Consider the following 114,837-nt stretch of genomic DNA (forward strand, 5'->3'; position numbering starts at 1 on the left):
TGTTCCTGCGACGGCAGACCGGCAAGGCCGAAAGCGCCGTCTCGCTGCGCAGTGCGCAAGTGGCGATTTTGCCGGGCGATACGATCCGTATTGGTGAGCGGTACTTCTAGGCGGCTGCCGCCCCGTCGGCCCGATCGAGCGCATGGGCGGCGAACAGCAGCAGCGCCGCCCCAAGCGCCACCGCCCCGGCATAGACGGGCATCGTCGCAGCTGTGAAAAGCGGGATCGCCGCATTCGCCGCGGCTGGCGGATGATAGCAGCGCATCGCCCACATCAGTGTCACGCCGACCGCGACCGCAGGTGCGGCGAGCCACAGCGCCCAGGGATGCGCAGCCGGACCGGCAAGATAAAACGCCGCCACACCTGTCGCCCCGCACACTACATGGCCGAGGCTTGCGGCGCGGGGCCTTGCTGCGGGCACATCGCGGCAGCCCACGATCAGCGCCGTGCTCGAAGCCCATGACGGCAGCATCAACGCAAGTCCCGCCGCCCATGAGGCGAGCACCAGCGCCTGCAGGATCAGCAAGGTCATCGCACAGATCCCCGCCGCCCGGCTCCACCCGCTGCCGATTTCCTTGCGCATACCTGGTCTCCCCGCATATCGAGCCCGCCTACCGAGCTTGCCGCGCTCTGCCCAGCCCCCCTTGTGCCAAGTGTTGTGGCCCGTGAGGATACCCGGCCCCGTTCGCGCCCTCGGAATGACGACCCCGCATCACCCATTGGTCTCCTTTTTCCGAGAACCGCCAGAACGTCGTTCCCATGGGCCACGGTCCTTTCATGCCGCTGCGCTGATCCGCCGCCGGTTGTGCATCGCCGCTCGCTCAGGCACTCTCGTCCGCAGCGGGGGAACACCCGGAGCAGGAGAGCGCACATGGATCGTTTCCGGATCGGGCACGTCACCGTCCATCGCATCGAGGAATGGCAGGGCACTTTTGCGCCGCCCTCCTACCTGTTTCAGGGCTACACCCCCGAAGGCTGGGACCCGCATGCCGAGGAGTTTGCCCCCGAATACTTCGATCCGCAAACCGGCCACCTCTATGCCTTCCTGCAGAGCTGGGTGCTCGATACCGGGCATCAGCGCATCCTGTTCGATACCGGAGCGGGGAATGACAAGGACCGCCCGAACATCCCCATCTTCAGCAACCTGCAGACCGATTTCCTCGGCAACCTCGCCCGCGCCGGTTTCCAGCCGGAGGACATCGACGTTGTCGTCTGTTCGCACATTCACATCGATCACGTCGGCTGGAACACCCGCCTCGTGGAAGGACGCTGGGAGCCGACTTTCCGCAACGCCCGCTATGTGCTCCCGCTGGCGGACCGCGCCTATTGGGACCCGGAAGACGGCGCCGCCGGGCCGGACGGCGTAGGCGCTGCCGTCAACGCCGGGATGTACGAGGACAGTGTGGCGCCGATCATTGCCGCCGGCCGCGCCGAATGGGCCGAGCCGGGCTTCGAGGTTGCCGAAGGCCTCACGCTTCACGCCTGCCCTGGCCACACCCCCGGCAGCATGATGCTCGAAGTGGCGGGAAAGGACGACAACGCGCTGTTCGTCGGCGATGTCGTCCACCATCCCGCCCAGATCTACCGCCCCGAATGGAACAGCGTTTTCTGCGAGGCACCCGATCAGGCGCGCGAGACTCGCCGCCAGGTGCTCGAACTTGCCGCCAGCCGGCAGGCACTGCTTGTGCCTGCGCACTTCGGCGGCAGCCATGTGGCACGCGTGCTGCGCGAAGGCACCGGTTTTCGCCCGGTGCTCGGCGCAGTGGGGCTCTCCTAACTAAAGTTGCGTGAAGGCTTCCCCTCCTGCAGGGGCCGCCTTATGGGGCGGCATACCACGAAGCTGAGCGGATCAACCTCTTGCGCCTGTTCCACCCTCTCCTGTCCGGCGCGCATGCCCCAGATCGGCTGTTCGCCTGTCTGGGTGCGGTGCTGGGCATTGCCTTCGCGGCCTTCGTGTCGGCGCGCCTGCCGTTGCAGCCGGGTGATCTCCCGCTGCTCGTCGCGCCGCTCGGGGCTTCGGCCGTGCTCGTCTTCGCGGTGCCGGCGAGCCCGCTTGCCCAGCCTTGGCCCGTCGTGGGCGGCAACACCATTTCCGCGCTGGTCGGCGTCGCGGTCTATCGCCTGATCCCCGATACCGGCCTCGCCGCGAGCGTGGCGGTTGGCGCGGCGATCCTTGTCATGTCGGCGCTGCGCTGCCTCCACCCGCCCGGCGGCGCCTCGGCGCTTACGGCGGTGATCGGCTCGGGCGCGGTCCACGCCGCCGGATATGGTTTTGCCTTCCTGCCGGTGGCGCTCAATTCCCTGTCGCTCGTGGCGATCGGCCTGCTGTTCCATCGCCTCTCACGCCACTCCTATCCTCACCGGCCCGCGCCTGCCCCCGATGCGGGGCTGCACATGGCGGATATCGATGCCGCGCTGGAAGACATGCACGAAAGCTTCGACATTTCCCGGGCAGACCTCGACGCGCTCCTCTCGCGCGCCGAAGTGCACGCGGCGCGGCGCAAGGGGCGCTGAAGCGCCGCGGGCGCACACTTGGCGCTTGTCAGGCCCGGTAGTGGGCAGGGATTTGGCAATCTGTCACCGTGCCCCTCCTTCAAACAATGATCAGAATATCGCTGTAGATCAGCGTCGGGTGGTTGACTGCTCCCATCAGGGCGATCTGCACCGCAGCAACGCCGCCCTGGCCATCGGCATCGTAGTAGAGAATACCGGTAGCCGTGTTGTAGATCACCCGATCCGTCGCATCGTGTGCGGAAGTCGCGCCTGCTGCTGCGTAGAACTCGTCTGCGATCAGCGCACCGGTGTGGGTGAAGCCGCTGTAAACCGACTTGCCGAGCTGGATCTTGTCGTTCTCGCTGCCGTTGAAATCGGTAATGGTGTCCACGTTGGCGGTTGCAGCGGCAGTATTGAACACGAAGAAGTCTCGGCCCGTGCCGCCGGTCAGAACGTCCTTCCCAAGCCCGCCGACGAGCGTGTCGCTCCCGGAACCGCCATTCATGGTGTCGTTGCCCCCGAGCCCTGTGAGGAGGTTGTCTCCATCGTTGCCGATCAGCGTATTGACGAGATCGTTGCCCGTGCCAGACAGATATGCGGAGCCTGTGAGGGTCAGATTCTCGACAGCGGCGCCAAGCGTATAGCTGATGCTCGCTTTGACGGTGTCACTACCGTTTCCTGCGGTTTCAATGACTTGATCGCCAGCAACGTCAACGAAGTACGTGTCGTGGCCAGCGCCGCCGTCCATTATGTCCGCCCCGGTTCCTCCGTTGAGCCCGTCGTTGCCCCCGTTCCCGGTCAGCCGGTCGTTGCCAGCGCCGCCCCAGAGCGTATCGTCACCGCCTGCGCCTGTCAGTGTGTCTGCATTTGATGTGCCGGTCAGCACTTCGTTGACGACGTTGGTGACGGTGATCGCCAGCGCCTGGGTATCGGTGAGCTGGCCATCCGAAACCTTGACGATGACATCATAGACATTGTTCAGGCCCACATCCTTCGGCACCTCGAAGTCGGGCGCTGCCGCAAAGGTGAGCGCGCCCGTCTGTGCGTTGATCCGGAAAAGCGCCGCATCGTTGCCGCCGCCGATCGAGTAGAGCAGAGCGGTGCCCGCATCGACATCGGTCGTCGTGACTGTGGTGACAGCCGTGCCATTCTCGGCCACCGAGATGGCTGCCGACGCGCCGCCGCCGTTGGACGTGATCACCGGCGCTTCATTGACGTTGGTGACGGTGACGGAAATCTCTTGCCAGTCAGCCAGCGATCCGTCCGATGCCCTAACCTTCACTAAATAGACGTTGTTGCCATCGGCATCGCCTGGGTTGTCGAAGTTTACCGGGCTTTTGAAAGATAGATCACCCGTTGTGGGATCAATCTTGAACAGAACTCCATCAGCTCCGCCGGCGATGGAGTAGGTCAGCTGGGTGTTTTGATCGATATCGGTCGCTGTAACCTTGGTTACGGCAGTGGTGTTCTCCTTGATCGATACGTACCCGAGATAGCCGCCACCGTTTGAGGTGATGACAGGGTAGGAGCCCCAGCCGAATATCTGGGACTTGACGTTTCCATTATTTCCATCATTTGAATCTGTCCAAGATACTACGAACCCATCGTTCTTGAAGGATGCCACTTGGGAATCATACTGGTAGCCAGCGACGTTGGTATTTACCAGGAATTCCCCGCCAAACTTGGTGCCATCGGCATGAAAAGCCTGGGCCTTGATGCTGGTTATGCTTGAATCGCCCAAGGTTTGGCTTTCGTCGGTCCAAGAGATGACGAACCCGCCGTTTGCAGTACCGGTAACCGTTGGCAACCTTTGGTCAAGAAATGTCTCGGTGTTGGCTAATGCCTCATTTCCTATTTTTGTCCCATCGGCGCTGAAGAGCTGATACTTTATGCTATTGCTCGATGTATCTCCCAAAGTCTTGCTGGCATCTTGCCATGAAATCACAAAATTTCCATTAGATAGACCAGTTACAACTGGTACCGACTGATTGTTGGCGGTCTGCGTATTTACAAGGAACTCGGTGCCTATCTTGGCGCCTGATGCTGTGAAAATCTGCGCCTTAATGCTGCTGCCGCTGGAATCGCCTTGCGTCCCGCTATAGTCTTGCCAGACAACTACAAATCCTCCGTTGGACAGATCAGCAGCTTGGGGCGCAAATGGTTTGTAGTTCGCTTCGGTATGTAACATGATTTCGCTGCCGACTTTGGCGCCGGTTGCGTCGAATACCTGTACGATAACGGCCGGGCGAACATCCTGCCAAGTCATCACGAAGCCGCCGTTTGACAACCCGGTAATGTTCGGAAAAGAACCGCGGCCCCCGCCGCCTACCAGAAACTCTTGCCCCAGTTTACTGCCGTCTGCATTAAACAATTGGGCAAATATGCCGACGCCGCCCCAAGAGGTTATGATAAATCTGCCGTCGGCAAGACTTGTAACGTCGGGATCATATTGAGAGCCTGCGGATGAAGGGAAAACACTGAACTCGTCTCCGATTCTGGCGCCATCTGGGCCAAATAACTGCGCTTTGGTCTCCCAAACTGTGCTGGTGCTTGGCGCTCGCCAGGTGACCACGTAGCCGCCAGTCGACAGGTCCGTGATGGCCGATCTGGATTTCTCGCCCGAGTTGCCCGCGCTCACGGCGATTTCGGGCCCAATCTTGATTACGCCCAGCATATAAATCTCCGGAGAACTTGGATTCGCCGCGGAGATTTAGGATATATCTCCAAATTGGTGGAGTCTATGTTCCGGAAAAGCTTCAGGTATTGCTGGAGAGTCAGCTGCTTCATCGCGATGAGGGAGCAAGAATTTCGCTTAGGGCGCTGATTTATCTCCATAATGGAGAAGGTCTGGAGGCCGTTGCAAATCCACCACAGGGGATTGCGGATCAGGTCTCATGGTGTGGGTTGCGGGGAACAGCGACACTCCATCACTGACCATGCCGCGCAATTGCCTCAAATCCACCCGTTCTCGCGGATATGGCGAAACTACGAAAACCTACCTGACGCTAGAGTTGCGACACTTTCAGGCGTTGACTTGGCATCGGCGCTCGCCGAGACCGCCGATAACTCCAGAATGGAGTGATCTTGGGGGGGTATCCAATGATTCGCTATACTTTCACGGCTTTAGCCGCCGTTTTGTCCACCTCTGCTCTTGCACAGCAATCGCAATCGGCTCCGGTTACGCCGCAGGTTCCAGTCGTGGCAGTGCCGGCGCCAGCCCAAAGTGCGGCGATAACGGCGCGAGCGGTTACGTCGCCTACCGGCAACTTCACAACCCTGCCTGCGAATACAGAGTTGTTGTTGCGTTTGTCTCAGGAAGTAAATTCGAAGCGAATGAAGGAAGGTGACACGTTTCGAGTGGCACTCGCGCAAGACGTGATGATCGGCAATTTCATTGTTTTGCCAAAGGGAACCCCTGGCACGGGTTACATCTCCTACCGGACCGGCAAGGGTGCGTTTGGCAAGTCGGCAAAAATGGAGATCACGATGCGGTCGCTTGATCTGCCCAATGGTCGAACGATCACACTGACCGGCATGACGCGCCAAGAAGGAACAGGAAATACTGGCGCCACTGTGGGAACAGCAGTTGCGGTGGGCGTATTCTCTGCTTTTGTAACGGGGCGGAGTGCAATTTTTGCCGAAGGTCGCGAGGTGCGCGGCTTTACTCGCGAGGCGCTCGAAGTGGCGCTTCCTCAATAAACGACGGACAAGACCGAGTGGATGGGCGTCGCCGGACGACCGCCACTCGATCCCGCGTTGCCGACAGGAACTGCGGGGACCCTTTACCGAATTCCCAAATATAGCCGCCATCCAGCCCATGGTGGCCCCTCCCGCGTGGTCATTCCCACTTTACCCAGCGCGGGCGAAGGTCGAGATCTGGTCTTCTTTTGCCTGCTGCCCAAGCGTGCTTTTGCCATCGGATCAGGACGGGCTGGCTCGCACTTTCGGCGATTTGCCGCCGCGCGCTTCAGGCGGGTCACGAAGATCTGGCCGTCACCGACGTAACTGCATTCGAGCGGGATGGTCGCTCCCGCTTGGCTCAGCCCCAGTCCGCCAGCAGCCGCGTCAGCGCTGCGCCCTTGGGCAGGCAGCGCGCGGGATTTGCACGGGGGAGGGCGGCGCAATCCCACCAGGCGCCTTCCGCACCCGTCTGCCGATCGCGCAAATAGACGAAGCCAGGGTCCTGACCGGGAGCCGCGCCGAGCAGTTCGCCGACCACCGCGCAGCGCTCGCGCTCTCCGCAGGCGGCAAGCGCGCGCATGGCATATGTGCCGGGGAATGCCGCCGGATCGAGCATGAGGGCGATGCGCCCGCCGGCAGATGGCCCTCTCGCCGGTGCAGCGGACAACTGGGCGCTGCGGCTGTCGGAGCGGGAAGGCCCGTCCGTTTCGTCAAGCGGGAGGTACGCCAGCGCCGCGCCGGCATTCGCGGTAGCATCGGCTTGCCCTGCCTGTGCCGCGTCCGCGCCGCCATGCGCGGGCGAAAGCGTGGCCATCGCGGCAATCCTCGGCTCCTCGCCGCTCGCGCTGCCGCGCAGCACGGTGGGCGAACCCCAGTCCCCCGGCCAGCGGTAGAACAAGTGCAGCCCCACTTGCGCGAGCTTGACGAGGCCGCTGCGCCACACCGGCACCACATAGTCGGCATGATAATGCGTCGCGAGCCCCAAACGCGGATCGACCGCCCCGGCCAGCGCCGCAGCCGCGACCGCCCGCGCGCGAGCCCACGCAGCGGGGGCGGGATGGCGCGAGCGCATCGAGCCATCGCAAGTAAAGCTGAACTGGCAGCCGGTGGTGCGCTCCGATCCCTGAAACACCACGCCGCACACACTGGCGGGAAAGGCGGGATGTCGCGCCCGGTTGAGCACGACCTGTACAACCGCGCGTTCGCCCGAGGGATCATCGCCCGCTTCGTACCAGGCAGCAGCGGCGAGGCAATCGAGCGCGCGCGTCTGCGCAAGCGCGTCCGCCGCACCGAGCCGGAAGGCCGGCGCGGGCGCTGCGGGAGGATTGATCACCATGGCCGCATTGGCCGCCCGCGCCGTTTCGGGCAGGTAGGGGAGCAACGCAGCCGGGTCTGGCAGCGGCGGCGGGAACGCAAAGCGCACCTGAGGCCCGGCGGGCGGGGGCGCAAGCAGCGTAAGTGCAGCGCCAAGCCCGGCGAGGAACAGTGCCGCAAACACCAGCCGCACCGTCATATGGCGCGGCCGCACACCCCATTCAGGAAGCGGCGGCGGCCGGTCTGTATCAACCCGGGTATCGCGCGGCAGGCTGGCCATCGCAGCTACAGCCGCCAGCGCAGCGACACGGCCACGCGGTTCCTGTCATAGGCCCGGCCCGGATCGACTGCGCCTGAATTGCGGCCGAGGCTGTGGGTATAGTCGCCGGCGAGCTCAAAATGCTGGGTGAGCCGCCAGCTCACGCCGAATGTGCCGGTGAAAAAGCGCTCCTGCCGCTTGGCCGCGCCGTTCGGCACCTGGAAATCGGCCACCACATAGCGCAGCGCGGGCCGCAGGATCAGCGTCCGCAGTAGTTCGTGTTCGGCCGAGAGCATCACTTCGTGCTGCTGGATCCCGGCAATGCCGATGATCGGCGAACGCTGGAACGTGCGCGCGCCCGAAAGGCGCACGGTGGTCAGCCGTGTCGGGCTCCACTTCAGCTGCACGTTATAGGCGAGGCCGCTGATGCGCGGGAAAATCGGCGCGCTGAAATCCTGCTGCACCCAGCCAACCCCGACCTCACCCTGCAAGAGCCGGTTGAGCCCGAAGGCCAGGCCCGTCAGGCCGGTAAACCCGTGCGAATTGCGGCTCGGCCCGACCGGCGGTGTTGGGTAGCGGTTGCGATTGTAGGCAAGGCTGGCGAAGGCAGCGACGCCCGGCCCGATGCCGATCGCCGCGCGCAGCGAGCCCGACAGCGCCTCGTAATCACGCGGGGAAAGATCGATCACCGTGCCGCCCAGTTCGCGGGCCTGATAGGTATAGCGTTCGTAGCGCCCGCCCAGCGTGATCCGCGCGCGTGCGAAAGTCTGTTCGAGTTCGCCCCCGCCGGTGACCACGGTGTAGGCAATCGGCGCCGCGCCGAACAGCGTATCGCCGGTGGTACCGCGTGCCTCGATCCGCCGCGCCGCGCCGAAATCGCCCGACAGGCGGGTGTCACCCGAAATGTCGAGCCGCCCATCGAGCTTGACGGCATAAGTCTCGATATTCTCGGTCGTGCGCTTGGCATAGCGCTTGATCGACCCTTCCGCCGCGATCCCCAGCGCATGGTGCGACCACTGCGAACGCACCGCGAGCGCGGGGAGGATCGCCACTGCGACATCACCGCGTTTCACATCGCCGCGCGCATAGATGTTGTCCGTCGCGTCTGCCTCGATCCCGAAGCTGGGCGAGATCAGCAGCGCACCAACCCGCGCGCCGGACGTTTCCACCTCCGGCCGCGAGCGAGCACCCACGGTATCGCGCTCCATCCGCGGATCCACCGTGGTCTGCGCGCGCGCATCGGCAAGCGGAGCGAGCAGGCCCAGCAGGCAGACCGAGAGCGCGCGCGGGTGCACCGTCATCGCGGAGCGTCCGCGCGAATTGCGCTGCTGCATGCTGATCATCGCCCGATCCCTGATCCTGCGCCGTTTCCATCCCACGCCGCAGCGGGTACCATCCTTTCCCGCCGCCCAGTCGCGCAATTAGCCCCGTATCTGAGCAATCTCACTTATAGCCCGGCCCGATGCGGAGCCTTTCGTTGGTCCGGCGTTAACCAATGGGGGAAAGTGTTCCTTGAAAAGCACGGATGCATATCCTGCTCCATGGAAGCATTGTTCGCTCGTATCACGCCCGGCCATATCATCCGATCCGCCCGGATCGGCGCGCTGCTGATCGCCTTTGTGCTGACTTCAGGCTACGTTACCGACCGCCTTTCGCTCGAGCTTGCGGGGGTCGGATCGTTCTTCCTTGCCGTACTGACGCTGCTCGCGCTGCCGAACCAGCGCAGCTCCGAACTGCTCGGCGCGCTGGCGATCTGGCTGACTTATGCGGAGTTCATGGCCGCAATCCAAAGTGGACATTTCAACCTCTGGCGCTGGGCCATCGTGCTTGCGACGCTCAGCCTCGTGATCGTGCCGATCAAGGTGCAGCATTTGCGCCAACTGGCCCGCAGCAATCCCTACCGACCGATTGGCGAGCTTGATCGCCGCGGCTGGTCTGCGACCAACCCTGCGGCAGCGCCCGCGCCCTATGCACCGGCGGGCTTCGCCGCGATCAGCTTCGATCCGGACGCACAACTCGCATTTGACGGCGCCTGAAGCGCCTCCAGGCGCGTGCCATAGTGCGCAAGCAGGCGGTCGAGCCATTCGTCCGGCGACAGGGCGAGGTGGCGCGTGGCGGTGAAGGCCGCGCGGCTCATGGCCTCAACCCGCGCATCGTCTGCCGCGAGCGCGCCAAGCGCAGCCGCGAACGCTGCCGTATCGCGCGGATCGACCGAGAAACCCGCCCCCGCCGCCACCAGATCCGGCGCGAGCAGGGCGCTGGGCGGCAGGATCACGGGCAGTCCAGCCAGCGCGGCTTCCATCGCAACGAGGCCATAGGGTTCCGGATAGCGGCTCGGCATCACCAGCACGCGTGCTGACGCGGCCAGCGCACCGATGGCCTCTGGCGGCAGGCGCCCGGCAAAGCGCGCCTCCGGATACTCGGCGGCGAGCCGCGCGCGGTCTGCCCCGTCGCCGACCAGGCGGATCGGCATGCCCGCCCGCCGCGCCGCTGCCAGCGCAAGGTCTGCGCCCTTGGTCGCCTCGATCCGGCCGACGAACAGCACTTCACGGTTGCACTCGGCAGCAATCCGCGTGGCACTGAAGGGGACGACCGGATTGGGCAGCGGATGGATCGCTGCGGGCGGAATCCCCGCGCGCGCCAGCATCGGGCGCATGGCGGCGTGGATCGCCAGCACCGGTGGTGAGCTCTCCGGCCGGTAGACGAAGCGCTGCACCGCATGACGCGCCACGCGCCACAGCTTGTGCGCCTGGCCCCGCCGGTCGCAGGCCTCGGCAAGGCATGCGCGGGAGAGCGCCGCGTGCGGGCAGGGTGCCCCGGTCGCGAAGTTCGTGAAGGCGCCGTTGGGGCAGGCGAGGAAGAAATCGTGCGCCGAGATCACCAGTCGGCCGCGCACCGGGGCCAGCGCGGCAAACACCGAAGGCGAGAGGATCTGTGACCAGCCGTGAAGGTGATAGACCGTGCGCGGCGTATCGTGTTCGGCGATCCAGCGCCGCACCATCCGCGCCGCCGCGCGGTTCCAAAGGCCATCGAGCAGCCCGCCCGCGCGCCCCAGCAGCCGGGCCTGCCCCAGCCCCGTCACCGCGATCCCAGCCTCGGCCAGCGCCGGATCGGGCATGTCGCCCGCAAGCATAGCCACGCGGAAGCCCCGCTCGGCAAAGCGGTGCGCGGAGCCCACAGCCAGCGCGCTCGCCCCTCCCATCGCATGCGAGAGATCGTTGATCACCACGATGCGGTCGATTGCCGCGCTCATGCCGCAGCCTTTGCCGGCTGCATCGCCCGCGCCAGTGCCGCCGCCATGCGCGCGATATCGCTGCGCGTGCCGGCAATGAGGTCTTCCAGTGCGGCGCGGTCCACACCATCGGCCACCGCCTGCCGCGCGAGTGCGGTCAGCGCCGGGCCATCGAGCGAGGCCGTATCGGCAATATAGGTCCCGCGCCCCGCCAGCGCGAAGAAACTGTCGAGCTTCACGTCCCAGCGCAGCCCGATCGTGGGGATGGCAAAGGAATGGGCGGCGATGCAGGCATGCATGCGGTGCGCCACGATCAGCTGGCAACCGGCGATGAAGCGGATCATCTCGGCAGGATCGGCGAAGGGATTGGTCATCGTCACCGGTCCCTTGGCGGCAAGGATCCATGCCGGACCCATCGTTGCGAGATAGTCGCGGTCCTCCGGGCTGCCATTGGTGAACAGCGCGACGCGAAATCCCGCATCGACGAGCGCGCGCGCTGCCACCCCGTACCAAGCATCGAGCGCGGCGCGTTCATCGGTGCCATGCGCGGCAGCCGGTCCGGTGGCATGGTAGCGCAGCGCCATCGGCGCGGTCACGCACAGGCCCGCCAGCGGTGCATCGAACGGCAGCGGAGGGCGCGGGAAGTGGCAACTTGCCAGCAGCCCCGGATCGCCGCTCAGCACTGCCGGGCGCACGCCCTGCGGCACGAGCAGATCGCGCCACGCAGACTGGCTGCGCGCATCGCGCACCGCCGCATGAGCCAGTTTCGCTGCGCCAAGCGCACGGCCGAACAAGCGGCGCCCGGCCTCCGACCATTGCCGGTTGGCCCCCACGCCATAGACCGCCACCGGCAGCCGCAGCCGTGCCGCCTGGCCAAGCGCGCCCGCGATCTTCATCGGAAAATTGAGATCGGCGTCCGTCAGCAGGTTACCGCCACCGAGCACCACCGCATCACACCTCGCGAGCCGCACCCGCACGTGCCGGCGCAGCCGCAGCTGCACCAGCGCGGCGAGCGCGATCCGCGTTGCCAGCCGCCGGAAAGCAGCCGGCAGCGCCTCCAGCACCGCGATCAGCACGGCACGGCGGCTGGGGGCGATGGCGGGATAGGCGCGCCGCCCCGCCAGATCGATCGAGAACACCTGCGTCCCCGGCGCGATCGTCTGGAAGGTGCGCGCCAGCTCCGCCTCAAGGCATTCGGACAGCAGCCCATCGCCCAGATTGGGGCTGTATTTCACGTTGAGCAGCGCGATCCGGCGCGGCGGTGCGGGGGCATCGGGAGGAGGGGCAGCGAAGCTCATACCCTGTCGGTGTCACGCCGCTGCCCGCCACCGCAAGCCGGGATAGACCCGGAATCGAGCGGATCAGTCCCGCTCCGCCAGAACTTCGCCCAACACTGCACGCAGCCCGCTTGCCGCAATCAACTCTTCCTGCCCGCCCGCCAAGACCAGCCCGATCCGGCGGCGATAGTCGTAGCCATGCAAGGGAACCGCCACCGTCCCCGGCGCGGCGAGCGAGACCGGCGCAGTCGTCACCCCCGCGCCCGCTGCCACCAATGCAAGGCAGCGATCATCATTCCCTCCGCGAAAGGCGAAGTGCGGCCGCACCCCGCGCGCGGTGAAGAAGCGGCTGGTTTCGGCCAGAATCTCGCACGAACGACGCGCGATCATCGTTTCGCCTGCTAGTTCCTCAGGCTGCAGGATATCCCGCGCGGCAAAGCGGTGGGCGGTGGGCAGGATCATCGCATAGCCTTCCTCCAGCAGCACCTCAGCCCCCGCTTCCGCGCCGTGGAGCGTGGTCAGCACGGCATCGAGCCGGTGCTCCGCCAGCCGCCGCCTGAGGTCAGCGTCCGGCGCTTCGGTCAGCGTCAGCCGTCCCGGCGCAAACCGGCCTGCAATCGCCGCCACCGTGCGCGTGGAAAGCGATGCGATCACCCCCAGCCGAAGTGGCGGGGCAGGGGCGGGCGCGGCCAGCACCCCACGTTCGGCAAGGCCGAACTCCCGCTCGATCGCGCGGGCGTGGACCAGCAGGCGGTTGCCCGCCTCGGTCAGCCGCAGCGCCCGCCGCTCGCGCACGATCACCGGCGTGCCCAGCGCGCGCTCCAGCTCTGCAATTCCCGCCGAAAGCGTGGGCTGCGCAACGTGGAGCTGGTTCGCTGCCGCAGTGAACGAGCCAGTATCGACAAGCGCGAGGAACTGGCGGAGATGGCGACGGTTCAGCATAGGTTTTTCCTATACCAAGCCGGGTGAAAATTCAATTTTTCCGAAGCTGGCAAATCCCATAGACTGACTGCCGGATTGAGGAGTCTGAACCAAAATGCGCGCCACGCCCGAGCTTGATTTCGCCCTGCCCGAAAGCGCCATGATGATCCGCGAGGCGGCGGGCCGCTTTGCCGACGAGCAGATCGCCCCGCTCGCTGCGAAAGTGGATGCGGAAGACTGGTTCCCGCGCGATCTCTGGCCAGCGATGGGCGCGCTGGGCCTGCATGGCATCACGGTGGAGGAAGAGTGGGGCGGCCTCGGCCTCGGCTATCTCGATCACGTGATCGCGGTTGAGGAAGTGAGCCGCGCTTCGGCGTCGGTCGGCCTCAGCTATGGCGCGCATTCCAACCTCTGCGTCAACCAGATCCGCCGCTGGGGCTCTGACGAACAGAAGGCGAAGTACCTGCCCAAGCTGATTTCGGGCGAACACGTCGGCAGCCTTGCCATGTCCGAAGCCGGGGCTGGTTCGGACGTCGTCTCGATGAAGCTCAAGGCCGATGCTGTGCCGGGCGGCTTCGTTCTGAACGGCACCAAGTTCTGGATCACCAACGCGACTTATGCCGATACGCTGGTGGTCTATGCCAAGACTGCGCCCGAAGCGGCGAGCCGGGGCATCACCGCGTTCCTGATCGAAAAGGATATGCCCGGCTTCAGCATCGGCCAGAAGATCGACAAGATGGGCATGCGCGGCTCGCCCACGGCAGAGCTCGTCTTCAACGATTGCTTCGTGCCGGAAGAGAACGTGATGGGCCCGCTCCACGGCGGTGTCGGCGTGCTGATGTCGGGCCTTGATTACGAGCGCGTGGTGCTCGCGGGCATCCAGCTTGGCCTGATGCAGGCCTGCCTCGATTGCGTGATCCCCTACGTCCGCGAGCGCAAGCAGTTCGGCAAACCCATCGGCGCGTTCCAACTGATGCAGGCCAAAGTGGCGGACATGTATGTCGCGCTGCAATCGGCGCGGGCTTACACCTACGCCGTCGCGCGCGCGGCGGATGCCGGGCAGACGACGCGCTTCGATGCGGCGGGCGTCATTCTCCTCGGTAGTGAAGCCGCCTTCCGTGTTGCAGGCGAGGCGGTGCAGGCGCTGGGAGGCGCGGGCTACACCAAGGACTGGCCGGTCGAGCGTTATCTGCGCGATGCCAAGTTGCTCGATATCGGCGCGGGGACGAACGAAATCCGGCGCATGCTGATCGGGCGCGAACTGATCGGGGCTGCGTGAGAGTGAATATGACCCCTCCGTCAGCCCTGCGGGCTGCCACCTCCCCGTTTGGGCTTCGCCAAAACAGGGAGGATCTGGTCCTCCCCATTTTCGCAAGGCGCAAATGGGGAGGTGGCAGCCGCGAAGCGGCTGACGGAGGGGTTTGCAGCGAGAGCGAACAAGTTACATGACTGGCCCAGTCCTCCCCACCAACCTCGATCCCACCAGCCCGGAGGCGCAGGCCCGCGCCGCGCACAACCGCGCGCTCGCCGCAGAACTGCGCGCCCGCGTCGCCAAGGCCGCGCTGGGCGGCGATGAAAAATCCCGCGCCCGTCACGTCGCGCGCGGAAAGCTGCTGCCGCGTGACCGCGTGGAGCGTCTGCTCGATCCGGGCTCGCCCTTCCTCGAACTCGGCCAGCTTGCCGCAAATGGCATGTACGGCGATGAAGTCCCCGGCGCGGGGATCATCACCGGCATTGGCCGCGTCTCGGGCCGCCAGTGCATGATCTTCGCCAACGACGCGACGGTGAAGGGCGGTACCTACTTCCCGATGACGGTGAAGAAGCACATCCGCGCGCAGGAAGTCGCGGCGGCGAACCGGTTGCCGTGCATCTATCTCGTCGACAGCGGCGGGGCGAACCTGCCAAACCAGGCCGAAGTCTTCCCCGATCGCGACCATTTCGGGCGGTTCTTCTTCAATCAGGCCAATATGAGCGCGCAGGGCATCCCGCAGATCGCCAGCGTCATGGGCAGCTGCACCGCAGGCGGGGCTTACGTTCCCGCCATGAGCGACGAGAGCGTGATCGTGCGCGAACAAGGCACGATCTTCCTCGCCGGCCCGCCGCTGGTGAAAGCCGCTACGGGCGAGGAAATCAGCGCCGAAGCGCTCGGCGGCGGCGATCTCCATGCGCGCAAGTCTGGCGTGGTCGATCACTTGGCGGACAACGACGAACATGCGCTGACGATCGTGCGCGATATCGTATCTCATCTCGGCGAGAAAATAGGGACAGTCCCCAATTTCCAGCCGCCGCGCCCGCCCAAATATGACGCCGAAGACCTCTACTCGATCATCCCCGATGACGTGCGCGCGCCTTATGATGTGCACGAGGTCATCGCCCGCATCGTGGACGGCAGCGAGTTCCACGAATTCAAGGCGCTCTACGGCACCACGCTCGTCTGCGGCTTTGCGCATATCTGGGGCATGCCGGTGGCGATCCTCGCCAACAACGGTGTGCTGTTCAGCGAAAGCGCCCAGAAAGGCGCGCATTTCATCGAACTCGCCTGCCAGCGCCGCATTCCGCTGCTGTTCCTGCAGAACATCTCGGGCTTCATGGTCGGCGGCAAGTATGAGGCGGAAGGCATTGCCAAACATGGCGCCAAGCTCGTCACCGCCGTCGCCACCGCGCAAGTGCCCAAGCTGACGGTGCTCATCGGCGGCAGCTTCGGCGCCGGCAACTATGGCATGTGCGGCCGCGCCTACGATCCGCGCTTCCTCTTCACCTGGCCCAACGCGCGCATCAGCGTGATGGGCGGCGAGCAGGCGGCTTCGGTGCTGGCAACGGTCCACCGCGATGCGGACAAGTGGACGCCGGAGGAAGCGGAGGCGTTCAAGGCGCCGATCCGCAATAAGTACGAGGACGAGGGCAACCCCTATTACGCCACTGCGCGGCTGTGGGATGACGGCGTGATCGACCCGGTGCAGACTCGCGATGTGGTGGGGCTGGCGCTGGGCGTCTGCCTCGAAACCCCGATTGCGGAGGCGCCCCGCTTCGGGGTGTTCAGGATGTGATGCCCATGATGACCCTCCTCTCCGCCCTCGCCCTCGCCGCCGCGCCGCTTCCGCAGGGGGAGCGCCTGCCGCCACCCGATTTCGCTGACAAGGAAGTGATCGCTGTCGTCGATGCGCTGTTTGCGACGCTCGAGGCGGGCGATGGGCCCGCGCTGCTGAAGCTGGTCTATCCGCAGGGGCATGTCACCGCGCGCGGCACCTTGCGCAGCGGGTTTACCGGCCTGCGCACCCAGAGCTTTGCCGAATACGCCGCGAACATGAAGCTGGGCTCGGGCTTTCACGAGCAGATCAGCGACATGATCGTCGAGCGGGACGGCGATGTCGCGATGGTCTGGGCGCCGTTCACCGTTTCGATGGGGGGCAAGGTGGTGAGCTGCGGCTATGACCACTTCGATTTCGTCCGCGAGGACGGCCAGTGGAAGGTGATGAACCTCACCTTCTCCTCGCGCACGGAAGGGTGCGGCTCATGATCGGGTCGCTCCTGATTGCCAATCGCGGCGAGATTGCCTGCCGGATCATCCGCACGGCACGCAGCATGGGCATCCGCACGGTTGCGGTCTATTCGGATGCCGACGCCAAGGCGCTGCATGTCCGTTCGGCGGACGAGGCGGTGCATATCGGCCCGAGCCCGGCGCGCGAGAGCTATCTGGTGGGCGAGAAGATCATCGCCGCTGCGAAGGCGACGGGCGCAGAGGCCATCCATCCCGGCTACGGCTTTCTCTCCGAAAACGCCGCTTTCGCGCAGGCGGTGATCGACGCAGGGCTGATCTGGGTCGGCCCGAAACCCGCCTCGATCACCGCGATGGGCCTCAAGGACGCGGCCAAGCAGTTGATGGCGGCGGCGGGCGTGCCTGTCACGCCGGGATATATGGGCGAGAACCAGGACCCGGCCTTCCTTGCCGGGCAGGCCGCCGAAATCGGCTATCCGGTGCTGATCAAGGCCGTTGCGGGCGGGGGCGGCAAGGGGATGCGCAAGGTGGAAGCGGCGGCGGACTTCGCCGATGCGCTCGCTTCCTGCCAGCGCGAGGCGGCCGCCTCGTTCGGCAACGCGCATGTGCTGATCGAGAAGTACATCCAGCGCCCGCGCCATATCGAGGTGCAGGTCTTCGGCGATACGCACGGCAATGTGGTGCACTTGTTCGAGCGCGATTGCTCGCTCCAGCGCCGCCACCAGAAAGTGATCGAGGAAGCCCCCGCACCGGGGATGGACGAAGCGACGCGCGAGGCGCTCTGCGCGGCGGCGGTGAAGGCGGCGAAAGCGGTCGACTATGTCGGCGCAGGCACGATCGAGTTCATCGCAGACGCCAGCGAGGGCCTGCGCGCGGACCGCATCTGGTTCATGGAAATGAACACGCGGCTGCAGGTGGAGCATCCCGTCACCGAGGAAATCACCGGCGTCGATCTGGTGGAATGGCAACTGCGTGTGGCGAGCGGAGAGCCGCTGCCGAAGCGGCAGGATGAGCTGAGCATCAACGGCTGGGCGATGGAAGCGCGGATTTATGCGGAAGATCCGGCGAAGGGGTTCTTGCCGAGCATTGGCGAGGTTTCCACCTTCGAGATTGCTGCGCCCGCTCGCATTGATGCTGCGATTGAGGGAGGCGACAGCATATCGCCGTTCTACGATCCGATGATCGCCAAGATCATTGTGCACGGCGACAATCGGGCTAATGCGCTCAGGAAGCTCTTGAAGGCCTGCCGCATGACGCAGGTCTCGTCAGTCAAGACAAACGCAGCCTTTCTGAAGCGTCTGGTAGGCCATCCGCTGTTCGCCAGTGCAGAAATCGATACCGGGTTTATCACGCAGCATGCGGCCGATTTGGAAATGCCCAAAGCGTTGCGCGAAGCTCTGCTTGATGATGCTGCAACCTTGTTGCTTGGTAAGACGCTGAGTAGGGGGCGCTGGCAGGGTCCATCCATCGATCACAGCTATTATGATCGCTTTGAGAGCGAACCTTGGCGGCAAAACTTCGGGTTCCGGCTGAATGCCGATTGGGACCATAAGATTGCGTTTGGTGCCGATGGCCAGACTGTTCGCCGGGAGCTGCCGGATGACTATTTCAGCCGCCGCGTGGAGGCACGTGTGCGCAGCGATGGCGGTGTAGTCTTTCGGGAAGGCGCGGCACTGGTGGTCCAGACGCGCTGGGACGGCTCCGGCCGAGGAGCGCACTCCGGAGACGGCGCCATCCTCGCCCCCATGCCCGGCAAGGTCATCGCGGTCGAAGTCACCGCAGGCGACACCGTCACGAAAGGCCAGAAGCTCCTCGTCCTCGAAGCGATGAAGATGGAACACGCGCTCACCGCGCCGTTCGATGGGACGGTGGCGGAGCTCACCGTGGCGGTCGGCGCGCAAGTGCAGGTCGAGGCGCTCCTGGTGCGGGTCAAGAAGGCGGAATAGCCCACATCCGTTCGTGTCGAGCGAAGTCGAGACACAGTGCGCGGGGTCTCGACTTCCGGCCTGTCAGGCCGGAAGTTTATCCCGAGCGAAGACGAGGGGCTCGACACGAACGGGTTAGGGTTTTGGGAGGATTTTATGGCAGGCCGGTACTTCGATGAATGGCAGGTGGGCGACAAGCTCACGCACGAAATCCGCCGCACCGTGACCGAGACCGACAACCTCCTGTTCTCGGTGATGACGCACAACCCGCAGCCGCTGCATATCGATGCGGAAGCCGCGCGGGCGAGCGAGTTCGGGCAGATCCTCGTCAACGGCACTTTCACTTTCGCGCTGATGGTCGGGCTATCTGTGGGCGATACCACTGTCGGCACGCTCGTAGCCAATCTGGGCTACGACAAGCTTGTGATGCCCAAACCCGTGTTCCTCGGTGACACCTTGCGTGCCACCAGCGAAGTGGTGGAACTGCGCGCGAGCAAGTCGCGCCCCGATGCGGGGATCGTCACCTTCGCGCACGAAGCGCTCAACCAGCGCGACGAAGTCGTCTGCCGGTGCCTGCGGATGGCCTTGCTGCACAAGAAGCTCAACTGAGACCTACACCCAACCCCGCTCATGCTGAGCTTGTCGAAGCATTAGGCGCAAGGGTCGCGCAAGCACCCTTCGACAAGCTCAGGGTGAGCGGGCTTGGAATTTTTACCCGCTTAGCTTGCCGCGAAAAGCAGGCGGCCCGGCCCGAGCGTTTCGAGCACCTGATTGATCTCGCGCGGGTTTACCGCGAAGCATCCCTGGCTGCGTCCGATGCGGCCCTGAATCGCGACCAGCGCGGGATCGACGTAGCGGGCGGCATGGATCACGATGCCGCGCTCCATCGCCCGGTCATTATCCGGATCGAGCCCGACCAACCGGCGCGAACGGCCATGCTTGCCGTAGTAGAGCTCGCCCGTCACATAGCTGCCGCGCGAAGACGCCTCCGAGTCCATCAGATTCGAGAAGTGTTCGGCAATGCCGCGATTCGCTGGGTCCGAGCCCTTGCCATGCGCGACCAGCAGCGGCGCGGAGACCGTGCCGCTCGCCAGATCGACGATATGAAAGCGCGCCTCGCGCGAGGGCTGGGAGAAATCGACGATGCCGATGCGGTCGCGCACCGCGATCGCCGCGCTGTGCTTGTCGAGCGCGGCGAGGGCGCGCGGCACGAGCGGAAGAATGCCGGAGCGGGCGATTGCGACCGATTCGCCCTGGACCAAGGGCGCGTCGGCGTCCGGCACAGGCACGGTGCCCCAGAAGGTACCGCCCGGAAGGTCGGCATCCTGGGCACGCAGCGGGTCCCGCGGTAGTGCGAGCGAAGCAGCGGTTCCGGCGATGGCGCCGATGAACTGGCGCCGCTTGATGATCATTGTCCCGGCAAATCCCGAATGCGGTTGCGATCCCCGGATCATCTAAGGCAGGCAAAGGTTGATGATCCAACCCCCAAGGCCGCTGGCTTGCGACGAAGCGTGGCATCCGCGCCACTGGCCGTTTAAAACGGGACTTTTACCTTCGTGAGACCCGCGCACGATCATCTATGCGGTCTAGGTTCATTTCCCTAGTTTCACTACCTAACTAAAGGATAAGTCTGAACCCAAGCTGACTGGATTGCGCTGTCCGGCAAATGTATCAAAGGAATTTATACTGCGTAGTCTCACTGCAACACTTTGTCAGGAATCCCGGTTTTTCGCCAATTCCGCGTTACATCTTGCGTAAGAATGTCAAAAAAGTGTCATGCAAGCCTCCTAGAGGCCGCCTCAGACAGAACCAGTTCTCCCCCACCTGAGGTTAATTATGACACTCGCTCATACCCTCCGTACCGGCCTGCTGGCCGGCGCGGGCGTCCTTGCACTTGCTTCGACCCCCGCCTTTGCAGCCGCCGAAGCTGCCGCTACCGAAGCCGCGCCAGCGCCTGCTGCCGGTCTGCCTGACGGCGTGCCGATTGAGGAAATCGTCGTCACCGCGACGAAGCGCGAAACCAGCCTGCAGAAGACACCGATCTCGATCTCGGTGGTGAATGCGGAAACCATCCGCGAGCGCCGCGTGCAGAGCCTGCTCGATCTCGCCGACGGCGGCGTGCCCAGCCTTCGCGTCGCGACCTTCGAAGCGCGCCAGTCGGCACTGACCATCGGCATCCGCGGCATCGTTCCGCTCGATGCGAACCAGCCCGCGCGCGAACAGGGCGTCGGCATCTACATCGACGGCGTCTACCTTGGCCGCCAGCATGGCCTCAACACCGGCCTGTTCGATATCGAGCGCGTCGAAGTGCTCAAGGGTCCGCAGGGCACCCTGTTCGGCCGCAACACCGAAGGCGGCGCGCTCTCGCTCATCTCGAAGGCGCCCACCGGCGAATTCGGCGGCAGCATCGATGGCAGCATCGGCAACATCGGCTCGCGCAGCGGTGCGATCCACCTCAACCTGCCCGAAGTGAAGGGCTTTTCGATCAAGCTCGACGGTGTCTACCAGCACCAGGATCCCGTCACCAAGAACCCGCTGCAGGGCCAGGAAGGCTGGGGCCTGTTCGATCGCAAGGGTTTCCGCGCTGCCGTGCGCTGGAAGCCGGTCGATGGCATTACCAACGATTTCACCTACGACGTTGCGCGCGACGAGAACACGCCGTTCTACAGCCAGCTGCTCAACTACAACCCCAACAACTGCCTCAGCGGCGGCACGAACGCCTCCCCGCTGGCGATCCCCGCCGGCAGCGCCTGCACCACCCCCGGCACTGCCTTTGTCGGCACGCAGGGCACCGTTCGCCCGCTGCTTCCGGGCGTCGTGGTCAACGGCGACACCCTGATGCGCACGGCCGACATCGGCGTTCCGCAGCGCCGCAGCTTCGATGAGACGCACGGTTTCACCAACGTCCTCAAGTGGAAGATCTCGCCGGAAGTCGAACTGCGCTCGATCACCGCATGGCGCGGCGTGGACGTGCAGCAGTGGGACAACTCCGGCGGCGCGCACCGCGTGCCGGTCGTCAACTACACGCCGGCGTGCACCGTGAATGGCCCGGCGAGCTGCACCTTCAGCCGCTACAGCCTCGCCGACCTGCGCCAGCGCCAGTTCAGCCAGGAACTGCAGGCTGTCGGCACGATCGGTTCGGTCGACTACGTTGCCGGCCTCTACTACTTCACCGAAGCCGTGAGCGACACCGCCGCTACGCCGAACTCGATGCGCGTGATCTACAACACGCCCACCCAGGCAACCTACGTGCCCAACACGTTCTGCACGGCCGATACGCCGGAATTCGTCGGCCGGGCGGTAAACGGTTGCTCGATCGACCGTGCCTCGCAGGTGCGCTCCAAGAGCTATGCGGCCTTTGGCCAGGCCACCTGGAATGCGTCCGAGAAGCTCCACATCACGGTTGGCGGTCGCTATACCTGGGATGAAAAGCAGGGTCAGCTGACCTTCTCGCGCAACGTCGACTACCGCACCAACCCGGTTATCGCGGCGCAGAACGGCTACCAGCCGCTCGACAAGAAGTGGCGGCGCTTCAACCCGCTGGTCACGGTTGCCTATGATTTCGACAGCGATATCCATGGCTATGTGAAGTACGCGACCGGGTATCGCGCTGGCGGCGCCAGCTCGCGCACGTCCGATTACCGGGCGTTCAATCCGGAAGACGTCAAGAGCTACGAAGTCGGTCTGAAGGCTGACCTGTTCAACCGCCATGCCCGCCTCAACCTCGCAGGCTACGTCATGAATCGGACGAACAGCCAGGTCGATCTTTCGACGGTCCAGCCCACGGCGACCGGCAACTTCAACAACCTCGTGACCTTTAACGCGCCGGGCACCACCAAGATCCGCGGCGTGGAAGCCGACCTCACGGTGAAGCCGGTCGATCGCCTGACGCTGAACCTCTCCTATGCCTATACCTACACCGACATTCCTCTCGTGCCGGTGACGTACACGCAGTTCAGCAGCACGGGCGTCGCGGTCAACAGCACGACCGTGCTGCAGAAGTTCTACATCGTCTACACCCCGCGCAACGCGGCAAGTGCCTCGGTTGATTACGACCTGCCTGAAATTCTTGGCGGCGCCCGCCCCAAGCTGCACGTCGATGCCAACTATGCGCAGGCGACGCAGGCCTTCGACCAGTTTGCCACGAAGGCTGACTCGAGCTTCATCGTCAACGCCCGCCTGTCGCTGCTCGACATCGGGCTTGGCGGCGGTGCTGCCAACAAGCTCAACATCGGCCTGTGGAGCCGCAACGTGTTCAATCACCAGTACGTCTACCGGCGTGATCCGTCGAACAGCCTTCCCGCTGTCCAGACGACCGGTCCGGCGAACACGAACGTTGTCGTGATCGGCAACAATGGCAGCGTCCTGGGTGACTACGGCAACTTCAACATGCCGCGCACCTTCGGCTTCGACGCCTCGATCAAGTTCTGATCGTAGCGCGGGATCGCACACACAAGGACGGCGGCCGGGGCGATCCGGCCGCCGTTTTTCTTTGCGCGGATGGCGCGAACGGGTTCAGCGCTTGTCGAGGCCGATCCGGCCCGAGCCGAAGGCTGCGACCTGCAGCAGGCCGCCCGCCATGGCGAGGTTCTTCAGGAAGTGGATGAACTGGTTCTGGTCGGCGAAGTGCGCGTGAAAGGCGAGCGCGGCTACTACGCTGAAGCCGGCCAGAACCAGCGCCACGAACCGCGTGCGAAAGCCCGCGATCAGCGCGAGGCCGCCGCCGACCTCGATCAGGGCCGCAGCGATCAGCGCGGCAGGCGCGAAGGGCAGGCCGGCGCTGGCGATATAGCCGATCGTGGCGTCGGGGTTGGCGATCTTGCCGATGCCGCTCAAAATGAAGATCGCGGCGATCAGGACGCGGCCGGCGGCGGCGAGAATGTGGCCGGTGGCCGGGAAGGCGACTTCGGCGGCGGGGACGGTAGCTGTGGTGGAAGTCATGGCATGATCCTTTGCAAATCAGGCCGGGCGAGGGGCCGTCCGGTCTTGTTGCAATCGGGATAAGCCTGTTTGATCATCCGGAAAATCCGGATAATATCGTTCCATTTGTTCTATGAAATGGAAAAGTGGTGCGCGCCGCTTACGCTGCTGGCGCGTTGCGAAAATCCGCCGGGATCGGGCAATCGCTGCAGACACTGTCATCGCACAGGCGGCACAAGGTACAGCGCTCGATGTCGGTTGCCGGCAGGGCGGCCAGCAGCTTGTGGAGCAGCGCCGCGAGCGTCTCCTCCTCGTCCGTGGTGAGCGGCTCCAGCACCGGACGGATCGTCGCCAGCCGGTCCTTGAGCAGCGCCTCGCGCAGCACATGGCCTTCAGGGGTGAGATGGAGCGCAATGGCGCGCCGGTCACGTCCTTCGCGGCGCTCGACCAGTCCGTCAGCCACGAGGCGGTCGACCAGCCGGACCGAGCCCGGATGCGAAAGGCCCAGGATGCGGCGCAGCTGGTCGTTCGAGGGGCCAAGGCCATAGCCGATCACCACCAGCGCCGCCGGGGTTTCCCCTGCATGGCCCAGGGTTAGCCGCGCCGCCTCGCCAATGCGGTCGGCGACCGCAATGCCCAGCGCGCCTAGGAGATTGGCGGTCCGGTCGCTCATGTCCACAGTGATATGTGCGTTCGGCACGAATATCAACTTGATCAATAAGTGCGCTCCGCACATAAATTACGCAAGGCGGCCCGGTGGCTTCGGGAATCGCCCGGGAGACCGCCATGACTGCTGCCCTCAGCACCGCGCTCAGCGCCGAACACGCCGATTTCTACGCCCGCTTCCAGTCGTTCTGGGCAGCGCCCACCGGGCCCCGTGTCGCAGAGCTCATTGCGCCGAGTGCGGTCATTCATTTCAGCGCGATCGGCAGCTTTTCGGGCACCGAATACATCGGAGTCATGGCCGGCATCCTCGGCTCGATGGATGCGTTCGAGGTGACCCCGCTGGACTGCGCCGGTTCAGGCGATTTGCTTTACATCTTCTGGCAGGCTTCGGCCCGCATCGGCGGCGAAACGCGCACATGGCCCGGCATCGATCGGATGCGCATCGCCGATGGCATGGCGGTGGAGGAGCATGTGGTGTTCGATTCCGCCGTGCTCCAGCCCGGCGACTGATCTTTGATCAGGCTGCGCGGCGGGGGCCGGGCTTGCTGCGGCTGTCCCGTACCAGCCGCTCATAGCTGGCGAATAGCTCGGCAAAGTGATGGTCCATCACGCGCGGGCTCGGGATTTCGGCGCGGGGGCCGTCGAGCCCGGTTTCGCGCGCGATGCAGTATTCGACGATTGTTTCCGCCGCCGCCGCTGCATTGGCGGATTCATAAATCCATCCGCCAGACGCACGCGCCTGGTCAGCCGCGCCGCCTTCATCAGGGGCGATCAGCGGCAGCCCGCTGGCGCGCGCCTCAGCCGCGACCATGCAGAACGTCTCGGCTTCGCAGCCATGGACCAGCGCATCGGCGCTCGCCATCACGCGGGCAAGCTCGGCACGGTCGGTGATCGGCTCGAGAATGCGGATATGCGGATTGCCGCCGATGCGCTTCTCGATCGCCTTGAGATCGCGCCCTTGTCCCGCCAGCACCATGCCGACCGGACGGCGCGTACCCGCAGCGGTGACGGCATCGACCAGCATCGGCCAGCGCTTTTCAGGCGCGAACCGGCCTACGCCGATCAGCAGTGTCGCGTCCTCGGGCAATTCGCACAGTTCGAGCAGGCCCTTGCGCAGCCGCGCATCGCGGTGGCCGGGCGCAAATACGCCGGGATCGACGCCCATCGGATTGGTCACAACGCCGGTGAGGCCGCCTTTGGTGAGCCGGTCAGACAGGCCCTGGCTCGCGCTCACGATCATGTCGAACTGCGTGTCGAGCTTGCGCAAGTGGCGCCAGTAGCGGTCAAACGCCTTGTCGATCACCGGGCGCGGGGCCACGCCATCGAACCAGCGGTAGGCATAGGCCGAAAGCGGATCGGCATGCATGATCAGCGCGCGCGGCGCCGTGCCCGGCCATTCGCCGACAAGGCTCGCGCTGCGCCAGGGCGAGGAAGCCTCCACCATGTCCGGCGCTTCGCGGTTGAGCGCGGCATAGAGCCCGGGCACGTCGCTGAAATAGCGGTAGTTGAAATCGAGCGGGAACACGGTGCTCTTCAGCCAGACGATGCGCGCGTTCGGTCCGCGTTCCTCGACGCGGTTCTCCTCGCCCGGTGCGATCACGACCACTTCGTGGCCCATCGCCGCGCCGGCCTTCAGCTTGCGATCAACATACGTGCGCACGCCGCCACCCTTGGGCGCGTAGAAAGCGCATACATCCACGAGCTTCATGCGAATACCTATGATCGTTTGAGCGGCCCGAACGAGAACAGGCCGGTACGGTAATTCATCACGATGCGCAATGTGGTCAGCCCGCCACCCGCATTGACAGAGACAGTGCTGGCCTTTGGCTTCGACCAGCCCAGCTTCGGATTGGCCGAAAAGCCGATGCCATCGTGGCTGAGGCTGAACTTGCGATCGGCATTGCGGTCATGCAGCACCGTCACCGCGTACGTGCCGGGTCCGGGCAGGCGAATGCACACGCGCGGCGTCGGCTCGGCCGAAACGCCCACTTCCACGCGGCGGAAGGTCTTGCCGGCCATGACCAGAATGTTGTCGTCGGCCAGGAAGTCGTTGTCGTTCGCCGGATAGACCTCGACCTTCACGCGCCCGGCGCGGTCCTTGAGGCCGATCAGATCGACAAGAAAGGCCGGCCCGTTTTCACCGGGGCGGCATTGCCCTTCGGCTTTGCCCAGATCCGGCGTCGAAGGGATCGGGCCCGCGCCGCAGAGCAACGCAAGTGCCGCTCCAAGGAAGATGGCCCGTTTCAAGCATTCTTCTCCTTCTGCACCAGATCAAGCAGCATCAAGCCAATGAACAACACCACATGCGTTGCCACGATCAGAAGCGATATCATGGCAATCATGTCGCTTGTCTGAACCTGACTGCCCACGAGGAGTGTCGAGATTCCGGCAAACGCGATGTCTTTATTGGGAATGAGCGGCAGGCGGGACAAGAGCAGCCGAACCGTTGCGAACAAGAGCCACGAACCCATGCCCACGCCGGGGAGGATAAGGTGCCAGGCAAGCGCGGAGAGGCCGGTATTGGCCACGATGCGCAGAGTGTGGACGACAAAGACAAAACCAAGGTCGGCGCGTGGCAGGCTGAGCAGGCCATTGCGGAAGAACATGATGACGAGGCTGGTGACGAGCACCACGCCGATCGAGGTGGTGAGCACATGCCCGTCGGTCGTGCCTGCGCCGTCGAGCCCCAGTTGGCTGATGATCGGCCACGTGAAGATCAGCAGCAGCACGGTCATGATATTGCCCGCGAGCGCTGAAAGGATCGCCACGTCCTTCACCGCGCCGAAGGGTGAGCCGGCCATCTTCACATGGCGCCGCGCCCAATCGTAGAAATAGACTTCACCGACATAGCCCAGCAGCAATTCGTTGCCGATCAGCTTCTTGAGCAGCGGGAAAATGCCCGAAACCGGAATGCCCCACAGCTTGCGGAAGATCACCCAGTCCGCCACCGGCCCTGCGAAGTAGCTCGCCGCCAGCACCAGCCAGATCCAAGGGGATGTCGGCACGATCGACCAGACCTGACCCCAATCGATCTTGCGCAGCTGCCACAGCACGGCAACCAGAATGGCGAGCGAGATCACCGGGCCGACCCAGCCGCTCCACTTGCGCAGGCTGCGTTCGAGCGGCGCGGTGGAAGGCAGCGCGGTAGGCAGCACCGGCGGCAGGGTTTCGGTCAGGGCTTCGGGTGGAACCATGGGGGAAAAATCCTTCGAGGAGCCCGCCTCGCCATCGGGGTTAAGCACGGGCGAGGCCCTCCATCAGCGCGAGATAGCCATGCGAAGCTATCTCTACGGTGAACCGCCGTGATTGATCGCGCGCAACGGCTTCGTCAAATTTCAACTTGGCAATGTCTTCCATCGCCTGTGCCAGCGCCGATGCATCGCCCACCGGCACGAGGAGCCCGAACCGGCCGCCGCCCAGCATGTCCTCCATGCTCACGCTGCACCGGGTCGAAACCACCGGCAGACCGGCTGCCAGCGCCTCTGCAACCACGGCAGGAACGCCTTCATATTCCGAGGAAAGTACCAGCGCATCGGCCGCAGCCAGTTCGGCATCGAGCGGGCTGACGTGGCCTGGCATGCGCACCTTTCCGCTCAGCCCCAGGCGGGCGATCTGCGCCTCCAGCGCCCGGCGTGCAGAGCCTTCGCCAATGATGGCCAATCGGTCATCCGGCCCCGCCATGCGCGCAAAGGCATCGATCAGCAGGGCGAAATTTTTCTGTGCGGCAAGCCTGCCGATGGCCAGGAAGCGCCGTCCGGGCGCGCGCGGCGCCGCTTTGGCGGCTTCGCGCGCAGCCGCCAGCCGCTGGATGTCCGCTTCGGCAAGCGAGGGGTCATCGATCACCGCGATCCGCGCATCCTCCGCGCGCATCAGGGTGCCGATCTCCTCGCGCATCGGCGGCGCCATGCCCACCAGCCGGTTCAGCATCCGGCCCTGTATCCGCAGCCATAGCCGGTAGAACGGGCGGGCCGGGGCGGGCAGGTCGCTCCGGGTTAGGTCATTGCTGATCTTGGCGACGATGGGCGGGCAGGCCTTGCCCAGCAGCAGCCGCATTGCCACCGCCACCACGGTGTAGGAATTGCCTGCGCAGAACAGCACGTCGGGCCGGATCCGCCGGATCGCGCGGGGCAGCCGGGCGATCATCCACAGCGTTTCCCAGGCCGCGCTCGGGATCGCCTCGGGACCGAGCACATCGTACTCCAGCCCCGGCCACTCGCGCTTCATTACGCCCGCCGTGCGCCCCAATACCAGCCGCGCGTCGTGCCCCTGCGCGCGCCATGCCTCATGCAAGCGCAGCGCCACGCGCTCGACGCCGCCCGGCTCGAAGCTGTGAAGGAACGTCAGAATGCGCAGCGGCTGCGCGCCGGCGGGTGCTCCGCGGGTCAGCGCGGCCGACAGCGCGTTCATGCGCCGCCGCCGAGCGCGGCATAGCGCGAAGGCGCATGCGTGCGCACGAAGCGCGCCAGCGTGCGGTCGATGCTGTCCAGCAACGCGGGCACCGTCGTATCGCCCGGATGCACTGCCACGCGGATCGTGCGGGTGAAGGGGAGGGCCGCCCGGCCCAGCGCTGCGGCCAGCAGCGAACTGGCGATGCGGGCCTTGCTGCGGCTCGCCCAGGTGATCACCGGGCCTTTCGCCAGCACTTCGCCGCTCGCGGGCCGCCACACCTTCATGTGGTCCTCGGCCAGCGCAAAACCCAGTTCGCGCATCGCCGCATGCGCGCCATCGCCATAAAGCCACGCCGGCGCGATGAAGCCTGCCACCGGGCGGCCGATCACGTCTTCCACCAGCGCGCGCCCATCGCGCATGCGGGCGAGCGCCTCGGCCTGCGGCAGGTTCAGGAACTCGCCTTCGCCCGCGGTCATGTGCTTGCCCTTGATCGCGGCAAGGCCCTCGGTCGCCGGCATCTCGTCCTTGTGGGACCAGCCGTGAAGGAACATCTCGATGCCCTGATCGGCCCAGCCGCGCAGCCTTGCCGCGAACGCAGCGTTGCCCGCAATCGGCGCGCCGCGCCAATGGTCGGGGATCACCAGCATGGCGAATTTCGCCTCGCCCACGTGCCGCGCCAGCCGCTCCGCCAGCGCATCGACCTCAGCCTCGAACCGCGGCGAGACATCGTGGATCGAAACGACCAGCCGGTTTTCTGGCCGCCGCCGCGCGGAAACAGGGGAGGAGGGCGCGGGGGCGTTCATGCGCGCGCCGGTATCACCACATGCTGCACTGCCGCAAGGCGCAGTCGCATCCCGCCATCGTTTGTCGTCATCGGTGTGGCCCCTGCGCGTGAACTGGTTTGGCCCATTTGCCCGCTTAGTGCACGCCAACTGCGGCGAGGACATGGCAATCGTGTGACCAATCCGCAAGACGGCGCAGGTCCCGCCGCAGATCGGCGAAATCCCCGCGCGCTTCGTCGCGGCGCTATTGTCTATCGAAAAAGTTGAGTTAACGTCAGGCCTGTCGGGACGTGCACCGAGTCGACCGGCCATTTCCTCTCCTGGAGACGTTTTATGGCCAATTTCATCACTGTTCAGAACGATGCGGCCCAGCCGGTGATCCTTACCGTGCCGGGCCTTGGCAATTCCGGCCCCGGCCACTGGCAGACGACATGGGAAGCCCGCCTGCCGCGCTGCCGCCGGGTCGATCTGGGGCTGTGGGAAGATCCCCATCGCAACACCTGGGTGAACAAGCTCAACCTCGCGATCCAGCGCGCCGAAGGGCCGGTGGTGCTCGCCGCGCACAGCCTCGGCTGCCTCGCGGTTGCCTGGTGGGCCGAGTACGAGCAGCCCGGTGGACCCGTGGATGGCGGGAAGGTGATCGGTGCGCTGCTGGTGGCCCCGCCCGATGTGGAGGAGCGCCCGCTCGACCGGCGGCTCACTCGTTTCGCGCCGGTGCCGGAAAGCGCGCTGCCGTTCCCTTCGGTGCTCGTTGCCAGCCGCAACGACCCTTACCTGACGATGGCGCAGGCACGCGGGCTTGCCCGCCGCTGGGGCGCACGCCTCGCCGATGCGGGGGAGGCGGGACACATCAACGCCGCGTCCGAACTGGGCGATTGGGCATTTGGCCGCCTGCTGCTCAACACGCTCCTGCCGCAGCCGCTGCCGGTTGTGCAGGATACGCCGCGTGCGCAGCCGGCGGCGCGGGACGAGTTTGATCCCGCGCTAGTCTGGCAGCGCGCCTGAGCGGATTCCGGGGCCGTCCACCCCGGGTCCGGCATAGGAGGCGGCGCGATCGATCCTCAATCCCGTCGATCGCGCCGCCTCGCTTTTTGATTGCCATGTGAAGCCCGCCGCCTGTGGGTCCTCCCAGCGCGCGGCGTCCATCGCCGCCTCATCGAGCGCGCGCCATTCGCCGCCTTGGGGAAACTGCGCAAGGCTGCGCGCCGCCCGCCACGCCGCCAGCGCCGCGACATGGTCTTCCAGCGCGCGGTCGCGGTGCTCCCAATCGATCCATGTCAACGCGTTGTCCTGCGCATAGGCATTGTTGTTGCCCTGCTGGCTGCGGCCGAACTCGTCGCCCGCCGTCAGCATGATCGTGCCGGTGGAGACGAACAGCGTGCCCAGCATCGCCCGCGCCAGCGCGGCGCGGCGGGCGAGCACCTGCGGATCGTCCGTCGGCCCTTCCACGCCGTTGTTCCAGCTGAAGTTCTCGCCATGCCCATCGCGATTGTCCTCGCCGTTGGCGTGGTTGTGCCGGTGTTCGTAGGCGAGCGTATCGGCCAGCGTGAAGCCATCGTGCGCGGCAAGATAGTTTACCGCGCGGCAGTCCTTGCCGAAGATGTCGGACGAGCCTGCCAGCCGCGTCGCCAGCAGGCCGATGCCCGCATCGCCCCGCCAGAACCGCCGCACATCATCGCGGTAGCGGTCGTTCCACTCCAGCCAGTGCGCCGGGAAGCGCCCGAGCTGATAGCCGCCGGGGCCGATATCCCACGGCTCGGCGATCATGATCCGGTCTGCGAGCCATGGATCGGCGGCGATTTCGGCAAAGATCGGTGCGTCCGCCGCAAAGCCGGGGCCGCGCGCCATGACCGTGGCGAGATCGAAGCGGAAGCCGTCGATGCCGCAATGCTGCACGAAATGCCTGAGGCTCTCGATCACCAGCCTGCGCACAGCAGGATTGGCGAAATCGAGCGTGTTGCCGCAGCCGGTATCGTTGATCAGCGAGCCATCGGCGTTGTGCGCATAGGCCGCGTTGTCGAGCCCGCGAAACGACAGCAGCGGCCCCAGCACATCGCTTTCACCAGTATGGTTGAACACGAGATCGAGGATCACCCCGATCCCGCGCGCGAGCAGCGCCGCCACCGTCTCGCGCAGTTCCGCCACGCCCCCCGGGCACAGCCGCGGATCGAGCGCCATCGGTACGACCGGATTATAGCCCCAGGCATTGCTGAGCCCGAGTGGCGGCAGATGCCGCTCGTCGATCCACGCCGTGATCGGCATGAGCTCCACTGCGCTGACATGCAGCTTTTCGAGATGCGCCAGCACCGCCGGATGCGCCAGCGCCGCCACCGTGCCGCGCTGCGCTTCGGGCACGTCAGGGTGCAGCATGGTCAGCCCGCGCACGTTGACTTCGTAGATAAGCCCACCGCGCTTGAAGACGGGTGCTTGCAACGGCATCTGCGGCGGCGCGCCGGGCATGATGGCGCGTGGCACCAGCGCGGCGGTATCCACGCCGTATGCGGATAGCGCCGGACTGTACATGAACGCCCGGTCCAGCTCGACTGCGCGCGGATCGACCAGCAGCTTGGCGCGATCGAACCACAGTCCGCGCTCGGGAGCCCATTCGCCTTCCGCGCGCAGGCCATAGCGAGTGCCGGGAGCAGGGGCCTCGAGCACCCAATCGTCCCCTTGCCGCACCATCGGCACGCGGGTCTCGTTATCCCCGTCGAACAGGCAGAGCATCACCGCCTCGGCGCGCGGCGCGCGCACCGAAACGTGGGTCATGTGATCACGTCAGGCGCCGTCCGGCCGGTGCGCGCGGCGATCCCGGCAATCGCTTCAGCCGCCGCGATCAGATCGCCCAGCATGGCGTCGGTATCGGCATCGAGCGTGCCGCCTGCCGGCTCGTAGCGCTCCAGATAGAGCCGCAAGGTCGCGCCCTCGGTGCCCGTGCCCGAAAGCCGCAGCACGATGCGCGATCCGCCCACAAACAGTACGCGCAGGCCTTGGTTGGCGCTGTGCGAGCCGTCCACCGGATCGTCATAGGCAAAGCTGTCCGCCTTCTCGACCGTCAGAGGCCCGAAGACCTTGCCCGGCAGCGTCGGGAACGAAGCCTCCAGCGCCGCCATCAGCGCTTCGGCCACATCCTTGGGCAGCGCCTCGTAGTCGTGCCGCGCATAGTAATTGCGGCCGAACTTCGCCCAGTGCTGGCGGGCGATCGCCTCCACGCTCTCGCCCCGCACGGCCAGAATGTTGAGCCAGAGCAGCACGGCCCAGAGCCCGTCCTTCTCGCGCACGTGGTCAGAGCCGGTGCCTGCGCTTTCCTCGCCGCAGATCGTCGCCTTGCCTGCATCGAGCAGGGTGCCGAAGAACTTCCACCCCGTCGGCGTTTCGTAGCAGGGAATGCCCAGCGCCTGCGCCACACAGTCCGCCGCCGCGCTGGTCGGCATGGAGCGGGCGATCCCGGCGAGGCCCTCGGCATAGCCGGGTGCCAGATGCGCATTGGCCGCCAGCATCGCGAGGCTGTCTGATGGCGTGATGAAGATGCCCTTGCCCACGATCAGGTTGCGGTCTCCGTCCCCGTCCGAAGCCGCGCCGAATGCGGGCGCATCGGGCGAAAACATCAGGTCGAACAGCACCTTGGCATGGACGCGGTTGGGATCGGGATGGTGCCCGCCGAAATCTTCCAGCGGCACGCCGTTGTGGACGGTGCCGGGGCGGAACCCCAGCCGCTTTTCCAGCACTTCTATGGCGTAGGGGCCGGTCACGGCATGCATCGCATCGAACGCCATGGTGAGGTCATTCGCCACCGCCGCGCGGATCGCGGGGAAATCGAACAGCGTCTCCATCAGATCGGCCCAGTCGGCCACAGAATCGATCACCACGACCGTCATGCCCGCCACGGTCTGCACGCCCAGCGTATCGAGATCGACGTCCGCCGCTTCCACCGTCAGCCAGCGGTCGATCACCTTGGTCCGCGCGAAGATCGCGTCGGTAATCGCTTCGGGCGCGGGGCCGCCATTGGCGATGTTGTACTTGATGCCGAAGTCCTCGTCCGGCCCGCCGGGGTTGTGGCTGGCCGAAAGGATCAGCCCGCCGCTCGCGCCATATTTGCGGATCACATGGCTGGCGGCAGGCGTCGAGAGGATGCCGCCTTGCCCCACCAGCACCCGGCCGTAGCTATTCGCCGCTGCGATGCGGATCGCGGCCTGAATGACCGTCCGGTTGTGATAGCGCCCGTCCCCGCCGATCACGAGCGTCGAACCCGGCTCTGGCGAGACGGCATCGAACACCGACTGGATGAAGTTCTCGGCGTAATTCGGCTGCGCGAACACGCGGACCTTCTTGCGCAGGCCCGAAGTGCCGGGCTTCTGGTCGGCGAAGGGCGTCGAGGGAATCGTCTGGATCATGGCGTTACCGTAAGGCTCTTGTAGAGGTCGGCATAGGCCCCGCCGCTGCCTGTCCATGAGAAATCGGCGCTCATCCCCGCGCGCTGCAGGCTGCGCCAGGCGGCGGGATCGCGGAACAGTTGCACCGTGCGGGTGAGGGCGTCGGCGAGCGTCTGATACCGCACCCCGTCAAACTGGACGCCCGTCGCCACCCCGGCCTGCCGCGCCGCGAGATTGGCGTCGATCACCGTGTCCGCAAGGCCGCCGGTGCGGCTCACCACCGGCACGCAGCCATAGGCAAGGCCGTAGAGCTGGGTTAGCCCGCAAGGCTCGAACCGGCTCGGCACGAGAATCGCATCGCCCCCGCCGAGCATGCGGTGCGAAAGCGCCTCATCATAGCCGATGCGCACGCCGATCCGCCCGGGATGCCGCGCGGCGGCCGCATGGAAGCCGCTCTCAAGCGCCGCATCGCCGGAACCCAGCAGCGCCAGACGCCCGCCGATGCCGACAAGGTGGTCTGCCGCTTCGAGCAGCACGTCCATGCCCTTTTGCCAGGTCAGCCGGCTGATGACGATAAAAAGGGGACTGTCCCCATTTTCGAGCCCAAATTCGGCCTCCAGCGCGCGCTTGTTCGCCGCCCGCTTGCCCAGCGCTTTGGCGCTGTAAGGGGCTTTCAGCGCGGGATCGCTCGCCGGGTTCCACACCGCCGGATCGATCCCGTTGACGATCCCGCTCACGTCGCTTTCCCGCGCGCGGACCAGCCCTTCGAGTCCCATGCCGAAGCCGGGCTCGCGGATTTCGCGGGCATAAGTCGGGCTAACCGTGGTGACACGGCTGGCGGAAGCGAGGCCGGCTTTCAGGAAGCTGATCCCGCCGTGATATTCGATCCCGTCGATCGCCATGGCCTGCGGCGGAAGGCCCAGCGCCGGAAACAGGTCCGCGCCGTAATGCCCCTGAAACGCCATGTTGTGGATCGTGATCACCGAAGGCAACTGCGGCCCCGCAGGCGCAAAACGCTGATAGGCCAGCGTCATCCCCGCCTGCCAATCGTGCGCATGAACGAGATCGAACGAAAGCCCTTTGACCACGCCCCCCGCCACATCCGCCGCCGCGCGCCCGAAGGCGGCGAAGCGCTTCCAGTTGTCCGCCCAGTCGCGCCCGGTGGCATCGCCATAAGGCCCGCCCTCACGCGCATAGAGCCCCGGCGCATCGAGCACGAGCAGCGCATGCTCGCCAAGCTTGCCCGCCAGCAGCCGTGCGGGTTCGCCCAGCAGGCTCTCCCACTTGTGCACCGCCTTGGGCTTCTTGCCGAGCGTGGCGATCACCGCGGGATAGCCCGGCAGCAGGGTCGTCATGGCCACATCGTGCGCCGCCAGCGCCTCGGGCAGTGCGCCCACCACATCGGCAAGGCCGCCGGTCTTGACCAGCGGCACGGCCTCTGAAGCGACGGAGAGGACGTTGAGCGTCATGCGAGCACTCCAGCGCTGCTCCCCTCCCCGGTGGGGAGGGGTTGGGGGAGGGGGGTCGGCCTTTCCTGCAAGCGCCACTCACCCCCACCCGGCCTCCCCCGAACGGGGGAGGGGCAGAACCGGCAGTCAAGGGTGGGCTTTTTCACGCCAGCCGCTCGATCATCGCCTTGTTGATCAGGCACACCCCGCTCTCGGTGCGGCGGAAGCGCTTGGCATCGAGGATCGGGTCCTCGCCCACCACAAGGCCCTCGGGAATGCGCACGCCGGAATCGAGGATCACGCGGCTGAGTCGCGCCCCGCGCCCGATGTTGCAATAAGGCAGGATCACGCCCTCATCGACGCTGGAGAACGAGCCCATTTTCACGCCGGTAAACAGCAGCGACCGCCGCGCGATCGCGCCCGAGACGATGCAGTCCTGCGAGATCAGCGAGGAAATCGCCATGCCGCGCCGTCCTTCAAGATCGTGGACGAACTTGGCTGGCGCCGCCACGACCTGGTCCGTCCAGATCGGCCAGTCGCGGTCATACATGTTGAGCTTGGGCACCACATCGGTGAGGTCGAGGTTCGCCTCGAAATAGGCGTCCACCGTGCCGACATCGCGCCAGTATTCGCCGATTTCCTCGGCTGCGCGAATGCAGCTGTCGGTGAAGCGGTGGGCGACAGCCTTCCCGTTCTTGACGATATCGGGGATGATGTCCTTGCCGAAGTCGCGGGTCGAATTGGGATCGGCCGCATCGCGGCGCAGCGCCTCGAACAGGAACTTCGTCTCGAACACGTAGATGCCCATCGAGGCGAGCGAGTGCTCCGGATCGCCGGGGATCGCGGGCGGATCTTCCGGCTTCTCGACAAAATCGGTGATCACCGAAGCGCCATCGACCGCCATCACGCCAAAGCCCTTGGCTTCCTCGCGCTTCACCACGAGGCAGCCGATCGTCACGTCCGCGCCGGTCGCGACATGCTGCTGCAGCATGATCTCGTAGTCCATCTTGTAGATGTGATCGCCCGCAAGGATGACCATGTACTTGGGCGCGTGGCTCGCGATGATGTCGAGGTTCTGGTAGACCGCGTCCGCCGTCCCTTCATACCACGCATGCTCGGAAATGCGCTGCGAGGCGGGCAGGATGTCAAAGCTCTCGTTGCGCTCTGGCCGCATGAAGTTCCACGCGCGCTGCATGTGGCGGATCAGCGAATGCGCCTTGTATTGCGTCGCCACACCGATGCGCCGGATGCCCGAATTGATCGCGTTCGAAAGCGCGAAGTCGATGATCCGGCTGACCCCGCCGAAATAGACCGCGGGCTTGGCGCGGTTGTCGGTCAGCTCCCACAGGCGGCTGCCGCGCCCGCCTGCCAGCACATAGGCCATGGCGTCACGCGCCAGCGGCTGTCCATAAGTATCGCGCATGGTCCTTCTCCCTCCTTGCCCCAATTCTTGTCTCGTGAAGCGCTTATCCCTCGAACACGAACATCACCGTCGACAGCGGCGGCAGCACGACAAGTGCCGCGCCATCTTGCGCCGTCACGCCGCCCAGATTGCCCTGACCCGATCCGCCATAGATGCCCGCATCGCTGTTGAGCGCCTCGCGCCACGTGCCGTCCTGCGGGAACGGCAGGCGGTAGTGCCCGTGCAGCGTCGGTGTCATGTTGCTGACGACAACCACCGTCGGCGCGCCAGGCGCCAGCCTCGCCCAGGCGAAGACCGACGCGGCGGCGTCATCGACCACCAACCATTCAAAGCCATCACCCTCGCAATCGCGCGCGTGGAGCGCGGGCAGGGTGCGATAGGCGTGGTTGAGGTCCTTCACCCAGCGCTGCACCCCGGCATGTTCAGCGAGATCACGCTGATACCAATCGAGCTCGCGCGCTTCGCTCCATTCGCGCCCCTGCGCAAACTCCTGCCCCATGAACAGCAGCTTCTTGCCCGGATAGCCCCACATCAGCCCGTAATAGGCGCGCAGGTTGGCAAACTTCTGCCAGGCATCCACGCCGCTCATCTTGCCCAGCAGCGATCCCTTGCCGTGGACCACTTCGTCATGGCTCAGCGGCAGCACGAAGTTCTCGCTGAAGGCATACATGAGGCCGAAGGTGATCTCGTCGTGGTGATAGCGCCGGTGCACCGCATCGCGCGCCATGTAGGCGAGCGTGTCGTGCATGAAGCCCATGTTCCACTTGAACCCGAAGCCCAGCCCCCCGCGCGGCGGCCCCGCCGCATCTGTGGGCAGCGTCACCCCCGGCCAGCTCGTCGATTCCTCTGCAACGGTCAGAAACCCGGCGTGGCTGGCATCGACCGCACGGTTCATCGCCTGCAGGAACGCCACCGCTTCCCAGTTCTCGCGGCCCCCCTCGGCATTGGGGATCCACTCGCCATCCTTGCGGCTGTAATCGCGGTAGAGCATCGAGGCGACAGCATCCACGCGCAGGCCATCGACGTGATAGCGCTCAGCCCAATAGAGCGCATTGTTCACCAGGAAGCTCAGGACTTCCCGCCGCCCGAAATTGTAGATCGCGGTCTGCCAATCGGGATGGAAGCCCAGCCGCGGATCGGCGTGCTCATAGAGATACGTGCCGTCGAACTGCGCAAGGCCATGCGCATCGACCGGGAAGTGTGCCGGGACCCAATCGATCAGCACGCCGATCCCCGCCCGGTGCGCCCCATCAACGAACCGTGCAAAGCCCTCTGGCTCGCCGAAGCGGGCGGACGGCGCAAACAGGCCGGTCGTCTGGTAGCCCCAGCTCGGATCGAACGGATGCTCGGAGACGGGCAGGAACTCGATATGGGTGAAGCCCATCTCGACGACATAGGGGATCAGCCGGTCGGCCAATTCGTCCCACGAATAGAATTCGCGCCCATCGCCGGGCTTCTGCCACGATCCGGGGTGCACCTCATAAATCGAGATCGGCACCCGGCGCGGATCGGTCTTCGCCCAGCTCGCGCGGTGGTCGGCATCGCCCCACGCATGCGCATCGGGCGCGGCGATCACGCTCGCCGTCGCGGGCCGCAATTCTGATCGGAAGGCAAACGGATCGGCCTTGAGCGGCTGGACCGCGCCGCCCGGGCCAACCACGCGGTACTTGTAGGCGCGTCCCGGCTCGATATCGGGCAGGAACACTTCCCACACGCCAATATCGGCCCGCCGCCGCATCGGATGGCGCCGTCCGTCCCAATCGTTGAATTCGCCGACCACCGAGACCAGCTCGGCATTGGGCGCCCAGACCGCGAAATGCACGCCCCGCGCGCCTTCGTGATCAATCACATGCGCGCCAAGCTTGTCGAACAGGCGCAGGTGCGTGCCCTCATTGATCAGGAAATCATCGAGCGGCCCCAGCACCGGGCCGAACGAATAGGCATCGGTCAGCCACCACTCATGCGGCCCTGCGGTGCAGCGATACTTCACCGGCTGGCGCGGCCCTTTGACCACGCCTTCGAACAAGCCGCGCTCGTCGATCCGCGTCAGCGTGCCCAGCGTTTCTCCGCCCAGCGCATGGGCCTCCGCCGTCTCTGCCCCCGGCAGCACCGCGCGGGCAAAGGCACCGCCCGGTCCCTCGTGGATCCCCAGCAAGGCAAAAGGATCGGCATGGGTCCCGTTTAGCAGGGCTTCGAGCGCGGCGGGGGAGGGCTTCATGATGCCAGCATCGTGATCAAGTCAGAGCTCCCCAGATCTCGCGCGCATATTCGCCGATGGTGCGGTCGGAAGAGAACCAGCCGACGTTGGCGATGTTGCGGATCGCCTTGGCGCGCCACCCGGCCTGGTCTTCCCACATCCGGTCCACCTTGCGCTGTGCCGCGTGGTAGCCGTCGAAATCGGCTGCGACCATGAACCAGTCGTGGTCGTAGATGCCGCCCATCAGCGAGGCATAGCGTGTGGGATCATCGGGCGAGAACACGCCCGTCGCGATGGCCGAGACCGCCTGCTGCAATTCGCGGCTGCCCTCAATCACGGCGCGCGGGTTGTACCCCCCGGCGCGCTTTTCCGCCACTTCATCGGCGGTGAGGCCGAAGATCACGATATTCTCGTCACCCACCCGGTCCTTGATCTCGACATTCGCGCCATCAAGCGTGCCGATGGTGAGCGCGCCGTTCAGCGCAAATTTCATGTTGCCGGTGCCCGAGGCTTCCATGCCCGCCGTGCTGATCTGCTCCGAAAGGTCCGCCGCCGGAATGATCCGCTCGGCCTTCGAAACGTTGTAGTCCGGCATGAACACGACCTTGAGCAGCCCGCCCACCGAAGGATCGGCATTCACCCGCCGCGCGATGTCGCTCGCCAGTTTGATGATCAGCTTGGCGTTGTGATAGCTCGATGCCGCCTTGCCGCCAAAGATCTTCACGCGCGGCACCCAGTCGCGCTCCGGGTGGCTGCGGATCTGGTCGTAAAGCGCCACCGTCTCGATCAGGTTGAGCAACTGGCGCTTGTATTCATGGATGCGCTTGATCTGCACATCGAACAGCGCATCGGGATCGAGCCGCAGCCCCATGGTCTGGCGCACATAAGCCGCGAGCGCGACCTTGTTGGCCCGCTTCACTTCGGCAATCCGCTCGCCCAGCGCGGCATCATCGGCAAAGGCATTGAGCTCCGCCAGCTTCTCGGCATCGTCGAGGAAGCCCGGCCCGATCGCATCGGTGATCACGCTGGTGAGCCCTGGATTGCACTGCTGCAGCCAGCGGCGCGGGGTGACACCGTTGGTCTTGTTGTTGATGCGCGTGGGGTAAAGCCCATGCAGGTCCGAGAAGACCGTGGACTTCATCAGCTCGGTATGGAGCGCCGCCACCCCGTTCACGCTGTGCGCGCCCACGAACGCAAGGTTCGCCATGCGCACGCGCCGTTCGCCCGCTTCGTCGATCAAGCTGATCGCTGAAATGGCGCGGTCGTCGGCTCCGCTCTTGCGCGCCTCGCGCAGCACGCGGCTGTTGATCGCGTAGATGATCTGCATGTGGCGCGGCAGCAGCCGTTCGAACAGCGGCAGCGGCCAGCTCTCCAGCGCCTCGGGCAGCAGGGTGTGGTTGGTATAGCCGACCGTGCGCCGCGTCACGTCCCAGGCCTCGTTGAAATCGAGCCCGTGGAGATCGACCAAAATCCGCATGATCTCGGCCACCGCGACGGCGGGGTGCGTATCGTTCAGCTGGATCGCGGCCTTGTCCGGCAGGCTGGCGATATCGCCATACGTCTGCACGTGGCGGCGCACGATGTCCTGGATCGAGGCGGAGGTGAAGAAATACTCCTGCCGCAGCCGCAGCTCTTGCCCGGCGGGGCTGGAATCCGCCGGATAGAGCACGCGCACCAGCGTTTCGGCACGCACTTCCTCGGCCAGCGCGCCGGTATAGTCGCCCGCATTGAAGGCATCCAATCGGATCGGATCGAGCGCGCTCGCGGTCCACAGCCGCAGCGTGTTCACCCGCTTGCCGCGCCAGCCGACCACCGGCGTATCGACTGCGGAGGCTTCGACCTGCTCGGCCGGGATCCACTCCACCCGGTCGCCCTTGTCCACCACTTCGCCGCCGAAACCGATGCGGTAAGCGCTTTCCCGTCGGTCGAATTCCCAGGGATTGCCGTGGCTCAGCCAGGTCTCCGGCAGTTCCACCTGCCAGCCGTCATCCAGCCGCTGGCGGAACATGCCATTCACATAGCGGATGCCATAGCCGTAAGCCGGGATATCGAGGCTCGCGAGGCTTTCCATGAAGCACGCCGCCAGCCGCCCGAGCCCGCCATTGCCGAGCGCGGCGTCCGGCTCCAGATCCTCAATGGTCGAAAGATCGAACCCATAGGAGCGCAGCGCCTTTTCCATTTCGCGCGTCAGGCCCATGTTCGAAAGCGCATCGCGCAGCAGACGCCCGATCAGGAACTCAAGGCTGAGGTAATAGACGCGTTTGCCGCCCGCCTCATACGTGCGGTGGGTCGATTCCATCCACTGGTCGATGACCTTGTCGCGCAGCGCGAGGACGGTGGCGGTAAACCAGTCGTGCGGGGTCGCGGAATGGACGTCCTTGCCCACGCGGTGCCGCAGAACGTCGAGAATATGGGCCTGCATATCACCCGCCTCGGCGCGCGAAGCGCTGGCAGCGGGCTTGTCACTCTGGTCGAGGCGCACGGATCGTCACTCCCCCTGATCGGATGCGGCTTGGCATGGGCTTCTGCGGCGGCCCTCGCTCTGGCGTCCCAATGGTGTCCGGCCTCTCCCGGTGCTTGCCTCGCAGACTAGGCGAGGGATGTCACCGGCGGCAAGCCACCACGTGCCGCCTAAGAGACCGAAGCGGGGCGGCTGTCCAAAGGAATACGTTTGCAATCGTTCCTTGGCGTTCCCGCTGCCGCCCGCCTCAGCGCTTCTTCGCGGCGACCGCCTCGATCTCGATCAGGAAATAGGGGCCCGCCAGAGCCGCCACCTGAAAGGTCGATCGCGCCACGGTATTGGGGTTTTCGGCCGTCTTGAAGAACTGCTTGAAGCCTTCGTTCGCCCCGGCAAAGTCCATCTTGCCGAGCTTGGGATCGGCCACCACGAACAGCGTCAGCTTGATCACGTCCGACATCGCATAACCGCGTGCCTCGAGAATCGACTTGATCTTGGCGAGCGCGCTGATTGTCTGCGTTTTCGTATCGCCGAGGTCCTCGATCGATTTCACATCGGCAAAGGTCTTGGCCGGATCGATGGGGGAGGCGAGCTGCCCCGAAAGATAGAACAGGTCCGTCCCCGCCTTCACGTCCGCGCCGTCGAGGATCAGCGCCTGCGGATTGCTTTGCACGCGGGTCACCTGCGCTGCTGCAGGATGGGCGAATGCAATCGCGGCGAAAGCCAGCGCGGAAAGAAGCGTGAAGCGCATCGGTGGTCCCCTTCAAACAGCGCCGCAGCAAGCGGCGGGTTCGGCGGCGACCATACGCGACAATTCGCAGCCGCAAAAGCGGCTGAATGCCCCAATGGTCAGGGCCGCGCGCGTCAATCCAGCAACAATTTGCATTGACGGCGCTGCAATGCAGCATAGCTTGGCGCAGTACCGACGGTAGCAGGAGTGGGACCACGACCTTGCCGGGATATCGCCATACGTCTCTTCTTGCCGGCGCGCTTGCTCTGGCCGCCGCACTCGCGTTCGCCGATCCCGGCGCTGCGCAAGACCGTGGCGGCGCTTCCACGGTCGAGGTTTCGGGCGAGGGCAGGGAGCTTTACGAGCAGATCTGCCAGTCCTGCCACATGGCCGATGCGAAGGGCGGCGGGGTCCCCGGCGCGATGTTCCCCGCGCTCGCCGGCAATCCGCGCCTTGCCGATCACGATTATGCCAGCATCGTCGTGCTCAAGGGGCGCGGCGGCATGCCTTGGTTTACCGACATTCTCACCCGCCCCCAGATTGCCGCAGTGATCAATTACGTGCGCTGTCACTTCAATGGCTATCCCGATGCGGTGACGGTCGCCGATCTCGACCGCATCACCACCGCCAATCCGCCGGTGCCCGATTGCAATTGCGGCCACTGATGTCCCGCCAGAGACTCACGTTTTCAAGGTGCCCCGCATGACCGAACCGATCCTGCCGACAACCCGCCGCAATCTCCTCACCCTGATCGGCAAAGTCGGCGGCGGTGCAGCGCTCTATCAGGCGATGACGGTAATGGGCCACGCGGCGGAATCGCAGTTCACCGGCCCGCCGGGGTTATCCGGTGCCAAGCGCGGCGCTTCGGTCCTCGTGCTCGGCGCGGGGCTTGCCGGCATGCTTGCGGCCTATGAACTGACCAAGGCGGGCTACAAGGTCCAGATCCTCGAAACGCAAAACCGCGCGGGCGGCCGCAACATGACCCTGCGCGGCGGCGATGTGGTTACCGAACTCGGCTCGGTCCAGAAAGTCGGCTTCGCGCCCGGAAACTACATCAACCCCGGCCCCTGGCGCATCCCGCACCACCACCGCACCGTGCTGCACTATTGCAAGGAACTGGGCGTCCAGCTCGAACCTTATATCCAGAACAACACCAACGCCTTCGTCCACCGCAAGAGCGCTTTCGGTGGCAAGCCGCAGCGCTACCGCGATGTGGTGACCGACTGGAAGGGCCACGTCTCCGAACTGCTCGGCAAGGCGCTCCATGCAGGCGCGCTCGATCAGGCCGTCACGGGCGAGGACAAGGCCAAGCTGCTCGAGGCGATGCGCAGCTGGGGCGTGCTCGACAAGAACATGGCCTATGTGAAAAGCGAGAAGCTGGGCGAGCAGCGCGGCTGGCAGCGCCCGCCGGGGGGCGGGGTGAACGGCGAGCCGATCCCCAATGATCCCTTCAGCCTCAGCGATACGCTCGACAGCAAGATCTGGGAAACGCTGGGCTTCTTTGCCGAGCACGTGATGCAGCCCTCGATGTTCCAACCCAAGGGCGGCATGGACCATATCGGCAAGGCGTTTCAGGCCCGCGTCGGCAAGCTGATCCGCTATGGCACCCGCGTGACGAAGATCGCGCAGGATGATCGCGGCGTCACCGCATCGTGGACCGATGCCAAGACGGGCGCGGTGGGCGAGACCAAGGCCGACTGGATGGTCTGCACGATCCCCGCCACCGTGCTCGGCCAGATCGATATTCAGGTCTCGGACGCCAAGAAGGCCGCAATCAAGGCGCTGCCCTATGGCAATTCGGTCAAGATCGGGCTCGAAATGAACCGCCGCTTCTGGGAGACGGAGGACGCGATCTATGGCGGCAGCTCGTTCACCGATCAGGCCATCGGGCTCGTCAGCTATCCCAGCCACGGTGCCTTCAGCGATGGCCCCGCCGTGCTGCTCGGTGCCTATCCATTCGGCGTCGGCGCCTATATCCTTGCCGGGATGACGCCCGAAAAGCGCATTCAGGCCGCGCTCGATCAGGGCTCGGTATTCCACCCCGCGCACTACAAGTCCGAATTCCGCAGCGGCGTTTCGCTCGCGTGGAGCCGCATGCCCTGGATTCTGGGCTGCTGCGCCACCTGGACCGAGGAAAGCCGCGCCGCGCACTATCAGAACCTTGTCTCGCTGGATGGCCGCATCGTCCTCGCGGGCGAGCATTGCTCCTACTACGGCTGCTGGCAGGAAGGCGCGCTGCTCTCCTCGCTCGATGCGATCACCCGCCTGCACCAGCGGGCATCGGCGGCCTGAACCCGGCGGACATGTTTCGGGTGTTTGATCGAGGCTCCATATCCACCCTCCGCTCATGCTGAGCTTGTCGAAGCATCATGCGCAGCTGTCGCGCCAGCACCCTTCGACAAGCTCAGGGTGAGCGGGCTTGGGGGCGGAATAAGTATGGTGAATGCCTCGAGAGTCTGGACGGCGCGGCGCGGCTGAGGCATCGCGGGCGGCGGGAGAACAACCGCCGATGACCATGCTGCCCCCCGTAATGCGCGTCCTCGAAGTGTCCGCGCTGGCCCCCGATCTCGCCGGCGTCGGCCTTGCCGAGCGGCCCGTGCCGCGGCCGTGGGCAGGGCAGGCGCTGGTCCGCATCGAAGCCGCCTCGCTTGGCTTTCCCGATCTACTGATGACCGAGGGGCTCTATCAGGCCAAGCCTGCGCTGCCCTTCGTGCCCGGCATGGAAGCCGCCGGCGAAGTCGTCGCGGCGGGCGAGGGCAGCTGCTGGCAGGTGGGCGACAAGGTGATCGTCGCGACCCTGACGGGCGCCGTGGTGCAATACGGCGTCTTCGCCGATGCCGCGCTGCTGCCGCTGCCCGCTGGCCTGTCCTATTCCGAAGGCGCATCGCTGCGCGCCGCCTATATCACCGCCTACACTGCCATCGCGCGTATCGGTCAGGCGCAGCCGGGCGAGACGCTGGTGGTCCACGGCGCGGCGGGCGGGGTCGGGCTCGCCGCCGTCGATCTCGGCAAGGCGCTTGGCCTCACCGTCATCGCGGTGGCTTCCAGCGCCGAGAAGCGCGAGGCGATCCAGCGCCTCTATGCGCCCGATCATGTGCTTGCTGGCCCCACTGGCCTGCGCGAGCAGATCCTTGAACTGACCGGTGGGCGCGGCGCGGATCTCGTTTACGATCCCGTTGGCGGCGATGTGTTCGACGAGGCGTGCCGCTACACCGCATTTGGCGGCCGCCTGCTCGTCGTGGGCTTTGCCGGCGGTCGCATCGCCGAGGTGCGCACCAACATTCCGCTGATCAAGGGCTTCTCGGTCGTCGGCGTGCGTGCGGGCGAATATGGTCGCCGCTTTCCGTCGCGCGGCGCGGAAGACATGGCCGCGATCCTGGGGCTGGCAGGCGAGGGCCGCATCCGCCCGCATGTACATTCAGCCGTGCCGCTGGCCGATTGGCGCGAGGCCTACCTCGCCATGCGCGAACGCCGCGTGATCGGGCGCACGGTGATCCTGCCCAACGCTTAAACTCTCCCCACCTCGTCATTCCCGCGGAGGCGGGAAACCAGGGGGGCTGGCGCGGCGTTTGCGGCTCTGGGTTCCCGCCTGCGCGGGAATGACAAAGTCTGGAGGGGGGGGAGCCAGATGGATGTAGCAGGCGGCCCGCACACTCTCTCGGAACCAGACCAAAAAAAGGGGCCACCCGTTGCCAGGTGGCCCTTGAAAGTTTGGGAGAGGATGCCTGAAAGGCGTGTTCTTAGTGCGCCCCACCCCGAGTCTTCGCAAGTGCGAAACGCGGGGTAGCAGTTGCAATAATTGCAATTCAGGCACCGAAAAGTGCGGTTTCAAGCGATTTCAAAGGGAGGATTTTGCATTATTATCAATTGCTGCATTCGTATGCAGTGATCGTTCACAGGGCTTAGTGCATCCATCCTGTCCTTTGGTGCAGGTTTTGCGTCCGTTGCGGTTGTAACCACCTCGCAGGCCCGAATTCATGCTTCCCCACCTCTCGACAGGCTCACATTGCACCGACTCGCGAAGTGTTATAGGGTATAACCCACAAGCCCATATTCACTTGACCTGCTACACTCGAGAGGACCCGCCGTGACCGACCAGACCCCGATTGCCCCCAAGCCGGACCGCGCCGAGGAAGACACCGTTGCCTTCTGCGTCGACGACGGCATCGCATGGGTGGCCTTCAATCGGCCGGAGAAGCGCAATTGCATGAGCCCGAAGCTCAACCGCCGCATGAAGGCTGTGCTGGAAGAGCTCGAATTCCGCGACGACGTGCGCGTGCTCGTGCTCACCGGCGAAGGCGAGGCATGGACTGCCGGCATGGACCTCAAGGAATACTTCCGCGAGACCGAGGCGCTCGGCCTCGGCGCGATCCGCAAGTCGCAGCGCGAAAGCTACGGCTGGTTCGAACGGCTACGCTGGTATGAGAAGCCCACGATCGCGATGATCAACGGCTGGTGCTTCGGCGGCGGCTATGGCCCGCTGTTTGGCTGCGACATCGCGATTGCCAGCGAGGACGCGCAGTTCGGCCTGTCTGAAATCAACTGGGGCATCCTCCCCGGCGGCGGCGCATCCAAGGTCGCGCAGGAACTCATGCCCTTCCGCAAGGCGATGTACCACGCGATGATGGGCGAAAACCTCACCGGCAAGCAGGCCGAGGAACAGGGGCTCGTTACCGAGGCCGTTCCGGCTGAAAAGCTGCGCGAACGCGTGCTCGAGATCGCCAACGTGCTGAAAAAGAAAGATAGCCACGCCCTGCGCGCCACCAAGTGGACGATGCGCCGCATGGTCGACATGACCTACGACAACGGCCTTGAATACCAGATCCGCGCGCAGGAAGCCCTTCACAGCTTCGGCGGCGCCGCCGCGCGCAAGGAAGCCACCCGCCAGTTCCTCGACGAGAAGAGCTTCAAGCCGGGGCTGGAAACCTTCGACGTGACCAAGGTGAAGGGCTGAACAGGCCCACCCCCGACCCCTCCCGCAAGCGGGAGGGGAGAAGAAGGTACTGCGCATAAAGCCCCTCCCGCTTGCGGGAGGGGTTTGGGGTGGGCAGGCGGCAGCACGCCACGTGGCGCAACTCTCAAGAAAACATCTTGCGCGCCGCAGCATAGCCCGCCAGCGTCAGGGGACATCAGGAGTCCCGTATCGCCATGTCGCTTTCCCGCCTCGCCATCGCTTCCATCCTCGCGCTCGCCCCGCTGCCGGTGCTGGCCGCCGCGCCTGCCAGCTATCCCGCTGCCGAAGCGCAAGTACTCGATCTGGCAACGAAATCCATCGCCATCCGCTCGGTGCGCGGGGAGAACAACCGCACGATCGACGTCGCCAATCTCTATAAGCAGGCGCTGCTGGCGGGCGGCTGGAAAGACGGTGATATCGAGATCACGCCGTCCGACGACACCGCCTATATCATTGCCACTTGGGCGGGCAGCGATCCCAAGCTCAAGCCGCTCGTCATCTCCGGCCACATGGACGTGGTCGAAGCCAAGCCTTCGGACTGGCAGCGCGATCCCTTCACCCCCGTGGTCGAAGATGGCGTGCTCTATGGCCGCGGCGCGACCGACATGAAGTTCAACGGCGCCGTCGCGCTGTCCTCGCTGATCGAGCTGCGCCGCTCCGGCTTCAAGCCGCGCCGCACCATCGTCATCGAATTCTCGGGTGACGAGGAAACGGTGATGAAGACCACTGGCCTGCTCTCCGAAAAGCTCAAGAACGCCGAACTGGTGATCAATGCCGATGCTGGCGGCGGCAAGCTGGATGAGGCGACCGGCAAGCCGATCTACTGGTCGTGGGACGGCGCGGAGAAGACTTACGGCGATTTCAAGCTCGAAGTCACCAACCCCGGCGGCCACAGCTCAGCGCCGCGCCCGGAAAATGCCATCGTCCAGCTCGCGCAGGCGCTGGTGAAAGTGGGGGCCTACAAGTTCCCGGCCGAACAGAACGCCCTGACCAAGGGCTATTTTGCGCAGGCTGCCGCGTTCGAACCCGATCCGAAGATCGCCGCCGCGATGCGCGCCTTTGCCGCGAACATCGCCGACGAGAACGCTATCGCCGTGCTGCGCGCCAATCCGGCCACGGTCGGCAAGGTCGGCACCACTTGCGTGCCCACGATGGCCGATGCCGGCCACGCGCTCAACGCGCTGCCGCAGCGTGCGGCGGCCTTCATCAACTGCCGCATCTTCCCCGGCCACACCCTCGCCGAGATCCAGAACGAGCTCGCGCGCGTGATCGCCATGCCCGAAGTGAAGATCATCGACGTGACCGAAGGCTCGTTCGAAACCGATGCTTCGCCCATGCGCGCGGATTTCGTCGCCGCTTCGACCAAGGCGATCCGCAAGGCCTGGGGCAAGGACATCGCCGTGGTCCCTTCGCAAAGCTCCGGTGCGAGCGACAGCATGTATTTCCGCCGGCTGGGCATTCCCGCTTATGGTGCCAGCCCGCTGTTCACCAAGGACAGCGAGGAATTCTCCCACGGCCTCAACGAGCGCGTGCGGCTGGAAAACATCCGCCCCGGCGTGACTTACTACCTCAGCCTGCTCACCGATCTGGCGAAATAAGGGTATCGAGGAAGCGGCGCGCAATGTCGCCCGCTTCCTCGGCGCTGAAGCAGCCGGGCGAAAGGCACAGCTCCAGCCACAGCCCGTCGAGCAGCGCGCTCACCGCAATGGCCGCGCGCCGCCGCTCGGCTGCAGGCACGCCGCAAGCGCCGAGCAGCGCCTCCAGCCGCGCGCGCGATCCGGCATATTGCTCGTCGTGCTGCGCGGCGATTGCGGGCCGCGCGGTGACAAGGCTCCAGAACGCGATCCAGGTGGCCAGCAGCTGCGGATCGGCAATTGCCGGTGCGAAAGTGGTCGTCACGAACGCATCGAGCCGCGCGCGCGGATCGGGCCCTGCCGCCTCCACCGCATGGTCCAGCGTCTCGCCCACAGCACCTTCGACATGGGCGTAAGTCGCCGCAACAAGCGCTTCGATTCCTGAAAAATAATGGCTGACGAGGCCGGGCGAGACGCCCGCTTCCACCGCGATCGCGCGCACGCTCACCCCCGCCGCGCCGGCGCGCGCCATCACCCGCGCGCAGGCCTCGATCAGCGCGAGCCGCCGCGCGTCGGGGCGGGTCCGGCGGAAGGCGGGTTGATGCGGGGAGGGCGCTTTCATCTTGCGTATCCTAATCGTTGTTGTACGATCGTCCAACAAGCATTTTATTGACCCCCTTGGAGATTCGGTATGGGCCACCAGTCTGCGTTTCCGGCGCTTTCCGCCAGCGAGCACGATCCTGATGCGGACTGGAGCCTGCCCGGCTGGCTCTACACCGATCCCGAATATCACGCGCTCGAGATGGAGCGGGTGGTCCGCCCATCATGGCAGATCGTCTGCCATGTGAACGAGATCCCTAACCCGGGCGATTGGCGCACCATCGACTACATCGGTGAGAGCGTGATCGTGCTGCGCGGCGATGATGGCGAAGTGCGCGCCTTCACCAACGTGTGCCGCCACCGCGCAATGCGGCTGGTCGAAGGCACGGCGGGATGCGCCAAGAAGCTCGTCTGCCCTTACCACGCCTGGGTCTACGAGACGGACGGGCGCCTCACCGGCGTTCCCATGAAGTCCGATTATCCCGCTCTGAAGCTTGAAGAAAACGGCCTCGCGCCCGTCGCGCTTGAAGTTTGGCGCGGTTTCGTCTGGGTCTGCCTCAAGCCCGGCGTGTTCCCCACGCCCAGCGCAATGATGGCCCCCCACGAGGCTGAAATCGCGCCCTACCGGTTCGAGGACATGCAGCCGATGGGCACCATGCGCCTGCGCCCGCGCGAGGTGAACTGGAAGAACGTCGGCGACAACTATTCCGATAACCTCCACATCCCTGTGGCGCACGACGGCCTCACGCGCATCTTCGGCAAGTCCTACCAGATCGAGGCGGATGATTGGGTGGACCGCTTGAAGGGCGATCTGGTCGACAAGCCCTCAAGCCTGTTCTGGGAACGCTTCTATCAGGCCCACCTGCCGCGCGCGGAGCACTTGCCCGAGGAAAGCCAGCGCCGCTGGCTCTACTTCAAGCTCTGGCCCAACATTGCCTTCGATATCTATGCCGATCAGATCGATTTCATGCAGTGGCTGCCGATCAGTCCCACCACCTGCCTGCTGCGCGAAATGGCCTATGCGCTGCCAGATGCCAGCCGCGAAATGAAGCTGGTCCGCTATGCCAACTGGCGGATCAACCGCGTGGTCAACAAGGAAGACACCTGGCTGATCGAGCGCGTGCAGCAGGGCATGCATTCGCAAACCTACGGCGCCGGCCCCATCGGCAAGAGCGAGGTCTGCCTGCGCAGCTTCGCCCGCAAGATCCGCGCGCTGACCCCTGAGGCAAGGCTCCACAAGGCTCCGCCGGCGGGGTGGTCGAAGGCTTGAATAGCCCGCTCCCCTTCAGGGGAAAGGGTTGGGAGAAGGGAGCAAACGCCCCACTCCCCTCTCAACTCCGGCTAGCGAGCAAGCTCGCAAGCCTTCGTATCTCTCCCCTTCAGGGGAGAGGGCATAACATTGAATAACGGGAGTCATCACATGTCCAACCGCTACGACGCGATCATCATCGGCGGCGGCCACAATGGCCTCACCTGCGCCTTCTACCTCGCCCGCGCCGGCATGAAGGTCCGCGTGCTCGAACGGCGCGACATCGTCGGCGGCGCCTGCGTGACCGAGGAGTTCCACCCCGGCTTCCGCAATTCGACCGCCAGCTACACCGTCAGCCTGCTGCGCCCCAAGGTGATCGCGGACATGAAGCTGCACGAGCGCGGCTTCCGCATCATCGAGCGCACGATCAGCAACTTCTTCCCGTTCGAGAACGACTACCTCAAGCTTGGCGGCGGCGCTGGCCGCACCGAGGCGGAGTTCGCGCGCTTCAGCAAGAAGGACGCCGAGGCTTACCAGCACTATGACGCGGCGCTCGAGAAGGTCGCTGGGGTGCTGCGCGATATCGCACTGAAGACCCCGCCCAATGTCGGCGGCGGCGTCCGCTCGCTGCTCTCGGCGGCGCAGCAAGGCTGGCCGATTGCGGGCCTCGGCCTCGATGTGCAGCGCGATCTGCTCGATATCTTCACCAAGTCCGCGCGCGATTTCCTCGATGGCTGGTTCGAAAACGACTATGTGAAAACCGCGTTCGGCTTCGATGCCGTCGTCGGCAACTACGCGGGCGTTTCCACCCCCGGCTCGGCCTATGTGCTGCTTCACCACGTCTTCGGCGAAGTGAACGGCAAGTTCGGCGCGTGGGGGCATTCGGTCGGCGGTATGGGCGCGATCACGCAGGCCATGGCCCGCGCCTGCGCCGAATATGGCGTGGAAATCAGCCTCGAAGCTCCCGTCTCGAAGGTGCTGGTGAACAACGGCAAGGCCGTCGGCGTGAAGCTGGAAGGCGGCGAGGAGCTCTATGCGCCGACCATCGCCGCCAACGTCGGCCCCGCGCTGCTTTATCGCCAACTGGTCGACAGCAGCGACTTGGACGCCGATTTCAACCGTCGCATCAAGAACTACAAGACCGGCTCGGGCACGTTCCGCATGAACGTCGCGCTTTCGGAGCTTCCCGATTTCACCGTGCTTCCGGGCAAGGAAAAGGCCGAGCATCACACCGCCGGCATCATCATCGCACCGGGCATGGACTACATGGATCAGGCATTCATCGATGCGCAGCAGTTCGGCTGGTCGAAGAAGCCGATCATCGAAATCAAGCTGCCCACCACCATCGACGACAGCCTCGCCCCTCCGGGCCAGCACATCGCCAGCCTGTTCTGCCAGCAGTTCTCGCCCGAGCTGAAAGACGGCCAGAGCTGGGACGACGTACGCGACAAGGTGGCGGACCTCATCATCGACACGGTCAACGACCACGCGCCCAACTTCAAGAACGCGGTCATCGCGCGGCAGATCCATTCGCCGCTCGATCTGGAGCGCAAGTTCGGCCTCATCGGCGGCGATATCTTCCACGGCAACATGGGGCTCGATCAGCTGTGGGCCGCGCGCCCCGTGCTCGGCCACGGTGATTATCGCTCGCCGATCAAGGGCCTCTACATGTGCGGCAGCGGCACCCACCCCGGCGGCGGCGTAACCGGCGCGCCGGGCCACAACGCCGCGGCAGAAATCATCCGCGATCGCGGCACGCTGTGGAAGGTCCTCCACCGCGCGAAGTGAATGATGCCAAGCCATTGCAGCGCCGCCACATTCGTCTAGCCTCGCGCCTTCGGGGCAGGGGGAAGACGATATGCTGGCGGCGCTTCTGGTTTTGCTCGGGCTGACCGCCCTTTTCTATCTGTTCGTGCTGCTGCGTGCCGCGATTGCCCAGCGCATCGTGCCCGGCGCCGAAGCCGCGCTGCTCGGTGCGGTTACCAATTTCTTCGATACGCTCGGCATCGGCTCGTTCGCGCCCTCCACGGCATGGGTGAAGTTCCGCCATCTCCTGCCCGACAAGCTGATCCCCAGCACCTTGCTCGTCGGGCACACCGGGCCTTCGATCATGCAGGGGATCATCTTCCTGCTGCTGCTCGGCGCAGACGTCGATCCGGTGCTGCTGGTCGGCTGCATCCTCTCCCTGCTCGCGGGCGCACTGATCGGGGCGCGGCTGGTGACCCAGGCCGCGGTCTGGCTGGTGCAGCTCACCGTCGCGCTCGGACTTGTCATTGCGGCGACGATCTTCCTCGCCATCAACCTTCACCTCATGCCGGGCGGCGGCAGCGCCTCCACCTTGCCGCTGCCGCTGATGCTGCTGGCCTTCGCGGTCAACTTTGCGCTCGGCGTGCTCGTCAATTTCGGCATCGGCAACTACGCGCCCACGCTGATCATGTTCAGCCTGATGGGCATGGACCCGCGGTATGCGTTCCCGGTCATGGCGGGCAGCGCGGCCATCGCCGGTGCGGGCGCCAGCATCAGCCACATCCGCATCGGCGAGATCGATTTGCGCGTCGTCACCGGCATCATCCTCGGCGGCATACCGGCGGTCCTTGTCGCTGCCTTCGTGGTGAAGAACATGGACGTTGCCATGCTGCGCTGGCTGGTGATCGGCGTGGTCTATTATGCCGCCGCCGTCATGGCGCGCTCGGCGTGGACCGGCCACCAAGCGCGCCCGTCAGCCGCCTAGACCGCTGCGATCAACGACATCACGAACTCAACCAGAAACTCCAGCACCACCGGCAGCAACTGGATGCCCAGTTGCACGATGAGCCAAAGGGCCCACAGCGTGATCGTGCCTGCAATGATCCAGTGCTGTTTGAAATAGTAGAGATAGCGCAGCCACAACCGCTTCCACCACCGCGCTTTCATGCCGCCGCCAGCTCCTGCCCCCGCCGCACCGCGAGGTACACCGGCACGCCCGCCAGCACGAGTCCCAGCCCATATCCCACCGCGCTCGCGCCAAGGCCCCAGGTCGCCCAGCCGATGAACGCCGCGCCGCCCAGCGCCATCACGATCAGCCCGCGCTCCTGCGGCAGCAGGCGGATCGCGGCCAGCATGCTCATGAAATAGGCCAGCATCCCCGCGGCAAGGCTGACCGAGGCGATGAACTGGAAGAGGTCGCCAAGGCCCCGCCCATAGTTGAGCAAGGTCACCGCGCTCAGCAGAGCCGAGGAGACCACGTGCGCGCGCACCGGCGTCCCACGCTTTCCGTCAGCCGCGAACCACTGCGGAAACACCCCGCCGCGCGCCATCGCCTGCGGCATTTCGCCCTGCAGCAGGATAAACCCGTTGAGCGTGCCGAACGCGCTGATCGCAGCAAATACTGCCACCACCGAGGCCATGTTGTCGCCAAACGTCCGGCCAAGGAAATCCGCCACCGGGGCAGGGGAGGCCGCTGCCTCGGCTGCTGGCATATAGGCCCAGAACGCAAGGCTGATCCCGAAGTAGACCGCCCCCGTGAGCAGCACGCCGATGATCGTGGCGAGCGGCACCACACGCGCCGCATTCTCCACTTTGCCGGCAGGGACGGTCGCGGATTCAAGACCAAGGAAGCCCCAGAACGTCAGCCCCGCCGCCGTCGCAATCGCACCCGGCGCGATTGAGACGGGCGGCTGCACCACGCGCGGCGTCCCGCTTGCGGCAAACCACAGCGCAAGGCCGATCAGCAGCACCAGCGGCAGCAGCTTGAGCGCTGTCGTCACCACCGAAAACGCGCCCGCCGCGCGCACGCCGCGGATGTTGATCGCGGTCATTCCCCACACACAGGCCACGGCAAGCAGGGCAGGCACGCCGGGAGTCTTGCCGATCCACGGCACAACAAGACTGAGATTGCTGACGACCGCCACGGCAATCGCGCCATTGCCGCTCCACAGCAGGACCCAATAGCTCCACGCCGCGATGAACCCCGCAAAAGGCCCAAACGCCGCCTGCACATAAGCATAAGGCCCGCCAGATCCCGGTAGCCGCGCGCCCATCCGCGCAAAGGCTGCGGCAAGGCAGGTCGCCCCAGCAATTGTCACCATCCAGCCGAGCAACTGGTTCGTGCCCAAGGGTGCCAGTGTGGAAGGCAGCAGATAGATGCCGGACCCGACCATGTTGCCGACGCACAGCGCGAGCACCATCCAGAAATTGAGGCCGCGGGGCTTTGCCGTCATCGAAGATCCATTCCCAAAACCCCCTTCCGTTCGTGTCGAGCGAAGTCGAGACACCACGCGCAAGGTGTCTCGACTTCGCTCGACACGAACGGGGCATGGGAGCGCCAATGTCGAACATGCAGACTAACGCTTGATCGCGCCGCGTCACGCGTGTTTGTTGCGCGCACAATGGCCAGCCCCCCTGAACACGTCCGCAGCTACGACCCCCGCCTCGTCCGGGCCGCCATGGCGATGAACGCCAATGTGCTGCACGAGGCCGAGCCCTTGCTGCGCGCGCTGCTCAAGGAAAACCCGTTCGACGTGCGCGCGATCCGCCTGTTCGCGGAACTTGCCGGGCGCATCGGCCGCTATCAGGATGCGGAAAACCTGCTGCGCCGCGCCATCGAACTCGCCCCCGATTTCACGCCCGCGCGCGCCAATCTCGCGCTCGTGCTCTATCGCACCGAACGTGTGACCGAAGCGCTCGAGGAATTGGCACAGGTCACCACCGAGGATCCCGACAATCTCGGCAACGCCAACTTGCAGGCCGCCGCCTATGGCCGCATCGGCGAGTTTGACGAAGCGCTCGCGCTCTATGCCCGCGTGCTGGCCGAAGCGCCCAACCAGCCGAAGGTCTGGATGAGCTACGGCCACCTGCTCAAGACCGTCGGGCGGCTGGACGAAGGCGTGGCTGCCTATCGCCGCGCCCTTGCCATTCAGCCGAGCCTTGGCGAAGTGTGGTGGAGCCTCGCCAACCTCAAGACCGTGCGCTTTTCGGACGAGGACATGGCGGCCATGCGCCGCGCGCTGGCGGATGAAAACGTCTCGCCCGAAGATCGCTGGCACCTCGATTTCGCGCTCGGCAAGGCGCACGAGGACCGCGCGGAGCCTGATGCCGCCTTCACGCACTATGCCGCCGGAAACGCGCTCAGGAAGAAGCGCCTGGCCTACAAGGCCGATGACACCACCGCCGCCGTCGATGCCGCCATCGCGGTCGCCACACCCGATCTCTTCGCGCGCCATGCCGGTGCCGGTTGCCCCGCGCCCGATCCGATCTTCGTTCTCGGCATGCCTCGCGCGGGCTCCACGCTGGTTGAGCAGATCCTCTCCAGCCACAGCCGGGTCGAAGGCACCAGCGAACTGCCGGATATCGGCATCCTCGCCCGCACGCTCGAGGATTACCCGCACGACCTTGCCGCGATCGATCCCGCACAGCTCAGGGACCTCGGCGAGCAATACCTCGAACGCACCCGCGTCCAGCGCCACACCAACCGGCCGCTGTTCATCGACAAGCTGCCGAACAACTGGCTCCACGCCGCCTTCATCCGCCTGATCCTGCCCAACGCGAAGATCATCGACGCGCGCCGCCATCCGCTTTCGTGCTGCTTCTCCAACTTCAAGCAGCACTTCGCGCGGGGGCAGGGCTTTTCCTATTCGCTGGAGGACATGGGCACCTACTACCGCGACTATGTCCGCCTGATGGCCCATCTCGACCGGGTGATCCCCGGCGCGGTCCACCGCGTGATCTACGAACGCATGGTCGAAGATACCGAGGCCGAAGTGCGCGCGCTGCTCGATGCCTGCGGCTTGCCCTTCGAGCCCGCCTGCCTCGCGTTCTACGAAACGGAGCGCGCCGTGCGCACGCCCAGCTCCGAACAGGTCCGCCGTCCGATCTTCCGCGAAGGCACCGAAGCCTGGAAGCCGTTCGAACCGTTCCTCGATCCGCTCAAGTCCGCGCTGGGTGAGGTGCTGGCCGCCTATCCCGCTGCCCCGCAAGGGTGGTGAGGGGGCGTAGCTGCCGCGGGCAATATTACGTTGCAAATCGGTCACGCATGCCGGGGCATGGCGCAACATCACTGAAACACTGTTGAAATTATCGCCAAGTCAGACCACGGTCTTTGCCGTCCCGGGGGACCAAAGAGGTGGGAAAATAATATGAAGACGGCTTACTCGCGCGTTTCGCGCAGCATTCTCATGGCGACCGCAGCGTTCGCGGCACCCGTGGCCCTAGCACAGACCGCCCCTCAGGATGGCCCGCAGGCCGCCGCCGCATCCGATGGCACCGAAATCATCGTGACCGCGCAGAAGCGCAGCGAGAACCTGCAGAACGTGCCGATCTCGATTCAGGCGCTCGGCACGCAGAAGCTCGACCAGCTCAACATCGCCAGCTTTGACGACTACGCGAAGGTGCTCCCCAGCGTCAGCTTCCAGTCGTTCGGCCCCGGCCAGACGCAACTTTCCTTCCGCGGCATCACCAGCGGCGGCGACGGCCTCCACGGCGGTTCGCAGCCCACCGCCGCGCTCTATGTCGACGAAGTTCCCGTCACCACGATCGCCGGCGCGGTCGACCTCCACGTCTACGATATTGCCCGGGTCGAGGCGCTTTCGGGTCCGCAGGGCACGCTGTTCGGCTCAAGCTCGCTTGCCGGCACGCTGCGCATCATTCCCAACAAGCCTGACACCAAGGGCTTCTCCGGCCGCATCGACGTTTCGGGCAACAAGGTCGGCAAGGGCACCGGCGGCGGCAGCGTCGAAGGCTTCGTCAACATCCCGCTGAGCGACCGCGCGGCACTGCGCGTGATGGCGTTCTACCAGCACGATGGCGGCTATATCGACAGCATTCCGGGTAGCCGCACCTTCACGCTGGGTGACGACAATCCGGACACCAACGTCACCGTCAACAACGCGAAGTTCGTCAAGGACAACGTCAACAAGACCGATACCGCCGGTGGCCGTGCCGCCCTCAAGGTCGATCTTGACGACAACTGGACCATCCAGCCCTCGGTGCTCTACCAGCACCAGACGACGCGCGGCTCGTTCCTGTTCGATCCGCGCTACGGCGATCTCAAGGTTACCGATTTCGGGCCGAGCTATAACCGCGATGCCTGGGCACTCGCGACGATGACCATCAACGGCAAGATCGGCAACTGGGACCTCACCTACGCGGGCGGCTACTTCGATCGCCGGGTCGAGAACAAGGCTGACTATTCGGAATACTCGGTCGCCTACGACCAGTTCCAGGGCGGCTTCTACACCTATTTCGCGACTGCGGACGGCGGCTTCCTCGATCCGACGCAGCAGGTCCACAACCACGACGAGTACACCAAGCAGAGCCACGAACTGCGCATCAGCTCACCCACCGGGGAGCGCTACAAGCTCGTCGCGGGCGTGTTCTACCAGCGCCAGACCGACCGCATCGTGGCGGACTATTACATCAATGGTCTCGCCAGCATTCCGTTCTCGCCGGCAGTGCCCAAGGCGGGTGATGACCTCTTCGCCACCCGCGCCTACCGCGTTGACCGCGACTATGCCGCGTTCGCCGATGGTTCGTTCGATATCACCCCGCAGCTCACGCTGGCGGCGGGTATCCGCGTGTTCAAGGTCAACAACACCTTCATCGGCTTCTCGGGCTTCAAGTCGGGCATCACCGCCGGCAACTGCGTGCCCGTCGTCGCTGACGACCGCGTCTGCAACAACTTCGACCGTCAGGCGAAGCAGAGCGGCGAAACGCACCGCGTCAACCTCACTTACAAGTTCGATCCTGACCACCTCGTCTACGCGACTTACTCGACCGGCTATCGCCCCGGTGGCAACAATCGCCGCCCGAACGTGAACCCGTATGTCGCCGATACGCTGGCCAACTACGAACTCGGCTTCAAGACCGCGTGGTTCGATCGCAAGTTCAAGCTCAACGCCGCGCTGTTCTACGAAAAATGGAAGAACCTGCAGTACGGCCTCAGCCCGGTCGGCTCGTTTGGCGTCACCAACATCTACAACGCGGGTGATGCCCGCGTGTACGGTGCGGAGATGGACTTCAACCTGCGCCTCGGCGGGTTCAACCTGTCGGGTTCGGGCGCGCTGATCGATGGCAAGCTCACCACCGATTTCTGCTCGTTCGATGCCAACGGCAACCCGGACTGCACCCTCGGTGTGGTCGCCGCGCCCAAGGGCACGCCGCTGCCGATCCAGCCCAAGTTCAAGGGCAACATGACCGCGCGCTACGAATTCGATCTGGGCTCGGCCAAGGCTTTCGTCCAGGGCACGCTCAACCACCAGTCGGGCACGCGCTCCTATCTCACCACGAACGAGGCAAACCTGCTCGGCCGGACCACCGGGTTCGAGACGTTCGACTTCTCGTTGGGTGCCAAGGTCTCGGGCTTCGATGTCTCGGCCTTCATCGAGAACGCGTTCGACAAGCGCGGCATCCTCAGCATCAACACGGTCTGCACGCCGTCGATCTGCGGTGCCGGACGGCGGTTCTACCCGATCAAGCCGCAAGTGTTCGGCATCAAGGTCGGTCACGATCTTTAAGGAACCGGCGCGGGCGTCTCCCTCGCGGGGGCGCCCCGGCTTCCTTACGGCCGGTCCAGCACGTATCCCAGTGAACGCACCGTGCGCAGGGGATAGCCCGCGCCTGCCTCGCGCAGGGCACGGCGCAGGCGGCTGACCCAGGCATCGACAGTGCGTTCGTCGATCGGCTGGTCCTTCTTGCCCAGCGCCCCGATCAGCTGCGCGCGGCTGAAGACGTGGCCGGGCTGTTCCATCAGATAGCGCAGCAGGCGCAGCTCATTGGGCATGAGCGGCACCGGCTTTTCGCGCCAGCGCGCTTGTAGCGCCGTCAGGTCCAGCGCGAGATCGCCCAGCCGCAGCGCGCGGGCCGGGGCCTCGCGCTCCGGCAGTTGCACTGAAAGCACCCGGTCGAGCACTGCACCGCGGTCGATCGGGCCGAGAATGTAGTCGTCCGCCCCGGCACGCAGCGCGCGGCGCTTCGCATCGGCATCATCCTCTTCCAGCACGAGCGTGATATGCGCCGCCTCGGTCTGCGAATCGCATCGCAGGCGGCGGCACAATTCCAGCCCGGACAGTTCGGGCAGCAGCCAGCCGATGAACGCCCAGGGGCTGCCATCCAGCAGCGGCAGCGGCGCCATCCAGTTCCAGCGATGAAACACGACGCGCAGATCGCCGTGGACAAAGCTGTCATGGCCGCCAGGGAGCAATTCGGTGAGGAGAATGTCGATCTGCCGCATCTGAACCGGTTTCCACATGTTCGGGCAAGTGGCCCGGTCCGGTTCTTTGTCGCCTTAGTGTGACGGCTCCATGACGATATGACAGTGCCCGCTCAGCCCTCGAGGGTCAGACCGGCAGGCCCACGTAGTTTTCGGCAATGCTCGCCTGCGCGGCATCGCTCGAAGCGATGTAGTCGAGCTCGGCCACCTGCATCGCGCGTTCGAACGGGCCGTCCTCGGGAAAGCGGTGCATCAGCTTGGTCAGCGACCAGCTGAACCGCTCGCACTTCCACACCCGCGCCAGCGCGCGCGCCGAATAGGCCGCCACCGCATCGTTGTCCGCGCGCTTGAAATATCCGCACAGGGCCTCTGCGGCATAATGGACATCGCTCGCCGCCAGGTTCAGCCCCTTCGCGCCGGTCGGCGGCACGATATGCGCCGCGTCTCCGCAGAGCAGCAAGCTGCCGTGGCGCATCGGCTCGAACACATAGGAGCGCAAGGGGGCGATAGACTTCTCGATCGCAGGCCCCCGCGCCATATTCGCCGCCGCCTCAGGCCCCAGCCGCACCGCGAGTTCATCCCACAGCCGGTCATCGCTCCAGTCCTCGATCCGCTCGGTCAGCGGCACATCGATGTAGTAGCGGCTGCGAGTCATGCTGCGCATCGAGGCAAGCGCGAAGCCGCGCTCGTGGTTGGCATAGATCAGCTCGTGATTGCACGGCGGCACATCGGCGAGGATGCCCAGCCAGCCGAACGGATAGACCCGCTCGTACTCGCGCCCGACAGCAGCGGGGATTGCCTTGCGCGAGGGGCCGTGGAACCCGTCGCACCCGGCGATGAAGCGCGCGGTCAGCCGCTCCTCGCGGCCATCGCGGCGGAAGGTGACGGAAGGCGCATCGCTTTCGATATCGTGCAGCGCCACGTCCTCGGCGCCGTAGACCATCTCAAGCCCGCGCCCGGGCGCTGCCTCCATCAGGTCGCGCGTGATCTCTGTCTGGCCGTAGACGGTCACGGTCTTGCCGGTGAACTTTGCCACGTCGATGCGGATCAGCCGCTCGCCATCGGCCAGATTGAAGCCTTCCTCCACCAGCCCCTCGGCCTTCAGCCGCGCATCGAGCCCCAGCCGCTCCATCAGCCCCACAGTCACCTGCTCGAGCACCCCGGCGCGGATGCGCGAAAGGACGTAGTCCGGCCGCTGCCGTTCGATCAGCACGCAGTCGATGCCCTCGGTCTTCAGCAGATGGCCCAGCAGAAGGCCTGCGGGTCCCGCGCCGATGATGGCGACCTGAGTGTGCATGATCGTGTCTCCCGAACCGCCCGCTCCCATGGCGGATCACATTTCGTCATTTGACAGGCGGGGCGAATAGACGAAAGACAGGGCAAGGACAAACACGTGGTACTTTCGGGACATGTCTGAGGCGATCCCCCGCTATGCGCTCTATGGTGAAGGACATGCCGCAGCTGCCGGCGGCTTCGCCCATATCGAGACGATTGCAGAGCGCAGTGCGCTCCACGATTGGGAAATAGGCATTCATCGCCACGATCACTTCGCGCAGGTCCTTCTGGTAGAGGAGGGACACGCCAGCGTCACGCTCGAAGGCGATACCACCGATCTGGAGGCGCCGGGCCGGGTCATCGTCCCCGCCGCTGCGGTCCACGGCTTCCGCTTCCGTCAGGGCACGCGCGGGTTTGTCCTCACCTTGTCCACCGACTTTTCCACACGCGCAGCCGGGGCCGCAGATCCGCTGCTCGCCATGCTCGCGCGCGGCGGGATCGCGCCGCTCTCGGCCGAAGCGGCTTCCCGCGCGCTATGGCTCGCGCGCGAGATGCTGGCGCTCCAGCAGGAATGGCAGCAGCAAGACCCCCTGTTCCTCGCGCTCGCAGAAAGCCTGATCCGCACGTTGGGCCGCGATCAGGGCGGGGCGGGGGAGGCCCCACGCGACGACCAGCGCCTCACCCGCTTTCGCCAACTGATCGAGCTGCACTACCGCCAGCACCGCGATCTGGATTTCTACGCCGCGTCGCTCGGCCTCACCCGCCGCACGCTCTCGCGCCTCACCGCGGCGCAGCTCGGCTGCTCGCCGATGGACCTCATCCACCGCCGCCTCGCGCTGGAGGCCCAGCGCCTGCTGCGCTACACCAACGCCACCGCCACGCAGGTTGCGGGCGAGCTCGGCTTCGACGATCCGTCCTACTTCTCGCGCTTCTACTTGCGGATGATCGGCCGCCGCCCCGGCGAGGAGCGCGGCTGATCGTTTTGCCAAGGCGGTGCCAAAACATCTTGAGCGAGCGCGGACCGGTGATACCCTGCCACCCGACGACACGATGGGGGGGATACCTGATGGCAATTCGTTCGCGCCTGCCGCTTAGGCATTGGGCGAAGTTCATGGCCGTGGCGGCACTGGCCTGCCTGCTTGGCGCGCTGCCGCAGGCCGCGCAGGCGATGAAGTTCTACGTGGCGAACGCGCTGGGTGAGTTGAAGCCCGAAGAGAAAGTCACGCCCGCAGCGCCGCAGCCCGTGCAGGTGATTTTCGAATTTCAGCGCGATGGCAAACCCAATGCCAAGGCGACGAAGGTCGTCACGCCCTGGGCGATGGAAGACCTCAAGGGAACCGGGGCCTTCAGCGAGGTGACCAACGCGCCGACCGCCAATGGCGCGATCATCAGCATCAAGTTCAACAACCTCGTGATCAAGGAAGAGCTCGACAAGACCAAGAAGCAGGCCTTCGGGGCCGGGCTCGGCTTTGGCCTGTTCGGCGGCGTGCTGGCCGTGGATCACTACGTCGTCAGCATCGATTATGTGCCGGCCACGGGTGCCGCACCGATCCACACCGAAGTGAAGCACGAGCTCTACGCCAAGTACGGCAAGAAGGATGTGGAGGTGCCCGGCACCGAGTACAAGAACGCAGACGAGGCGGTAAAAGTGCTGGTCCGTCAGGTCCTTGCGCGCGGCGTGAACAACATTGTCGCCGATCCCGCCTTCCCGCGCTGAACGGATGTGCGGGGCCGGCCTGCGCCGGCTGGCGCTGATCGCGGCTGCCACGGCCTGCCTTGGCGGCTGCTCCGCGCCCGTGGTCGAGCTTCCACCGTCGCTCGAAACCATTCGCATTCTGCGCAACCAGAACGTGCCGGCGATGGCCTTGGGCCCATTCACACCGGCCTCGAAGGACGTTGGCCACAGCATATCGATCCGGCTCGGCATCCTCCACCCACCCAAGGGCCGCAACTTTGCCGAATTCCTCGGCGCCACGTTCGAGACGGAGCTGAAAGCGGCGGGCAAGCTCGATCCAGCCGCTCCGCTCCAACTCAGCGGCGTGCTCACCGAAAGCCGCGCGAGCGAGGATATCAAGAACGGCGGCGGCTCACTCGGCGCAAGGATCACGCTCTCGCGCGGCGGCCAGCCGGTCTTCGCCAAGGACTACCGGGCCGAGACGAAGTGGCATTCGAGCATCATCGGCGCGCTCGCCATCGACGAGGCGTTTGTCCAGTACAACGCGCTCTACGCCGCACTGGTCCGGCAGGCCTTGTCCGATCCCGAACTTGTCGCCGCAACCAAACGCTGATTGCCCGCGCAAAAGCCGCTTTTCCGGCGCAGCTCAGGCTTGCCACGCCCGCTCCATTCACTATGAAAAGTTCATGGATATGAAATGGAGAGCGGTGTGATGGCCAAGATCAAGACAACTCACGTCGGCAGCCTGCCGCGCGGCGATGAACTCACCCCGCTGCTCCTCGCGCGTGACAAGGGCGATGCCTATGATGCGCAGGCCTTCGATACCGCCGTTGCCGCTGCCGTCGATGCCGCGGTCAAGTCGCAGGTGGAGGCCGGTGTTTCGGTCGTCTCCGATGGCGAACTCGGCAAGGTCGGCTACTCCACCTACATGATCGAGCGGCTCTCCGGTTTCGGCGGCCATATCGATCGCAAGCCGGCGGCAGACCTTGCCGAAGTGCCCAATCTTGCCAAGAAGCTCTCGGCCATCATGGGCAGCCAGGAATTCGTCCGCGCCTCGTGCATCGGTGATGTGCGGCTCGTCTCGCTCCAGCCGCTCCACGATGATATCCGCCGCTTCCGCGCCGCGCTCGACAAGCATGCGGGGCCGGATACCGAGGCCTTCATGAACGCCGCTTCTCCCGGCCTCATCACCGCCTTCCAGGTCAACCGCCACTACCCGAGCCACGAGGCCTATCTCGCCGATCTCGCCGATGCCATGCGCGAGGAATACGAGACGATCGTGAACGCCGGCTTCTATCTCCAGCTCGATTGCCCCGATCTCGCGATGAGCCGCCACACCGGCTATCAGGACATGAGCGAGGAAGATTTCCTCAAGATCGCCGCCGCCAACGTGGAGGCGCTCAATGCCGCCACCGCCAACATTCCGCCCGAGCGGATGCGCATGCATGTGTGCTGGGGCAACTACGAAGGCCCGCACGATCACGACATTCCCTTGGAGCGCGTGATCGATATCGTGCTGAAGGCGCGCCCTTCGACCGTGCTGTTCGAAGCCGCCAACCCGCGTCACGAGCACGAATGGAAGGTGTGGAAAGACGCCAAGCTGCCCTCCGACAAGATCCTCGCCCCCGGCGTGATCGACACCTGCTCGAACTACATCGAACATCCCGAGCTGATTGCCCAGCGCATCGAACGCTTTGCCGCCATTGTCGGGCCGGATCGGGTCGTCGGCAGCACCGATTGCGGCTTCGGCACTTTCGCGGGCTACGGCAAGATCGATCCCATCGTCACCTGGCGCAAGCTGCGCAACTTGCGCGAGGGTGCGGATATCGCGGCGGCGCGGGTATGACGGACGAGGAGCGCCGCGCGGCGGAACATGACTGCGCCCGCCTTATCGCGCTCTACGCCAACCTCAATGACGAAGCGCGCTGGGATGAGGTGGCGGCGCTCTATGCCGAGGACGGCGTGATGGTCCGCCCCACCGCGCCCGATGCGCCGATCCACGGGCGCGAGGCGATCCTCGCGGCCGTCAAGTCGCGCCCGGCGCGCACCACGCGCCATGTGTGCAGCAATGTTGTCATCACCGTCGAAAGCGCGGATAGGGCCAGCGGCGTCAGCGCGATGCTGCTGTTCACAGGCGCTGCTGCTCCGCTCGTGGGTTCGTTCCACGACAGGTTTGTGCGCACAGCCGAGGGCTGGCGCTTTGCCGAACGGCGCGGATCGCTTACCTTCGCGCCCTGATGGCCACATCCCCCGCCGCCCCTCCGGTCAAGTCCGCGCTGCGCACGCTCGATGTGATCGAGTTCGTCGTCGCGCACCGGCAGGGCGTGGTGGCGCAGGAAATCGCCGGCGCGCTCGGCATCCCGGTCAGCAGCCTGTCCTACCTGCTCACCACGCTCGCGGATCGCGGCTATCTGGTGCGCGCTGGGCGCCGCTACTTGCCTGGCCCCGGCCTCGACCGGCTGCGCGCCGCCCCCGATGCGCTCCCGCTGGCAGACCGCGTCGCCCCGCTCGTCCGCGCCTTGAAGGGCGAGCTCAACGAGACCGCCTCGTTCATGGTCCAGCGCGGCTGGGAGGTTGAGGCGCTTGTCACCGAAGCGAGCGATCAGGCGCTGCGCTATGCCGTCGATCCGGGCACGCAGCGGCCGCTCCATGCGCTGGCGGCGGGCAAGGTGATCCTCGCCGCGCTGCCCGAAGCCGAACGCGCCCGCTACTTCGCCGAAACCACCCGCGCCGCGTTCACCCCGGCCACCCGCACTACCGAGGCGGACCTCACCGCCGATATCGCGGGGATCACTGCGCAAGGCATGGCCATAGCGCGTGAGGAAGCCACTGTCGGCATCGTCGGCACTGCGGTCCCTGCGCGGATCGACGGGGCGTTCGTCGGCGCCTTCAGCGTCGCCATCCCCGCCGTACGCTTCGATGCCGCGCTGGAGGCCCGGGTGAGGGCAGCACTGATGCGTGCCGCAGGGGCCCTTTCCTAGGTCCTCCCCATTTTTGCGAAGCACAAATGGGGAGGTGGCCCGCGAAGCGGGTCGGAGGGGCCCCTACTTCTTCATCCCAGCCGTAATCCGCTGCGTTTCCGCGCTCGTCGAAGCAGGCCCGGTATTCCGCTTGTAGATCCCGCCTTGCCCCGCAGCGCGGTTGAACAAGTCCGGCCCGCCCTCCGGCTGCGCAAGACCAAACAGCGGAAACAGCCCCGGATGCCGCCCCAGACCGCCGTAGAGATCGAGGCAGCGCTCGATCCAGCCCCGCAGCGGATCATCCTCGGCCAGCACCGGAATCTTGCACACCGATGCGGTAAACAGGATGCCGCCCAGGATGCGGTAGTCGGCATAGTTGGGCGTATCCCCGCCCAACCACTGGCCTTGCCCCAGCGCCGCCCGCAGCGGCTCCAGCGCGGCGGAGATCTTCGGAAGGCGTTCCTCGCGCCCGGCCTGCACGTCCTCCAGCTTGCGCCCCAGCATCTTCTCGCGGCTGTGCGTCACATATTCGTGGTCCTGCGGCACCGAGAGATCGCGGTAGTCCGCGCAGAAGCAAAACATCCACGGGCCGACAGCGGCATTCCAAAACCAGTGATCGAGCGCCTTCAAGGTCGCGGCGACCGAGGGATGCGGGATCAGGGCAGGGCGGTCCGGGTACTTGGCGTCGAGGTATTCCACGATGCCCCAGCTATCGAGCACCCATGTCCCATCGTCGACGATCGCGGGCAGCCGCTCGGTCTTGCCGCCGGTCCTCTCGAGAATGCCGGTGAACCCGCCGGGCACCACATCCAGCTCGAAGCCCTTGTGCTTCAAGGCATATTTCGTCGCCCACACGAACGGACTGATCGTCGCCCCCGTGCTCAGCGCAAGGTCATAGAAGGTGATTGTGTTGTTCGCGGCCATGGCAATCCTCTGGGTTTTGGTTGCAGCCAGTGTGCCAGATATTGTTAGGTGTACAAACCAATTTTCGCGCAGAGACCGCAGAGAACGCAGAGGGAATTGAGAAAACCTGCGGCGCAGCCGCCATCCTCATTCTTCTCGGCGATCTCTGCGATCTCTGCGCGAACAATCCCCTTACTTCCGCGTGCGCCAGCCCTCGGCATAGTTGTCACGTGCCGCCGCCACATAAGGCACCGGCGAGACAACCGCCTTGATCTCCGTCTGCACGTGCGGCTCCACGGTGGGCTTCGAAGTGCCGCCGTCAGGCTCGCCCCACAGCAGCGTCACTTCGGTGCTCGGCTCTGCAAAGCCCGGCTCCATCATGGCGAGCGTCAGGAACTTGCCCTCGTTCGCGGTGTAGCCGATCCAGGTCGAAAGCCCGACCTGCTTGCCGCCGCTCAGCACCTGATCAAACGGGTGCATCGAATAGACCGAACTCGGATACTCCATGAACTTCGCCCGCTCGCCCTGGCTGAGCGCCGATGACTGCACGCGCATCACGTCCTCGTTGTCGAGCGCCAGCGTCACCTTGGTGCGGTGGTTCCCCGCCGCCGCCATCTTCTCGAGCGCGGCGCGGCCGATGAACTCGTGATCGAACTTCACGAACGGCCCGTAACCCAGATCCCACGGCGTCGTGTAATAGCCCTCGACCGTCTCCGGCACCCAGCTGCCGCCGACCGAGCACTTCGCTTCATAGGAATTGGCCGTCAGCCACGCGCGATAGGGCGCCAGCGCCTCGCCGGTGTAGATCGCGGGGAAGGGGGAGGGGATCCAGCCCGATTCCAGCGTGTTGGACGAATAGGCGCGGCCGCCGACCAGCGCCATGCCGAACTCCTTGCCCGCCTCGACAAGCGCCGCATGCACCGCGCCGTAATCTTCCCAGGGGCCGAACAGCTCGAAACCCGGCTGCCCCGCCATGCCGTGGCGCAGCGCGCGCACTTCCTTGCCGCCGATGGTCAGGCGGCACATGTGGAAGAACTTGAGCTCGGGCGGCGTCGCGCCGATGGCCTTCTCGATGATCTGCATCGCGTTCGGGCCCTGCACCTGGAAGCGGTAGGAATTGCGCTTGCCGTCGGTGCGCATCGCCCAACGCTCGTCGCGCTCCACGGTCACGTTCCAGTTGCCGGTCGCGGCATGGTATTCCACCCACTCGATCGTCGGCGCGCGGCCGACGAGGTTGAAGTGGTTCTCATCGAGATAGAACAGGATCACGTCGCCGATCACGTAGCCGTCCGGCGTGACGGGCACGAACTGCTTGGCGCGCTCGGGCTGGAAGTTCTTGAACGAGTTGATGCCGAGATGCTCAAGCATCGCGAAGGCATCCGGGCCCTTAACCGCCAGATCGACCATGTGGTACGACTGGTTGTAGAGCACCGCCGTATGCCCCCAGGCCCACTGCTCGGCGCGCCAGTTGGAGTACTCCGCCGGCACGCCCGGATAGACGTTGGGGCCAACCTGCTGGTTGCGCAGGAAGTGGACGAGATCGCTCTGGCCGGCGATCACGGATTCAAGGGACTGGGTCATGGCAAGGCTCTCCCGGAATGCGATTACGAATTCGCCATGCCTGAATTTCATCAGGCTGAAAAGTTCAGTTATGTGAAATAGCGAAAAAAGTTCGGCGCGGGGTGACGAGGAAATGGGGATCTCGCGCAGAGGCGCAGAGGCGCAGAGGCGCGGAGAAGGGATGAATGCCTGCGGCGCAGCCGCCCCTATGTCTTCTCACGTTCTCCGCGCCTCTGTGCCTCTGCGCGAAACCCCTTCTTCTTCGCCCAGCCCCAAACGCAAAAGGCCGGCCCAAACGGACCGGCCCCTTGGCTAACCACCTGGCGAAAATCAGCCCTCGACGTGCTCGGCCAGCACAGTCAGACCCTTCTCGCTCACTTCGGCAAAGCCGCCGGTGATGCGGATGTCCTCAGGCGGCGCGCCCGCGCTGCGATAGACCCGCAGCGCGCCGTCCTGGATCGTCGACATGAACGGCGCATGGCCTTCCAACACGCCGAAGTTGCCTTCGGAGCCGGGGACTTCGACCATGAACACCTCTTCCGAACGGACGAGGCGGGCCGGGGTAACGAGTTCGAAGTGCAGCGACATTTTGAACCTCTACTCCCCTCCCGCTTGCGGGAGGGGTCGGGGGTGGGCCGGGGTGAAGCGCTAGGCCCACCCCAAACCCCTCCCGCATGCGGGAGGGGTTTAAGATCAATCAGGCTTCGTCTGCCATCTTCTTGGCCTTGGCGATCACATCATCGATACCGCCGACCATGTAGAACGCGCTTTCCGGCAGGTGATCGTATTCGCCGTCAACCACCGCCTTGAACGAGCGGACGGTGTCTTCGACCTGCACGAACTTGCCCGAGATGCCGGTGAACACTTCGGCCACGTGGAAAGGCTGCGAAAGGAAACGCTGGATCTTGCGCGCGCGCGCCACGATCAGCTTATCTTCTTCCGAAAGCTCGTCCATGCCGAGAATGGCGATGATGTCCTGCAGCGACTTGTACTTCTGCAGGGTCTCCTGCACGCGGCGGGCGGTCTCGTAGTGCTCCTGACCGACGACGGCCGGGGTCAGCACGCGGCTGGTCGAATCGAGCGGGTCCACCGCCGGATAGATGCCGAGTTCCGAAATCGCGCGGTTCAGCGTGGTCGTTGCGTCCAAGTGGGCGAACGAGGCAGCCGGTGCCGGGTCGGTCAAGTCGTCCGCAGGCACGTAGATCGCCTGGACCGAGGTGATCGAACCCTTGTTGGTCGAGGTGATGCGCTCCTGCAGCTGGCCCATGTCGGTCGCCAGCGTCGGCTGATAGCCCACTGCCGAAGGAATACGACCGAGCAGCGCCGACACTTCCGAACCCGCCTGCGTGAAGCGGAAGATGTTGTCGACGAAGAACAGCACGTCCTGGCCTTCCTCGTCGCGGAAGTATTCGGCCATGGTCAGGCCTGAAAGCGCGACGCGGGCGCGGGCGCCCGGCGGCTCGTTCATCTGGCCGAACACGAGCGCAACCTTCGAACCTTCGGGGGTCGGGTTGCCGTCGGCGTCCTTGGCGATAACGCCGGCGTCGAGGAATTCGTGGTAGAGGTCATTGCCCTCGCGGGTGCGCTCACCCACGCCCGCGAACACCGAAACGCCGCCGTGGCCCTTGGCGATGTTGTTGATCAGTTCCTGAATGAGCACGGTCTTGCCGACGCCCGCGCCGCCGAACAGGCCGATCTTGCCGCCGCGCGCATAAGGCGCGAGCAGGTCGATGACCTTGATGCCCGTCACCAGAATGGCCGCTTCGGTCGACTGGTCGATGAATTCTGGAGCCTTGGCGTGGATCGGCGCGGTCTTTTCCGCGTTCACCGGGCCCTGCTCGTCGATCGGCTCACCGATCACGTTCATGATGCGGCCCAGCGTCATCGGGCCAACCGGCACCGAGATCTGCGCGCCGGTGCTCTTGACCGACTGGCCGCGGGTAAGGCCGTCGGTCGCGTCCATCGCGATGGTGCGCACGGTGTTTTCACCGAGGTGCTGCGCAACTTCGAGCACGAGGCGGTTGCCGTTGTTGTCGGTTTCGAGCGCGGTGAGAATCGCCGGCAGTTCGCCGGTGAAGGTCACGTCGACGACGGCGCCGATGACCTGGCTGATCTTGCCCGTGGTGGTCTGGTTGAGGACGGCTGCGGTGGCCATTTGGGTTTCCTTACCTGAGATTTCTTAGAGCGCTTCGGCGCCAGCGATGATTTCAATGAGTTCGGTCGTGATCGCGGCCTGACGGCTGCGGTTGTACTGGATGGTCAGCTTCTGGATCAGCTCGCCCGCGTTGCGCGTCGCGTTGTCCATTGCAGTCATCGAAGCGCCCTGCTCGGAAGCTTCACGCTCCAGCAGCGCGCCGAAGATCTGCGTGGTGACATAGCGCGGCAGCAGTGCCTCGAGGATTTCCTCCTCGCCGGGCTCGTATTCGACAACCGCATCGCTCGTCGAAGCCGCCGCCGGAGCGGGGACGGGGATCAGCTGCGCGGTGATCGGATCCTGCTGCAGCGCCGACTTGAACTTGGGCGCGACGAGGTGTGCGACATCGAACTTGCCGGCCGCGAACAGCGCGATCAGCTCGTGCGCAATGGCACTGGCTTCATCGAAACCGGGCGTGCGCACCATGCTGGTGTCATAGCCGTCCGTCTTGGCATTGGGGTATTCGCGCTTCAGCGGCGCGCGGCCCTTCTTGCCGACGAGGTAGAAGCTCACATCCTTGCCAGCGGCTTCGAGCGCGCGGGCCTGGATCTTGGCTTCCTTGACGATGTTCGAGTTGAGACCGCCGCACAGGCCCTTGTCGGTGTTGACCACGACGAGGAGGTGGCGCTGGCTGGAGCCCGTGCCGCGCATCAGCAGCGGTGCGCTATCCTGCCCGGCAACCTTGCCGGCAAGGCTGCCCATCACCGCAGCAAGGCGGCTGGCATAGGGGCGCGCAGCTTCCGCCGCGCCTTGCGCCTTGCGCAGCTTGGCCGCCGCGACCATCTGCTTGGCCTTGGTGATCTTCTGGGTCGATTTGACCGAGTTGATCCGGCCCTTGAGTTCCTTAAGGCTGGCCATCGAATGTCCCTTGCGGGGGCCGGAAGAAAATAGGGACAGTCCCTATTTATTGCCTTCCGGCCCGGTGCAAATCTCCAAAACAGCGTAAGCGATAAATAGGGACTGTCCCTATTTTCTTCCTTACGCGAACTGCTTGCCGAACGCGTCGAGCGCGGCGACCAGCTTGCCCTTGGCCTCGTCGCCGAGATCCTTGGTGTCGCGGATCAGGGTGAGCAGGTCGGCGTGGCTGGAGCGCAGGTAGCTCAGCAGCTCGGCCTCGTACTCGCCCACGCTCTTCACCGGCACGCTGTCGAGGTAGCCGTTGGTGCCCGCGAAGATCACGCAGGTCTGCTCCTCGAAGCCCAGCGGCGAGAACTGCGCCTGCTTGAGCAACTCGGTCAGGCGCGCACCGCGGTTCAGCAGCTTCTGCGTCGAAGCGTCGAGGTCCGAACCGAACTGCGCGAAGGCCGCCATTTCGCGGTACTGCGCCAGCTCCAGCTTGATCGAGCCGGCGACCTTCTTCATCGCCTTGGTCTGTGCCGACGAACCCACGCGGCTCACCGAGAGGCCGACGTTGATGGCCGGACGGATGCCCTGATAGAACAGGCCGGTTTCAAGGAAGATCTGGCCGTCGGTGATCGAGATCACGTTGGTCGGGATGTAGGCCGAAACGTCGCCGGCCTGCGTCTCGATGATCGGCAGCGCGGTAAGCGAGCCATTGCCGTTCTCGTCGTTCATCTTCGCGGCGCGCTCAAGCAGGCGCGAGTGGAGATAGAACACGTCGCCCGGGTAGGCTTCGCGGCCCGGCGGGCGGCGCAGCAGCAGTGACATCTGGCGATAGGCCACGGCCTGCTTGGAAAGATCGTCATACACGATCACGGCGTGCATGCCGTTGTCGCGGAAGAACTCGCCCATCGTCGCACCGGTGTAGGGCGCGAGGTACTGCAGCGGCGCGGGCTCCGAAGCGGTTGCGGCCACAACGATGGAGTATTCCATCGCGCCGTTCTCTTCGAGCTGGCGAACGATCTGCGCCACGGTCGAGCGCTTCTGGCCGACGGCGACGTAGATGCAATAGAGCTTCTTGCTCTCGTCATCGCCCGCGTTGGCGGCCTTCTGGTTGATGAAGGTGTCGATCGCGACGGCGGTCTTGCCGGTCTGACGATCGCCAATGATCAGTTCGCGCTGGCCGCGGCCGACGGGAACGAGCGCGTCGATCGCCTTGAGGCCGGTCTGCACGGGCTCGTGCACCGACTTGCGCGGGATGATGCCGGGCGCCTTGACTTCGACGCGGGTGCGGACGGCGTCCACGATCGGGCCCTTGCCGTCGATCGGGTTGCCCAGCGCGTCGACCACGCGGCCGAGCAGGCCCTTGCCGACGGGGACGTCGACGATGGTGCCGGTACGCTTGACCTGATCGCCTTCCTTGATCTCGGCGTCCGAGCCGAAGATCACGACGCCGACGTTGTCGGCTTCGAGGTTGAGCGCCATGCCCTTCACCCCGTTCGCGAATTCGACCATTTCGCCGGCCTGGACCTGATCGAGGCCGTAGATGCGGGCAATACCGTCACCGACCGACAGCACCGAGCCGACTTCCGAGACCTGGGCCTCGGTGCCGAAGCTGGCGATCTGGTCCTTGATGACCTTCGAGATTTCAGCTGCGCGGATTTCCATGGAAACGCCTTTCGTAAAACTTTTGGAGCTTCAGCCCTTCATGGCCTGGGCGAGCGAATTGAGACGGGTGCGGATCGAACCGTCGATCATGCGGCTACCGATCTGAACGACGAGGCCGCCCAGAATAGCCGGATCGACATGAGCCTTGACCGTGACGGAGCGGCCCTCGCGGGCCTTGAGCTTGTCGGCAAGCGCCGCAAGCTGCGCATCGTCGAGCGGGTGCGCGGTGGTTACTTCGGCGGTCACCTCTCCGCGCGCCGCAGCGGCGATCGCGGTGAACGCGCGCACCACATCGGGCAGCGAGGCGAGACGGCGGTTAGCCGCCAGCACGCCGAGGAACTTGCGGGTGAGGCCCGAAAGTTTGAGATAGTCGGCAACCGCGTCGATCGTCTTCGCGGCGGCATCGCGCGAGACTTCGGGGTTCTTGAGCAGCGCGGCCAGATCATCCGATTCGCGCACCGCCGCGCCAAGGGTGTCGAGGTCGGTTTCGACCGCCGTCACAACCCCCTGTTCGCCCGCCAAGTCATAGAGCGCGGCCGCATAACGTCCCGCCAAGCTGGCCGTAATCCCGCCGGAAATCTCCACGCGCCTTGGTCCCCTTCATCCAGGATGGATCGCAAATGTAGCTTGCATGGGCCATGGTGCCGCGCACAAAGCACGGCGGCCCGCAATGGGGGCGCGCCTAGCAACCAAGTCCCTGCCTGACAAGATGCCAGTTGCCGATTCCCGGGACAGTGTGAAAACCAAGCCCTTTCAGGCAGGCCCCTCAGGGCCGTCAGATGCCTCGCACGATCTTCCTCGCGCGATCAGGGCGCGGGCTTGCAAGTGTAGCGCAGTCGCTCGTTGGGCTCGCCAGGCAGCAGAGCCCGGATCGCCCCCTGCGCCTCGCCCAGCGCGCGCGCTGCCGCCTCGTCCACCCCGCAGGCCGGTGCGCTCAGCTTCGCCCGCGCCGCCCGCGCGGCGGTCATCGCGTCGAGCCCCATGAGATAGCGCTCGACCGTGTACTCGCGCCGATCCGCATCGAACCGCGTCACCGAAATCGTCGCCTCGCCCTGCGGCACCAGCACCCGGCTCCAGCCGTCCCCCGCCAACCCGTATTGCGTCCGCCCGTTGACGCAGCCGCCCGGCGCCCAGCTCAGCGGCACGTCGGTCACGTCGGAAACGGTCACCCGGCTGCGCTGCGGATCGAGCACGCAGACCAGCTTTTGCGGGCTTTCCGGCGCAGGAGCGCTGGCATCTGCCGCCGGGCTCGCCTCGGCCCTGGCCTTGGTTTCGGCGATGATGTCCTTGGCGCGCTCGTCGATCAGGCTGAGCGGCGGGCGCAGCAGCCACACGGCCACTGCCGCAAGCGCCAGCACCCCCGCCGCGCCGCCCGCGATCCTGAGTTCGCGCTGCTTGCCGCGCTGGAGGAAGGCGAACGCCGCCGCACCCGCCGCCACCGCCGCCACCAGCAGCACCGCCGCCAGCGCCAGCCCGTTGTCGCGTTCGGAAAGGATCTGCAGTTCCGCATCATGCTGCGCCTTGGCGGCAAATTCGGCCTGCGCGGCCTTGCGCGCTTCCGCCGTTGCCGCCAGCCGCGCCTGATCCTCGGCCCCGCGCGCCGCGTCCGCCCGGTCGAGATCGGCGAGCGAAGTGCAGGGCGCGCCGCTCACATGCGGGCTCACCCCGGCCTCCTGCAGGAACGCGGAAAGCTCGCGCATCGAGATCGCGAAGTAGAACGCCGAATCAGTCGTGTTCTCGCTCACCGTGCCGAAGCTGTTGACGCCGAGCACCCGCCCGCAGGCATCGAGCAGCGGCCCGCCCGAATTGCCCGAACCGATCGGCGCGGTGTGCAGGATCGTGTCGAACGCGCGGCTTGAGCGCCCCGCCGAAACATAGCCGCGCGTCTTCACCGCCGCCTGCGGGCTGACGAGGTCGCCCATCGAAAGCCCCTCGGCCATATCGACATTGCCCGGATAGCCCGCGGCATAAACGTCCTCGCCGTCCGTCGGCGCGCCGGAAAACAGCGTCAGCGCATTGAGCGAAGCGCCCGGCTTCAGCTTCAGCAATGCCAGATCGCGCTGGGGCGAATAGGCGGCAATCGTCGCGGCATAGCCTCCGCGCCCCTCGGACGGGACGACGCCCGCCACGATCCCGTCGCTGCTGCGCAGGTCTTCCACCACGTGAGCATTGGTCACCACGAGATCGGGCGCGATGGCAAAGCCGGTGCCGTGGCTTACGAGCCGCGCTGCGCCGCCATCATACTGGATCAGCACCACCCGCACCACGCCCCGGCTCGCGGCGGCAATATCGCCGGGATCGGCCAGCGCGGGCGCGGCCAGAGCCAGCGTGATGGCGCCAAGGATGCAGATGATTCGGCGCAGCAAGTCCATGCAGGCTAAGTTCCTTTGGCGACCGGGATTGCAGAGCAGCGGTTTCGCATTACACCTTGGGTTCCGCAAGGTGGGGGCATTCCATGGGTTCAGGTAAGATTTCGCGCAGGCTCGCTGTGGCCTTGCTGTTGCTCGCGGCACCGGTTGCCGCGGCCGCAGCCGATCAGCCGGCCGAAGCGCCGTTCCGCATCGGCGAGGCGGCCATGACCATGCCCATTCCCGCCGGGCTCTGCCTCCCGACCGGAGACTCGGCGGCCATTGCCCAGATGACCGCCGCCGCCGATGGCAGAAACGTCACCGTGGCCGATTTCTGGACCTGCGGCGCGGCAGAGCAGGCGGGTACGCACTATGTCCTGCTCAAGGTGCCCACCCAGGTCCTGCTCATGCGGCTGCCGAAGGAGGATACGCTCGCGTCGCTCAACGCCACGCTCACCGGGCCGGATTCGCCCAAGTTCGGCGGGGATTTCGATCGCATGGCCAAGGAGGGGATCGACAAGGTCACCGGCTTGCAGACCAAGGTCGAAAGCGACTTCGGCTATATCAGCCGCGATGCAGACTGCATCTACATGGGCGGGCGCGTGTCCATTGCCTTCGAGGCGGGCAAGCCGGCAAAGCCCGGCCTTGTCGCCACCTGCATGACAGTCGTTGGCGAGAAGCTCGTCAACGTCAACGTCTACGACAATCGCCCGGACACCGGGATCAACGCGGTGATGAACGAGGCGCATGCCATCGCGCTGACCATCCGCCGCACCAACCCGGCAAATTGACCGCAAGCGGCGGGAAGCCTGCCGGTATCGGAGGCGCTACAAGGCTGGCCACACCCGCAGCAGGAGCACGCCGATGAGCCGGACCGAACCCACCCCCTCCGCCTGGATCGATGGCGGCCGCGGCGCAGTGATCCGCTGGGATGTCGCGCAGACGTCGCTCGGCCCGATGCTCGTCGCCGCGACGGACAAGGGCGTCTGCCGCCTCTCCTTCGGTGAGGATCCCGCCGTTCTGGCCGATCGCTTTCCCAAGGCCGAACGCATCCGAGGCGGTGAACACTTCGCGCGCCTTCTCGCTGAAATCGTCGCCGCTGCCGAAGCCCCCGGCGAGGTCGATTTCAGCCACATCCCCGTCGATGTTGCCGGCACACCCTTTCAGCAGGACATCTGGCAGGCGCTGCGCCGCATCCCCAAGGGCGAGACGCGCACGTACGCCCAGCTCGCCGCCGAAGTCGGCCGCCCCGGCGCGGTGCGCGCCGCAGGCTCTGCCAACGGCGCCAACCACGTCTCGCTGCTCATCCCCTGCCACCGCGTGATCCGCACCGATGGCAGCCTCGGCGGCTATGCCTGGGGCCTCGATATCAAGGCCAAGCTCCTCCAGCGCGAAGGCGCACTCCTGCCGCTTTAGCCCTCTCCCACGCTCATCCTGAGCTTGTCGAAGGGCAGGAGAGAGGGCCCGCGAGAGGGGAAATTGGCAGAGCACAAACCCCCGCTCATGCTGAGCTTGTCGAAGCATCCCGCACCACATTAGCCGCGCGATTAAATCGCCTTCCCTTGCCGCCCACCCCTGATGTACGCTCCCCCGGAACCAGAACACCAAGGGAGACCCCACATGCCCACCGTCACGCTCGAACCGGGAATGCCGCAGACCATCGGCGAGGCCTTCGCCCACATCGGCACCGTCACCGCGCCCACGGTCATGGACATCAAGGTCATGTGCCTCGTCGAAGCCGCTAGCAAGGAACTCTACCGCGCCACTGCTGCGGGCGCCGAAAACCCCGCCGTCGCCGATCTCCTGCGCACCAACGGCGATGAGGAGTTCGTCCACGCCCGCCGCGCCGCCGCGGTGCTCAAGGTGCTGACGGGCGAGGACTTCACGCCCCCCGAGGCGGGCGACAACCCCTATCTCGCCAGCGGCGTGTTCCCCATCGGCGAACTCACCCCGCCCGCGCTGCGCAAGCTGGCGCAGACCGAATTCGACGGCGAAACGCTCTACGAAGGCTGGGCCGCCAGCATCGGCAACGAAGAAGCCGCCGCCCTCCTGCGCGCCAACGGGCGGGAAGAAACCGACCACGGCAATCGCCTGTTGCAAGCGGCTGCGCTGCTGGAGGGGTGAGGGAGCAAAGCCCCGCAATCGCAGCCTTCATGGCGGCTGAGCGGTTGCCGGAAACCTACCGCGCCACCATCGAGACATACTGGCGCCCCCTTGCTGCCGCCATCGCAGCAAGGGCCACCGGCGTGCCGCTCATCGTCGGTGTCAGCGGTTCGCAGGGCAGCGGCAAGTCCACGCTCTGCCGCATGCTCGAAGCGCTCCTCGCCGAGGACCACGGCCTTCGCGTGGCCACGCTTTCGCTCGACGACCTCTATCTCACCCGCGCCGCGCGCGCCGAACTCGCCGCATCGGTCCATCCGCTCTTCGCCACGCGCGGGGTTCCCGGCACGCATGATGTGGCGCTCGGCCTCTCGCTGCTGAATGCAGTCCGCGCTGGCCAGCGCGGCATCTGCCTCCCGCGCTTCGACAAGGGGGCGGATGACCGCGTGCCCGAAACGCGGTGGCCGCTGCTCGAAGACCCGCTGGATGTGCTGCTGTTCGAAGGCTGGTGCATGGCCGCCACGCCCCAATCCGCAGCCGATCTCGCTGCCCCGATCAACCGCCTTGAAGCCGGGGAAGACCTGCACGGCACCTGGCGCGCCTATGTCAACGCCGCGCTCGCTGGCCCCTATCGCGCCTTGTTCGATGCGCCCGATTACCTCGTCATGCTCGCCGCCCCCGGCTTCGAAGCCGTCCTCGGCTGGCGGCAACTGCAGGAAAGCAAACTGCGCGCCCGCACCGGCGGCGGGATGACGGATGCCGAACTGGCCCGCTTCGTGATGCACTACGAACGGATCACGCGGCACCTGCTGGCCGATCTGCCCGAGCGCGCTGACGTGGTTGTCTCGCTGGGGGAGGACCATGCGGTCGAGACAGTCCGCTACACTATACCCCAGACGCAACCTTGAGCCCTTTCCCCTTCAGGGGAGAGGGCCAGGAGAGGGAGCCGCAGAATCCATTTTCCTACACGCCCCCGGCCATGGCACATCGGCTTTCTGCTCTTTGAATCGTCAAGCCGCTGAAATAGAACGATGCAACCGGATCGGATACTGTGCTCAGGACAGTGTCAACTGTGTCAACTTGCGTTGGATTTCAGACGAAGGAATAGGGGTCGATATCCACCGCCACCCGCACCCCCGGCGGGAAGCGCAGCGGGGCGAGCCAGCTTCGGATCAGCTTTTGCACTTCGGCCGAACGGCGCGCCGCGATCAGCAGGCGGTAGCGGTGCCGCCCGCGCAGCAACGAAAGCGGGGCAGGGGCGGGGCCGAGGATCAGGACACCGGGCTCATCCGGCCGCGTGCCGCCGATAGCGCGGGCTGCTTCGCGGGCTTCGGCCTCGTCCTCGCTCGAAACGATGATCGCCGCCCACCGGCCAAACGGCGGCGCGCCCGCCTCGCGCCGCGCTTCGGTCTCGGCCGCGTAGAACGCGTCGCGCGATCCGCTGGCGAGCGCGGCGATCACCTCGGCCTTGGGATGGCGCGTCTGGATCAGCACCTCGCCCGGCTTGGCCCCGCGCCCGGCGCGCCCGGCGACTTGCGCGATCTGCTGGTAGGTCCGCTCCGCCGCGCGCAAGTCCCCGCCATCAAGCCCCATGTCGGCATCTACGACGCCAACCAGCGTCAGCTCGGGAAAGTGGAACCCCTTGGTCACGAGCTGCGTCCCCACGATCACGTCGATCGCCCCCCCTTCCGCCTGCGCCACGAACTCGGCAGCAGCGGCGGGGCTGGCCAGCGTGTCGGAGGTGACCACCGCCACCCGCGCGCCCGGCAGCAGCTCGCTCACCTCGTCAGCAATCCGCTCCACGCCGGGGCCGCAGGCGACAAGGCAATCGGGCTCGCCGCATTCCGGGCAGACCGGCGGCGGTGGCACCTCGTGCCCGCAATGGTGGCAGGCCAGCCGCTGCGAAAGCCGGTGCTCGACCAGCCAGGCCGAGCAGTTGGGGCACTTGAAGCGGAACCCGCAGTGCCGGCACAGCGTAAGCGGCGCATAGCCCCGCCGGTTGAGGAACAGCAGGCTCTGCTCGCCCTTGGCCAGCCGGTCCTGCAGCGCTTCCACCAGCGGCGGCGCCAGCCAGCGCCCGCGCGGCGGCTGCAGTTCCGTCAGGTTGATGATCTCGATCTTCGGCAACTGCGCCCCGCCGAACCGGCTCGGCAGCACGAGCCGCTTGTAGCGCCCCGCCTCGGCCATCTGCAGGCTTTCGAGCGCCGGTGTCGCGCTTGCCAGCACCACCGGCACGCCCTCGAAATGTCCGCGCATCACCGCCACGTCGCGGGCGTTGTAGCGCACACCGTCGTCCTGCTTGAACGCCACTTCGTGCGCCTCGTCGACCACCACGAGGCCGAGATCTGCAAACGGCAGGAACAGCGCCGAGCGCGCTCCGACCACCACATTTGCCCCGCCAAACGCCACCTGCCGCCACGCCCGCCGCCGCTCCGATGCCTTGAGCGAGGAATGCCAGGTGACGGGCGTCACCCCGAACCGTGCCTCGAACCGGCCCAGAAACGCGGCGGTGAGTGCGATTTCGGGCAGCAGCACCAGCACCTGCCGCCCGGCCTCCAGCGCCGCTGCCACGGCCTCGAAATAGGTCTCGGTCTTGCCGGAGCCCGTCACCCCGTCGAGCAGGAACGGCTGGAACCTATGCGCTGCGACTGCCTCCACCATCTCCGCCGCTGCCTCGGCCTGCTGCTCGGCCAACGCCGGTGCGGCGAACAGCGGATCGGGCGCGGGGTAGGGCCGGTCGCTATCGACCAGCACCGGCTCCAGCAGCCCCTGGCTTAGCATCCCGCGCAGCACGCCTTCGGAAACACCTGCGATCTCCGCCAGCTCGCGCATCGTCGCCTGTTCGCCCTGCAGCAGATCGAGCGCCTGCAGCCGCTGCGGCGTCATCCGCGCGGGCTCCTCGCCAGTGAGGCGGTATTCGGTGACGGTCCCGCTACCCTTCAGCGCCGCGCTGCTCGACAGCGCCATGCGCGCCACGGCAGAGAGCGGCGCGAGGTAGTAGTCCGCCGTCCACGCGATCAAGCGGCGCAGCGGCGCGGGCAGCGGCGGCACCGGCAGGACTTCGAGAACGCTGCGCAGCTTGTGCTCGGGATAGTCATCGCGGGGAAGATCGCCATCATCCCACACCACGCCCAGAATCTGGCGCGGCCCCAGCGGCAGCACGACCACGCTGCCCGGCGGCGCCTCCATCCCGGACGGCAGCCGGTAGTCGAGTGCGCCGAGGGCGGCGTTGAAAACGATGCAGCGCACGCGGGTCATGCACCCCATCTAGGGACTGGTGGCCTTGGGGGCAAAGGCTCACCGCCACCCGCTTGGGGAAGAATGACAGGCTACACAGCGCCCGCCCTCGCGCTATAGGGTTCGCAGAATCGGACACAGGACACGTTCCCCATGAAGTTTTTCGTCGACACCGCTGACACCGCCGAGATTGCCGACCTTGCCTCCACCGGCCTGCTCGACGGCGTGACCACCAATCCTTCGCTGATCGCCAAGGCGGGCCGCGATTTCATCGAAGTGACGCGCGAGATCTGCGGCCTCACCAGCGGCCCGGTCTCGGCCGAAGTCGTGGCGCTCGATCACGAAGGCATGATGCGCGAGGCGGAAATCCTGCGTAAGATTGCCGACAACGTCTGCATCAAGGTGCCGCTCACCATCGATGGCCTCAAGACCTGCAAGGCGCTCACCAGCGACGGCACGATGGTCAACGTCACGCTGTGCTTCTCGGCCAATCAGGCGCTGCTGGCGGCCAAGGCCGGCGCGACCTTCATCTCGCCCTTCGTCGGGCGGCATGACGACAACGGCTTCGACGGCATGGATCTCATCCGCGATATCCGCCTGATCTACGACAACTACGCCTTCGGCACCGAAATCCTCGTCGCCTCGATCCGCCACGGCGTCCACGTGCTCGAAAGCGCCAAGATCGGTGCCGACGTGATCACCGCGCCGCCTGCCGTGATCAAGGGCCTGTTCAAGCATGTGCTGACCGAAAAGGGCATCGAAGGCTTCCTTGCGGATTGGGCCAAGACGGGGCAGACAATCGGGTGAAGTCGGCAATCGGCTGAAACCCAACCCGACGGATGAAGACAGACCTTGCCTGACGAAAGCCCCCTCGACCAGTTCCGCTCGGTTCTCGCCGGCACCGCGCGCGCCGTGGCCGATGTGCCCGAGCTCGAAGTCGCCTGGACCGCCGATGCGCCGAGCCAGACGGGGACGAACTTGCGCCTGCCGATGCCGGGCCGGGCGCTACCTGCCGCGCAAGTGGCCGAAGCGCGGGGCTTTGCCGATGGCATGGCGCTCAAGCTGCGTCTGCACAACGAGACCTTGCACAACCGCAGTGCCCCCACCGAACCGCTCGCCCGCGCTTGCTACGATGCGATCGAGCAGGTGCGCTACGAGGCGCTGGGGTCGGACGGCTATGCCGGTATCCGGGGCAACCTCGACGCCGCGACGACGATGCGCATCGCCTCCGATCCGATCGCCCGCGCGATCCGGCCCGAGGACGTGCCGCTGCCCACCGCGCTTGCCATGCTGCTGCGCGAGAAGCTGACCGGGCAGGCCGTGCCTCCCGCCGCCGAAATCGGCACTGCGATGGTGCGCAGCTGGATCGAAGCGCGCGCCGGGGCCGATCTTGAAGGGTTTGCCGATCTGCTGGACGACCAGAAGGCGTTCCAGAACCTCGCGCTCGAAATGCTCGGCCACCTCGATCTCACCAAGTCCCCCGACGAGGCCGATGACGGCGGCGATGAGGACGAGGGCGAGCAGGCTGACGACGAGGCCGAGGACCAGCCCGACGCCTCCGACGACGGCGCCGAGCAGCAGCCGAGCGAAGTCGCCGGGGACACTACCGAAGGCGACGAACAGGGCGAGGAGCAGGAACAGACCGAGACATCGGAAGACACCGCCGACGCCGACATGGCCGACGAGGGCGAGGAGGGCATGCTGCCCACGCGGCCCAACCGGCCGTGGACCGATCTGCCGGACAGCTGGGAATACAAGGCCTACACCACCCAGTTCGACGAAGTCGTTTCCGCCACCGAGCTGTGCGACGAGGAAGAGCTCACCCGCCTGCGCGCCTATCTCGATGCGCAGTTGAAGGGCCTGCAGGGCATTGTCACCCGGCTTGCCAACCGTCTCCAGCGCCGCCTCATGGCGCAGCAGAACCGTTCGTGGGATTTCGATCAGGAGGAAGGCCTCCTCGATGCCGCGCGGCTGGCGCGCGTCGTCATCTCGCCCGGCCATTCGCTGTCGTACAAGATCGAGCGCGACGTCGAGTTCAAGGACACCGTCGTCACCCTGCTGATCGACAATTCCGGCTCTATGCGCGGGCGCCCGATCTCGATCGCGGCAATCAGTGCGGACATCATGGCGCGCACGCTGGAGCGCTGCGGCGTGAAGACCGAAGTGCTCGGCTTCACCACCCGCGCGTGGAAGGGCGGCCAATCGCGCGAGGCGTGGCTTTCGGGCGGCAAGCCCGCGCACCCCGGCCGCCTCAACGATCTGCGCCACATCGTCTACAAGAAGGCGGACGAGCCTTGGCGCCGCGCGCGCAAGAACCTAGGCCTGATGATGCGCGAGGGGCTGCTCAAGGAAAACATCGACGGCGAGGCGCTGCTCTGGGCCCATACCCGCCTGCTGGCGCGGCAGGAGGATCGCCGCATCCTGATGGTCATTTCGGACGGCGCGCCGGTCGACGATTCGACGCTCTCGGTCAATTCGGCGGGCTATCTCGAACAGCACCTGCGCCGCGTGATCGACTGGATCGAGAAGCAGTCCCCGGTCCAGCTCGTCGCCATCGGCATCGGCCATGACGTGACGCGCTACTACCGCCGCGCGGTGACGATCATGGATGTCGAGCAACTTGGCGGCACGATGGTCGAGCAGCTGGCGGGGCTGTTCGAGGATGACGACTGATCGGTCGGTCCGGATCGTCCTTTGCGCCGCAATACCCTGAATGATCGGAAACCGCGCCAGGCCGGGCGCGGGCGTTTTTCACGCTATGCCGCGCGCCGGAAATGATGATACGCCGTGCGCGGGGGAAAGATGATGCGCCGTCGAATTGGGGTTGTGCCAGCGCTGCTGCTGCTTTCCGCACCGACTTGCCTGCCTGCACAACCGGTGCCTGCTTCAGTGGCGGAACCGGCTGAACCCCTTGCAGCCGTGCCGGCGGCCACCACGGATTTGCCCTGCGATCGGTGCATTCCTGCGCTCGCGCCGGTCGACCTCGTGCTCGATACCGATCTGGGCAGCAAGATCAGCAAGACGGGCGAGACCTTTGCCTTCCACCTTGCGCGGCCGATCGTGATCGATGGCCACGAACTTGTGCCTGCGGGGACGCCGGGGCAAGGGGAAGTGATCCACGCCAAGAAAGCGGGCGGCAGCGGAACGGCGGGCGAACTCGTGTTGGCCGCACGCTACCTTTCCGTCGGCTCGCAGCGCCTGCGGCTGCGCTCCATGCATATCGCCCAGCGGTCCGAGGACGCGATTGGCAAGATCGATGCCTTCAATGCCGCCACCGTGATGAGCCCTGTGCCGGTGGCCTTGGTGGGCTTTGCCATCACCGGTCGGAACAACGTATTCCCCAAGGGAACCCCTGCCATCGCCAAGACCGCCGAGCTTTTCAAGGTGCTGTCACCGGATGGCGGCGTGGCGACATCGGATACATCAACCCGGCCGGCAACTCCGCCCGTCGGTCCATAAGAGGAGAGGAAGCAGGATGATCAAGGCAGCAACAAGGGCGGGACTGATCCTGTTGGCGACGGCCACGATGGCGACGTCGGCCCACGCAGGTGACAAGCCCCCGGTGCGCATCCCTGCGCCGCCCGCAGGCAAAGGCCAGATCGTGTTCTACCGCACCGGTACCATCATGGGGGCGGCGATGGGCTGCGCCGTGAATGAGGGCGGCCAGAAGATCAGCTCGCTCGGCTCGGGCCGCTATTTCATCCTCGTGACCGATCCCGGCCGCCACGAATACACCGTGAAGAGCGAAGCCAAGGACGTGCTCGCGCTTGAGGTCGAGGCCGACGAGACGCAGTACGCCATGTGCCGGATCAAGATGGGCGTGATGGCCGGACGGCCAGACCTGCGCCCCTCGACCGCCGAGGAATTCACCAAGGCCGGCACCAACCGGATGGTCGATGCGGATGATATGGGGCCAGCGCCCGGCGCACTGCGCGCGGATCAGGTCGAAGCTGCGCTTGCGGCCACGCCGGCTCCGGCGGCACCTGCGGCTCCGGCCAACTGAGAGCGTGGCAGAGCAAGGCGGCCAACCGTCCATGCGCGGTTGACCGCCTTGCCTTAATCGGTCAATTAAACTGCAAATCGTATTCCTGCGCCGGTGCCTGATATTGGCGCAGGGATGTCTGCATAAGCCGGAGAGATTGCCCATGAATGTTGCCGAAGCCGTACTCACGCGCCGTTCGATCCGGGCGTTTCAGGACAAGCCCGTTCCGCTCGACGTGCTGCGCCGGGTGATGGACACCGCGCGCTGGGCGCCTTCGGGCTGCAATTTCCAGCCGTGGGAAGCGGCCATTGTCACCGGCGAGCCGCTCAAGGAGCTTCAGGCGAAGATGATGGCGACGCCGCCGCAGAACCCGCGCGAGTACAGCTGGGACGATCCGGAAGTGATCCCCGAATGCAAGGCGCGGCTGCACGGCGTGGGCAAGGCGATGTACAGCGCGATGGGCATTGGCCGCGAGGATGTCGAAGCGCGCAACAAGTTCATGGGCGCCAATGTCGTCTCGTTCGGTGCGCCGGCGGTGCTGCTGTGCTATTTCGACCGCCGCATGGGGCCGCCGCAGTGGTCGGACGTCGGCATGTGGCTGCAGACGATCATGCTGCTGCTGCGCGGCGAAGGGCTCGACAGCTGCCCGCAGGAAGCGCTTTCGCTTTATGCCAAGCTGATCAAAGACTTCCTCGGCGTTTCGGATGAAACCCATATCTTCTTCTGTGGCATCGCCATCGGCTACCGCGAGGAGGAAAGCCCGGTGAACAACTTCGCGCGCGAGCGCGAGCCGGTGGACGGCAACGTCAAGTTCCTCGGCTTCTGATGGGATTGCATGCGCCACTGCATAGGCAGTGGCGCATGGGGGCGCTAATCAACCGCAGAACGCGGGGGGTTGGCGATGCCTGATTCCAGAGGCACATCGGCGCAGGCGCTGCGGCAGGGGCTGCGCGAGCTCGGCTGGCAGCGGCTGGCTGTGGCGGCGCTGCTGCTTGTGCTGGCGCTGTTCACTGCGCTGCGCAGCTGGCACCTGCCCATTCTGGGCGATGCGGAAAATGCGCTCTACGACCTTCGCGCCGCCAGCTTCGCGCCCCGCACGGATACCGACAAGCGCATCGTCCTTGTCGTCTATACTGACGATACCAACCGCAAGACCGGGCAGATCTCCCCGGTCGATCGCACCGTGCTGGCGCAGGCCCTCGCGCAGATTGAAGGGATGGGGGCGAAGGGCATCGGCATCGATATCCTGCTCGATAGCGCGCAGGATGATGATCCGCTGCTTCAGGCTGCGCTGCGCGGCATGACGACGCCGGTCTACCTCGCCTTTGCCAGCAATCGCACCAATCCAGAGGCGATCACCTGGGAGCAGGAGCGGGACCTCAGGCGCTATATCGCGGCGGTGCGCACGGATACGACGAAGCCCGCCAGCATCCTCCTCGTCACCGATAACGACGGCGCCGCGCGCCGCTGGCCGCGCCATTATCCCGGCCTGCCGCCGCTGCTCTCCGAAGCGCTGACGCAGGCTACGCCCGACGCTGTGCCGGCCTTTGCGGGGTTCACCGGGCCGATCCGCTACCGCCTGCCCAGCGCGAAGGAGCGCCCGGTCTTCGAGAAAATCCCCATCGATCTCCTCGCTGATCCCGCCACCGCGCCGCTCGTCGCCGATACGATTCGCGGCCGCTACGTGCTGATCGGCGGCGACTTTGCCGATTTCGATCAGTTCGACACGCCGTTCACTCGCACCGGCCTTTCCGCCGATCCACGCGGCGGGCACGCGCGGATGATCGGGGTGGAAGTGCACGCCTCGATGCTAGCGCAATTGCTCGACAAGGCGCGCCCAAGCGGCGTGCCGGGCTGGGCGCAGGCGCTGGGCGCGGTGCTTGCGGTGCTGCTGGGCATGATGACGGCTGCTGCGCGCGCACGCCCCTGGCAGCTGGCGCTCGGCGTGGCGGCGCAGCTCCTCGCGTTCGCGGCGGTTCCGTTCCTTGTCGCGCAAGCGGGCTTCGATACGCTGGGCTTCCCGGCGGTCGGCTGGCCGGCGGGCTGGCTGATCGCCTATGTCGCCGTCAGCGCGGCGCTGCGCGCAGTGGGCGCGGCGCAGCGGGAGTTCGCCCAGGGCGCACTCGGCAAATACCTGCCGCGCTCGGTCGCCAGCGAAATCCTGCGCAATCCGGAGCGGCTGCGGCTGCATGGCGAGAAGCGGGCGATCTTCTGCCTGTTCAGCGATCTTGAAGGCTTCACCAAGCTGACCCACGCGGTCGAACCGGAAATGATCGCGCGCTTGCTCAACGATTATCTCGACCGGCTTTCGGCGGTGGTGCTCGAACACGGCGGCACGCTCGACAAATTCGTCGGCGATGCGGTCGTCGCGTTCTGGGGCGCGCCGATTGCTTATCCGGACGACGGGGAGCGCGCGGTCAGGGCGGCCATCGCGATGTATCACGCGGGCGAGGACTTCCGCCGCAATGCGCCTGTCGGAGTGCCGCCGATTGGCCGCACTCGCGTTGGCGTCCATTTCGGCGAGGCGATCGTTGGCAATTTCGGCGGCGAGGGGCGCATCCAGTACACCGCGCTTGGCGATGCGATGAACACTGCCGCCCGGCTTGAAGGTGCGAACAAGCCGCTGGACACCACGATCCTTGTCAGCCGCGAGGCCCTGGAGCGCTCTGGCCTCGATGGCTTCCGCCCGATGGGCACGGTGCGCCTGCGCGGGCGGGCTACGCCGGTCGAGGTTTTCGAGCCGGTGCCGGAGGGCGATCCTTCCGCCCGCGCGCTTGCCGAAGATCTTGTCGCCGCGCACGCTGCGGGCAATCGCGCGGCTGTGCAGGCGCTCACAGCGCGAATCGGTGCGGACGGCCACAAGGATCCTGCGCTGGCCAATCTGGCGCGCCGCCTGGCGGAACTGGATGATGGAGAGAGCTATGTCCTTGGCTAGTCGCACCCTTGCCGGCGCCGCCCTGATGGCTGCCAGCTGCGGCTGGACCGTGGCGGCCAATGCGCAAGCCGTGGTGATCCGCTCGACCGGGCCTTCGGCGGCGGTTTATCCCATGGGGCGCAAGCTGCCGGCGGGCGCGGCGGTCACGCTCAAGGCGGGCGATCAGGTGACGGTGATCGATCAGGCTGGCTCGCGCGTGCTGTCCGGCCCGGGCAGCTTTCGCATCGACAATGCCGTCAACCGCGATGCTGCAAGCGGTGCAAACAGCGCGCTCGCCGCGCTCATCGCACGCGGCGGCGCGCGCACCCGCACCGGGGCCGTGCGCGGCGATACCGAAGAGCCGACCGAAGCCGTCCGCCCCGACAATGTCTGGTATGTCGACGTCAGCCGCGGCGGCACCGTCTGCATTGCCGATCCCGCGCAAGTCGTGCTCTGGCGGCCCAACCGTGCCGAGACCGGCAACGGCACGCTCTACGGCGCGGACAACACCCCCGCCGAAGTGACCTTCCGCGCCGGAAGCGCGATCAAGCTGTGGCCGGTCGCGGCGCTGCCGGTGGTGGATGGCCAGACCTACCGCTTCACCAGCCCGGTCGGCCAGACGGTGAAGATCACCATGCGGCTGCTGGTGGATGTGCCGGAAGACCCCGTCGCGGTGGCGGCGCTGCTCGCGGAGAAGGGCTGCACCGCCCAGATCGATGTGCTGGCAAGCGCTCCGGTGGCGGCTGAATAAATAGGGACAGTCCCCATTTATCGGGATGCGCGCGCGCTTGACCGGCAGGCGCGCGGGCTGGCAGAGCGCGGGGCATGGAAACGACTGCTCCCCTCACGCTCTTCAACAGCCTGACCCGCCGCACCGAACCGTTCGTGCCCGTCCACGCGGGCGAGGCGCGCGTCTATACCTGCGGGCCGACGGTCTACAACTACCCCCACATCGGCAACATGCGCGCCTATGTCTTTGCCGACGTGCTGGGGCGGACGCTGAGCTTCAAGGGCTACAAGCTCACCCATGTCATCAACATCACCGATGTCGGCCACCTTACCGACGATGCGGACGATGGCGAGGACAAGATGGAGCGGATGGCAGCGGCCCGGAAGCAGTCGATCTGGGACGTGGCCGAGCACTACAAGCAGGCCTACTGGGCCGATGTGCGCGCGCTCAATATCCGCCAGCCCGCGCAGTGGACGGTGGCGACGGACTACGTTGAGCAGATGATCGAGTTTGCGAAGGGGATCGCGGCGAAGCACTGCTATGAGATTGAGGAGGGCCTCTACTTCGATACCAAATCGGTAGACGACTATGGGTTACTTGCCGGACGCCACATGCTTGAGAGGCTGGAGGAGGAAGAGTCCGCTTGGATGCGCATCAGTGAAGTTGAAGGAAAAAGGCATTGGGCCGACTTCGCGATCTGGCGCAAGACCCCGCCGGGCGAGACGCGGCAGATGGAGTGGGATTCGCCCTGGGGCAAGGGTGCACCGGGGTGGCATCTGGAATGCTCGGTCATGTCGGGCGCGGTGCTGGGTTTTCCCTTCGATATCCACACCGGCGGCATCGACCACCGCGAGATCCACCACCCCAACGAGATCGCGCAGAACCAGGCGCACTGCTGCACGAATGGCCTCGACGACGCGGCCAATTCGGGCGCCAAGATCTGGATGCACAACAACTTTCTCGTCGAGCGCAGCGGCAAGATGTCGAAGTCCTCGGGCGAGTTCCTGCGGTTGCAACTGCTCATCGACAAGGGTTACCACCCGCTGGCGTACCGGCTGCTGTGCCTGCAGGCGCACTATCGCAGCGAACTGGAGTTCAGTTGGGAAGGGCTGGGGGCAGCGCTGACGCGGCTCAAGCGGTTGGTGATGGCGGTCGAGCAGTTACGAGCGCGCGACGAGGACACTTCCTCAACTGCACCCGGTCCACGCTTCCAGCCTTTCCTCGAACGGTTCGACGCGGCGGTGTCGGACGACCTCAATACGGCCATTGCGCTCACCGTGCTCGAAGAGGTTGCGGTGCTCAAGAAGGTCGATCCGGCGGAGAAGCTCGCTGCACTTGCCGCCATGGACTCCGTCCTCGGCCTCCATCTCCTGAACCTCACCCGCACCGACCTCCGCATCCGCCCCAAGTCCGCGACCATCACCGAAGCCGAAATCGAAGCCACCCTTGCCGCCCGCAAGGAGGCTCGCGCGGCCAAGGACTTCGCCCGCTCCGATGCGCTGCGCGATGAACTCGCCGCCAAGGGCGTCGAGGTCATGGACGGTGATCCGCTCGGGTGGGAGTGGAAGCTTGTGCCGTGAAGCTCTGGCGGATCACTCGGTCCGTTCATACCGCGATTGATGGCGCAGGCGCGCTTGCGCACGGCGGGCGCTATTCGCCGCCGGGTCTCCCGGTGGTTCACTTCGCGTCCGAGGCCGCGCTGGCGGTGTTGATCGCGCTGCGCTATCAGCCGACCGATCCGGACGAGGGCGCGGCGGACCTTGTGCTGGGCTGGATCGACATTGCGGCAGCGCCGGAACGGGTGCCCGCCGGCCTTGCCGAGCCGGAGATCCAGACGTGGGTAACGGACTGGCTTGTGCAGCGCCGCTCGTTGGCTGCGGCATTGGCATCGAAAGTGCTCCCCGAAGGCGATGTCGTGCTGTTCAATCCGCGCCACCCTGATGCCGGGCAGGCTGGGCCGCTCGCTGTGCGCCCCTTCAGCTTTGCCGAGTGCCTGCACACCCCGCCGATGCGCGCGATCTATGGAGCTGGTCTGTGATAATCCTCGCCGCACTCGCCCTGGCTGCCGCCCCTGTGGCAACGCCCGAGGCGGCGATTGCGGCGATCTACGCCCCTTTTCGCCGCGCCGAAATGCACGATGCGGCGTGGGAGCGCCCGATTTTCACCCCGCGCCTCAAGGCCCTGATCGCGAAGTGGCGCGCGGTCACGCCCAGCGATGAAGTCGACGACCTCTCCGATTTCGACTGGCTGTGCCAATGTCAGGACTGGGATGCGGGCGGCCTTCATGAGCGGATCACGGGCCTGCGCGGGCAGGGCCGGGGGCGGCTCCGGGTGACAGTGTCGCTCGGCAAGGCGCCGGGCCGGCACGAGGTGCTGCGCTTCGTGCTGCAACGCGCCGGTCATCGCTGGCTGATCGATGATATTCATGCCAGCGGCTTCAAAGGCGGTCTCCGCGCGACCCTGCTGCGGACAACCGCCGCCGATATCGCGCTGCGCCGCCCCCGTTAGCGCTTGGGCACGATCACCAGCTTGTAAGGAATGAACAGCAGCACTTCCGAAAGGCCAGCCCGGTTCCATTCCACCGGGCGGTTCAGCCCTTCGATCTCCACCCCGTAGTCCGGCCCGAGTTTGGCCGCCATGGCCTTGGCATCCGCTGCAATCACATCGGCAATCGCCGGGCGGTACTGGTCTGGATCGACGATCGAGAAAGTTAGGTCGTCGCTCGTCTCCATCAGCGCACGCCCTTCCAGCCTGACAGCCTTGACGAATGCGGTGATCGCTGCCTCTGCGGCTTGGGCGTCCCGGCCGTTCTGCAGCGGTGCCTTGATCAGCAGGGTCAGCTTCTGCGAATCGGGCCGGCTATCGCGCGCAAGGGTCAGATCGCGGTAGTTTTTGAGCGTGATTGGCTGAATCGTCTGCGTGCCATAGGCAAGCTGCACACCCGATTTCGGCGCCTGGGCGATGGCATGGGCGAGGGTTGCGTAGATCTCGTTCGAGCGGCCTTTGGGATCGCGCGTATCGCCGGTGATGGTGACTTCCTGCACCGCGAAATCGGCTGTCCGCTTGAGTCCGACGGCGGGCTGGGCGGAATTGTAGTCGTCGGCCGACCTGCGCTGGGCGGTGACGATCACTTCGTCGGCCTGCGCCATGGCCAGACCCGGCGTGGTGACCAGCGCAATGCTCATCATTGCAAACAATAGCTTCATGTCGTCGCTCGCCTCGCTATCGTACGGAAAACCAGACTGCCGGAGCGGAGTGCCAATGACAACGCCATCCAAGACCATTCTCGTGATGCCCGCGCTCGCCGCGCCCGTGCTGCAGCCGCATCTGCCGGACTGGATCGAGCCGCGCTTCTTCCGCCACACCGCCGAACTGATTGAAATGGCGCCCGAGGCCGAGATCGGCTGGTTCGATCTCGAAGACAAGGCCAAGATGGTCGAGGCGATCAACTGCGCGGAAAACCTGAAGTGGCTCTCCAGCATCTACGCCGGGGTCGATGGTTTTCCGCTGCAGCTGATGGCCGAGCGCGGCGTCGTCTTCACCAATGGTGTCGGCATCAGCGCGATCACCATCGCCGAATATGTCGTCATGGGCATGCTCAATATCGCCAAGGGCTACCGCGAAGTGGTGCGCGCGCAGGACCGGCACGAATGGCTGGCGGATTCGCCGGGCAAGGTCGAACTCGCCGGCAGCAAGGCGCTGGTCCTGGGTTATGGCGCGATCGGCCAGCGCGTGGACAAGATCCTTTCGGCCTTCGAAGTGGAGGTGACCAAGGTGCGCCGCTCGCCCGGGGAAGGCACGCTGCTGCCAGACCAATGGCGCGCGCGGCTGGGTGAGTTCGACTGGGTGATTCTGGCTGTGCCCGCCACGCCGGAAACCGACGGCATGATTGGCGCGGCAGAGCTTGCGGCGATGAAGCCCAGCGCCGTGCTGGTCAATGTCGCGCGCGGCAGTGTGGTCGATCAGGACGCGCTCGTCGCCACGCTGACCGAGCAGCGCATCGGCGGCGCCTTCCTTGACGTCACCACGCCAGAGCCGCTTCCGGCGGATCATCCGCTGTGGAGCCTGCCCAATGCGCATGTCACCATGCACCTTTCAGGGCGCGCGCAGACCGCGATGTTCCAGCGCTCCGCCGCACGCTTCCTCGATAATCTCGCCCGCTATGGCCGGGGTGATGCGCTCGCACATCAGGTTGATCTCACCCTCGGCTACTGAACCGGCGTGCGGGGGTGACTCGTACCTTTGCCTTTGATACCACTCAAGTATCCGTCGGCGAGGCAGCTTGCTGTAACCGCCGGGTGGTCTTGGCCGTATTGGACCGAGGGAGGCGCGGCTGCGGGCTCCCGCGGTGGAGCAAGCATATGAGCGACGGCGCTGGCAATGTTTCCGGGGGCAAGAAAGCTTCTGACCTGTTTGTCGAATGCCTCGAGGAAGAAGGCTGCGAATACATCTTTGGCGTGCCCGGAGAGGAAAACCTGGACTTTCTCGATTCGCTCTCGCGCTCCACGAAGATCAAGCTGATCCTCACCCGCCACGAGCAGGGGGCGGGCTTCATGGCGGCGACTTATGGCCGTCACACCGGCAGGACCGGCGTGTGCATTTCGACGCTGGGGCCGGGCGCGACCAACCTAGTGACCGCGGCGGCCTATGCCACGCTGGGCGGCATGCCGATGCTGATGATCACCGGCCAGAAGCCGATCAAGAAATCGAAGCAGGGCCGCTTCCAGATCCTCGACGTTGTCTCGATGATGGGGCCGATCACCAAGTTCACCCACCAGATGGCGAGCTCCGACAATATCCCGAGCCGGGTGCGCGAGGCCTATCGCCTTGCCGAGGAAGAGAAGCCGGGCGCCACGCATATCGAATTGCCCGAAGATATCGCCGACGAGCACACGGAGGCACACCCCCTCAAGCGCTCAATGGTCCGCCGCCCCAGTGCCGATCCCAAGTCGGTGCGCCAGGCGGTCAATGCGCTGGAGGCGGCGAAATCGCCGGTGCTGGTGATCGGCGCGGGCGCGAACCGCACGATGACCGGGCGCATGCTGCTCCAGTTTGTCGAGAAGACCGGCATCCCCTTCCTCACCACCCAGCTTGGCAAGGGGGTGATCGACGAGCGCCACCCCAAGTTCCTCGGCTGCGCGGCGCTCTCTGCCGGAGACTTCGTCCACCGCGCGATCGAGGACTCCGACTGCATCGTCAACATCGGCCATGATGTGATTGAAAAGCCGCCGTTCTTCATGCGTGAGGGCGGGCCGACGGTGATCCACGTCTCGTCCAAGACCGCCGAAGTCGATCCGGTCTATTTCCCGCATATCGAAGTGATCGGCGATATCGCCAACGCGATCTGGCAGATGAAGGAGGACATTGTCCCCAATGGCAGCTGGACCTGCGGCAAGATGCTGGAATACCGCGCCGCCGAACTGGCGCACAATGCCCCGCTCGCCGCCGATGCGCGCTTCCCGATCTTCCCGCCGCATCTTGTCCAGCAGGTGCGCGAGTGCATGCCCGACGACGGGATCATCTGCCTCGACAACGGCGTCTACAAGCTCTGGTTCGCACGCGGCTACACCGCCTACCGGCCGAACACCGTGCTGCTCGACAATGCGCTCGCCTCGATGGGGGCGGGGCTCCCCTCGGCGATGATGAGCGCGATGCTCTATCCCCAGCGCAAGGTCATGGCGATCTGCGGCGATGGCGGGTTCATGATGAACAGCCAGGAGATGGAAACCGCGGTGCGCTTGCGGCTCAATCTCACCGTGCTGATCCTGAATGACAGCAGCTATGGCATGATCCGCTGGAAGCAGGCCAACATGGGCTTTGCGGATTTCGGCCTGACTTATGGCAATCCGGACTTCGTGAAATATGCCGAGGCCTACGGCGCGCATGGCCACCGCGCGCAAAGCGCCGCGCACCTCAAGGAACTCCTCGCGCATTGCTGCGATACATCTGGTGTCCACCTGATCGATTGCCCGGTCGATTACTCGGAGAACGACCAGATCCTGAACAAGGATATCAAGGCGCTTTCGAGGGCGCTGTAAGCACCACGCAGCAAGAGGGGCGGCTGGCCCCAAGCAGAGGCAGACCATGACCCACCTCAAGGACGTCTACCCGCTCTATCTCAACAACAAGGCGGTCCAGCCCAACACCGATCTTGTCGTGACGGACAAGTTCACTGGCGAGGTCGCGTTCCGCACCGCGCTCGCCACGCCCGACGTGATCGACGCCGCGATTGCCGGCGCGGTGCGCGCGGCAGAGCCGATGGCGCGGCTGGCGAGTTACGAGAAGCGCGATGTCCTGGCGCATTGCGTGCGGCGCTTCATCGAACGGTTCGACGAACTGGCCTATGCGCTCTGCGTTGAAGCCGGAAAGCCGATTGCGGACGCGGAAGGCGAAGTCACCCGCCTGATCGATACGTTCCGCATCGCCAGCGAGGAAGCAACGCGCAATTACGGCGAGGTCCAACCGCTCGATATCTCTGCGCGGGCAAAGGGTTACATGGGGATGTGGAAGCGCGTCCCCATCGGGCCGTGCAGCTTCATCTCGCCCTTCAACTTCCCGCTCAATCTGGCCGCGCACAAGATCGCGCCCGCCATCGCGGTGGGCTGCCCCTTCGTGATGAAGCCCGCCAGCCTCACGCCGCTCGGCGCGATCATCATGGGCGAAGTGCTGGCGGAGTGCGATATCCTGCCCGAAGGCGCCTTCTCGATCCTTCCCGCCACTCGCGACGGGGCGGAGCTCTTCACCACCGACGAGCGGCTCAAGCTGCTCTCCTTCACCGGTTCGCCGGGCGTCGGCTGGGATCTCAAGGCCAAGGCGGGCAAGAAGAAGGTCGTGCTCGAACTCGGCGGAAATGCGGCGGTGATCGTCGATGCCGATGCCGATCTCGATCATGCGCTCGCCCGCATCGTGTTCGGCGGTTACTACCAATCGGGCCAATCGTGCATCCATGTGCAGCGCGTGATCATCCACGAAAGCATCTATGATACCTTCCGGGACATGCTGGCGGCCAAGGTGAAAACCCTCATCTCCGGCGATCCCAAGGCGCGCGATACCTTCATCGGTCCGATGATTTCAGCCAAGGAAGCCCAGCGCCTGAAGAGCTGGATCGATGCAGCCGTTGCGGGCGGCGCGACGCTGCTGGCGGGCGGCGGCTGCGAGGGCGCGATGCTGGAAGCCACGCTGCTCGAAGGCTGCAGCCGCGACATGGAGGTCTATACCGAGGAAGCGTTCGGCCCGGTCGTTCTCCTCTCGAAATTCAGCGACTGGAACGAAGCGCTGGCCGAGGTCAACGACAGCAAGTTCGGCCTGCAGGCCGGTATCTTCACCCGCGATATTCACAAGGTGCTTGAGGCCTGGGATCACCTCGAGGTCGGCGGCGTGGTGGTCAACGACGTCTCCAGCTACCGCGTCGACAATATGCCCTACGGCGGGGTCAAGGATTCCGGGCTCGGGCGCGAGGGTGTGCGCTTCGCGATGGAAGACATGAGCGAGATCCGCAATCTGGTGATCCGCAGGGTCTGACCGGCAGGTACCTCGCAAATGGAGGAAGCTGGCGCCATTCGCCGCTTGAACGGCATGCGCGGTCTGGCGTAACCAGTGGTTCAAGGGTCGCCCTGTCAGGTCGCGTCCTGCGCGCGGTGAGGGCTGCAATGGTTCCTCCGCACTGAGCGCCGGGCGCAGGAAACGAGGGGCAATGGGGGGCATTTCGACATTGGCGCGGCCGTCCGAGGCTGCCCTTCGCGGTGGGCTGAGAACCCCGCTCATGGCAGGCTTGGCATGTCTGGCGCTCGCGTTGCTTGCGCTGGGCGCGGCGCTCGCGCTGCATCCTGCACCGCTCAAGGCGCAGACCGTCTCCGATGGCGGTACGGCGCGCGCGCACATGGGCGTGGCAAGCTGCGCCGGCTCGACCTGCCATGGCCGCAGCGTCGCCAGTGGCACCCCGATCCGTCAGGATGAACTCCTGCGCTGGCAGGAGGAAAGCTCCCCCACCGGCGCGCATAGCCGTGCCTGGCGCGTGATCGGCGAACCGCGCGGAGTCGCGATTGCCCGCCGCCTCGGGCTGGATAGCGCCGGGCTCGTGCGCGAATGCGCCGGCTGCCATGCTTCGCAAGGCGCGGCCAAGCTGGCGGACGGTGTCGATTGCGAGGCATGCCACGGCAATGCCGGTGCGGGCCCCGGCGGCGGTTGGCTCGCCACACACTACACCGTCGGCACCAGTCATGCGCGCAACGTGGCGCAGGGCATGACCGACCTGACGGTGCCCCGCGTGCGCGCCGCTGTCTGCCTCGATTGCCACCTTTCGGGCGATGGGCAGGGCCAGTTTATCGCACACCGCATCATGGCGGCGGGCCACCCGCGCATCTCTTTCGAACTCGATCTGTTCAGCACCTTGCAGCAACACCACGATGAGGACGCGGACTATGCCCAGCGCAAGGGGCGCAAGACCAATTCGATGCAGATGTGGGCGATCGGGCAGGCCGAGGCGGTTTCACGCGGGCTTTCGCTCTATCTGCAGCCAGCCAAGGCGAGCGACGGCGTGTTTCCCGAGTTCACGTTCTACGATTGCCATTCGTGCCACCGCCGCATTACCGACGGCGACGAGGCCAACATCAGCGCGGTGCCCAATCCGGGCCGTCCGATCCACGCCGGCATGCCGCCCTGGAATGACGAGAACATGATCCTGCTGCTCGCCGCAGCGCGTGTAGTCGCGCCCGGCGAAGCGGCGACGTTCGACGCGCGCTCCAAGGCCTTCCACCGCGCGATGGGCATGGGCCGCAGCGAGACGGTGGCGGCGGCGCAGGCGCTGCGGCAGACAACCGGGGCGCTCTCCGCACGCTTTGCCGCAACCGCCTTCAGCCGCGATCAGGCCTTTACCGTGATCGACACCATCGCCAGCGACGCGATTTCCGAGCGCTTCACCGACTACGAAGGCTCGGTCCAGTCGGTCATGGCGCTCGATACGCTGCTGAATGGCATGGTCAACGCCGGCATGGTGACGGTCGGCAGCGCCGGCAACCTGCGCCTGCAGATCAACCAGGCCTATGCCGCGGTGCGTGATCCCAATGCCTTCCAGCCGATTGCCTTCCGCCGCGCGCTCGGCGGTGCGGTCCGTTCCATTCGGAGTCTTCGCTGATGGCCCTTCGCAAACTGCCCGCACATCTGGCAGCCTGGCTCGCGCTGATCGGCATGGTCCTGTCGGGGTTTGCTCCGGTCGCGGCAGGCAGCGCCGCTGCCGCCGTCTACACCGCGCCCGCGCTTGAGGCGCTGACCATTGCCGATGTACAGAAGGTCATTGCGCAGGCTGTGGGCGAGGCCAAAGCGCGCGGCGCCAAGGCCACGATCGCGGTGGTTGACCGGGTGGGCAACGTGCTCGCGGTTTACCGCATGACCGGCGCGGGCACCACGATGCGCATCACCGCGCCGACCCAGCTTCCCGCGACGACCTTCCCTTCCGAAGCGGGCGCAATCGCCAAGGCGATCACCGCAGCCTATCTCTCCTCCGGCGGCAACGCGTTTTCCACCCGCACCGCCTCAATGATCGTGCAGCAGCATTTCCCGCCCGCGCCGAGCACGCCGGGGCTGGAAAGCGGGCCGCTGTTCGGCGTGCAGTTCAGCCAGTTGCCGTGCTCCGATCTCAACACGCGTTTTCCCGGAAATGCCGCCGTGCCGACGGCGATGATCGGTCCCAAGCGCTCGCCGCTCGGCCTTGCGGCTGATCCGGGCGGTCTGCCGCTCTACAAGCGCGGTGTGGTCGTCGGCGGCATCGGCGTGATGGCGGACGGGATCTACGGCTTCGATCCCAATGTGCTCGATTTCGACAAGGACCTCGACGAAGTCGTGGCTCTGGCAGGCGAACAGGGCTTTGTCCCGCCAATCACGATCCGGGCTGACCGCATCCCGGTCGATGGCACCACGCTGCGGTTCTCCGATGCCACGACGAGCCAGTTGCACCCGCTGCAATCAAGCTTCGCGGCGCTCGGTGCGGGGGCCGGCGCGCTCATTGCGGTCGCGGGTTTCTACGCCGGCACGGCCATTCTCCCCGGCGCGGCCTATGGCACGGAGCGGAGCGGCATCCGCGTCGCAAGGGCGAGCGAATTCACCAATCCCGAGGCTTTCGTCCTGAGCGATGGGAACGGCGCGAACCGCTTCCCGATCCGTGGCGGCGCGGATGCCGCCGAAGTCGGGAGCGCGCTGAGCCCGGCCGAGGTTCGCGCGGTGCTGGAAGAGGCCTTCAAGATCATGAGCCGAGCCCGCGCGCAGATCCGCCGCCCGCTCGATACGCCCGCGCAAGTCTCGATCTCGGTGGTCGATAGCTGGGGCACCCCGCTCGGCCTTGTCCGCAGCCCCGATGCGCCGATCTTCGGAACGGACGTTTCGCTGCAGAAGGCCCGCACGGTGGCATTTTTCTCGAACGCCAAGGCTGGCGCGCTCCTGTTTGCCGACCCGGATCTAGGGGTCGCGCCAACGGTCGCGGCGACGCGCATTTTCCTTGCCGACAATGCCGCGCTCACCGGCAAATCCGCTTTCTCGAACCGCGCGGTCGGCCTCCTCGCGCGGCCCTATTTCCCTGATGGCGAAGTCGGCCGCCCGAACGGCCCGCTTTCGGTGCCGATTGCCCGGTTCAGCCCCTTCGCCACCGGGTTGCAGACCGCGCTGATCGCGAAAACGCTGGGTTCGGATACCTGCACCAACGTACCCAAGGCGCCCAGCGGCCAGCAGCGCCTCGCCAACGGGATCCAGATATTTCCCGGCGCAGTGCCGATCTACCGCGGCAACACACTGGTTGGCGCCATCGGTGTTTCGGGCGACGGCATCGATCAGGACGACATGATCGCGTTCCTCGGTGCCAGCAACGGCGGCAAGAAGGTGGGCAGCATCGGCAATGCGCCCAAGACCATACGGTCGGACCGGATCGTGGTGAACGTGGGCGTCGGTGTGCGGCTGCGCTATGTGAACTGCCCGTTTGCGCCGTTCCTCGATACTTCGGCGCAGAACGTCTGCGACGGTTTGTGAGCGCGTTCGCGTCCCTCATTGCCCCGATGCTCGCGCTCGCGCTCGCCGCGCCGGCGGCAGAGGCCGCCCCGCCTCCTGCCGATGCGCCTCCGGCCGATGCGCCCGCTGCGGGGCCCACAACCGCCGACGGCGCGCTGATCGATGGCCGCCGCCGCCCCGGATATCAGAAGACGCTGCCGGACAAGGTCGAGCAGGACAATCCTGGCGCGGTCAATGCCCCGCCGCCCGAAGCATTCTACGACAAGTGGGACGGGGAGAGTTCGCCCTCGGACCTCGTCGTCGATACCGGCGTGCCCGATCGCTGGCGCATCACGTCCTCGCTCTGCCCGAAGAAGGACACCTCCACCGGGAAGGTGAACTCAGCGCTCTATACGCTGTTCCCGCGCCTCGCCCATGTCTGCCATTCCGGGCTCGATCCCTTCCACCACAACACGCTGAAAGGCGATCGTCCGCTGGCGGCGGGCAAGAAGCCGGGCTTCCTCAAGGGCGATGACTGGTACTTCATCGCCAATGCCGTGTCCGACACCGTGGTCGAGCCGCGCAGCTTCCCGATTCCCGTCGGCAACCAGACGACGACCGACCCTGATTCCAACGATACCTTCGGCCGCAGCCATAGCCTCGTGCTGTCACAGACCTTCATCGCCGGGTTCTCGCTGCTCAAGGGCGAAACGGCATTCAAGCCGCCGGTGGTCGAATACCGCGTGGCCATCGCGGGCAACATCAACCATGTCCAGGTGCCCGAGCGGCGCGTGCTCTATGTCGAGCCGTCGAAGGGGACCAAGCGCACCGACGGTTTCATCGGCCTGCAGGAAGCCTTCATCGACTACCACCTCGGCCGGTTCGATTCGAGCCGGTTCGATTTCGTCTCGTTGCGCATGGGCATCCAGCCGTTCCAGGCGGACTTTCGCGGTTTCCTGTTCAACGACAACCAGCTTGGCGTGCGGATGTTCGGCAACCGCGACAACAACCGCCTGCAGTTCAACCTCGCGTGGTTCTGGCGGATCGAGAAGGAAAACAATTCCGGCCTCAACAACATCGCCGCGCCGATGCGCAAGGACTGGATCCTCACCGGCAACATCTATCGGCAGGACTTCCCGTTCGTCGGGCTCACCAGCCAGATTTCCGCAACCTACAACATCAACCGCGAAACGCGCATCACCACCGATGCCAATGGCTTCCCGGTCCGCCCGGCACTGATCGGCGATCTGCGCCCGCGCCGCTACCATGTGCTCTACCTCGGCTACGGGGTGGACGGGCATGTGGGCCGGCTCAATCTGACGGGCCAGTTCTACGCCGCTTTCGGCAAGGACCGGAACAACGTCCTCACCAGCGAGCCCGCGCGGATCAGCGCCTTCTTCGGTGCGGCCGAGCTGAGCTACGATCGCAATTGGGTGCGCCTGCGCGCCTCGGCGCTCTATGCCAGCGGTGACAGTGATCCCTACGACAACGTCGAGAAGGGCTTCGACGCGATCTTCGAGAACCCGCAGTTCGCGGGCGCGGATACTTCCTACTGGATCCGCCAGACGATCCCCTTTGCCGGCGGCGGGCGCGTGATCGGGATCAATGGGCGCAACGGCATCCTCAATTCGCTGCGCTCGTCCAAGGAGCAGGGGCAATCGAACTTCCTCAATCCGGGCACCGCACTGGCCGGGGTGGGCGGCGATTTCGATCTCACTCCCAATTTCCGCCTGACCGCCAATGCCAACCACTTGTGGTTCGCCAATACCGCGGTGCTGCAGGAACTGCGCAACGAAGGCTCGATTCCGCGCTCCATCGGCTGGGATCTTTCGCTCGCAACCACATGGCGGCCAAGGGCAGCGCAGAACGTGGTGTTCCGCCTGTCCGGCGCAGTGCTGGAGGCGGGCAAGGGCTTTCGTGACCTGTTCGACAAGCGCGGCCACGGCACGCAGTTCTACTCCGTGCTCGGCAACCTGACGCTGGCGTTCTGATGGGCAAACGGCTGACCATGAAGACTTTGCTGGTCTGGCTGGCCTTGCTGTCCGGCGCGCTGGCGGTGCCGAGTGCGCTCCGGGCCTCGGGCGAGGAAGCGGCGCAAAAGATCACCTACACCCGCGCGCCGCCCGCACCGCGCGGCCAGCCGGGTGAGACGGCGGCCGAGCAATGGGCCTATGTCGACCAGCAGAATGCGGGCTGTGTGAGTTGCCACACGAAGAGCGATCACCGCACGATGCACGCCAGCCCCGCCGTGGTGCTTTCGTGCGCCGATTGCCATGGCGGCAACACGCGGGTCGTGGCGGACCGCAAGTGGCCGCGCGGCTCGATGGACTATGTCGCGGCGATGAAGGACTCGCATGTCCTGCCGCGCTTCCCTGTGGCTTGGGGCTGGCCCAGCTCGGCAAACCCGAAGCGCTCCTACGCGCTGCTCGCGCGCGAGAGCCCCGAATTCATCCGCTTCGTGAACCCCTCGGACTACCGCGTCGCGCGCGATTCCTGCGGGGCGTGCCACATGGGCATCATCGAGGCGTCCGAGCGCTCGCTGATGAGCACCGGCGCGATGCTGTGGGGCGGCGCGGCCTATAACAACGGCATCGTGCCCTTCAAGAACTACATGTTCGGCGAGAGCTTCACGCGCGGCGGCGCGCCCGCCCTGCTGAAATCCGCCTCGAAGCAGATCGGCCCCGATGGCAAGCCGATGTGGGGCACCGTGACCCCGGCGGAGAAGGCGCGCGGCGCGCTGCCGATCCTCTATCCGCTACCTACGTGGCACACGATCCCGCCGGGCGACATTTTCCGTGTGTTCGAGGATGGCGGCCGCACGATCAACCCGCAGTTCCCGGAAATCGGCCTGCCCAATTCCACCGGCCTGATCCAGCGACTGGAAGAACCCGGCCGCCCCGATCTCAAGCAATCCAACCGCGGCCCCGCCACCGGCCTGCGCGTCGCGATCCCGGTGCTCAACATCCACAAGACGCGGCTCAACGACCCGTTCCTCTTCCAGATGGGCACCAACGACCAGCCGGGCGACTACCGCTCATCGGGCTGCGCTGCCTGCCACGTGATCTACGCCAACGACCGCGAACCGCGCCACAGCCTGAACTACGCGAAGTGCGGGCGCGACGGGCAGACGATCACCGCCGACCCCGCGATCAATTCCCTGCGCGAAGGCGAGCATCGCAGCGGCGCTTACGGCACATATGATGCGGCGAAGCATCCGCATGAGGAGCGTGTACGCGGCACCGTGCTCGGCGGCCATGGCAAGTACCTGGGCGGCGACGCGACCGATCCCGAGGAAAGCGCCGACCGCGCTGGCGATTGCGCCCGCGCCATCGCCAGCGCCGAGCAGCTGGTTTACGCCCCCGCCGAAGGTAACGCGCCGCACGGGACGATGGACGAGCACAAGCTCAGCCTGGCCGAAGCGCACGCCGCCGCCGGGCTCGATCATGGCGGGCACGCTGCAGGCCCCGTCCCGATGGCCGAGCGCGAACGCGGCCACCCGCTGGTCCACGCCTTCACCCGAGCGATCCCCACCGCGCAGTGCATGAACTGCCACATGCACCAGCCCAACATCTTCCTGAACTCGTTCCTCGGCTACACGATGTGGGATTATGAATCCGATGCGCCGCGCATGTGGCCGGGACCGGAAAACACCGCGCCAAGGCCGACGGGCGTTTCCGATGCCGATTGGCAAAAGGCGTTCAAGAAGCAGGTCTACCCCAACATGGCCGAGCAACGCGAAGTGCTCGACCGCAACCCCGAGGGTGCGTCGCCGCGCGGCCTGTGGCGCGATGTGGAATTCCTGCGCAACGTCTACGATCTCAACAAGGACAACAAGGATACCCAGTTTGCCGACTACCACGGCCACGGCTGGAACTTCCGCGCGATCCTGAAGCGCGACCGGCGCGGCAACCTGCTCGATGCGGGCGGCGACATGTCGTCCTACGGCACCGACACTGCGCACATCATTGCGCCCGATGATCCCGAGAAGTGGCGCAAGAACGGCGAGGGCAAGTTCGTCGACGTCGGGCCGGACAATCCCGGCAAGTCGGTCCACATGATGGATATCCATGCGCAATTGGGCATGCAGTGCGCCGATTGTCACTTCGCGCAAGACAGCCACGGCAACGGGCTGATCTACGGCGAGGTTGCCAATGCGGTTTCCATCGGCTGCAAGGATTGCCACGGCACGCCCGATGCCTACCCGACACTGATGACCTCGAACCTCGCCGCGCCGGAGAAGGGTGAGAACCTCGCGCTTCTGCGCAATATGGACGGCCAGCGCCGCTTCGAGTGGAGCACCGAGAGCGGCCGCCGTGTCCTCATCCAGCGCTCGATCATTGATCCGCGGCTTTCGTGGCGCGTCAGCCTCGTCAAGGAATCGGTCGATCCGCAGTATGCCGGGCTAACCGAGCCGAGCGGCAAGCCGGTGTTCAACCCCAAGGCCGCCCGCGCCAAGCTGATGGGCAAGTCCGGTGCAGATGACGGCCTGTTCCGCTTCGGCCTCGGCGTGCCCAAGGCCGAGCGCGCGCATGGCGACGACGACATGGCCTGCTTCACCTGCCACCTCTCGTGGACCACATCGTGCGCTGGCTGCCACTTGCCGATCGAGGCCAACTGGAAGTCCGCCACCCACAAGTACGAGGAAGACTACACCCGCAACTACGCGACCTATAACCCGCAGGTCGCGCGCGATGACATGTTCCAGCTCGGCAAACATCAGCTGAGCAAGTCTTCGGGTTCCGATCCGGTGCAGTTCGATGCCTCGGGCAATCCGATATCAGGCAAGGCGATCACCGCGCCGATCCGCTCGACCTCGGCGCTGATCCTCTCCTCGACCAATATCAACCGCGAGCGGATCTACGTGCAGCAGCCGCCGATTTCCTCGCCCGGCTATTCCTCGCAGGCCTTCGCGCCGCACTTCCCGCACACCGTGCGCACGGCTGAAACCAAGCAGTGCACCGATTGCCACCTCAGTAAGGATGACGACAACAACGCGGTCATGGCGCAGCTGCTCCTGCTCGGCACGAATACCGTCAACTTCGTCGGCATGAACGCCTGGTTCGGGCTCGATGGCGGGTTCGAGGCCGTGCGCGTGACCGAGTGGGAGGAGCCGCAGGCAGTGATCGGCAGCTATCTCCACCGCTACGCCTATCCGGATTTCTACAAGCAGCATGTCGAGAAGAATGGCCGCGAGCTCAGGAACTGGACCCGCGGCGCGATCTTCGACAAGCACCTCGCCGGCGAGACGACGGGCCGCGAAGAATTCACGAACGTGACCAAGGGCACCTTGGATGCGGTGCGCTGCCTGCAGATGCGCGGCGAATACATGTTCGTCGCCGAAGGGAAGGGTGGCTTCCGCGCCTATGATATCGCCGCGATCGGCGACAAGGGCTTCTCCGAACGCATCGTGACCGCGCCGTTCTCGCCGCTGGGGCAGGACACGCATGTCGATACCACCAACGCCACCTGCATGGCGCTGCCAACCAACCAGTCGATCGCGCCCACTCGCAACACGCCCGAAATGCGCGAGGCCAATCAGGAGCAACCCTTCTCGCCGATCTACCACTACGCCTTCATTACCGATGCGGTTGAGGGCCTGATCGCGGTCAACGTCGATACCCTGGCCGACGGCGAGTTCCGCAACAACTTCTTCCGCCGCGCGCTGACCTTCAATCCGGACGGTGTGCTGAAGGGCGCGCGGCACATCACGCTCGCGGGTGACTATGCCTATATCGTCACCGACAAGGCGCTGGTGACGGTGCACCTGACCAAGCCGTGGTCCCCCGCCAGCCCTTGCGAGGTTTCAGACAAGAAGGGCGGGGAAACCTGCCTTGATCCGAAGATCACCTCGGTCGTCCCCTTGCGCGATCCGCGCGCGGTGGCGGTGCAGTTCCGCTATCTCTGGGTGACGACCGCGAACGGCCTCGAGCTGATGGACGTGACCAATCTTGCCAAGCCCGTGGCGATGCCCTCGGCCACCGTGCCGCTGGAGGATGCCCGCCGCGTCTATCTTGCGCGCACCTACGCCTATGTAGCAGCCAAGAGGCAGGGGCTCGTCATCGTCGACGTCACCGCGCCGACGCGGCCATCGATCTATCAGGCCTACACCGCAGACGGCGCGCTCAACGATGCGGAGGACGTGATCGTCGCTTCCACCAATGCCTCGCTGTTTGCCTATGTCGCCGATGGCCGCAACGGGATGAAGGTCCTCCAGCTGACCTCACCCGCCAGCCAGCCCAATTTCTACGGCTTCTCGCCCGAACCCAAGCCCGAACTGATCGCCTGGGCCCGCACCCCAAGTCCCGCGCTCGCGCTTTCCAAGGGCCTCGACCGTGATCGCGGCGTGGACGAGACCGGCGGCCAGATCGCAGTGTTCGGCCGTCTCGGCTCGCGCCCGTTCAACCGCCAGGAAATGGAGGCGCTGTTCCTCGGCAAGTCCGGCACGCCGTTCAAGGTGAGCAACGCGGTGGATATGAGCCTGTGGGTGGGGGCGAAAACCGCGCCGCAACTGATGGCGGCGCGGCCCTGAGTCGATCAAAGTGACCCGGATTGGCAGGAAAGTGCTCTTCCCCCGCTCACCCTGAGCCTGTCGAAGGGTGCTGGCGCGACGGTTGTGGCTGATGCTTCGACAAGCTCAGCATGAGCGGGATTGGGATGACGGGCAGGAAGATATCAGGGTCCCTTCACACATCGTCCAGCAGCAGAAGCCCCAGTTCCAGCGTCATGCACGGTTCGGGCAGCAACATCTGATCCAGCCGCACCACCGCCGCATCGGCCACCAGCGTGCGCGGAATCGTGAACTCGTGCTCGGGCAGGGCTGCGATGAACTCTTCGGCGGCGTCGCAGGCTTCCCAGCCCGCATAGCGCAGCACGATGGTGTGGCGCGTGCCGGCGAAGGTCACGCTCGCCCAGGGCGCCTCGCTGTGCTCCATCAGCTCCGCGTGCGGACCTGCCAGTGCCAGCACCGCGCGCAGAAGCCGCTCGCCCGGGCTGATCCGTACACGCGGATGCGGCCTGCCTTCTCCTTCCGATTTGCGCTCGAGGGGCAGGGCGGGAAAAAGATGATCAAGCCACATGGCGGGCGCTCCGATAAGTGTTCATGAAATGTTCCACGCGTGCTTCTGTCGCGGGACGGGGTTCGCGGCCATTGCGCAAGTCGTCGACAAAGCGCGGGTCGTGTGCGGCGAGGCGGCCGAAGCGCGTGCGCGGCATGCCATGGTGGGAAAGGAACCGTTCGATCTTCCTGATCAGCATGGCTGAACCTCCGTGACGACTCGATGTAAGATTTTTCTTATGTTGACGTGTTAATCCTACAGGTCTAGGAAAAATCCTTCGAATATGGAGCTAGGCCATGAATTCCCGATTCGAGACGCAGCAATCCGGTGAACCCCTGATGGACCCCGCCCGCGCGCGCCTCATCGGGCTGGCGGCGGAGCGGGGGGTGAGTCTGTCGGCGCTCTCGGGCCTGCTTGGCCGCAATGCCGCCTATCTTCAGCAGTTCGTGCGCAAGGGATCCCCGCGCAAGCTGGAGGAAAACGACCGCCGCACCCTCGCCGAATTCTTCGGCGTCGATGAGGCTGAACTCGGCGCGCCGCCGCGCGAAACCGTGCTCACGGTGGGGGCAGGGCAGCCTGCCCGCACCGCCGATTGGGCCGATATCCCGCGCCTGCCACTCGGCGCCTCCGCCGGGCCGGGCACGCTGGCGCTCGATGCCGCGCCGGTTGACCGCCTGCGCTTCTCGGGCCGCTGGCTGCGCCAGCAGGGGCTGGAGCCCGCCATGCTCAGCGTGATCGAGGTCGAGGGCGATTCGATGGAGCCCACCTTGCGCGATGGCGACGAGATCCTCGTCGACCGCTCACCGCGCCCCTTGCGCAGCGGGCTCCATGTGATCCGGCTCGACGATGTTCTGCTGGTGAAGCGGCTCGAGCCGGGCTCTGCAGGCACGGTCCAGATCATCAGCGACAATCCCGCCTACCCGCGCATGGAGCGCCCCCGCACCGACGTCGCCGTGCTCGGCCGCGTGGTGTGGAAGGGCGGGCGCATCTAGGATTCTTACCCCTCCGACCCGCCTCTTGCTTTGGCGCGTGGTAGCCGCCACTTTGAAGCCCATGACCGAAACGACCGAACAGCCGCTCAAGGCCGCCATCATCCCCGTTACCCCGCTGCAGCAGAACTGCACGCTGATCTGGTGCACCAAGACCATGCGCGGCGCGTTCATCGATGCCGGCGGCGATATCGAGCGGCTGCGCGCGGCCATCGAAAAGTCGGGCGTCACGATCGAGAAGCTGCTCGTCACCCACGGCCACATCGATCACTGCGGCATCACCGGCGTGCTCGCCAAGGAACTCGGCGTGCCGATCGAGGGCCCGCACGAGGCGGACCGTTTCTGGATTGCGCGGCTCGATGAAGACGGCAAGCGCTGGGGCATCCGCGGCGAAGTGTTCGAGCCTGACCGCTGGCTTGGCGATGGTGACAAGGTGACGGTGGGCGAGGTTGAACTCGACGTGATCCACTGCCCTGGCCACACTCCCGGCCACGTGGTGTTCGTCCACCAGCCCTCGCGCTTTGCGGTGGTGGGCGACGTCATCTTCCAGGGCTCGATCGGGCGCACCGATTTTCCCATGGGCAACCATGCGGAATTGATCGCCTCGATCACCGAGAAGCTCTGGCCGCTCGGCAACGATATCATGTTCGTTCCCGGCCATGGGCCGAACAGCACCTTCGGCCGGGAACGTCAGACCAACAGCTTTGTCAGCGACTACAATCTGATGCAGTAGGCTTTATGCCAAAGCGCTCATGATCGCCCACACGGCAAGGCCAAGCTGAGTCAGCAGCGTGATCACCGTGCCGATCATGCGGCCGATGCCGAAGCTGCCCCCGTCCATGCCAAGCCCGTGCGCCACGCGGCCAAGCATGAACACACCCGCGACGGCGGCAAGCGGCGTGCTCGCCGGGTGCGCAAATTCGAGCGCGGCGATCATCACCAGCACGAGGGGGGTGTTCTCGTTGAAATTGGCATGCGCACGCATGCGGCGGATCAGCTTGTCGTTGCCGCCGTCGCCGACCGAGACCTTCTCTGCTGTGCGAACCTGGCCGCAGCGGATCGAAAGCCAGATGTTGATCAGCGCGGCTGCGGCAACGGCGGCCAGAGTGATTGGCAGAGTGATGGGCAATGTCATGATCAGGTTATCTCCCCTTTGGTATTGTTGTTACACCCCGCGGCCCTCCTAGCGGCCCGGAGCTTGCAAAGCATCCAAAAATCCGTATAGGCGCGCCTTCGCCCGCGATTGGCGATTCCAGCTTGCTGCCGATCTTCAGTCGGGCCGCCACCCAAAAGGCGCCCCAACAGGGGTTGTGCGCTGGTCCGGATTTGCCTATCGCGCTTGCCCGTAGACGAATTCAAGATCAGGAACAGGTGCCGCGATGGCCGTCCCCAAAAGAAAGACCTCGCCCTCCCGCCGGGGCATGCGTCGTAGCCACGATGCGCTGAAGGTTGATGCCTTCCATGAGTGCTCCAATTGTGGTGAGCTCAAGCGCCCTCACATGCTGTGCGGTGCTTGCGGGCACTACAACGGCCGCGAGATCATCGCCGTCGGCCTCTGATTTCGGCTGAGGGGGGAGACAGCCGCATTATGGCTTTGCCGCGTATCGCCGTCGATGCGATGGGCGGCGATGTGGGAGTGCGCGTCATGATCGAGGGCGCCGCACTCGCGCGTCGCCAGCACGATCAGTTCAAGTTCCTGCTGGTAGGCGATGAAACTGCCATCAAGCAGGCGCTCGAAGCGCACCCGAACTTGCGCGCCGCTTCCGAAATCCTCCACGCACCCGATGTTGTTGCCGGCGATGAAAAGCCGACGCAGGCGCTCCGCCGCGCGCGGACCACGTCGATGGGCCTTGCGATCGAAGCGGTAAAGAACGGCAGTGCCGGCGCCGCTGTCAGCGCTGGCAATACCGGCGCGCTCATGGCCATGTCGAAAGTCGCGCTGCGCACGATGCCGGGGATCGACCGGCCCGCGCTTGCAGCGCTTCTGCCCACGCTTGGCGACCACGATCTCGTCATGCTCGATCTCGGTGCCAACACCGATTGCGATGCCCGCAATCTCGTGCAGTTCGCGATCATGGGTTCGGCTTATGCCCGGATCGTCCACGGCCTGGCCGAACCGCGTGTGCGCCTGCTCAACATCGGCACCGAAGAAATCAAGGGCACCGACGAACTGCGCGATGCCGCCGCGATGCTCAAGCAGGCGGGTGAGGCACTCGCCTTTCGCTTCGATGGCTTCACCGAGGCGGACAAGCTTTCGCGCGGCGATGTCGATGTCGTGGTGACCGACGGTTTCACCGGCAATATCGCGCTCAAGGCGATGGAAGGCGCGGCGCGGTTCGTTGCCGATCTGCTGCGCCGCAGCTTTTCCAGCTCGCTGCGCTCGAAGTTCGGCTTCCTGATTTCCAAACCGGCGACCGAGCTGCTCAAGCATCATCTCGATCCCAACAATCACAATGGCGCGGTGTTCCTTGGTCTCAACGGTGTCGTCGTGAAAAGCCATGGCAGTGCATCTGCGCTGGGCGTTGCCCATGCAGTCGCGGTCACCGCGCGGCTCCTGTCCGAACGGTTGACCGAGCGGATCGCGGCAGACCTTGCCCAGGCAGGGCAGGAAGCCATGCGCGGCGCGACCACCCGCGTGCGGCCTGCGCCCGAAACGCCAGGGGCTCCGGCATGACGCTGCGTTCAGTTATTCGCGGCAGCGGTTCCGCGCTGCCAGTGCGCGCCGTCTCCAACGCCGAAATGGCGACGATGGTCGATACGACCGACGAATGGATCGTCGAGCGTACCGGCATCCGCAACCGCCACATCGCGGGGGAGGACGAGACTACCGCCACCCTCGCTACCGAGGCCTGCCGCAAGGCGATCGAAGCTGCCGGCATCGATGCCGCCTCGATCGATCTCATCGTGCTTGGCACCTGCAGCCCGGATCAGACCTTCCCGGCGACCGCGACCATCGTGCAGAACGCGCTTGGCTGCCGCGGCGGCATTGCGTTCGATGTGGCGGCCGTCTGCTCCGGCTTCCTCTACGCCTTCGCCACGGCCGATGCGCTGCTGCGCACCGGCGCGGCCAAGCGCGCGCTGGTGATCGGCGCCGAAACCATGAGCCGCCTGCTCGATTGGGACGATCGCACGACCTGCGTGCTCTTCGGCGATGGCGCAGGCGCGGTCGTGCTCGAAGCCGTGGACGTGGATGAAAGCGACCCCATGGCACCCGGCATTCTCGCCACCCGCCTTCATGCCGACGGCGCCCATGGCGATCTGCTGCACATGGATGGCGGGCCTTCCACCACCGGCACGATCGGCAAGCTGCGCATGAAGGGCCGCGAAGTGTTCCGCCATGCCGTGGTGAACCTCGCCGCGGTGCTCGAGGAAGTGCTCGTGGCAAGCGGTTACAAGGCGGACGATATCGATTGGGTCGTGCCGCATCAGGCCAATGCCCGCATTCTCGATGCCACCGCGCGCAAGCTCGGTCTGCCCGAGGAAAAGGTGATCATCACGGTCGATCGCCACGCCAACACCAGCGCCGCCTCGGTGCCGCTGGCCTTTGATACTGCCGTGCGTGACGGCCGGATCAAGCCCGGCGATCTCGTAATGTTCGAGGCGATGGGCGGCGGATTTACGTGGGGAGCGAGCCTCGTCCGCGTCTGATTCAGCCAAAGTGGAAGCTGTGGCCCTACAGTTTTCGTTGCGGACCAATGCATTGGCCGATAAAATAATGTGGAAAGCGGATTGTAAAGCGCGGCGGACACTGTATTGTGTCAAGTCAGCTTGTCGCTTTTTTATCGGGGGAATCGGGGATGCGTTCGGTGGGGACTCTTACTCGCGCTGATCTTGCAGAGAGCATTAATCGCCGTGTCGGCCTGTCTCGGGCGGATTCGCTCGGCATGGTCGAGTCCATTCTCGACCATATGTGCGAGGCGCTGGCCGAGGGCGAGAATGTAAAGATTTCCGGTTTTGGAACATTTCTGTTACGGGACAAGGCCGAACGCGTCGGTCGCAATCCCAAGACCGGCGTCGAAGTGCCCATCACCCCGCGCCGCGTCATGACGTTCCGCGCAAGTCAGATGCTGAAGGACCGGATTGCTGCCAGCAGTTGATTCCCCGGGTTCCGCGCCAAACACCGCTCCTGCGTTTCAGGACGGCAAGGCGCCCGATGCCCTGCGCACGATTGGCGAGGTAGCGAAGGCGCTCGGCCTCAAGCAGCATGTCCTGCGCTACTGGGAAGAACAGTTCCCGATGCTTCGCCCGCTGACCCGCGCGGGCGGCCGCCGCTACTATCGCCCCGAGGACGTCGCGCTCGTCGCGCGAATCGACCAACTCCTCCACCGCGAAGGCTACACCATCCGCGGCGCGCTGCAGGCGCTTTCGGGGAAGGGCGGTGCGAAGCCTGCTGCTTCCGCGGCGCCAGCGCCGGCACCTGCACCCGCGAGCACTGCCCCGATGCCGGCAGAGGACGAGATCATCTCCGCCCTGCGTGTCCTGCGCCGCCACCTTGAGACGATCCGCGGCAGGCTTGCGGGCGCGCTGGAGGATTGAGGCCTAGACGATTGGTTCGCGCGGAGACGCGCAGCGGCATCAGCCTGACTGGCAATTGCATCGACCCGATTAGCTGATGCGTAATACTACCGCTCTATGCGGAGAAGATGGCAAGTTCGTCGCCTCCGCCGCTCAAAGCCAAACTTGCAACAGGCCATCCCTTCTTCGAGATCATCGAAGAAGCCTACCGGGTCTTTGACTACCCCAAGCCCAGCAGCATTGAGGTTTGCCGGAATTGCTGCATGGATCGCAGGATCGAGGCCGATTTTTTCAATCCGCCGATCCGTCAGCTGCCGTTGGAGTATATCCAGGATTGGTATGACGCGGCCTATGATCCGCAGGTCGGCGTTGCAAAGGCTACGTGGGCCTACCTGCTTCCGCGCATACTTGAGATTTTGGCCGCCGGTGAGGACGTAGCAACGTGCGCGCTCGAGGTTAGTCTCGGCCGCTTTGAAACCGGCAATCCGAGCAATTGGTCGGCCAAGGAATGGGCAGTTATCGATCGCTTTCAAAGGATGTTCCTTCAGCACCGGATCGAAAACGGTAGCGATGAACTTGATAGCGTCCTGTGCATGTTCAAGCGCGGCGGATGGCCGCTCGATGCTCTCATGGCTCAACTGGAAGCGGCGCCGAACGAAGTCTTGGCTCTTCGCCTCTGGCGCGATTGGCGTTCATGGCAGGCACCGGGCATGGAAGGAATCGGCCTCACGCCGTTCTGGGAAAGCTCTGAGTCAGCAGTCATGCTCGAATTCTACACGTCCGACGCACTTTACACGAAGATGGAGGCACTTGCGCTCGATGACGGCACCGATCCCCAGACCGCAGCCAAAGCATCAGCCGTCGCGTCCATGATGAAGCCCTGACCGACCTCGTCTCTGCGAGAAACACCCGAGCAGCTTGCCTCAATCGTTGAGCGTAGGCCCCAGATCGGGATCCAGATCGCGCGGCCGCTTCATCGCAACCAGCTTCCCGCAGCGCTCTTCCAGATCGGCCCAGCGCTCGATGGCGAGTTCCATCACCGCGAAGGTTGCGGTCGGGAACTTCACTTCCACTTCCTCGCGCAGCGGGCTGGACCCATCGTCGGGCACGAGGTCGAAGATCAGGTCTTCAAGGCCGGGGTTATGCCCGATCATCAGCACGCTCTCCGGCTCGCCCGAAAGCTCGCGCAAGAGGTCGATCAGTGTGGCGGAACTGGCGAGATAGATGCGCCGGTCCCACTCGACCGGAAAGGTGTGCCCCCAGGCCTTGCTTGCTTCCTCGATCGTCTCGGCCACGCGCACCGCAGGCGAGGCGATGATCCGCTCGAAGCTCAGGCAGGTGCTCTTGATATAGCGCCCCATCGCGCGGGCTCCGCGCACGCCCCGCGCGTTCAAGGGCCTGTCAAAATCGCGGGCTCGCGCGTCGGACCAATCGGACTTCGCATGGCGCAGAAGAGCGAGCGTTTTCAAAGGCGGGTCTCATTGATCGGGCTGGCAGGCGCGGGTGCGTCGACTCCTTCTGAAACACGGCCCGCCACGCTTTGTAAAGCCGCATCGAGCGTCACGCGGCGTACCGGCGTGCCGGGCGGAAAGGCGGTCAGCAGGCGCGAGGGAAAGGCGGAGGAGAGCACCACGAAATGCCCCCGGTCCGTTCCGGTGCGGATCAGCCGGCCGAACGCCTGCGCCAGCCGCGCGCGGATGATGCGGTCATCATGCGCCTGTCCGCCCCCACCGAATTTCTCCGCATGGGCCAGCCGCCGCGCGCGGTGGAGGATCGAGGGCTTGGGCCAGGGCACCTGTTCCATCACGACGAGGCGCAGCGAATGGCCCGGCACGTCCACCCCGTCGCGCAAGGCATCGGTGCCAAGTAGCGAGGCGCGCGGATCATCGCGGAAGATGTCCACCAAGGTACCCGTATCGATCGGATCGACATGCTGGGCAAACAGCGGCAGCCCCCCGCGCGCCAGCCGGTCGGCAATCCGGCCATAGACCGCGCGCAGCCGCCGGATCGCTGTGAACAGCCCCAGCGCCCCGCCGCCCGAAGCCTCGATCAGCCGCCCATAGGCATTGGCAAGCGCGGGGATATCGCCCTTGGGCACATCCGTCACGATCAGCACTTCGGCATTGCGCGCATAGTCGAACGGGCTTGCCGCGGCGAAGACTTGCGGCCGCACATCGAGATGCGGCGCACCGCTGCGCGCGACGGCGCTGCTCCAATCGCCGCTCTGCGTCTCCGCGCCGTCGGTCAGCGTGGCAGACGTCATCATCACCCCGTGCGCGCCGGCCAGGACCGCTTCGGCAAAGGGCTTCATCGGATCGAGGTAGCGCCGATGCAGCCCGATATCCCATTCACGCCCTTCGGAGCGTTCCAGCGCCAGCCAGTCGACGAATTCGGGATCGCCCGGGCCGCCCAGCCGCGCGAGCAGACTGACCCATCCGGCGAGCAGATCGGTGCGCCAGCCAATTGCGCCGCGCGCGCCTTCGATCCGCGCCCGCGCCGGGCCGTCGAGCCAGTCCGGCCCGTCCTCCATCAAGGCTTCCAGCCGCAGCGTCAGGCGCATCAGCGGCTGGCGCAGCGCCTCAAGCGCTTCCTGCGCGCGGCCTGCCACTTCGATGAAGCTGCCGCCAAGCTGCGCCGCTTCGGTCTCCAGCCCGTATCCCGCTTCCTGCCCGCCGCTTTCGTCGCGCGCGAGCACGAGTTCGCGCGTTTCGGCGAGCAGGTCCTCGATCGGGCCGAACGGTCCGCCTTCGACAACCCGCGCCAGCCAGCCATCGCCCGGCAATGCGCTGGCCGCCTCGCGCGCATCGGCGATCGCGCGGGCACCTTCGTCGTCATAGCTCGCAACATCGGCGAGCCGCGCGGCAAGGCCCCGCCGCCGCCCGCGCTGGCTGCCTTCGGGGCCGATCACCCAGCGCCGCAGTTCTACCGTTTCGGCCCCGGTCAGCGCGGCGGCAAAGGTGCTGTCCGCCGCCTCGAACACATGGTGGCCTTCGTCGAACACGATCCGCGTCGGCCGCTGCGCCTGCTCGCGCGCGCGGGCGGCGTTGATCATCACCAGTGCGTGGTTGGCGATCACCAGTTCCGCCCCCGCCGAGGCGCGCGCCGCGCGCTCGATGAAGCATTTGCGGAAATGCGGGCACCCGGCATAGACACATTCGCCGCGCTGGTCGGTCAGCGCGGTGATCCCCCGCTTGCGAAACAGCGTGCCGAGCCAGCCCGGCAGATCGCCGCCGATCATGTCGCCATCCTGGCTATAGGCCGCCCACCGCGCGACCAATTGCGCCATGATCGCTGGCCGCCCGGTAAAGCCGCCTTGCAGCGCGTCTTCAAGGTTCAGCAGGCAGAGGTAATTCTCGCGCCCCTTGCGCACCACCACCGG

General features: G+C 65.6%; 99 protein-coding genes and 1 pseudogene (2 of these 100 cut by a window edge). 58 read left to right on the plus strand and 42 right to left on the minus strand.

Annotated elements, in window-relative coordinates:
- Positions 1-110 carry the final stretch of a polysaccharide biosynthesis/export family protein gene (locus ACODS2_RS13005; RefSeq protein ID WP_488999202.1) on the plus strand. It extends 505 nt beyond the left edge of the window, so 110 of the gene's 615 nt are visible here — the last part of the coding sequence; its start codon lies off the left edge, out of view; it ends in the stop codon at positions 108-110.
- Here ACODS2_RS13005 and ACODS2_RS13010 read toward each other — a convergent pair.
- On the minus strand, positions 107-583 hold the full coding sequence (locus tag ACODS2_RS13010; RefSeq protein WP_488999203.1) for an HPP family protein: 477 nt from the start codon (positions 581-583) through the stop codon (positions 107-109). The genes ACODS2_RS13005 and ACODS2_RS13010 overlap by 4 nt on opposite strands.
- Positions 584-871: 288 nt before the next feature.
- On the opposite strand from ACODS2_RS13010, the gene ACODS2_RS13015 reads away from it, so the two are divergent.
- The gene (locus tag ACODS2_RS13015; RefSeq protein WP_488999204.1) at positions 872-1,777 is read left to right on the plus strand and encodes an MBL fold metallo-hydrolase; all 906 of its coding nucleotides are present in this window, start codon (positions 872-874) and stop codon (positions 1,775-1,777) included.
- A gap of 80 nt (positions 1,778-1,857) precedes the next feature.
- Positions 1,858-2,514, plus strand: coding sequence for an HPP family protein (locus ACODS2_RS13020; RefSeq protein WP_488999205.1), 657 nt, complete (start codon positions 1,858-1,860; stop codon positions 2,512-2,514).
- A 79-nt stretch (positions 2,515-2,593) separates the two neighbouring features.
- Here ACODS2_RS13020 and ACODS2_RS13025 read toward each other — a convergent pair whose 3' ends face one another.
- A complete protein-coding gene (locus ACODS2_RS13025) occupies positions 2,594-5,167 on the minus strand; it encodes a cadherin domain-containing protein (RefSeq protein ID WP_488999206.1) in 2,574 nt (857 codons plus the stop codon).
- 425 nt (positions 5,168-5,592) lie between these two features.
- Here ACODS2_RS13025 and ACODS2_RS13030 point away from each other — a divergent pair, with 425 nt between their 5' ends.
- Positions 5,593-6,192, plus strand: a complete 600-nt coding sequence (locus tag ACODS2_RS13030) for a hypothetical protein (RefSeq protein WP_488999207.1) — start codon at positions 5,593-5,595, stop codon at positions 6,190-6,192.
- A gap of 340 nt (positions 6,193-6,532) precedes the next feature.
- Here the strand turns inward: ACODS2_RS13030 and ACODS2_RS13035 are convergent, their stop codons facing one another.
- Positions 6,533-7,768: a cell wall hydrolase gene (locus ACODS2_RS13035; RefSeq protein ID WP_488999208.1), complete on the minus strand. Its 1,236-nt coding sequence runs from the start codon at positions 7,766-7,768 to the stop codon at positions 6,533-6,535.
- Between the two features lie 5 nt (positions 7,769-7,773).
- Positions 7,774-9,090 (minus strand): outer membrane beta-barrel protein, encoded by a 1,317-nt coding sequence (locus ACODS2_RS13040; protein ID WP_488999209.1) that lies wholly within the window; start codon positions 9,088-9,090, stop codon positions 7,774-7,776.
- Positions 9,091-9,288: 198 nt separating this feature from the next.
- Between ACODS2_RS13040 and ACODS2_RS13045 the strand changes: the two genes are divergently transcribed.
- Complete coding sequence (locus ACODS2_RS13045; RefSeq protein WP_488999210.1) at positions 9,289-9,783, plus strand: hypothetical protein; 495 nt, start codon at positions 9,289-9,291, stop codon at positions 9,781-9,783.
- Here the strand turns inward: ACODS2_RS13045 and ACODS2_RS13050 are convergent.
- The 3 genes from ACODS2_RS13050 to ACODS2_RS13060 form a co-directional block, all read right to left on the minus strand.
- The gene (locus tag ACODS2_RS13050; RefSeq protein ID WP_488999211.1) at positions 9,714-11,000 is read right to left on the minus strand and encodes a glycosyltransferase; all 1,287 of its coding nucleotides are present in this window, start codon (positions 10,998-11,000) and stop codon (positions 9,714-9,716) included. The genes ACODS2_RS13045 and ACODS2_RS13050 overlap by 70 nt on opposite strands.
- Positions 10,997-12,277, minus strand: coding sequence for a polysaccharide pyruvyl transferase family protein (locus tag ACODS2_RS13055; RefSeq protein ID WP_488999212.1), 1,281 nt, complete (start codon positions 12,275-12,277; stop codon positions 10,997-10,999). Before ACODS2_RS13055 ends, ACODS2_RS13050 begins: the two co-directional genes overlap by 4 nt.
- 63 nt (positions 12,278-12,340) lie before the next feature.
- The gene (locus ACODS2_RS13060; RefSeq protein ID WP_488999213.1) at positions 12,341-13,198 is read right to left on the minus strand and encodes a LysR family transcriptional regulator; all 858 of its coding nucleotides are present in this window, start codon (positions 13,196-13,198) and stop codon (positions 12,341-12,343) included.
- A gap of 94 nt (positions 13,199-13,292) precedes the next feature.
- Between ACODS2_RS13060 and ACODS2_RS13065 the strand changes: the two genes are divergently transcribed.
- The 5 genes from ACODS2_RS13065 (at position 13,293) to ACODS2_RS13085 (ending at position 19,207) form a co-directional block, all read left to right on the plus strand.
- The gene (locus ACODS2_RS13065; protein WP_488999214.1) at positions 13,293-14,456 is read left to right on the plus strand and encodes an isovaleryl-CoA dehydrogenase; all 1,164 of its coding nucleotides are present in this window, start codon (positions 13,293-13,295) and stop codon (positions 14,454-14,456) included.
- 166 nt (positions 14,457-14,622) lie between these two features.
- Complete coding sequence (locus ACODS2_RS13070; protein ID WP_488999215.1) at positions 14,623-16,224, plus strand: carboxyl transferase domain-containing protein; 1,602 nt, start codon at positions 14,623-14,625, stop codon at positions 16,222-16,224.
- Complete coding sequence (locus ACODS2_RS13075) at positions 16,224-16,694, plus strand: nuclear transport factor 2 family protein (RefSeq protein WP_488999216.1); 471 nt, start codon at positions 16,224-16,226, stop codon at positions 16,692-16,694. Before ACODS2_RS13070 ends, ACODS2_RS13075 begins: the two co-directional genes overlap by 1 nt.
- A complete protein-coding gene (locus ACODS2_RS13080; RefSeq protein ID WP_488999217.1) occupies positions 16,691-18,619 on the plus strand; it encodes an acetyl/propionyl/methylcrotonyl-CoA carboxylase subunit alpha in 1,929 nt (642 codons plus the stop codon). Before ACODS2_RS13075 ends, ACODS2_RS13080 begins: the two co-directional genes overlap by 4 nt.
- A gap of 135 nt (positions 18,620-18,754) precedes the next feature.
- Positions 18,755-19,207, plus strand: coding sequence for a MaoC family dehydratase (locus ACODS2_RS13085; RefSeq protein ID WP_488999218.1), 453 nt, complete (start codon positions 18,755-18,757; stop codon positions 19,205-19,207).
- A gap of 110 nt (positions 19,208-19,317) precedes the next feature.
- On the opposite strand, the gene ACODS2_RS13090 is transcribed toward ACODS2_RS13085, so the two are convergent.
- Positions 19,318-20,010 (minus strand): murein L,D-transpeptidase catalytic domain family protein, encoded by a 693-nt coding sequence (locus ACODS2_RS13090; RefSeq protein ID WP_488999219.1) that lies wholly within the window; start codon positions 20,008-20,010, stop codon positions 19,318-19,320.
- Between the two features lie 424 nt (positions 20,011-20,434).
- Here ACODS2_RS13090 and ACODS2_RS13095 point away from each other — a divergent pair, with 424 nt between their 5' ends.
- On the plus strand, positions 20,435-23,029 hold the full coding sequence (locus ACODS2_RS13095; protein WP_488999220.1) for a TonB-dependent receptor: 2,595 nt from the start codon (positions 20,435-20,437) through the stop codon (positions 23,027-23,029).
- Positions 23,030-23,113: 84 nt separating this feature from the next.
- Here the strand turns inward: ACODS2_RS13095 and ACODS2_RS13100 are convergent, their stop codons facing one another.
- On the minus strand, positions 23,114-23,539 hold the full coding sequence (locus ACODS2_RS13100; RefSeq protein ID WP_488999221.1) for a DoxX family protein: 426 nt from the start codon (positions 23,537-23,539) through the stop codon (positions 23,114-23,116).
- 139 nt (positions 23,540-23,678) lie between these two features.
- On the minus strand, positions 23,679-24,191 hold the full coding sequence (locus ACODS2_RS13105) for a MarR family winged helix-turn-helix transcriptional regulator (RefSeq protein ID WP_488999222.1): 513 nt from the start codon (positions 24,189-24,191) through the stop codon (positions 23,679-23,681).
- A 113-nt stretch (positions 24,192-24,304) separates the two neighbouring features.
- Between ACODS2_RS13105 and ACODS2_RS13110 the strand changes: the two genes are divergently transcribed.
- A complete protein-coding gene (locus ACODS2_RS13110; protein WP_488999223.1) occupies positions 24,305-24,694 on the plus strand; it encodes a nuclear transport factor 2 family protein in 390 nt (129 codons plus the stop codon).
- Between the two features lie 7 nt (positions 24,695-24,701).
- Here the strand turns inward: ACODS2_RS13110 and ACODS2_RS13115 are convergent, their stop codons facing one another.
- The 5 genes from ACODS2_RS13115 to ACODS2_RS13135 are packed head-to-tail and all read right to left on the minus strand — an operon-like array spanning position 24,702 to position 29,376.
- Positions 24,702-25,892: a glycosyltransferase gene (locus ACODS2_RS13115; protein ID WP_488999224.1), complete on the minus strand. Its 1,191-nt coding sequence runs from the start codon at positions 25,890-25,892 to the stop codon at positions 24,702-24,704.
- An 8-nt stretch (positions 25,893-25,900) separates the two neighbouring features.
- Complete coding sequence (locus tag ACODS2_RS13120; RefSeq protein WP_488999225.1) at positions 25,901-26,431, minus strand: DUF2141 domain-containing protein; 531 nt, start codon at positions 26,429-26,431, stop codon at positions 25,901-25,903.
- Positions 26,428-27,378, minus strand: coding sequence for a hypothetical protein (locus ACODS2_RS13125; protein WP_421837731.1), 951 nt, complete (start codon positions 27,376-27,378; stop codon positions 26,428-26,430). The genes ACODS2_RS13120 and ACODS2_RS13125 overlap by 4 nt, the downstream gene beginning before the upstream one ends.
- Before the next feature lie 40 nt (positions 27,379-27,418).
- On the minus strand, positions 27,419-28,591 hold the full coding sequence (locus tag ACODS2_RS13130; RefSeq protein ID WP_488999226.1) for a glycosyltransferase: 1,173 nt from the start codon (positions 28,589-28,591) through the stop codon (positions 27,419-27,421).
- Positions 28,588-29,376: a DUF2334 domain-containing protein gene (locus tag ACODS2_RS13135; RefSeq protein ID WP_488999227.1), complete on the minus strand. Its 789-nt coding sequence runs from the start codon at positions 29,374-29,376 to the stop codon at positions 28,588-28,590. The genes ACODS2_RS13130 and ACODS2_RS13135 overlap by 4 nt, the downstream gene beginning before the upstream one ends.
- 312 nt (positions 29,377-29,688) lie before the next feature.
- On the opposite strand from ACODS2_RS13135, the gene ACODS2_RS13140 reads away from it, so the two are divergent.
- The gene (locus ACODS2_RS13140; RefSeq protein ID WP_488999228.1) at positions 29,689-30,360 is read left to right on the plus strand and encodes an RBBP9/YdeN family alpha/beta hydrolase; all 672 of its coding nucleotides are present in this window, start codon (positions 29,689-29,691) and stop codon (positions 30,358-30,360) included.
- On the opposite strand, the gene glgX is transcribed toward ACODS2_RS13140, so the two are convergent.
- The 7 genes from glgX to ACODS2_RS13175 form a co-directional block, all read right to left on the minus strand.
- Entirely contained in the window at positions 30,340-32,121 is a 1,782-nt protein-coding gene (glgX, locus tag ACODS2_RS13145) for a glycogen debranching protein GlgX (protein ID WP_488999229.1), read from the minus strand. The two genes, ACODS2_RS13140 and glgX, sit on opposite strands and share 21 nt — an antisense overlap.
- Complete coding sequence (locus tag ACODS2_RS13150) at positions 32,118-33,746, minus strand: alpha-D-glucose phosphate-specific phosphoglucomutase (protein WP_488999230.1); 1,629 nt, start codon at positions 33,744-33,746, stop codon at positions 32,118-32,120. Before ACODS2_RS13150 ends, glgX begins: the two co-directional genes overlap by 4 nt.
- Positions 33,743-35,194, minus strand: a complete 1,452-nt coding sequence (gene glgA, locus ACODS2_RS13155; RefSeq protein ID WP_488999231.1) for a glycogen synthase GlgA — start codon at positions 35,192-35,194, stop codon at positions 33,743-33,745. Before glgA ends, ACODS2_RS13150 begins: the two co-directional genes overlap by 4 nt.
- A 142-nt stretch (positions 35,195-35,336) precedes the next feature.
- Positions 35,337-36,596, minus strand: a complete 1,260-nt coding sequence (glgC, locus tag ACODS2_RS13160; protein ID WP_298166505.1) for a glucose-1-phosphate adenylyltransferase — start codon at positions 36,594-36,596, stop codon at positions 35,337-35,339.
- A 43-nt stretch (positions 36,597-36,639) separates the two neighbouring features.
- On the minus strand, positions 36,640-38,814 hold the full coding sequence (glgB, locus tag ACODS2_RS13165) for a 1,4-alpha-glucan branching protein GlgB (protein ID WP_488999232.1): 2,175 nt from the start codon (positions 38,812-38,814) through the stop codon (positions 36,640-36,642).
- A 16-nt stretch (positions 38,815-38,830) separates the two neighbouring features.
- Positions 38,831-41,215 (minus strand): glycogen/starch/alpha-glucan phosphorylase, encoded by a 2,385-nt coding sequence (locus tag ACODS2_RS13170; RefSeq protein WP_488999504.1) that lies wholly within the window; start codon positions 41,213-41,215, stop codon positions 38,831-38,833.
- Between the two features lie 286 nt (positions 41,216-41,501).
- Positions 41,502-42,002 carry a RidA family protein gene (locus tag ACODS2_RS13175; protein ID WP_488999233.1) on the minus strand — a complete coding sequence of 167 codons (501 nt, stop codon included), beginning with the start codon at positions 42,000-42,002 and terminating at the stop codon, positions 41,502-41,504.
- Positions 42,003-42,202: 200 nt separating this feature from the next.
- Here ACODS2_RS13175 and ACODS2_RS13180 point away from each other — a divergent pair, with 200 nt between their 5' ends.
- The 5 genes from ACODS2_RS13180 (at position 42,203) to ACODS2_RS13200 (ending at position 48,533) form a co-directional block, all read left to right on the plus strand.
- Complete coding sequence (locus tag ACODS2_RS13180; protein ID WP_488999234.1) at positions 42,203-42,646, plus strand: c-type cytochrome; 444 nt, start codon at positions 42,203-42,205, stop codon at positions 42,644-42,646.
- Positions 42,647-42,683: 37 nt separating this feature from the next.
- Positions 42,684-44,273, plus strand: a complete 1,590-nt coding sequence (locus ACODS2_RS13185) for a flavin monoamine oxidase family protein (protein ID WP_488999235.1) — start codon at positions 42,684-42,686, stop codon at positions 44,271-44,273.
- A 217-nt stretch (positions 44,274-44,490) separates the two neighbouring features.
- Positions 44,491-45,492 (plus strand): NADPH:quinone oxidoreductase family protein, encoded by a 1,002-nt coding sequence (locus ACODS2_RS13190; protein WP_488999236.1) that lies wholly within the window; start codon positions 44,491-44,493, stop codon positions 45,490-45,492.
- Between the two features lie 576 nt (positions 45,493-46,068).
- The gene (locus tag ACODS2_RS13195; RefSeq protein ID WP_298166515.1) at positions 46,069-46,935 is read left to right on the plus strand and encodes a p-hydroxycinnamoyl CoA hydratase/lyase; all 867 of its coding nucleotides are present in this window, start codon (positions 46,069-46,071) and stop codon (positions 46,933-46,935) included.
- A 194-nt stretch (positions 46,936-47,129) separates the two neighbouring features.
- Positions 47,130-48,533: a M20/M25/M40 family metallo-hydrolase gene (locus tag ACODS2_RS13200; RefSeq protein WP_488999237.1), complete on the plus strand. Its 1,404-nt coding sequence runs from the start codon at positions 47,130-47,132 to the stop codon at positions 48,531-48,533.
- On the opposite strand, the gene ACODS2_RS13205 is transcribed toward ACODS2_RS13200, so the two are convergent.
- Entirely contained in the window at positions 48,514-49,131 is a 618-nt protein-coding gene (locus ACODS2_RS13205) for a TetR family transcriptional regulator C-terminal domain-containing protein (protein ID WP_488999238.1), read from the minus strand. The genes ACODS2_RS13200 and ACODS2_RS13205 overlap by 20 nt on opposite strands.
- Before the next feature lie 69 nt (positions 49,132-49,200).
- Here ACODS2_RS13205 and ACODS2_RS13210 point away from each other — a divergent pair, with 69 nt between their 5' ends.
- From ACODS2_RS13210 to ACODS2_RS13220, 3 genes are all read left to right on the plus strand, one after another.
- Complete coding sequence (locus tag ACODS2_RS13210) at positions 49,201-50,379, plus strand: aromatic ring-hydroxylating oxygenase subunit alpha (protein WP_488999239.1); 1,179 nt, start codon at positions 49,201-49,203, stop codon at positions 50,377-50,379.
- A gap of 150 nt (positions 50,380-50,529) precedes the next feature.
- Complete coding sequence (locus tag ACODS2_RS13215; protein ID WP_488999240.1) at positions 50,530-52,146, plus strand: phytoene desaturase family protein; 1,617 nt, start codon at positions 50,530-50,532, stop codon at positions 52,144-52,146.
- A gap of 70 nt (positions 52,147-52,216) precedes the next feature.
- A complete protein-coding gene (locus tag ACODS2_RS13220; protein ID WP_488999241.1) occupies positions 52,217-53,089 on the plus strand; it encodes a TSUP family transporter in 873 nt (290 codons plus the stop codon).
- On the opposite strand, the gene ACODS2_RS13225 is transcribed toward ACODS2_RS13220, so the two are convergent.
- Together ACODS2_RS13225 and ACODS2_RS13230 are read right to left on the minus strand one after the other, a co-directional pair.
- A complete protein-coding gene (locus ACODS2_RS13225; RefSeq protein WP_298166526.1) occupies positions 53,086-53,271 on the minus strand; it encodes a hypothetical protein in 186 nt (61 codons plus the stop codon). The genes ACODS2_RS13220 and ACODS2_RS13225 overlap by 4 nt on opposite strands.
- On the minus strand, positions 53,268-54,557 hold the full coding sequence (locus ACODS2_RS13230) for an APC family permease (protein WP_488999242.1): 1,290 nt from the start codon (positions 54,555-54,557) through the stop codon (positions 53,268-53,270). The genes ACODS2_RS13225 and ACODS2_RS13230 overlap by 4 nt, the downstream gene beginning before the upstream one ends.
- 168 nt (positions 54,558-54,725) lie before the next feature.
- Here ACODS2_RS13230 and ACODS2_RS13235 point away from each other — a divergent pair, with 168 nt between their 5' ends.
- Positions 54,726-56,321: a sulfotransferase family protein gene (locus ACODS2_RS13235; protein WP_488999243.1), complete on the plus strand. Its 1,596-nt coding sequence runs from the start codon at positions 54,726-54,728 to the stop codon at positions 56,319-56,321.
- A 150-nt stretch (positions 56,322-56,471) separates the two neighbouring features.
- The gene (locus ACODS2_RS13240; RefSeq protein WP_488999244.1) at positions 56,472-58,847 is read left to right on the plus strand and encodes a TonB-dependent receptor; all 2,376 of its coding nucleotides are present in this window, start codon (positions 56,472-56,474) and stop codon (positions 58,845-58,847) included.
- A 44-nt stretch (positions 58,848-58,891) separates the two neighbouring features.
- On the opposite strand, the gene ACODS2_RS13245 is transcribed toward ACODS2_RS13240, so the two are convergent.
- Positions 58,892-59,563, minus strand: a complete 672-nt coding sequence (locus ACODS2_RS13245; protein ID WP_298166545.1) for a response regulator transcription factor — start codon at positions 59,561-59,563, stop codon at positions 58,892-58,894.
- A 106-nt stretch (positions 59,564-59,669) separates the two neighbouring features.
- Entirely contained in the window at positions 59,670-60,839 is a 1,170-nt protein-coding gene (pobA, locus tag ACODS2_RS13250) for a 4-hydroxybenzoate 3-monooxygenase (protein ID WP_488999245.1), read from the minus strand.
- Positions 60,840-60,951: 112 nt separating this feature from the next.
- On the opposite strand from pobA, the gene ACODS2_RS13255 reads away from it, so the two are divergent.
- The 6 genes from ACODS2_RS13255 (at position 60,952) to ACODS2_RS13280 (ending at position 65,473) form a co-directional block, all read left to right on the plus strand.
- Entirely contained in the window at positions 60,952-61,794 is an 843-nt protein-coding gene (locus ACODS2_RS13255; protein ID WP_488999246.1) for a helix-turn-helix domain-containing protein, read from the plus strand.
- An 89-nt stretch (positions 61,795-61,883) separates the two neighbouring features.
- Positions 61,884-62,534, plus strand: a complete 651-nt coding sequence (locus ACODS2_RS13260) for a hypothetical protein (RefSeq protein WP_488999247.1) — start codon at positions 61,884-61,886, stop codon at positions 62,532-62,534.
- A gap of 4 nt (positions 62,535-62,538) precedes the next feature.
- Entirely contained in the window at positions 62,539-63,105 is a 567-nt protein-coding gene (locus ACODS2_RS13265; protein WP_488999248.1) for a hypothetical protein, read from the plus strand.
- 99 nt (positions 63,106-63,204) lie between these two features.
- Positions 63,205-64,338: a cobalamin-independent methionine synthase II family protein gene (locus ACODS2_RS13270; RefSeq protein ID WP_488999249.1), complete on the plus strand. Its 1,134-nt coding sequence runs from the start codon at positions 63,205-63,207 to the stop codon at positions 64,336-64,338.
- The gene (locus ACODS2_RS13275; RefSeq protein ID WP_488999250.1) at positions 64,335-64,730 is read left to right on the plus strand and encodes a nuclear transport factor 2 family protein; all 396 of its coding nucleotides are present in this window, start codon (positions 64,335-64,337) and stop codon (positions 64,728-64,730) included. Before ACODS2_RS13270 ends, ACODS2_RS13275 begins: the two co-directional genes overlap by 4 nt.
- Positions 64,730-65,473 (plus strand): IclR family transcriptional regulator, encoded by a 744-nt coding sequence (locus ACODS2_RS13280; RefSeq protein WP_488999251.1) that lies wholly within the window; start codon positions 64,730-64,732, stop codon positions 65,471-65,473. The genes ACODS2_RS13275 and ACODS2_RS13280 overlap by 1 nt, the downstream gene beginning before the upstream one ends.
- Before the next feature lie 63 nt (positions 65,474-65,536).
- Here ACODS2_RS13280 and ACODS2_RS13285 read toward each other — a convergent pair whose 3' ends face one another.
- From ACODS2_RS13285 to ACODS2_RS13320, 8 genes are all read right to left on the minus strand, one after another.
- Positions 65,537-66,376, minus strand: a complete 840-nt coding sequence (locus ACODS2_RS13285; RefSeq protein ID WP_488999252.1) for a beta-etherase — start codon at positions 66,374-66,376, stop codon at positions 65,537-65,539.
- A 171-nt stretch (positions 66,377-66,547) separates the two neighbouring features.
- Positions 66,548-67,936, minus strand: a complete 1,389-nt coding sequence (gene desA, locus ACODS2_RS13290) for a syringate O-demethylase (protein WP_488999253.1) — start codon at positions 67,934-67,936, stop codon at positions 66,548-66,550.
- Between the two features lie 309 nt (positions 67,937-68,245).
- A complete protein-coding gene (locus ACODS2_RS13295) occupies positions 68,246-68,503 on the minus strand; it encodes an ATP synthase F1 subunit epsilon (RefSeq protein ID WP_488999254.1) in 258 nt (85 codons plus the stop codon).
- A gap of 109 nt (positions 68,504-68,612) precedes the next feature.
- Positions 68,613-70,070 (minus strand): F0F1 ATP synthase subunit beta, encoded by a 1,458-nt coding sequence (atpD, locus tag ACODS2_RS13300; RefSeq protein ID WP_421837763.1) that lies wholly within the window; start codon positions 70,068-70,070, stop codon positions 68,613-68,615.
- A gap of 24 nt (positions 70,071-70,094) precedes the next feature.
- Positions 70,095-70,967, minus strand: a complete 873-nt coding sequence (locus ACODS2_RS13305) for a F0F1 ATP synthase subunit gamma (RefSeq protein ID WP_488999255.1) — start codon at positions 70,965-70,967, stop codon at positions 70,095-70,097.
- Positions 70,968-71,087: 120 nt separating this feature from the next.
- Positions 71,088-72,617 carry a F0F1 ATP synthase subunit alpha gene (gene atpA, locus ACODS2_RS13310; protein WP_421837765.1) on the minus strand — a complete coding sequence of 510 codons (1,530 nt, stop codon included), beginning with the start codon at positions 72,615-72,617 and terminating at the stop codon, positions 71,088-71,090.
- 30 nt (positions 72,618-72,647) lie between these two features.
- Positions 72,648-73,202 carry a F0F1 ATP synthase subunit delta gene (locus tag ACODS2_RS13315; protein WP_488999256.1) on the minus strand — a complete coding sequence of 185 codons (555 nt, stop codon included), beginning with the start codon at positions 73,200-73,202 and terminating at the stop codon, positions 72,648-72,650.
- Between the two features lie 221 nt (positions 73,203-73,423).
- Entirely contained in the window at positions 73,424-74,989 is a 1,566-nt protein-coding gene (locus ACODS2_RS13320) for a S1C family serine protease (protein ID WP_488999257.1), read from the minus strand.
- Positions 74,990-75,072: 83 nt separating this feature from the next.
- On the opposite strand from ACODS2_RS13320, the gene ACODS2_RS13325 reads away from it, so the two are divergent.
- From ACODS2_RS13325 to ACODS2_RS13340, 4 genes and pseudogenes are all read left to right on the plus strand, one after another.
- Complete coding sequence (locus tag ACODS2_RS13325) at positions 75,073-75,756, plus strand: hypothetical protein (RefSeq protein ID WP_488999258.1); 684 nt, start codon at positions 75,073-75,075, stop codon at positions 75,754-75,756.
- A gap of 88 nt (positions 75,757-75,844) precedes the next feature.
- Positions 75,845-76,381, plus strand: a pseudogene (locus ACODS2_RS13330) (methylated-DNA--[protein]-cysteine S-methyltransferase); the annotation flags it as partial.
- Between the two features lie 204 nt (positions 76,382-76,585).
- Positions 76,586-77,089, plus strand: a complete 504-nt coding sequence (locus tag ACODS2_RS13335; protein WP_488999259.1) for a hypothetical protein — start codon at positions 76,586-76,588, stop codon at positions 77,087-77,089.
- 29 nt (positions 77,090-77,118) lie between these two features.
- Positions 77,119-77,973, plus strand: coding sequence for a kinase (locus ACODS2_RS13340; protein WP_488999260.1), 855 nt, complete (start codon positions 77,119-77,121; stop codon positions 77,971-77,973).
- Positions 77,974-78,157: 184 nt separating this feature from the next.
- Here the strand turns inward: ACODS2_RS13340 and ACODS2_RS13345 are convergent, their stop codons facing one another.
- Entirely contained in the window at positions 78,158-80,323 is a 2,166-nt protein-coding gene (locus ACODS2_RS13345) for a primosomal protein N' (protein ID WP_488999261.1), read from the minus strand.
- 132 nt (positions 80,324-80,455) lie between these two features.
- Between ACODS2_RS13345 and fsa the strand changes: the two genes are divergently transcribed.
- From fsa to ACODS2_RS13395, 10 genes are all read left to right on the plus strand, one after another.
- Positions 80,456-81,109 carry a fructose-6-phosphate aldolase gene (gene fsa / locus ACODS2_RS13350; RefSeq protein WP_488999262.1) on the plus strand — a complete coding sequence of 218 codons (654 nt, stop codon included), beginning with the start codon at positions 80,456-80,458 and terminating at the stop codon, positions 81,107-81,109.
- Between the two features lie 45 nt (positions 81,110-81,154).
- Positions 81,155-82,975, plus strand: coding sequence for a cobaltochelatase subunit CobT (gene cobT / locus ACODS2_RS13355; RefSeq protein WP_488999263.1), 1,821 nt, complete (start codon positions 81,155-81,157; stop codon positions 82,973-82,975).
- A 204-nt stretch (positions 82,976-83,179) separates the two neighbouring features.
- Positions 83,180-83,761, plus strand: coding sequence for a hypothetical protein (locus ACODS2_RS13360; RefSeq protein WP_488999264.1), 582 nt, complete (start codon positions 83,180-83,182; stop codon positions 83,759-83,761).
- Positions 83,762-83,777: 16 nt separating this feature from the next.
- The gene (locus ACODS2_RS13365; protein WP_488999265.1) at positions 83,778-84,305 is read left to right on the plus strand and encodes a DUF2846 domain-containing protein; all 528 of its coding nucleotides are present in this window, start codon (positions 83,778-83,780) and stop codon (positions 84,303-84,305) included.
- A 142-nt stretch (positions 84,306-84,447) separates the two neighbouring features.
- Entirely contained in the window at positions 84,448-85,110 is a 663-nt protein-coding gene (locus tag ACODS2_RS13370; RefSeq protein WP_488999266.1) for a nitroreductase, read from the plus strand.
- A 75-nt stretch (positions 85,111-85,185) separates the two neighbouring features.
- Entirely contained in the window at positions 85,186-87,219 is a 2,034-nt protein-coding gene (locus tag ACODS2_RS13375) for a CHASE2 domain-containing protein (protein WP_488999267.1), read from the plus strand.
- A gap of 25 nt (positions 87,220-87,244) precedes the next feature.
- Positions 87,245-87,949 carry a hypothetical protein gene (locus ACODS2_RS13380; protein ID WP_488999268.1) on the plus strand — a complete coding sequence of 235 codons (705 nt, stop codon included), beginning with the start codon at positions 87,245-87,247 and terminating at the stop codon, positions 87,947-87,949.
- Positions 87,950-88,023: 74 nt separating this feature from the next.
- Entirely contained in the window at positions 88,024-89,508 is a 1,485-nt protein-coding gene (gene cysS / locus ACODS2_RS13385; protein ID WP_488999269.1) for a cysteine--tRNA ligase, read from the plus strand.
- A complete protein-coding gene (locus ACODS2_RS13390; RefSeq protein ID WP_488999270.1) occupies positions 89,505-89,966 on the plus strand; it encodes an RES family NAD+ phosphorylase in 462 nt (153 codons plus the stop codon). Before cysS ends, ACODS2_RS13390 begins: the two co-directional genes overlap by 4 nt.
- Positions 89,963-90,436, plus strand: coding sequence for a DUF3828 domain-containing protein (locus tag ACODS2_RS13395; protein WP_488999271.1), 474 nt, complete (start codon positions 89,963-89,965; stop codon positions 90,434-90,436). The genes ACODS2_RS13390 and ACODS2_RS13395 overlap by 4 nt, the downstream gene beginning before the upstream one ends.
- On the opposite strand, the gene ACODS2_RS13400 is transcribed toward ACODS2_RS13395, so the two are convergent.
- Positions 90,433-91,134: a TonB-dependent receptor gene (locus ACODS2_RS13400; RefSeq protein WP_488999272.1), complete on the minus strand. Its 702-nt coding sequence runs from the start codon at positions 91,132-91,134 to the stop codon at positions 90,433-90,435. The two genes, ACODS2_RS13395 and ACODS2_RS13400, sit on opposite strands and share 4 nt — an antisense overlap.
- Positions 91,135-91,189: 55 nt before the next feature.
- Here ACODS2_RS13400 and ACODS2_RS13405 point away from each other — a divergent pair, with 55 nt between their 5' ends.
- From ACODS2_RS13405 to ACODS2_RS13435, 7 genes are all read left to right on the plus strand, one after another.
- Positions 91,190-92,143: a D-2-hydroxyacid dehydrogenase gene (locus ACODS2_RS13405; RefSeq protein WP_488999273.1), complete on the plus strand. Its 954-nt coding sequence runs from the start codon at positions 91,190-91,192 to the stop codon at positions 92,141-92,143.
- A 146-nt stretch (positions 92,144-92,289) separates the two neighbouring features.
- The gene (locus ACODS2_RS13410) at positions 92,290-93,966 is read left to right on the plus strand and encodes an acetolactate synthase large subunit (protein ID WP_488999274.1); all 1,677 of its coding nucleotides are present in this window, start codon (positions 92,290-92,292) and stop codon (positions 93,964-93,966) included.
- Between the two features lie 46 nt (positions 93,967-94,012).
- Positions 94,013-95,449, plus strand: a complete 1,437-nt coding sequence (locus tag ACODS2_RS13415; protein WP_488999275.1) for an aldehyde dehydrogenase family protein — start codon at positions 94,013-94,015, stop codon at positions 95,447-95,449.
- 241 nt (positions 95,450-95,690) lie between these two features.
- Complete coding sequence (locus ACODS2_RS13420; RefSeq protein ID WP_488999276.1) at positions 95,691-97,061, plus strand: multiheme c-type cytochrome; 1,371 nt, start codon at positions 95,691-95,693, stop codon at positions 97,059-97,061.
- Positions 97,062-97,114: 53 nt separating this feature from the next.
- Entirely contained in the window at positions 97,115-98,941 is a 1,827-nt protein-coding gene (locus ACODS2_RS13425; protein ID WP_488999505.1) for a heme-binding protein, read from the plus strand.
- Between the two features lie 26 nt (positions 98,942-98,967).
- On the plus strand, positions 98,968-100,890 hold the full coding sequence (locus ACODS2_RS13430; protein WP_488999506.1) for a hypothetical protein: 1,923 nt from the start codon (positions 98,968-98,970) through the stop codon (positions 100,888-100,890).
- 17 nt (positions 100,891-100,907) lie between these two features.
- Entirely contained in the window at positions 100,908-105,428 is a 4,521-nt protein-coding gene (locus ACODS2_RS13435) for an LVIVD repeat-containing protein (protein ID WP_488999277.1), read from the plus strand.
- A 154-nt stretch (positions 105,429-105,582) separates the two neighbouring features.
- On the opposite strand, the gene ACODS2_RS13440 is transcribed toward ACODS2_RS13435, so the two are convergent.
- Together ACODS2_RS13440 and ACODS2_RS13445 are read right to left on the minus strand one after the other, a co-directional pair.
- Positions 105,583-105,975, minus strand: coding sequence for a hypothetical protein (locus ACODS2_RS13440; RefSeq protein ID WP_488999278.1), 393 nt, complete (start codon positions 105,973-105,975; stop codon positions 105,583-105,585).
- On the minus strand, positions 105,965-106,153 hold the full coding sequence (locus ACODS2_RS13445; RefSeq protein WP_298171769.1) for a hypothetical protein: 189 nt from the start codon (positions 106,151-106,153) through the stop codon (positions 105,965-105,967). Before ACODS2_RS13445 ends, ACODS2_RS13440 begins: the two co-directional genes overlap by 11 nt.
- A 97-nt stretch (positions 106,154-106,250) precedes the next feature.
- Between ACODS2_RS13445 and ACODS2_RS13450 the strand changes: the two genes are divergently transcribed.
- Together ACODS2_RS13450 and ACODS2_RS13455 are read left to right on the plus strand one after the other, a co-directional pair.
- Positions 106,251-106,946 carry a S24 family peptidase gene (locus ACODS2_RS13450; RefSeq protein WP_488999279.1) on the plus strand — a complete coding sequence of 232 codons (696 nt, stop codon included), beginning with the start codon at positions 106,251-106,253 and terminating at the stop codon, positions 106,944-106,946.
- 61 nt (positions 106,947-107,007) lie between these two features.
- On the plus strand, positions 107,008-107,676 hold the full coding sequence (locus ACODS2_RS13455; protein WP_488999280.1) for an MBL fold metallo-hydrolase: 669 nt from the start codon (positions 107,008-107,010) through the stop codon (positions 107,674-107,676).
- Between the two features lie 3 nt (positions 107,677-107,679).
- Here ACODS2_RS13455 and ACODS2_RS13460 read toward each other — a convergent pair whose 3' ends face one another.
- Positions 107,680-108,078, minus strand: coding sequence for an MAPEG family protein (locus ACODS2_RS13460; RefSeq protein WP_488999281.1), 399 nt, complete (start codon positions 108,076-108,078; stop codon positions 107,680-107,682).
- 244 nt (positions 108,079-108,322) lie between these two features.
- Between ACODS2_RS13460 and rpmF the strand changes: the two genes are divergently transcribed.
- The 6 genes from rpmF to ACODS2_RS13490 all read left to right on the plus strand — a co-directional run bounded on the left by rpmF (position 108,323) and on the right by ACODS2_RS13490 (position 112,342).
- Positions 108,323-108,502 carry a 50S ribosomal protein L32 gene (gene rpmF, locus ACODS2_RS13465; protein WP_292930218.1) on the plus strand — a complete coding sequence of 60 codons (180 nt, stop codon included), beginning with the start codon at positions 108,323-108,325 and terminating at the stop codon, positions 108,500-108,502.
- A 29-nt stretch (positions 108,503-108,531) separates the two neighbouring features.
- Positions 108,532-109,617, plus strand: coding sequence for a phosphate acyltransferase PlsX (plsX, locus tag ACODS2_RS13470; protein WP_298171755.1), 1,086 nt, complete (start codon positions 108,532-108,534; stop codon positions 109,615-109,617).
- The gene (locus ACODS2_RS13475; protein WP_488999282.1) at positions 109,614-110,591 is read left to right on the plus strand and encodes a beta-ketoacyl-ACP synthase III; all 978 of its coding nucleotides are present in this window, start codon (positions 109,614-109,616) and stop codon (positions 110,589-110,591) included. The genes plsX and ACODS2_RS13475 overlap by 4 nt, the downstream gene beginning before the upstream one ends.
- Positions 110,592-110,740: 149 nt before the next feature.
- Positions 110,741-111,040: an integration host factor subunit alpha gene (locus tag ACODS2_RS13480; protein WP_147159236.1), complete on the plus strand. Its 300-nt coding sequence runs from the start codon at positions 110,741-110,743 to the stop codon at positions 111,038-111,040.
- Positions 111,027-111,479 carry a MerR family transcriptional regulator gene (locus ACODS2_RS13485; protein WP_488999507.1) on the plus strand — a complete coding sequence of 151 codons (453 nt, stop codon included), beginning with the start codon at positions 111,027-111,029 and terminating at the stop codon, positions 111,477-111,479. Before ACODS2_RS13480 ends, ACODS2_RS13485 begins: the two co-directional genes overlap by 14 nt.
- A 107-nt stretch (positions 111,480-111,586) precedes the next feature.
- On the plus strand, positions 111,587-112,342 hold the full coding sequence (locus ACODS2_RS13490; protein WP_488999283.1) for a hypothetical protein: 756 nt from the start codon (positions 111,587-111,589) through the stop codon (positions 112,340-112,342).
- Positions 112,343-112,381: 39 nt separating this feature from the next.
- Here ACODS2_RS13490 and ACODS2_RS13495 read toward each other — a convergent pair whose 3' ends face one another.
- Both ACODS2_RS13495 and ACODS2_RS13500 read right to left on the minus strand, forming a co-directional pair.
- Positions 112,382-112,927, minus strand: coding sequence for a SixA phosphatase family protein (locus tag ACODS2_RS13495; protein ID WP_488999284.1), 546 nt, complete (start codon positions 112,925-112,927; stop codon positions 112,382-112,384).
- Positions 112,924-114,837, minus strand: partial view of an ATP-dependent DNA helicase gene (locus tag ACODS2_RS13500; RefSeq protein ID WP_488999285.1) — the 3' portion only. 873 nt of this gene lie beyond the right edge of the window; 1,914 of the gene's 2,787 nt are visible here — the last part of the coding sequence; the start codon falls outside the window, past its right edge; its stop codon occupies positions 112,924-112,926. The genes ACODS2_RS13495 and ACODS2_RS13500 overlap by 4 nt, the downstream gene beginning before the upstream one ends.

The sequence above is a fragment of the Novosphingobium sp. FG137 genome (assembly GCF_057809735.1).

Excerpts from the sequence above, each read along its gene's own strand:
- ACODS2_RS13010 (WP_488999203.1), bottom strand. The coding sequence starts at position 583 with ATGCGCAAGGAAATCGGCAGCGGGTGGAGCCGGGCGGCGGGGATCTGT.
- ACODS2_RS13015 (WP_488999204.1), top strand. The coding sequence starts at position 872 with ATGGATCGTTTCCGGATCGGGCACGTCACCGTCCATCGCATCGAGGAA.
- ACODS2_RS13025 (WP_488999206.1), bottom strand. The coding sequence starts at position 5,167 with ATGCTGGGCGTAATCAAGATTGGGCCCGAAATCGCCGTGAGCGCGGGC.
- ACODS2_RS13030 (WP_488999207.1), top strand. The coding sequence starts at position 5,593 with ATGATTCGCTATACTTTCACGGCTTTAGCCGCCGTTTTGTCCACCTCT.
- ACODS2_RS13035 (WP_488999208.1), bottom strand. The coding sequence starts at position 7,768 with ATGGCCAGCCTGCCGCGCGATACCCGGGTTGATACAGACCGGCCGCCG.
- ACODS2_RS13040 (WP_488999209.1), bottom strand. The coding sequence starts at position 9,090 with ATGATCAGCATGCAGCAGCGCAATTCGCGCGGACGCTCCGCGATGACG.
- ACODS2_RS13045 (WP_488999210.1), top strand. The coding sequence starts at position 9,289 with ATGGAAGCATTGTTCGCTCGTATCACGCCCGGCCATATCATCCGATCC.
- ACODS2_RS13050 (WP_488999211.1), bottom strand. The coding sequence starts at position 11,000 with ATGAGCGCGGCAATCGACCGCATCGTGGTGATCAACGATCTCTCGCAT.
- ACODS2_RS13055 (WP_488999212.1), bottom strand. The coding sequence starts at position 12,277 with ATGAGCTTCGCTGCCCCTCCTCCCGATGCCCCCGCACCGCCGCGCCGG.
- ACODS2_RS13060 (WP_488999213.1), bottom strand. The coding sequence starts at position 13,198 with ATGCTGAACCGTCGCCATCTCCGCCAGTTCCTCGCGCTTGTCGATACT.
- ACODS2_RS13065 (WP_488999214.1), top strand. The coding sequence starts at position 13,293 with ATGCGCGCCACGCCCGAGCTTGATTTCGCCCTGCCCGAAAGCGCCATG.
- ACODS2_RS13070 (WP_488999215.1), top strand. The coding sequence starts at position 14,623 with ATGACTGGCCCAGTCCTCCCCACCAACCTCGATCCCACCAGCCCGGAG.
- ACODS2_RS13075 (WP_488999216.1), top strand. The coding sequence starts at position 16,224 with ATGCCCATGATGACCCTCCTCTCCGCCCTCGCCCTCGCCGCCGCGCCG.
- ACODS2_RS13080 (WP_488999217.1), top strand. The coding sequence starts at position 16,691 with ATGATCGGGTCGCTCCTGATTGCCAATCGCGGCGAGATTGCCTGCCGG.
- ACODS2_RS13085 (WP_488999218.1), top strand. The coding sequence starts at position 18,755 with ATGGCAGGCCGGTACTTCGATGAATGGCAGGTGGGCGACAAGCTCACG.
- ACODS2_RS13090 (WP_488999219.1), bottom strand. The coding sequence starts at position 20,010 with ATGATCATCAAGCGGCGCCAGTTCATCGGCGCCATCGCCGGAACCGCT.
- ACODS2_RS13095 (WP_488999220.1), top strand. The coding sequence starts at position 20,435 with ATGACACTCGCTCATACCCTCCGTACCGGCCTGCTGGCCGGCGCGGGC.
- ACODS2_RS13100 (WP_488999221.1), bottom strand. The coding sequence starts at position 23,539 with ATGACTTCCACCACAGCTACCGTCCCCGCCGCCGAAGTCGCCTTCCCG.
- ACODS2_RS13105 (WP_488999222.1), bottom strand. The coding sequence starts at position 24,191 with ATGAGCGACCGGACCGCCAATCTCCTAGGCGCGCTGGGCATTGCGGTC.
- ACODS2_RS13110 (WP_488999223.1), top strand. The coding sequence starts at position 24,305 with ATGACTGCTGCCCTCAGCACCGCGCTCAGCGCCGAACACGCCGATTTC.
- ACODS2_RS13115 (WP_488999224.1), bottom strand. The coding sequence starts at position 25,892 with ATGAAGCTCGTGGATGTATGCGCTTTCTACGCGCCCAAGGGTGGCGGC.
- ACODS2_RS13125 (WP_421837731.1), bottom strand. The coding sequence starts at position 27,378 with ATGGTTCCACCCGAAGCCCTGACCGAAACCCTGCCGCCGGTGCTGCCT.
- ACODS2_RS13130 (WP_488999226.1), bottom strand. The coding sequence starts at position 28,591 with ATGAACGCGCTGTCGGCCGCGCTGACCCGCGGAGCACCCGCCGGCGCG.
- ACODS2_RS13135 (WP_488999227.1), bottom strand. The coding sequence starts at position 29,376 with ATGAACGCCCCCGCGCCCTCCTCCCCTGTTTCCGCGCGGCGGCGGCCA.
- ACODS2_RS13140 (WP_488999228.1), top strand. The coding sequence starts at position 29,689 with ATGGCCAATTTCATCACTGTTCAGAACGATGCGGCCCAGCCGGTGATC.
- glgX (WP_488999229.1), bottom strand. The coding sequence starts at position 32,121 with ATGACCCACGTTTCGGTGCGCGCGCCGCGCGCCGAGGCGGTGATGCTC.
- ACODS2_RS13150 (WP_488999230.1), bottom strand. The coding sequence starts at position 33,746 with ATGATCCAGACGATTCCCTCGACGCCCTTCGCCGACCAGAAGCCCGGC.
- glgA (WP_488999231.1), bottom strand. The coding sequence starts at position 35,194 with ATGACGCTCAACGTCCTCTCCGTCGCTTCAGAGGCCGTGCCGCTGGTC.
- glgC (WP_298166505.1), bottom strand. The coding sequence starts at position 36,596 with ATGCGCGATACTTATGGACAGCCGCTGGCGCGTGACGCCATGGCCTAT.
- glgB (WP_488999232.1), bottom strand. The coding sequence starts at position 38,814 with ATGAAGCCCTCCCCCGCCGCGCTCGAAGCCCTGCTAAACGGGACCCAT.
- ACODS2_RS13170 (WP_488999504.1), bottom strand. The coding sequence starts at position 41,215 with ATGCAGGCCCATATTCTCGACGTTCTGCGGCACCGCGTGGGCAAGGAC.
- ACODS2_RS13175 (WP_488999233.1), bottom strand. The coding sequence starts at position 42,002 with ATGCGCTTCACGCTTCTTTCCGCGCTGGCTTTCGCCGCGATTGCATTC.
- ACODS2_RS13185 (WP_488999235.1), top strand. The coding sequence starts at position 42,684 with ATGACCGAACCGATCCTGCCGACAACCCGCCGCAATCTCCTCACCCTG.
- ACODS2_RS13190 (WP_488999236.1), top strand. The coding sequence starts at position 44,491 with ATGACCATGCTGCCCCCCGTAATGCGCGTCCTCGAAGTGTCCGCGCTG.
- ACODS2_RS13200 (WP_488999237.1), top strand. The coding sequence starts at position 47,130 with ATGTCGCTTTCCCGCCTCGCCATCGCTTCCATCCTCGCGCTCGCCCCG.
- ACODS2_RS13205 (WP_488999238.1), bottom strand. The coding sequence starts at position 49,131 with ATGAAAGCGCCCTCCCCGCATCAACCCGCCTTCCGCCGGACCCGCCCC.
- ACODS2_RS13210 (WP_488999239.1), top strand. The coding sequence starts at position 49,201 with ATGGGCCACCAGTCTGCGTTTCCGGCGCTTTCCGCCAGCGAGCACGAT.
- ACODS2_RS13215 (WP_488999240.1), top strand. The coding sequence starts at position 50,530 with ATGTCCAACCGCTACGACGCGATCATCATCGGCGGCGGCCACAATGGC.
- ACODS2_RS13220 (WP_488999241.1), top strand. The coding sequence starts at position 52,217 with ATGCTGGCGGCGCTTCTGGTTTTGCTCGGGCTGACCGCCCTTTTCTAT.
- ACODS2_RS13225 (WP_298166526.1), bottom strand. The coding sequence starts at position 53,271 with ATGAAAGCGCGGTGGTGGAAGCGGTTGTGGCTGCGCTATCTCTACTAT.
- ACODS2_RS13230 (WP_488999242.1), bottom strand. The coding sequence starts at position 54,557 with ATGACGGCAAAGCCCCGCGGCCTCAATTTCTGGATGGTGCTCGCGCTG.
- ACODS2_RS13235 (WP_488999243.1), top strand. The coding sequence starts at position 54,726 with ATGGCCAGCCCCCCTGAACACGTCCGCAGCTACGACCCCCGCCTCGTC.
- ACODS2_RS13240 (WP_488999244.1), top strand. The coding sequence starts at position 56,472 with ATGAAGACGGCTTACTCGCGCGTTTCGCGCAGCATTCTCATGGCGACC.
- ACODS2_RS13245 (WP_298166545.1), bottom strand. The coding sequence starts at position 59,563 with ATGCGGCAGATCGACATTCTCCTCACCGAATTGCTCCCTGGCGGCCAT.
- pobA (WP_488999245.1), bottom strand. The coding sequence starts at position 60,839 with ATGCACACTCAGGTCGCCATCATCGGCGCGGGACCCGCAGGCCTTCTG.
- ACODS2_RS13255 (WP_488999246.1), top strand. The coding sequence starts at position 60,952 with ATGTCTGAGGCGATCCCCCGCTATGCGCTCTATGGTGAAGGACATGCC.
- ACODS2_RS13260 (WP_488999247.1), top strand. The coding sequence starts at position 61,884 with ATGGCAATTCGTTCGCGCCTGCCGCTTAGGCATTGGGCGAAGTTCATG.
- ACODS2_RS13265 (WP_488999248.1), top strand. The coding sequence starts at position 62,539 with ATGTGCGGGGCCGGCCTGCGCCGGCTGGCGCTGATCGCGGCTGCCACG.
- ACODS2_RS13270 (WP_488999249.1), top strand. The coding sequence starts at position 63,205 with ATGGCCAAGATCAAGACAACTCACGTCGGCAGCCTGCCGCGCGGCGAT.
- ACODS2_RS13275 (WP_488999250.1), top strand. The coding sequence starts at position 64,335 with ATGACGGACGAGGAGCGCCGCGCGGCGGAACATGACTGCGCCCGCCTT.
- ACODS2_RS13280 (WP_488999251.1), top strand. The coding sequence starts at position 64,730 with ATGGCCACATCCCCCGCCGCCCCTCCGGTCAAGTCCGCGCTGCGCACG.
- ACODS2_RS13285 (WP_488999252.1), bottom strand. The coding sequence starts at position 66,376 with ATGGCCGCGAACAACACAATCACCTTCTATGACCTTGCGCTGAGCACG.
- desA (WP_488999253.1), bottom strand. The coding sequence starts at position 67,936 with ATGACCCAGTCCCTTGAATCCGTGATCGCCGGCCAGAGCGATCTCGTC.
- ACODS2_RS13295 (WP_488999254.1), bottom strand. The coding sequence starts at position 68,503 with ATGTCGCTGCACTTCGAACTCGTTACCCCGGCCCGCCTCGTCCGTTCG.
- atpD (WP_421837763.1), bottom strand. The coding sequence starts at position 70,070 with ATGGCCACCGCAGCCGTCCTCAACCAGACCACCACGGGCAAGATCAGC.
- ACODS2_RS13305 (WP_488999255.1), bottom strand. The coding sequence starts at position 70,967 with ATGGCCAGCCTTAAGGAACTCAAGGGCCGGATCAACTCGGTCAAATCG.
- atpA (WP_421837765.1), bottom strand. The coding sequence starts at position 72,617 with ATGGAAATCCGCGCAGCTGAAATCTCGAAGGTCATCAAGGACCAGATC.
- ACODS2_RS13320 (WP_488999257.1), bottom strand. The coding sequence starts at position 74,989 with ATGGACTTGCTGCGCCGAATCATCTGCATCCTTGGCGCCATCACGCTG.
- ACODS2_RS13325 (WP_488999258.1), top strand. The coding sequence starts at position 75,073 with ATGGGTTCAGGTAAGATTTCGCGCAGGCTCGCTGTGGCCTTGCTGTTG.
- ACODS2_RS13335 (WP_488999259.1), top strand. The coding sequence starts at position 76,586 with ATGCCCACCGTCACGCTCGAACCGGGAATGCCGCAGACCATCGGCGAG.
- ACODS2_RS13340 (WP_488999260.1), top strand. The coding sequence starts at position 77,119 with ATGGCGGCTGAGCGGTTGCCGGAAACCTACCGCGCCACCATCGAGACA.
- ACODS2_RS13345 (WP_488999261.1), bottom strand. The coding sequence starts at position 80,323 with ATGACCCGCGTGCGCTGCATCGTTTTCAACGCCGCCCTCGGCGCACTC.
- fsa (WP_488999262.1), top strand. The coding sequence starts at position 80,456 with ATGAAGTTTTTCGTCGACACCGCTGACACCGCCGAGATTGCCGACCTT.
- ACODS2_RS13365 (WP_488999265.1), top strand. The coding sequence starts at position 83,778 with ATGATCAAGGCAGCAACAAGGGCGGGACTGATCCTGTTGGCGACGGCC.
- ACODS2_RS13370 (WP_488999266.1), top strand. The coding sequence starts at position 84,448 with ATGAATGTTGCCGAAGCCGTACTCACGCGCCGTTCGATCCGGGCGTTT.
- ACODS2_RS13375 (WP_488999267.1), top strand. The coding sequence starts at position 85,186 with ATGCCTGATTCCAGAGGCACATCGGCGCAGGCGCTGCGGCAGGGGCTG.
- ACODS2_RS13380 (WP_488999268.1), top strand. The coding sequence starts at position 87,245 with ATGGCTGCCAGCTGCGGCTGGACCGTGGCGGCCAATGCGCAAGCCGTG.
- cysS (WP_488999269.1), top strand. The coding sequence starts at position 88,024 with ATGGAAACGACTGCTCCCCTCACGCTCTTCAACAGCCTGACCCGCCGC.
- ACODS2_RS13400 (WP_488999272.1), bottom strand. The coding sequence starts at position 91,134 with ATGAAGCTATTGTTTGCAATGATGAGCATTGCGCTGGTCACCACGCCG.
- ACODS2_RS13405 (WP_488999273.1), top strand. The coding sequence starts at position 91,190 with ATGACAACGCCATCCAAGACCATTCTCGTGATGCCCGCGCTCGCCGCG.
- ACODS2_RS13410 (WP_488999274.1), top strand. The coding sequence starts at position 92,290 with ATGAGCGACGGCGCTGGCAATGTTTCCGGGGGCAAGAAAGCTTCTGAC.
- ACODS2_RS13415 (WP_488999275.1), top strand. The coding sequence starts at position 94,013 with ATGACCCACCTCAAGGACGTCTACCCGCTCTATCTCAACAACAAGGCG.
- ACODS2_RS13420 (WP_488999276.1), top strand. The coding sequence starts at position 95,691 with ATGGCAGGCTTGGCATGTCTGGCGCTCGCGTTGCTTGCGCTGGGCGCG.
- ACODS2_RS13425 (WP_488999505.1), top strand. The coding sequence starts at position 97,115 with ATGGTCCTGTCGGGGTTTGCTCCGGTCGCGGCAGGCAGCGCCGCTGCC.
- ACODS2_RS13430 (WP_488999506.1), top strand. The coding sequence starts at position 98,968 with ATGCTCGCGCTCGCGCTCGCCGCGCCGGCGGCAGAGGCCGCCCCGCCT.
- ACODS2_RS13435 (WP_488999277.1), top strand. The coding sequence starts at position 100,908 with ATGAAGACTTTGCTGGTCTGGCTGGCCTTGCTGTCCGGCGCGCTGGCG.
- ACODS2_RS13440 (WP_488999278.1), bottom strand. The coding sequence starts at position 105,975 with ATGTGGCTTGATCATCTTTTTCCCGCCCTGCCCCTCGAGCGCAAATCG.
- ACODS2_RS13445 (WP_298171769.1), bottom strand. The coding sequence starts at position 106,153 with ATGCTGATCAGGAAGATCGAACGGTTCCTTTCCCACCATGGCATGCCG.
- ACODS2_RS13450 (WP_488999279.1), top strand. The coding sequence starts at position 106,251 with ATGAATTCCCGATTCGAGACGCAGCAATCCGGTGAACCCCTGATGGAC.
- ACODS2_RS13455 (WP_488999280.1), top strand. The coding sequence starts at position 107,008 with ATGACCGAAACGACCGAACAGCCGCTCAAGGCCGCCATCATCCCCGTT.
- ACODS2_RS13460 (WP_488999281.1), bottom strand. The coding sequence starts at position 108,078 with ATGACATTGCCCATCACTCTGCCAATCACTCTGGCCGCCGTTGCCGCA.
- rpmF (WP_292930218.1), top strand. The coding sequence starts at position 108,323 with ATGGCCGTCCCCAAAAGAAAGACCTCGCCCTCCCGCCGGGGCATGCGT.
- plsX (WP_298171755.1), top strand. The coding sequence starts at position 108,532 with ATGGCTTTGCCGCGTATCGCCGTCGATGCGATGGGCGGCGATGTGGGA.
- ACODS2_RS13475 (WP_488999282.1), top strand. The coding sequence starts at position 109,614 with ATGACGCTGCGTTCAGTTATTCGCGGCAGCGGTTCCGCGCTGCCAGTG.
- ACODS2_RS13480 (WP_147159236.1), top strand. The coding sequence starts at position 110,741 with ATGCGTTCGGTGGGGACTCTTACTCGCGCTGATCTTGCAGAGAGCATT.
- ACODS2_RS13490 (WP_488999283.1), top strand. The coding sequence starts at position 111,587 with ATGGCAAGTTCGTCGCCTCCGCCGCTCAAAGCCAAACTTGCAACAGGC.